Here is a 112,092-nt window from a genome sequence, read left to right as displayed (position 1 = left end):
GGCCTGCGCGACCTCGGCGCACTGCATCGGCGCGGCGGCGGACCTGATCCGCCACGGCCAGCAGGACGTGATGTTCGCCGGCGGTGGCGAAGAGCTCGACTGGACCATGAGCCTGATGTTCGACGCCATGGGCGCGCTGTCCACCGGCTTCAACGACACGCCGGCGGTGGCGTCGCGGCCCTACGACGCCGCGCGCGACGGCTTCGTCATCGCCGGCGGCGGCGGCATGCTGGTGCTGGAGGACTACGAGCACGCGGTGGCGCGCGGCGCGCGCATCCATGCCGAACTGGTCGGCTACGGCGTGACCTCCGACGGCGCCGACATGGTGGCACCGTCCGGCGAAGGCGCGGTGCGCTGCATGCACATGGCGCTGCAGGGCGTGGACGCGCCGATCGACTATCTCAACACCCACGGCACCTCGACGCCGCTGGGCGATGTCACCGAGCTGGATGCGGTGCGCGCGGTGTTCGGTGATGCGGTGCCGCCGCTGTCCTCGACCAAGGCGCTGTCCGGGCATTCGCTGGGCGCGGCGAGCGTGCACGAGGCGATCTACTGCCTGCTGATGCTGCGCGACGGCTTCATCGCCGGCTCGGCCAATATCGACACGCTGGATCCGCGCGCAGAGGGCTTCCCGATCGTGCGCGAGAGCCGCGACGCGGACTTGCGCACGGTGATGTCCAACAGCTTCGGCTTCGGCGGTACCAACGCTGCGCTGGTGTTCGCCAAGGCCTGATCCGGGCCGAATCCACACGGCGCCAGCGAAGGCGCCGTGACGGGGTTCAGCGTTCCAGTTGCTTCACGTCGTGGCGCCCGGCCGCCTCGTCCTTGTGCGCCTCCGGCTTGGTCGGTGGCGCTGAAGGCGGCGGCGGAGGTGGTGGTGGTGGTGGTGAGGCTGAAGGTGGCGGCGGCGGTGGCGAACTCGGCTTCGGCGAGTGCCGCTCGACCCACTGGATCGTCGCTGGCGACGGCGGCCATGACGGCGATGCCGATGGCGCAGACGCAGGCGGCGGCACCGGCTGCAGTCCCATCGATTCGCGCTGGCGACGGTCTTCTTCCTGCCGTTGCAGTTCCTTCGACAGTTCCTTGTTGTAGCGGGGATTGAGCGCATCCGGCGGCGGGATCTGATGCATCCGCTCGCCCGGAGGCGTCCATTGCGGCGCGCCGCTCACGGCCTCGGAGGCAGACGCCATTGGTGGCGGCGCCCGCCATTGCGGCGCCAACTGGCGCTGCAATGGGGCCGGAATCTGCGCCGGGCCGGCCGCGGCCGCTGCGCTTTCCAGCGGTCGATAGCGCGCGCGTTCACGCGCCCACGGCTGACCGCGATAGTGCGTGTCCCAATAGCGATCCAGCGCAAAGCCGACGGTGGGCACGCCGGGGGCGATGCCCTGTTCCTGTGCGCTGAAATCGATCGCGCCGGCCGGCAACCAGCCGCGTTTTTCGCGCCAACTGACATCGCACCAGGCCCAGTCGCGGGTGCAGCCATGCACCCGCAGCGCGTCGTTGGTGACCGGCGTGGCCACGCGCGGATACTCCGGCGCCGGGCCGGCACGCAGGCTGGCGCCGATGCGCACCGTGCCGCTGCCGTCCTGCGCCAGCGCCGGTGTTGCCATCGTCAACAGCAACGGCGCCCACCACCCTGCTCGCTTCATGCGGTCCTCCTTGTGCAGTGCGGCGGTTTCCTGCGCCGCGGTCGCGGCGGCGAAGATCGCTGTGCCGCTGCGTCCTGTTCTAGCACGGAGGAGCCGGGATTGGGGATTGGGGATTCGGGATGACCAGACTGCGGCTGTTGAAAGCCGGGATTGGGAATTGGGGGCGGCAGCGTGCTGGGCGGAGCCAACGCATTGGCAAGCGATTCTCTGCGGGAGCGACTCTTGTCCCCTTTTGTGGGATCGGCCGCGACGGGCGTTACCGGTAATGCTCCGTCGCGGCTGAAGCCGCTCCTACAACAAAGCCAGAAGCGCTGGAAATGCCATGCACTCGCGAAAAATCACAAATCCCCAATCCCGAATCACAAATCCCCGCCTACCCCGCCATACCACTGTGCCGCAGCAGCGCTTCCAACTCCGGCGCACGACCGCGAAAGGCGGTGAAGTTCTCCAGCGCCGGGCGGCTGCCGCCGCGCGAGAGGATTTCGCGCAGGAAGCGCGCGCCGGTGGTGGCCAACTGGTCAGGCGCTTCCTCGAATGCGGCATACGCGTCGGCGCTGAGCACCTCGGCCCACTTGTAGCTGTAATAGCCGGCCGCATAGCCGCCGGCGAAGATGTGGTTGAACTGGTGCGGGAAGCGGTTCCACGCCGGCGGCCGGTTCACCGCCACGGCGTCGCGCACGCGCTCGAGCAGTTGCAGCACGCTGTCGGACTGCGCATCGAAGCTGTGGTGCAGTTGCATGTCGAACAGCGCGAACTCGAGCTGGCGCACGGTGAACATGCCGCTCTGGTAGTTCTTCGCCGCCAGCATCTTGTCGAACAGCGCGCGTGGCAGCGGCTCGCCACTGTCCACGTGCGCCGTCATCGCCTGCAGGCGCGGCCATTCCCAGCAGAAGTTCTCCATGAACTGGCTGGGCAATTCCACCGCGTCCCATTCCACGCCGTTGATGCCGGCCACACCCAGTTCGCCGATCTGGGTCAGCAATTGGTGCAGGCCATGGCCCATCTCGTGGAACAGGGTGGTGACCTCGTTGTGGGTGAAGGTGGCCGGCTTGCCGTCGCTGCCGCGGCCGAAGTTGCACACCAGGTACACCAGCGGGGTCTGCACGCCGTCGGCGCGTTCGCGGTGGTTGCGGCAGTCGTCCATCCAGGCGCCGCCGCGCTTGCCTTCGCGTGCGTACAGATCCAGGTAGAACTGCCCGACCAGGCGCCCCTGCGCGTCGCTGAGGCGGAAGAAGCGCACGTCCGGATGCCACACCGGCGCGCTGTCGGCCTCCACCCGCAATCCGTACAGGTCGTGGATCAGGCCGAACAGGCCGTCCAGCACCTTGGGCTCGGTGAAGTAACGCTTCACCTCCTGCTCGGAGAAGCTGTAGCGCGCCTGCTTCAGTTTCTCGCTGACGTAGGCCAGATCCCAGGCTTCCAGCGTATCCAGACCCAGGTGCTCGCGCGCGAACGCTTCCAGTTCGGCGCGGTCGCGCTGCGCGTAGGGCTTGGCGCGTGCGGCCAGGTCGTGCAGGAACTCCAGCACCTGTGCCGGATCCTGCGCCATCTTCGTCGCCAGCGAATACTCGGCGTAGCTGGCGAAGCCGAGCAGGGCCGCCAGTTCGTGACGCAGGGCGAGAATGCGGCCGATCGCCGCGCTGTTGTCCAGCGCCGCATCGCCGAACTCCGAGGCGCGAATCGCGTTGGCGCGGTACAGCGTCTCGCGCAGGGCGCGGTCCTCGGCGTACATCTGCACCGGCAGGTAGCACGGCATCTGCAGGGTCAGCTTCCAGCCCGTCTGGCCGTCGCGTTCGGCCGCCGCATGCGCGGCGGCGATGCTGTCCTCGGGCAGGCCGGCCAGGCGCGCCGGGTCGTCGATCAGCAGCGACCACGCGTCGGTGGCGTCGAGCACGTTCTGCGAGAACTTGGCCGACAGCGCCGACAGTTCTTCCTGGATCGCGGCGAAGCGCTGCTTGTCGGCCTCGCCCAGTTCGGCGCCGCCCAGGCGGAAATCGCGCAGCGCGTTGTCCAGCACCTTGTGCTGCGCCGGCGTCAGCGTCGCCGCCTCCGGCGATTGCGCCAGCGTGCTGTACTGGGCGAACAGCGCCAGGTTCTGCCCCAGCGCGCTGGAGAAGCGCGTCACCTTGGGCAGGTTGGCGTTGTAGGCCTCGCGCAGCGCCGGCGTGTTGACCACCGCCTGCAGGTGGCCCACCTGGCCCCAGGCCCGCCACAGCCGCTCGGTGGCATCGTCCAGCGGCGCCACGAAGCTGTCCCAGCGCACCGGCGCCACCGTCTCGGCGGCGGCCACGGCGGCCTCGGCCTGCGCCAGCAGCGTGTCGATCGCCGGGCCGATGTGCTCGGGCTGGATCGCATCGAAGCGCGGCAGGCCGGAAAAATCGAGCAAGGGATTGGTCATCGCGGAACTCTCGGTAGCGGAGGAAGGACCGGCGCAGCCGGCCATGAACGACAGATGGCGGTCAGTCCAGCGCGGCACAAGGCAGTGGCGGCAGGCCGGCGCCGGCCACCGCCGCGGCCAGCTGCGCATCGGCCTGTTCCACGTCGATGCCCTGCTCGGCGTACCACTGCGGCCGGTAGTAGCTGTGCACGTAGCGCTCGCCGCTGTCGCACAGGATGGTGACGATGGCGCCGCTGCGGCCCTGTTCGCGCATGCGCGTGGCCGCCTGCAGCACGCCGACGAAGTTGGTGCCGGTGGAGCCGCCCACGCGCCGGCCCAGGCGCGCGCTGACGTAGCGCATCGCCGCCAGGCTCAGCGCATCGGGCACCTTGACCATCGCATCGACACAGCTGGGGATGAAACTCGGCTCCACCCGCGGCCGGCCGATGCCTTCGATGCGCGAGCCGCCGGTGCTTTCCAGGCCGGCGTAGTCGCGCCCGGCCAGCGCCTCGCGGTAGCCGTCGAAGAACAGCGACACTTCCGGATCCGCGCACAGGATGCGGGTGGGATGGCGCCGGTAGCGCACGTAGCGGCCGAGCGTGGCCGCGGTGCCGCCGGTGCCGGGGCTGCACACGATCCACGCCGGGATCGGATGCGGCTCCTCCTGCATCTGCCGGAAGATCGACTCGGCGATGTTGTTGTTGGCGCGCCAGTCGGTGGCGCGCTCGGCGTACAGGAACTGGTCCATGAAGTGGCCGCCGGTCTCGCGCGCCAGTTGCACCGAATCGGCGTGCAGGTCGCAGGCGCGCCCGACCAGGTGGCAGCGTCCGCCCTGGAACTCGATCGCGGCGATCTTCTCCGGCGAGGTGGTGGCCGGGATCACCGCGATGAACGGCAGCCCCAGCAGGCGCGCGAAATACGCCTCGGACACCGCGGTGGAGCCGCTGGAGGCCTCGATCACCGGGCGCCCCTCGCGCAGCCAGCCGTTGGCCAACGCGTACAGGAACAGCGAGCGCGCCAGGCGGTGCTTGAGGCTGCCGGTGGGATGGCTGGACTCGTCCTTGAAGTACAGGTCGATGCCGGGGAAACCGGGCAGGTCCAGCGGGATCAGGTGGGTATCGGCCGAGCGGTTGAAGTCGGCTTCGATCTTCTGGATGGCGGCGGCCACCCAAGCGCGATGGGTCATGGCGATGCGGGAGCGGAGAAACCGCGCCCACGATACACGCCCGGCCGTGCGCCCGGACCATGCGCGGCAGCGGCCGCCACGGCGGCGTTCACCCGGGAAGACGCGGCGCCGGGGCGGCGCTCAGCCGGCGACCACGCTGAAGCCGGCATCGGCGATCGCCTGCTCCAGCGTGGCGACGTCGATGCGCGCCGGGTCGTAGTCGATGCCGACGCGCCCGCCTTCCAGCACCACCGTGCTGGCGGCCACGCCCGGGCAGGCGTCGAGCACCCGCTGCAACCGTGCGCTGCAGCCGCCGCAGGTCATGCCGTGGACGAGGAGATCGAGATGGTGCATGTCAGGCTCCAGGGTCGAGAAATCGCATCCGCGCTCATTGCGGACGCCAGCGATTCAGCAGCAGCGCGTTGCCCAGCACCGAGACCGAACTCAGTGCCATCGCCGCGCCGGCGATCACCGGGTTGAGCAGGCCGAACGCGGCCAGCGGGATGCCCAGGCCGTTGAAGACGAAGGCGAAGAACAGGTTCTGGCGGATCTTGCGCACCGTCGCCGCGGACAGGTCGATGGCGGCGGCGACGCCGGCCAGGTCGCCGTGCATCAGCACCACGTCGGCCGCCTCGATGGCGATGTCCGAGCCGCTGCCGATGGCGAAGCTGACGTCGGCCGCGGCCAGCGCCGGGGCATCGTTGATGCCGTCGCCGACCATGCCCACGTGTGCGCCCGGCACGGCCTGCAGCCGGCGCACGTGCTCGGCCTTGTCCTGCGGCAGCACCTCGGCCTGCACCTGCCGGATGCCGAGCCGCACGGCCACCGCCTGCGCCGCGTGGCGGTTGTCGCCGCTGAGCATGGTCACCGCGATCCCGCGCGCCTGCAGCAATGCCACCGCCTCGGCGGCATCCTCGCGCAGCGGATCGGCGATGGCGATGTAGCCGGCCATCACGCCGTCCACCGCCACCCCGACCACGCTGTGGCCCTGCGCCTGCGCCGCTTCGGCCTGGCGGCGCAGCGCCGGGTCGGCCGGCGCGGCGACCAGACCGTCGAGCCACGCAAGTGCGCCCAGCGCCACCTCGCGCCCGTCCACGCGGCCACGCACGCCCTGCCCCGGCAGCGTCTGCACCGCCTCGGCCAATGGCGCCGGCACGGCCGCGCGCACCCCCAACTCAGCGGCACGCTGCACGATGGCGCGCGCCAGCGGGTGCGCCGAACCGGTCTCCAGCGCCGCGGCCAGGCGCAACAGCGGCGCGGTCTCGGCCGCGTCGGCGACCAGCACCGCCGTCACCTGCGGCTGGCCCAGGGTCAGGGTGCCGGTCTTGTCGACCACCAGCGCGGTCAGCGCACGCGCACGTTCCAGCACCTCGGCATCGCGGATCAGGATGCCGGCGCGCGCGCCGACACCGGTGCCGACCATGATCGCGGTCGGCGTGGCCAGGCCCAGTGCGCACGGGCAGGCGATCACCAGCACCGCCACCGCGCGCACCAGCGCCTCGGCGAAGCTGCCGCCCAGCGCCCAGGTCGCGCCCAGGGTGAGCGCGGCGATGGCCAGCACCGCCGGCACGAATACCGCTGCGATGCGGTCGACCAGGCGCTGGATCGGCGCGCGCGAGCCTTGCGCGGCATCGACCATGCGCACGATCTGCGCCAGCAGCGTGTCCGCGCCGACGCCGGTGGCGCGCGCGCGCAGCAGGCCGAGCTGATTGACCGTCGCGGCGTGCAGACGGCTGCCCGGCGCCTTGGCCACCGGCATGGCCTCGCCGGAGAGCATGGCCTCGTCCACGCTGGAATGACCCTCGAGCACCTCGCCGTCCACCGGCACGCGCTCGCCGGCGGCGACCACGAACACGTCGCCGACCGCCAGTTCCGCCGCGTCCACCTCCACGATGGCGCCGTCGCGCTCGACCCGCGCGGTGGTCGGCGCTAGGTCGAGCAGCGCGCGCACCGCCGCGGTGGTGCGGCGCTTGGCGCGGGCCTCGAGCAGGCGCCCGAGCAGCACCAGGGTGATGACGCTGGTGCTGGCCTCGAAGTACACGTGCTGGCCATGCAGGCCGGCCACGGTGACCACGGCGCTGTACAGATAGGCCATGCCGGTGCCCAGCGCGACCAGCACGTCCATGTTGGCGCTGCCGTTGCGCAGTGCGCGGTAGCCGGCGCGGTAGAAGCGCGCGCCGATCCAGCACTGCACCGGCGTCGCCAGCAACAGCTGCAGCCAGCGCGGCAGCGGTTCGACGTGCGCGCCGCGCAGCGCGTCGCCATCCAGCATGCCGAGCATCTGCCCCCAGAACGGCAGCGTCAGCAGCACCGCCGCGGCGAACAGGCCCAGCTCGCGTCGCCAGGCACGCCGTTCGCTGCGCTCGCGTTCGGCCAGCTGCGCAGGGTCCATGGCCTCGACGACGCGCGCGCCGAACCCGGCGCGGGCGATGCGCGCGACCAGGTCCGCGGGCGCGACCGCACCCGGCACGATCTCCACCCGCGCCTTGGCCGAGGCCAAGTTGGCGTGGCCGGCGAGCACGCCCGGGGTCTTCGCCAGCACCGCATCGATGGACGCGACGCAGGACGCGCAGTGCAGGCCGCTGAGCTCCAGCGTCAGGGTCTCGGTGGGCACGCTGTAGCCGGCGTGCTGGATGCGCTGCAGCAGCGTCGGCAGATCCACCTGCTGCGGGTCGTAGTCCACCTGCACGCGCGCGCCGGCGTAGCTGGCCTGCGCCGCCACGCCGGGCAGACGCGTGAGCGCTTTTTCCACGCCCGCCGCGCAGGCGGCGCAGGTCATGCCCTGCACCGGCAGCGTCAGCGACGCGGTGGTCCGGTCCGCGCTCATCGCGGCGGCTCGCCGACGGCATCGCCGCGGATGTCGCCCAGGATCGGGCAGGCGTCCGGCGCGCCGTGCCCGGGGCAATCCTCGACCAGGGCGGCCAGGGTGTCGCGCATCTCGGTCAGCTCGGCGATGCGCCGGTCCAGCGCCTGCAGGCGCGCGCTGGCGCGCTGCTTGATGCCCTCCACGCCGTGCACGCGGTCGTCCTGCAACGCCAGCAACTCGCCGATCTCCTCCAGCGAGAAGCCCAGCTCCTTGGCGCGGCGGATGAAGCGCACCCGCTGCACTGCCGCGGCGTCGTACTCGCGGTAGCCGGAGGCGCGGCGCGGGGCGGGCGGCAGCAGGCCCTGGCGTTCGTAGTAACGCACGGTGTCGATGGCGACGTCGGCCTGGCGGGCGAGCGCGCCGATGGTGAAGCGGGCGGTGGCGGGGTCGGATCGCATGCGCACACCCTACTCCCTGGACTCGGGTCCAGAGTCAAGCCTTGCCGCATGGCGGTCGCTTGCCGCGCACGCCGGCTTCGGTATCCTCTTCGCTTCCCGTTGCCACGCTGCCGCCTGTGCCGACTTCCGCCGTCCTGCTGCGCCTGCTGCTGTGCCTGAGCCTGCTGCTCAACGGCACCGCGGCCGCCATGGCGATGCCCGGCATGCCGGCGCACGGCAGCGCGACGCACGAAGCGGCTGCCATCGTCGCCATCGCGGCGCCGGCGCATGCGGCGATGCCCTGCCACGACGCACCGCCACCGCCGCCGACCGACCACGGCGAGCACTGCCACGACCATGCCGGCAAACACGGCGGCTGCGGCGGCATGGCCGGCTGCCAATGCCCGCACGCGCAACCGCTGCCGGCCTTGCTGGCGATGCCGCTGGCGCTGCCACGCTTGCCCCGCACCCTGATCGCCACCGCTCCCCAGGCCGCGCACGGCGCGCCCGGCCTGCCGCGGCTGGAACGCCCTCCCAGCGCCTGAGCGCGCGCGGCCGCCTGCTGGGCGGTCTCCCGGCGGCAGCGCACAGGCGCTGCCGCGTCCGTGCCTGCAGCGCTCCGTCGGCGCTGCGCGGCGCATCGCATCCGCTTACGGACATCGCACATGAACCCATCTTCTTCCGGCCTGCCGGCGCTGCCGTCGCGGCGCCGCTTCGTCACCGGGCTGGCACTGGGCGCCGCCGCCGGCCTCACCGGGCTGCCGCTGCGCCACGCCCAGGCCAGCGCGCTGGCGCGCAACGGCGCCTCGCCCTACGTGCTGCACGGCACCGACCTGGACCTGAGCATCGGCAGTACGCGGGTCAACTTCACCGGGCGCGAGCGCCCCGCCATCGCGGTCAACGGCAGCGTGCCGGCACCGCTGCTGCGCTGGCGCGAAGGCGACACAGTGACCATCCGCGTGGCCAACCGCCTGCCCGGCCACACCCAGACCTCGGTGCACTGGCACGGCCTGCTGCTGCCGGCCAACATGGACGGCGTGCCGGGCATGAGCTTCGACGGCATCTACCCGGGCGAGACCTACCAGTACCGCTTCGCCCTGCGCCAGTCCGGCACCTACTGGTACCACAGCCATTCGCTGCACCAGGAGCAGGCCGGGCTGTACGGCGCCATCGTCATCGACCCGCGCGAGCCGCCGCCGTACCGCCACGATCGCGAACACGTGCTGCTGCTGTCGGACTGGACCGATCTGGATCCGGCGGCGCTGTTCCGGCGGCTGAAGCAGATGCCGTCCTACGACAACCTGTACCAGCGCACCGTCGGCGATTTCCTGCGCGACGCGCGCGAGGACGGGCTGCGCGCCACCCTCGCCGACCGCGGCATGTGGGGGCGCATGCGCATGACGCCGAGCGACCTGTCCGACGTCAACGGCAACACCTACACCTACCTGCTCAACGGCATGACCCCGGCCGGCAACTGGACCGGGCTGTTCCGCCCCGGCGAGAAGGTGCTGCTGCGCTTCATCAACGCCTCCAGCATGAGTTACTTCGACGTGCGCATCCCCGGGCTGAAGATGACCGTGGTCGCCGCCGACGGCCAGTACGTGCATCCGGTGAGCGTGGATGAGTTCCGCATCGCCGCGGCCGAGACCTTTGATGTGCTGGTCGAGCCCAGCGGCCAGGACGCCTACACGGTGTTCGCCCAGGACATGGGCCGCACCGGCCACGCGCGCGGCACCTTGGCCGTGCGCGAAGGCCTGCAGGCGCCGGTGCCGGCGAACGACCCGCGCCCGTTGCTGCGCATGCAGGACATGGGCCATGCGATGGCCGGGCACGCCGGCATGGACCACGGCGCCGGCACGGCCATGCACGGTATGGAAGGCGGCTGCGGGGCGAGCATGCACATGGCCGGCATGCCGGGCATGGACCACGCCGCGCACGCGGCTTCCAGTACTCCCGCCGCGCCTGCGCATCCAGCCAGCAAACGCGGCAATCCGCTAGTGGACATGCAGTCCTCCGCCACTGCGCCGCGGCTGGACGACCCCGGCATCGGCCTGCGCGACAACGGCCGCCGCGTGCTGACCTATGCCAATCTGCACAGCCTGTTCGAGGACCCGGACGGACGCGAGCCGGGGCGCGAGATCCAGTTGCACCTGACCGGCAACATGGAGAAGTTCGCCTGGTCGTTCGACGGCATTCCCTTCGCCAGCGCCGAGCCGCTGCGGCTGAACTACGGCGAGCGCCTGCGCATCGTGCTGGTCAACGACACGATGATGCAGCACCCGATCCACCTGCACGGCATGTGGAGCGACGTCGAGGACGCCGCCGGCCGCTTCCAGGTGCGCAAGCACACCGTGGACATGCCGCCGGGCACGCGCCGCAGCTACCGCGTGCGCGCCGATGCGCTGGGCCGCTGGGCCTACCACTGCCACCTGCTGTACCACATGGACGGCGGCATGATGCGCGAAGTGCGGGTGGACGCATGAGCCGCTTCCGTCTCGCTCCGCTCGCCCAGGCGACCGGCATGGCGCTGTTGTTGGCGCACGCCGTGGCGCAGGCACAGCATGTCCACGCGGCCGACAGCGACGCCGATCGCCCTGCCGCGCCCTGCGCCTGCCCGGCATCCGCTGCCAGCATGCCCATCGCGGACGCGACAGCAGCGCAGCCCGGCACGGCGATGCAGGGCGCCATGGACCACGCAGCCATGGGGCATGCCGCACACGCGCCGGCCATGCACGCCGCGCCTGCCACGCAGACCACGGCAGAGCACGCCGACGCCATGTCGCACGAGCACATGGACCACGCCACGATGGACCACGCGGCGGCGCCGGCGTCGCAGGTCGAGCATTCGCACTCCGCACACGACGGCATGCATCACGACCGTATGGACCATGCGACGCCGTCGGCGCCCGAACCGACAGCGACAGCGACAGCGTGCCACTGTCCCGCGAGCGCCGACACGTCGCTGCCGCGCGAGCCGATCCCGCCGATCACCGCCGCCGACCGGGCGGCGGCGTTCCCGGTGCTGCGCGACCACGGCATGGCGCACGGCGCGGCGCGCACCGGCTACCTGCTGGTCGATCGCCTGGAGGGCTGGAACAATGCCCACGGCAGCGGCCAGGCCTGGGAGGCGCGCGGCTGGTACGGCGGCGACATCGACCGGCTATGGCTGCGCAGCGACGGCGAACGCGAGGGCGGCCGCACCACGGCGTCCTCGCTGGAACTGGCCTACGGCCGCGCGATCTCGCCGTGGTGGGACGTGCTGATCGGCGGCAGGCAGGCGTTCGCGCCGGGCAGCGCGCGGACCTCTGCCGCGTTCGGCGTGCAGGGCATGGCGCCGTACAAGTTCGAGGTCTCGGCCATGCTGTACGTCGGCGCAGGTGGCCATGCCAGCCTGCACCTGGAAGGCGAGTACGACGTGCTGCTGACCAATCGCCTCATCCTGCAGCCACGGCTGGAGGCGGAACTGGTCGCGCGCGACGATCCGGCGCACCGCACCGGCAACGGCCTGGCCACCGTGGAGGGCGGGCTGCGCCTGCGTTACGAGATCACGCGGCGGTTCGCGCCGTACATCGGCGTGGACCACGTCCGCCACTTCGGCGACACCGCCGACCTGCGCCGTGGCGACGGCGAGGCGGTGCGCGAGACGCGCTGGGTCGCCGGCCTGCGGTTCTGGTTCTGACGGTTCTGGTGTCGAGCTGCGGACGTGCGGCGTACAGCGGCGCAAGGACGCCCCCCCGGAGCGACACGCGGCATCGCCACCAGACGATGCGCGTCTCGCGCCAGGTGCACGCACGGCAGACACCGCAAGCGGCCGTGCGTCCGTAGGAGCGGCTTCAGCCGCGACGGGCGTTCCCGGGAATGCCCGTCGCGGCTGAAGCCGCTCCTACGAGATGCGGAACCGCGCCGCGGCACAGCGCATCAGGCACCGACGGCGACGGGCGTTCGACGTGCTTTTTCACCACTTACGCGTGCAGCGCCGCCTGCAATGCCTCCACGTCGTGCCGTGGCGGACGCAGCGCGCCCAGGGTGCGGACCAGCTCGCGATAGCTGCGCGCGAGTTGCCCGAACAGGCTGGCGTCGCTGTCGCGGGTTTCGGCGACTTCGGCGTAGGCGCCGCGGCCCAGGTCGATGAAGTAGTCCACGCTGACCCGACGCCGTGCCGCCACGCCGGGGAACAGCCCGGCGATCAGCAGGCAGCCGTCGCCGACCTCACGCAAGGCGTCGGCACGTGCACGCCCCACCTGCTCCTGCGCATGCAGCCACGCCAGCGCCTGGATGCGCGCCAGCAACTGCGCGTCGCGCTGGTAGCGCAGCAGCACGAACACCAGATAGTGCTCGCGCGATTCGTCCAGCGGCCGGCCCAGGCGCTGCCCGGCCTCGTGCACCAGCGCCTGCCACAGCTCGGCCGGCGCCCCCTGTCTGAAAGACTCGTACATGCGTCCTCCTGCGTGGTGGGAACCCTCGCAGGAAGCTTATGCATAACCCGCGCCACACTGCTGGCAATGTCCACGCACAAGTGCCAGCGTTCGCGTGGTGACCAGCGGCGTCATGCGGCGCTCGCAGCTGCGCACTAGGTACCACCTCGCGCAGCGCTCGGTGCCCGGATCGTTCAGGACCTGCGGCGCTTGCGGACGTCGCCGGGCGCCGGCGCAGCGCCCTGCGCCAGGATGCCGGCGAGGATCAGGTCGATCCCGGCGACGAAATCCAGACGGTCGTCGTGCGTGCGCAGCGCGCCGGCCATGCTGCGCACGAACGGATAGGCGACCGGATCGAGCCGCGACCACGTGCCCGCCATCGCATCCAGGGCCTCGCTGCGGACGAGCCCCTGGGTCAGCGCCAACTGCGTGTTGGCCGCGTTCTGCCCGCTCACGCCGAGCAGGTAGTTGAGCAGGGCGGACACCGCCGCCCACTGCGCGGTGTCGGCCACACCGAGCACACGCAGCGGCTGGCCGAGGCCTTCAATGATGCGCACGATCGGCAACTGTCCCGGCGCCTGCCACAGCGCCGACCCGATCCAGGGATGCGCATTGATCGCGTCGAACATGGCCAGGGCCAGCGCGCGGATGGCGGCCTGCGGCGTGGCGCCTGCCGGCGGTGCCGGCAGGCTGCGCGCAATCACCGCGTCGCAGGCGGCGGTCAGCAGATCGCGCTTGTCGGCGATATGTCCGTAGAGGGCGCCCGGTCCGGTGGCGAGCCGTTCGGACAGCGCGCGGAAGGTCAGGCCGGCTTCGCCGTCGCGATCGAGCAGGGCGATCGCCGCGTCGACGATCTGCTCGCGCGACAACGCGGCATCGCGGCGTGACGGGCTGGGGCGTGTCTTGGCCATAGCCGATCTTGACACGGATGGAACGCCATTCCAAGATAATGGAACGACATTCCATTCCGCCCGCGCCGCGGTCTTCGCTGCGCGTGCCACTCCCTCGAGGTCCCGGATGCACACTCCCATCGCGATCATCGGCGCCGGACTGGGCGGGCTCGCGCTTGCCCGCGTGCTGCACCTCCACGGCATCGCCGCAACGCTCTACGAAGCCGAGGCATCGGCCGAGGCGCGCCCGCAAGGCGGCCTGCTCGACATCCACGAATACAACGGCCAACTGGCGCTCAAGGACGCCGGGCTGTACGCGCAGTTCCGCGCGCTGGTGCTGCCCGGTGCGGATGCGAAGCGGGTCGTCGACGCGCACGGGACGCTGCTGGTGGAGCGGCCGGACATCGGCGCTGGCAGCCGGCCGGAGGTGGATCGCGGGCAACTGCGCCGCCTTCTTCTCGATGCGCTTCCCGCCGGCGCGGTGCGCTGGGGCCACAAGCTCGCCGGGGTGTCACCGCTCGGCGAGGGGCGGCATCTGCTGCGCTTCGGCAATGGCGCCACGGTCACCACCGACCTGCTGGTCGGTGCCGACGGCGCCTGGTCGAAGGTACGGCCCTTGCTGTCCGCTGCGATGCCCGCCTACAGCGGCACCACCTTCGTCGAGACCTGCCTGCTGCACGCCGACACCCGGCATCCGGCCAGCGCACACCTGGTCGGCGGTGGCACGCTGATGGCGGTCGCCCCGGGCAAGGGCGTGCTCGCGCACCGCCATGCCGACGGCATGTTGCAGGCCTATGTGGCGCTGGTCAGGCCGGAGGCATGGTTCGACGGCATCGACGTTGCGGTGCCGGCGAGCGCGATGGCGCGCATCGCCGCGGAGTTCGCCGATTGGGCGCCGGCACTGACCGCGTTGATCACCGCCAGCGACACACCGCCAGTGTTGCGTCCGATCCACGCCTTGCCGGTCGACCATCGCTGGGAACACGTCCCCGGCGTGACCCTGCTCGGCGATGCGGCGCACCTGATGTCGCCGTTCGCCGGCGAAGGCGCCAATCTCGCGCTCTACGATGGGGCCGAGCTGGGCAAGGCCATCGCCGCGCATCCCGGCGCGATCGACGCCGCGCTGGCCATGTACGAAGCCGCGCTGTTCGCGCGCAGCGCGCCGTTCGCCCGCGAATCGCAGCGCAACCTCGCCCTGTTCTTCGACGATACCGCGCCGCAGAGCCTGGTCGATTTCTTCAACGGCATCGCCGCCTAGCGCTCAGCGGCAGCCCGGGCGGCGCCGCGGCGGAATCGCCACCACGGCACTTTGCCTGCGCATTGCCGGCATGCCGAACGCGCCCGGGCGCGCTTACTCCACCGTCACCGACTTGGCCAGGTTGCGCGGCTTGTCCACGTCGGTGCCGCGCGCCAGTGCGGTGTGGTAGGCGAGCAACTGCACCGGCACGGTGTGCAGCACCGGGCTGAGCACGCCGGCGTGGCGCGGCGTGCGGATCACGTGCACGCCTTCGGATTCGTTGAAGTTGCTGTCCTGGTCGGCGAACACGAACAGCTCGCCGCCGCGCGCGCGCACTTCCTGCATATTCGACTTCACCTTCTCCAGCAGGGTGTCGTTGGGCGCGATCACCACCACCGGCATGTTGGCGTCGACCAGCGCCAGCGGGCCGTGCTTGAGTTCGCCGGCCGGGTAGCCCTCGGCGTGGATGTAGGTGATTTCCTTGAGCTTGAGCGCGCCTTCCAGGGCGATCGGGTAATGCAGGCCGCGGCCCAGGAACAGCGCGTTGTGCTTGTCGGCGAAGCGCTCGGCCCACACCGCGATCTGCGGTTCCAGGTTGAGCACGTGCTGCACGCTGCCGGGCAGGTAGCGCAGTTGCTCCAGGTACTCGGCCTCCTGCTCGGCGCTCAGCCGCCCGCGGCGCTTGGCCAGCACGCAGGTGAGCTGGAACAGGGCCGCCAACTGAGTGGTGAAGGCTTTGGTCGAGGCCACGCCGACCTCGGCGCCGGCGCGGGTGTAGAGCACCATCGCGCTGGCGCGCGGGATCGCGCTCTCGGGCACGTTGCAGATCGACAGGGTCTTGGCATGGCCCAGTGACTTGGCGTACTTGAGCGCCTCCATCGTGTCCAGGGTTTCGCCGGACTGGGAGATGGTCACGATCAACTGCCGCGGGTTGGCGCAGGCATCGCGGTAGCGGTACTCGCTGGCGATCTCCACGCTGCACGGCAGCCCGGCGATGCCTTCGATCCAGTAGCGCGCGGTCAGGCCGGCGTAGTAACTGGTGCCGCAGGCCAGGATCTGCACGGCGTCCACATCGGCCAGCAGCGCCTCGGCCTTGCTGCCGAACAGCGCGGTGTCGAAGCCGCCAGCGTCGAACAGCGCCTCCAGGGTGTCGGCCAGCGCGCGCGGCTGCTCGTGGATCTCCTTCTGCATGAAGTGGCGATACGGGCCCAGTTCCAGCGACGCCAGCGACACGTCGGAGACGTGCGGCTCGCGCTGCACCGGCTGGTCCTGCGCGTCGTACACCTGCACGCCGTCGCGGCGCAGTTCGGCGGTATCGCCTTCTTCCAGGAAGATCACCCGGCGCGTGGCCTGGATCACCGCCGAGACGTCGGAGGCGATGAAGTTCTCGCCCTCGCCCAGGCCGATCAGCAGCGGGCAGCCCATGCGCGCGCACACCAGCAGATCCGGGCGCAACTTGCTGACCGCGGCCACGGCATAGGCGCCGGTCAGTTCCTTCACCGCCGCCTGCAGCGCGCCGAGCAGGTCGCGACCCTGCTCGATGTAGTGGTGGATCAGGTGGGCGATGACCTCGGTATCGGTCTGCGATTCGAACACGTAGCCGAGCGCGGTCAGGCGCTCGCGCTGCTGTTCGTGGTTCTCGATGATGCCGTTGTGGACCAGGGCCAGGTCGCCGTGGCTGACGTGCGGGTGCGCATTGGCCTCGGTGACGCCGCCGTGCGTGGCCCAGCGGGTGTGGCCGATGCCCAGCGGCGCGTGCAGTCCCTCGGCCTGCGCGGCGCTTTCGGTCTCCGCCACGCGGCCGGTGCGGCGCACGCGGCGCACCTGTCCGTCGGCGATGGCGGCGATGCCGGCCGAGTCATAACCGCGGTATTCCAGGCGTTTCAGGCCTTCGATCAGGACCGGAACCACATCGCGATCCGCGATCGCACCGACGATACCGCACATAGCCACGCCCTTCCCGAAAAGTCCGCCATTCTAGCCAAGTCCGCTGAATGTCTCGCCGCTGTCCGCTACCGGACACAGGGCGAGTCACCCATTCCCGAGGATGCCGCGTTGGTTCTGGCAGGCTCGGGGTTAGTGACACGCCCTAGTGTCCGCGAACGTGTCCGCGGACACCCGGACACCTGTCCGCGCCGGCCACACCCATACAATTCAATGGCTTGCAGTTGGCACGCATCGTGCGATGGAGTCCCCATCCTCACCACTGCGATCGTCCGATGATCCGTGACACCTCCGCCCAGGACCAGGTTCTCGCCCGCCCCCGCTCCGCCGCCTGGCGCCGCTGGCTGTGGCCCGGGGCGATCGCCGCGCTGGTGCTGCTGGGCATCGCCTTCGCCGCGCGCGGCTGGATCGCCGGCAGCCGCTCGTTCGACGCGCAGCGCGTGCGCATCGCCACGGTGACCCGCGGCGACCTGGTCCGCGACATCTCCGCCGACGGACGCCTGATCGCCGCCAACAGCCCCACCCTGTACGCCATCTCCGGCGGCACGGTGACCCTGAAGGTGGTCGCCGGCGATGTGGTCAAGCAGGGCCAGGAGCTGGCCGAGATCGACAGCCCGGAACTGCGCAGCAAGCTGGCGCAGGAAGAGGCCACCCTGGCCGGCCTGGAAGCGGAGGCCGGCCGCGCCGACCTGGACGCGAGCCTGGCCCGCGCCAACGCCAGCAAGCTGATCGACCAGGCGCAGATCGAGCGGCAGGCCGCCAGCCGCGACCTGGAGCGCTACCAGCGCGGCTACGCAGGCGGCGCGGTGCCGCAGGTGGAACTGGCCAAGGCCCAGGACACGCTGAAGAAGGCCGACATCGCGATGAGCCATGCGCAGAAGGATTCCGGCCTGCAGGCGCAGGGCGCCTCGCTGGACGCGCGCAACAAGCGCCTGCTCGCCGAGCGCCAGCGCGCGGTGGTGGCCGAGGTGCAGCGCCAGGTCGACCTGCTGACCCTGCGCTCGCCGTTCGACGGCCAGGTCGGCCAGGTGCAGGTGTCGCAGCACACCAACGTCGCCGCCAACGCGCCGGTGCTGAGCGTGGTCGATCTGTCCAAGTTCGAACTGGAGATCAAGGTGCCGGAGAGCTTCGCCCGCGACCTGGCGATCGGCATGCCGGCGCAGTTGACCAGCGGTGCCGGCGAACCCTTCGCCGGGGCGATTTCGGCGGTGTCGCCGGAAGTGGTCAACGGCGAGGTCAACGCCCGCATCCGCTTCACCGACAAGCAGCCGCCGGGCCTGCGCCAGAGCCAGCGCATGAGCGCGCGGGTGCTGCTGGATACCCGCAAGAACGTGCTCAAGCTCGAGCGCGGCCCGTTCGTCGAACAGTCCGGCGGCCGCTACGCCTATGTCATGGACGGCGACTCGGCGGTGCGTCGCCCGGTCGAACTGGGCGTCACCAGCCTGGGCGAGGTCGAAGTGCGCTCGGGCCTGCAGCCGGGCGACCGGGTGGTCGTCTCCGGCAGCGATCTGTTCGGCGACGCGCCGCAGGTCACGGTGCATTAGAAGCCGGGATTGGGGAATCGGGATTGGGGATTCGCAAGCCTCTCTCGTTTTCCTTTCCTGGCCACTGATTCCGAATCCCAACATCCCCAATCCCCAATCCCCGCTCCACCACCACAGGAACTCATGCCATGCTCGAAATGCGCGCCGTCTCCAAGGTCTTCCGCACCGAACAGGTCGAGACGCATGCGTTGCGCTCGCTGGACCTGCATGTCCGCGAGGGCGAGTTCGTCGCCGTCACCGGGCCGTCGGGTTCGGGCAAGACCACCTTCCTCAACATCGCCGGCCTGCTGGAGACCTTCACCAGCGGCCAGTACCTGCTCGACGGCCAGGACGTCAGCAACCTCAACGACGATGCGCGCTCGCGCATGCGCAACCAGAAGATCGGCTTCATCTTCCAGGGCTTCAACCTGATCCCCGACCTCAACCTGTTCGACAACGTCGACGTGCCGCTGCGCTACCGCGGCATGGGCGCGGCCGAGCGCAAGCAGCGCATCGAGGAGGCGCTGAGCCGGGTCGGGCTGGGCTCGCGCATGAAGCACTATCCGTCCGAACTGTCCGGCGGCCAGCAGCAGCGCGCGGCGATCGCCCGCGCCCTGGCCGGCAGCCCGCGCCTGCTGCTGGCCGACGAACCGACCGGCAACCTCGACTCGCAGATGGCGCGCGGGGTGATGGAACTGCTGGAGGAGATCAACGCGCAGGGCTCGACCATCGTCATGGTCACCCACGATCCGGAACTGGCCGCGCGCGCGCAGCGCAACGTGCACATCGTCGACGGCCAGGCCACCGACCTTCAGCGCGACCCGGTGCTGGTGCAAGGCGGCAGCGACGCCGCGGCCACGCGCTGACCGGCACGGCGACGGCGCGGAGATCGACATGCTCGGCTACTACTTCCAGCAAGCGTGGCGCAGCCTGCGCCGCAGCCCGGTACTCACCGCGCTGATGGTGCTGTCCATCGCCGTGGGCATCGGCGCGGCGATGACCACGCTGACGGTGATGCGGTTGCTCTCCGGCGACCCTCTGCCGGGGCGCAGCCAGCAGATCTTCTTCGCGCAACTGGATCCGCGCCCCAGCAACGGCGCCAACCAGAAGCCGTACGACAAGCTCGACTACCCCTCGGCCATGGACCTGTGGAAGCGCGCGCGCGCCGATCGCCAGGCCATGGTCGCCGAGAGCGAGATCAAGCTGCGTGCGCCGGACAGCGCCGCACCGGCCTTCATGACCCAGTTGCTGATGACCCAGGCCGATTTCTTCCCGATGTTCCAGGTGCCGTTCGCCTACGGCAGCGGCTGGCGCGCGCGCGAGGACGAGGACCGGGCGCGGGTGGCGGTGATCTCCTCCGACCTCAACGCCAAGCTGTTCGGCGGACGCAACAGCGTCGGCCGCACGCTGCTGGTGCGCGGCACCGCGGTGCGCATCGTCGGCGTGCTGGCGCCGTGGCGGCCGTCGCCGCTGTTCTACACCTTGGCCGGCGGCAGCTTCGCCCATGGCGATACCGGCAGTTTCTACGGACGGCCGCAGGACGTGTTCATGCCGCTGTCCAGCAGCCTGGAGGTCAACGACGGCCACATCCAGCCGTGGACCTGCTTCGGCAAGCCGGACGCCAACATGGATCTGCGCAACGCACCGTGCGTGTGGCTGCAGTTGTGGGTGCAACTGGACACGCCGGCGAAGATCGCCGACTACCGCCGACTGCTGGCCGACTACGCCGCGCAGCAGCATGCCGCCGGCCGCATCGGCCGCGCCGATACCGCGCGCCTGCTGTCGCTGCCGCAATGGCTGGACCACAACCGCGTGGTGCCGGGCGACGTGCGCCTGCAGAGCTGGCTGGCGCTGGCGTTCCTGGGCCTGTGCCTGTTCAACAGCGTCGGCCTGCTGCTGGCCAAGTTCCTGCGCCGCGGCGGCGAGATCGGCGTGCGCCGTGCGCTGGGCGCCTCGCGCCGCGCGATCTTCGCGCAGTGCCTGACCGAGGCCAGCGTGATCGGCCTGGTCGGCGGCGCCGGCGGTTGGCTGCTGACCCTGATCGGCCTGTGGAGCGTGCGCCAGCAGCCCACCGCCTACGCCGACCTGGCGCACCTGGACCTGACCACGTTCGCCGGCACCTTCGCCCTGGCGATCGCCTGCAGCCTCGCGGCTGGCCTGTTCCCCGCCCTGCGCGCCAGCCGTATCGCGCCAGCCATGCAACTCAAGAGTCTGTAACCGGGGCCCGCGACCATGCATATCACGCCCATCCTCAGCGCGCTGTCGCGCCATCGCATTGCGGCCACGCTGATCGCGCTGGAAGTGGCGCTGGCCTGTGCGGTGCTGTGCAACGCCTTCTTCCTGATCGGCAACCGCCTGGAGCTGGTGCATCTGCGCAGCGGCATCGACGAGTCCGCGCTGGGCCTGGTGACGCTGTCCGGCTGCGACGGCTGCAACGCTGCCGACGTCAACGCGCGCGCGCTGGATGCGGTGCGGCGCACGCCCGGCGTGCGCGCGGCCGGCGCCATCAACACCGTGCCGTTCGCGCCGCCGGTGTTCAACAACGGGCTGTGCCTGGACCAGGACTGCACCCAGGTCGGCGGCGTGCCGCACTTCTACATGCTCAGCCCGGGCGCCGTCGCCGCGCTGGCGCTGAAGCCGGACAGCGGCCGCGCGTTCGCCGACGCGGACTACCAGCCGCTCGTCAACGGCGTCCCGACCGCGGCCGGCGTGTGGATCACGCGGGCGCTGGCCGCGCACCTGTGGCCGGGCCAGGATCCGCTGGGCAAGGAATTCTGGGCCGGCGGCCATTTCCGCGTGATCGGCACGCTGGCGCATCTGGCGCGTCCCGACCCCGGCCGCAGCGAGGATGGCGTGATCGGCAGCGACTGGTCGGTGGTGATCCCGGTGCGCGAGGCGGAGCAGTCCGGCACCTACGTGCTGCGCGCCGATCCGCGCGACCTGCCGCGGGTGTTTGCGCAGGCGCGCGCAGCGGTGGCGCGGGCGGTGCCCGAGGCGGTGCTGGACAACGCCAACAGCCAACCGCTGGACGCGCTGCGCCAGACCTATTTCCAGAGCGACCGCGCGATGACCGGGCTGCTGGTCGCGATCATCGTCGCGATGCTGCTGGTGACCGCGCTGGGCATCGTCGGCCTGGCCAGCTTCTGGGTGCAGCAGCGCACCAAGCAGATCGGCATCCGCCGCGCGCTCGGCGCCACCCGCCGCGACATCCTGCGCTACTTCCAGACCGAGAACCTGCTGCTGGTCGGCGCTGGCGTGGCGCTGGGCATGCTGCTGGCCTACGGCGGCAACGTGCTGCTGATGCAGGTGTTCGAACTGGAACGGCTGCCGGCCAGCTACCTGCCGGTCGGCGCGCTGCTGCTGTGCGCGCTCGGCCAGCTCGCCGTGCTCGGCCCGGCCCTGCGCGCCGCCGCCGTCGCCCCCGCCATCGCCACCCGCAGCGCCTGACCCGGAGCCCGCATGTTCGCCTACTACCTCCGCCTGGCGCTGCGCAGCTTCGGCCGCAACCGCATCCTCACCGCGCTGATGGTGCTGGCCGTGGCGCTGGGCATCGGCGCGTCGATGACCATGCTGACCGTGCTGCATACGCTCTCCGGCGACCCGCTGCCCGGGCGCAGCGCCACGCTGTTCCATCCACAACTGGATCCGCGTCCGCGCAACCTGCCCAGCGCCGACCCCGAGCCGCCGGACGAGCTGACCTGGCAGGACGCGACCGCGCTGTATCGGGCGCAGGCGGCGCCGGCGCAGACCATGACCAGCGCGAACTGGCTGCCGGTGCGCCAGACCGTGCCCAACAGCCCCCTGCGCATGCTCACCACGCGCGCCGCCACGGCCGACCTGTTCGGCATGTTCGGCATGCGCTTCCTGTACGGCAGCGGCTGGAGCCGGCGCGACGACAGCCAGCGCGCGCCGGTGGTGGTGCTGAGCCGCCAGCTCAACGACGCGCTGTTCGGCGGCGCGGACAGCGTCGGCAAGACCCTGACCATCGCCACCCGCCCGTTCAGGGTGATCGGGGTGATCGACGCCTGGAACGCGCAGCCGCGCTTCTACGATCTCAACTCCGGCGCGTACACGCCGCCGGAGGAACTGTACATGCCGTTCGAGACCTGGCTGGACCTGCCGCAGGACTACGGCTACGGGCCGATGCAGTGCTGGGGCAAGGATGGCGAGGCCGGCCTGCACGATCCCAAGGCCGCGCAATGCACCTGGGTGCAGTACTGGGTGCGGCTGGACACGCCCGAGCAGGTGCGGCGCTACCGCGCGGCGCTGGAAGCCTACAGCGCGCAGCAACGCCAGCTCGGCCGCTTCGAACGCACCCCCAACACCCGCCTGCGCAGCCTGGTCGACTGGCTGGACTACAAGCGGGTGGTGCCGGCCACGGTGCGCATGCAGACCTGGATCGCCTTCGGCGTGCTGCTGGTGTGCCTGCTCAATGCGGTCGGCCTGCTGGTCGCCAAGTTCATGCGCAAGGCCGGCGAGATCGGCGTGCGCCGCGCGCTCGGCGCCAGCCGCCGCGCGGTGTTCGCGCAATGCCTGGCCGAATCGGCGCTGATCGGCTGCCTGGGCGGCCTGCTCGGCATTCCGCTGACCTGGATCGGCCTGTGGCTGGTGCGCCAGCAACCGGTGGCCTACGCGCAGCAGGCGCATGCCGATCCCGCGATCCTGGGCATCGCCCTGGCGGTGGCCACGCTCTCGGCGCTGGCCGCCGGCCTGTGGCCGGCCTGGCGCGCCTCGCGCATCGCCCCCGCCCTGCAGGTGAAATCGCTATGACCCCGCTGCCTCCGGTACGCCCCATCCTGTCCGCCCTGGGCAGCCATCGCGCCGCGGTGGTGCTGATGGCGCTGCAGATCGCCCTGACCCTGGCGGTGCTGTGCAACCTGGTGTTCATCATCGCCCGCACCTACCAGCGCGTGCAGACCCCGACCGGGGTGATGGAACAGGATATCGGCCTGATCCAGAGCATCAGTGTGGTCGGCGAGCCGGGCAGCATCAGCAGCGTCGGCCGCAGCCTGGACCTGCTGCAGGCGGTGCCTGGCGTGGAAGCGGCGGCGTTCGGCACGCCGCCGCTGTGGGGCCCGACGCAGGCGCAACTGTTCCTGCAGCCGCAGGCCACGCAACCGGTCGCCCGTGCCCGCCTGTTCCTCGGCAGCCAGGGCCTGAACCGCACGCTGGGCATCCGCATCGTCGCCGGCCGCGACCTGCGCGATGCGGAGCTCACCGGCGCCTCGGACCTGTTCGGCGCGCCGCCGGAGATCGAGCGGCGCCTGCCGGCGCTGATCACGCCCTCGCTGGCCGCCAAACTGTTCCCCGGCACGTCGCCGCTGGGGCGCACGCTCTACACCAGCACCTTCAACCAGCCGGTGCGCCTGGACATCGTCGGAGTGATGGCGCCGGTGCGCGGCGAGATCACAGGTCACGACGACGATGCCGATGCGCTGCTGGCCGAGATCCGCATCGGCAGCGAAGGCTGGGGCGGCGGCTACCTGATCCGCAGCACGCCCGGGCAACTGGCGCAGGCGTTGCCGCGCGCGGCCGCGGCGATGCAGCGCGCCAACCCGACCTACGTGCAGCAGCGCGTGAGCACCATGCAGGAGCTGCGGACCGAGTACTTCAAGAGCGACAGCGCAGTGGCGCGGATGCTGCTGGCGATCATCCTGATCCTGCTCACGGTCACCGCGCTGGGCATCGGCGGGCTGGCCAGCTTCTGGGTGCAGCAGCGCACCCGGCAGATCGGCATCCGCCGCGCGCTTGGCGCCACCCGCGGCGACATCCTGCGCTACTTCCAGACCGAGAACCTGCTGATCGTCGGCGGCGGCGCGCTGCTCGGCGCGGTGCTTGCCTACGTCATGAACCAGTGGCTGATGCAGCGATTCGAACTGGAGCGGCTGTCTTCGCCGACCGTGCTCACCGGCATCGTCGCGGTGTGGCTGCTCGGCCAGCTCGCCGTCCTCGGCCCGGCCCTGCGCGCCGCCGCCGTCCCACCCGCCACCGCCACCCGCAGCGCCTGACCCCGGAGCTCCCATGTTCGGCTACTACGTCCGCCTCGCCTTGCGCAGCTTCCGCCGCAACACCGTCCTCACCGCGCTGATGGTGCTGGCCATCGCCTTGGGCATCGGCGCCAGCATGACCACGCTGACCGTGTTCTACGTGCTCTCCGGCGACCCGATTCCGCAGAAGAGCGATCGCCTGTTCTACGTGCAGGTGGATGCGCAGCCCAAGGCCGGTTTCCAGCCGGGCGAGGAACCGGATTCGCAGAACACGCGCTTCGATGCCGAGGCGCTGCTGCGCGAGAAGCGCGCCAAGCGCCAGGCGCTGATGACCGGCGGCAGCGTGGCGATCGAACCGACCAAGAGCGGTCTGAAGCCGTTCAAGTCGGAAGTGCGCTTCACGTCGGCGGACTTCTTTCCGATGTTCGACACGCCGTTCCAGTACGGCCACGGCTGGACCGGCACCGAAGACGAGCGCCACGACCGCGTGGTCGTGATCAGCAGGAAGCTCAACGAGAAGCTGTTCGACGGCGGCGACAGCGTCGGCCGCGAACTGCGCATGGACCAGAACACCTTCCGCATCGTCGGCGTGCTCGACACCTGGGAGGTCAAGCCGCGCTTCTACGACGTCACCAACACCTATGGGTCGGACGAACAGGCCTATCTGCCGTTCTCGGTGGCGATGGATCTGAAGATGGACCGCAACGGCAGCATGAACTGCTTCGGCGACAGCAACGGCGACCAGACCGCGCTCAATGCGCCGTGCGCCTGGGTGCAGTACTGGGTGGAACTGGAGAACCCGGCGCAGGCTGCCGACTACAAGGCCTACCTGGAGAACTATTCGGCCCAGCAGCGCGCCGCCGGCCGCTTCCAGCGCCCCAACAACGTGCGCCTGCGCAACGTCATGCAGTGGCTGGACCACAACGAAGTGGTGCCCGGCGACGTGCGCCTGCAGCTATGGCTAGCGATGGGCTTCCTGCTGGTGTGCCTGCTCAACACCGTCGGCCTGCTGCTGGCCAAGTTCCTGCGCCGCAGCGGCGAGATCGGCGTGCGTCGCGCGCTCGGCGCTTCGCGTGGGGCGATCTTCGCGCAATGCCTGGTGGAGGCCGGCGCCATCGGCCTGGCCGGCGGCGTGGCCGGTCTCGGCCTGGCCACGCTCGGTCTGTGGGCCGTGCGCCAGCAGCCGGCCAGCTACGCCAAGCTGGCGCACCTGGATCCGAGCATGTTGGCACTGACCTTCGCGATGGCGGTGGGCGCCAGCCTGCTCGCCGGCCTGTTGCCGTCGTGGCGCGCCATCCAGGTCGCGCCCGCCCTGCAGCTGAAGTCCTGATCCTGCGCGCCCTGCGCCTTCCACGCATTCTCACAAGGTCATCGCCATGGATATCCGCCCCATCCTGTCCACCTTGCGCCGCCACAAGACCGCCGCCGCGCTGATCGTGCTGGAGATCGCCCTGGCCTGCGCGATCGTCTGCAATGCGCTGTTCCTGATCGGCAACCGCATCGAGACCCTGCACCGGCCCAGCGGCATCGCCGAGTCGGAACTGGTGACGATCTCGCTGGGCGGCATCGGCCAGCAGGTCAACGCCGCCGCGCGCACCCGCGAGGACCTGGCCGCGTTGCGCGCGGTGCCCGGCGTGCGCAACGCCACCGTGCTCAACCAGGTGCCGTTCGTCCACTACTCCTGGAACACCAGCCTGTCGCTGAGCGCGGACCAGGAGCGGCCCACCCTCAATGCCGCGCAATACATGGCCGAGGAAGGCACGCTGAAGACCCTGGGCCTGAAGCTGGTGGCCGGGCGCGATTTCGCCCCCGACGAGTACATGGATCTGGAAGCCGCGCAGACCGACAAACGGATCCAGGAGAAGGGCACCGCCATCATCCTCAACCGCGCCACCGCGGAGAAGATGTTCCCGGGGCAGAACGCGCTGGGCAAGACCGTCTATACCGGGCCGGTGGGCGCCCGCGTGGTCGGCATCGTCGAGACCCTGGCGCGGCCGACCGCTACCAGCGGCCTGGCCGAGATCGACTACGCGATGCTGCTGCCGTTCCGGCTGAACTACACCGACGGGCTGTACGTGCTGCGGGTCACCGACCCGGCCCGGCGCCAGGAAGTGCTGAACGCGGCCACCGCGGCGCTGATGAAGGTCGACAGCAGCCGTCTGGTACTCAAGCAGCAGACCTACAGCGAGATCCGCGACGCCTACTTCCAGGGCGACCGCGCGATGGTGTGGCTGCTCGGCGCGGTCTGCGTCGCGTTGCTGATCGTCACCGCGCTGGGCATCGTCGGCCTGGCCAGCTTCTGGGTGCAGCAACGTACCAAGCAGATCGGCATCCGCCGTGCGCTCGGCGCCACCCGCGGGCAGATCCTGCGCTACTTCCAGACCGAGAACTTCCTGCTGGCCAGCACCGGCATCGTGCTCGGCATGCTGCTGGCCTACGCCATCAACCAGTGGCTGATGGGCAAGTACGAGCTGCCGCGGCTACCGCTGGCCTACCTGCCGATCGGCGCGGTGGCGCTGTGGCTGCTCGGCCAGCTGGCGGTGTTCGCGCCGGCCCGCCGCGCCGCCGACGTGCCGCCGGCCGTGGCCACCCGCAGCACCTGATCCATCCCCTTGGCCGGCTCCGGCCGGCCTTTTTTCTTCAGGACGCCCGATGTTCGGCTACTACTGCAAACTGGCGCTGCACAGCTTCGGTCGCAACCGCCTGCTGACCGCACTGATGGTACTGGCGATCGCGGTCGGCATCGGCGCGTCGATGACCACGCTGACCGTGTTCCACGTGCTGGCGGCCGATCCCATTCCCGGCAAGAGCGCGCAGCTGTTCAACGTCGAACTCAACGTCGAGCCGGACGACCGTTACGATCCGAACGACACCGACCCGCAGCAACTGACCCGCCGCGATGCCGAGGCGCTGCTGCGCGACAGGCGCGGCGACCGCCAGGCGATGATGTCGGCCGGCAGCGTGACGGTGGTGCCGGCGCAGCCGCAGCTGACCCCGTTCGGCGCCGAAGCGCGCTACACCAGCGCCGACTTCTTTCCGATGTTCGCGGTGCCGATGCGCTACGGCCACGCCTGGACCGCGGACGACGATGCCCGGCGCGCGCGTGTCGCGGTGATTTCGCGGCGGCTCAATACCCAACTGTTCGGCGACGCCAACAGTGTCGGCCGCCAGCTCCAGATTGGCGATACCGTGCTGCGCGTAGTCGGGGTGATCGACGCCTGGGACATGAACCCGCGCTTCTACGACCTGACCAACACCGAGTATGGCGACAGCGAGGACGTGTTCGTGCCGTTCTCCACCGCGCGCGACCTGGACCTGGACGTCAGCGGTTCGATGTCCTGCTGGGGCGACCATGCCGGCAACAGGACCAGTGCGAACGCCCCCTGCGCCTGGATCCAGTATTGGGTGGAACTGGACAGCCCGGCCAAGCGCGCCGCCTACCTGGACGCGCTGCAGGCCTATGCGCGGCAGCAGCGCGACGCCGGCCGCTTCCACCATCCGCCGGACATCCGCCTCAGCGACGTGATGACCTGGCTGGACCGCAACCACGCCGTGCCCTCCGACGTGCGCCTGCAGGTGGGGCTGGCGCTGGCGTTCCTGGGCATCTGCCTGCTCAACACCGCCGGGCTGATGCTGGCCAAGTTCCTGCGCCACAGCGGCGAGATCGGCGTGCGCCGCGCGCTCGGCGCCTCGCGGCGGACGATCTTCGCCCAGCACCTGATCGAAGCGGCGGCGATCGGCCTGGCCGGCGGCGCCGGCGGCCTGCTGCTGGCCTGGATCGGCACCTGGCTGGTGCGGCAGCAGCCGGCCGACTACGCCGCGCTGGCGCACCTGGACGGCCGCATGCTGCTGCTCGCCCTGGCGATGAGTCTTGGCAGCGCGCTGCTCGCCGGCCTGCTGCCGGCCTGGCAAGCGATGCGCGTGTCCACCGCCCTGCAACTCAAGTCGCAATGACGCGCCGCGCGCGCCCTCTCCGCCAGGAACTCCCACCGTGTCCCTCCATCCCATCCTCTCCAGTCTGCGCAAGCACCGCGTCGCCGCCAGCCTGATCGTGCTGGAGATCGCTTTCAGTTGCGCCGTCGTCTGCAACGCGCTGTTCCTGATCAATCAGCGGCTCGAACGCATGCAGCGGCCCAGCGGCGCCGCCGAGCAGGAACTGGTGCAACTGCGCAGCCGCAGCGTGGTCAGCGACGGCAACAGCGCCGCGCAGACCCGCGCCGACCTGGACGCACTGCGACGCATTCCGGGTGTGCGCGAGGCCAGCATCATCAACCAGCCGCTTTTCGGCGATTCGCTCGGCTACAGCGGCGTGTCGCTGCGCCCGGACCAGGAACGCAGCACCCTGCATGCGGTGCAGTACTTCGGCGACGCGCGGCTGCTCGATACCCTAGGGCTGCATCTGGTCGCAGGGCGCCGCTTCGCGGACGACGAGTTCATCGACGACGCGCAACTGCGCGATCCGGTGGCCAAGCGCATCCCGCCCTCGGTCATCCTCAGCCAGTCGCTGGCGCAACGCCTGTTCCCCGGCCAGAACGCCGTGGGCCGCACCATCTACGTCTACGGCGAACACCGGGTCGTCGGCGTGGTGCAACGCCTGGTGCAACCCCGCGAAGGCGGGAACGTCGGCCACTACGAGGACACGATGCTGTTCCCGGTGAACGTTCCCTACGATCGCGGCACCTACCTGCTGCGCGTGCGCGACCCGGCACAGCGCGAGGCGGTGTTGCGGCAAGCCAAGGCGACGCTGTCGCAACACGGTCCACGGCGGATGGTGAAGGGCGGCAAGACCCTGCAACAAGCGCGCGCGGACTACTACCGCGACGACCAGGCGATGGCCTGGCTCCTGGTCGGCGTGTGCGTCCTGCTGCTGCTGGTCACCGCGCTGGGCATCGTCGGCCTGACCAGCTTCTGGGTGCAGCAGCGCACCAAGCAGATCGGCATCCGCCGCGCGCTCGGCGCCACCTGCACGCAGATCCTGCGGCATTTCCAGCTGGAGAACTTCCTGCTCGCCAGCGCCGGCATCGTCCTCGGCATGCTGCTGGCCTACGCCGCCAACCTGTATCTGATGAGCGCCTACGAACTGCCGCGGCTGCCATTGTGGTACCTGCCGGTCGGCGCGTTGGCGCTGTGGCTGCTCGGCCAGCTCGCGGTGCTGCTGCCCGCACGCCGCGCCGCCGCGGTGCCGCCGGCGGTGGCCACGCGCAGTGTCTGAGCGAACGCGGCCACCGTTCAAACGAGGAGAAGCAGGATGCTGAACCATTATCTGCTGCTGGCCTGGCGCAGCCTGCGGCGCACGCCGATCGCCACCGCGCTGATGGTGCTGGCGATCGGCCTGGGCATCGGCGCGAGCATGACCATGCTGACGGTGCTGCACGTGATGTCGCGCGACCCGCTGCCGGACAGGAGCGGTGCGCTCTACACCCCGCATCTGGATCCGTTGCCGAGCAGCTACCCGGACAACCAGGAGTGGGGCGATCCGGCCGACAACCTCACCTGGCCCGACGCCATGGCGCTGCTGCGTGCCGCACCCGCCACACCGCAGGCGGCGATGGCCGGCGGGCAGGTCTTGCTGTGGCCGCCGCGCGCGGCGCAAGCGCCGCTCGACCTGAGCGGCCGCTACACCAGCGCCGGGTTCTTCGCCCTGTTCGGCATCCCCTTGCAGCGTGGCCACGGCTGGAGCGCGGCGGAGGACCAGCGCCACGCCCGCGTCATCGTGCTGAGCCGCACCCTGGCCGACACCCTGTTCGGCGCGCGCGATCCGGTCGGCCAGCGGGTGGCGCTTGGGGAAAAGCGCATCGGCTTCGAGGTGATCGGCGTGACCGGCGATTGGGATCCGCAACCGCTGTTCTACGCCGACCCGGGCAGCAAGGGCAGTTTCGGCCAGCGCGACGATTTCTTTCTGCCGCTGTCGACCGCGATGGAACTGGCACTGGACGTCAACAGCAACATCAGCAGCTGGAACAGCTTCAACGGCGACGACGCGGCGCGACGCAAGGATCCGTCGACCAGCTGGCTGCAGTTCTGGGTGCGCCTGGACACGCCGCAGCAGGTCGCCGCTTACCAGCGCCTGCTCTACGACTACGCCGCGACACAGCACGCCAGCGGCCGCTTCCAGCGGCCGCCGGAGCGGGCGCGGCTGTATGCGTTGATGGACTGGCTGCGCCACCTGCGGATGGTGCCCGACGATCTGCGCCTGCAGACACTGATGGCGCTGGGTTTCCTGTGGATCTGTCTGGTCAACGTGATCGCCTTGCTGCTGGCGAAATTCCTGCGCCGCGGCGGCGAGATCGGCGTGCGACGCGCGCTCGGTGCCCGCCGCGGCCACGTGTTCCTGCAGTTCGGCAGCGAGGCCGCGCTGATCGGGCTGCTCGGTGGCGCAGTGGGCATCGCGATCGCCGAAATGGGTCTGTGGAGCGTGCGCCAGCGCCCGGACGACTACGCCAGGCTGGCGCGGATGGACCTGCAGATGTTGCTCGCCACCGTGGCATTGGCGGTGATCGCCGCACTGCTGGCGGGCCTGCTGCCCGCCTGGCGGGCCAGCCGGATCGACCCCGCCCTGCAGATCAAGGACCTGACATGAATCTGCCGATCCGTCCCATCCTCTCCAGCCTGCAGCATCACCGCCTCACCGCCGCGCTGCTGGCGCTGCAGGTCGCCCTGACCTGCGCCTTCGTCGCCAACGCCGTGTTCCTGATCGGTGGGCGCATCGAACGTCTGCGGGTCTCCAGCGGCTTGCCCGAGGAAGAACTTTCGCTGATCTCGGTGCGCGGCGTCCAGAGCGATGGCAATGCGCTGGCCCAGCAACAATCCGATCTGCGGGCGTTGCGCAGCATTCCCGGTGTCACCGCAGCCGCCGCGATCGGCTTCAGCCTGCCGCTGTCCGGCGGCGCCAACGACTACGGCAACTGCCCCGACCGGCAGACGCTGGACCGCGCGATGGCGCAGCAGTCGATGGACGATACAGGGTGCATCCAGGCCACGTATTACTCCGGCTCGCAAGGTTTCTTGCAGGCCATGGGCGCGCACCTGATCGCCGGCCGCGACTTCCAAGCCGACGAATATTCCACTGCCACACCGAGCGCGGTGATCGTCACCCGCACGCTGGCGCGGCAACTCTGGCCAGGTCAACCTGCTGTCGGCAAAACGCTGTATGGCGGAGCCCAGGGCGCCGTCGTCGTCGGTGTCGTCGACGATCTGCTGCGCACGACGCTGCGCGGCGCAGCGGTCGACCATCTGGCTGCGCTGTCGCCGCAGCTGCCCGCGGGCAACCAGGTGCAATACCTGTTGCGCAGCGCGCCGCAGGACCGCGAACGGATCCTGGCCGCGGCGGCCGACGCGCTCGCACAGGCAGGACCGCTGCGACTGATTCCTGCCGAAGGGCGCCGCAGCTACGCCCAACTGCGGCAGCGCTACTTCCAGCGCGATGCCACCATGATCGGCTTGCTGCTCGCGGCGACCACGGGCCTGTTGTTCGTGACCGCCCTGGGCATCGGCGGGCTGGCCAGTTTCTGGGTGCAGCAACGCACGCGCCAGATCGGCATCCGCCGCGCCATCGGCGCGACCCGTCGCGACATCCTGCGCCATTTCCAGACCGAAAACCTGCTGATCGTGAGCGCCGGCAGCGCCGCGGGCATGGTGCTGGCGTTGCTGCTCAATCAAGCGCTGTTGCAGCGCTACGACCTGCCACGCCTGCCGCTGGGCTACCTGCCGACGGTCGCTGCGGCGCTCCTGCTGCTCGGCCAGCTGGCGATCCTGCCGCCCGCGCGCCGCGCCGCCGCGGTGCCGCCGGCGGTGGCCACGCGCAGTGTCTGAGGCGCCGATGCACGCAGGCACGACAATCTCCACGCAGACTGCGATGATGCCGCCTGGTCCGTTTTTCTTCGCCGGTGCGCCGTTCCGCGCCCAAGGTTCACGATGCCCTGCCTGCTGATCATCGACGACAACCCCGCGGTCGCCACCGCGCTGGAAGTGCTGTTCTCCCTGCACGACATCGACACCGTCTACGCCGACAGTCCGCAGGCCGGCCTGCAGCGCCTGGGCGAAGGCGACATCGACCTGGTCCTGCAGGACATGAACTTCACCGCCGACACCACCTCCGGCGAGGAAGGCGTGGCCCTGTTCGAGGCGATCCGCACGCGCCATCCGGACCTGCCGGTGATCCTGCTGACCGCCTGGACCCAGCTCAGCAGCGCGGTGGAACTGGTCAAGGCCGGCGCCGCCGACTACCTGGCCAAGCCCTGGGACGACCGCAAGCTGCTGACCACGGTCAACAACCTGCTGGAGCTGTCGGAGACACGACGCGAGCTGGAACGCCGCCGCGACGGCGAGCGCCGCCATCGCCAGCAATTGGCGCAGCGCTACGACCTGTGCGGTGCGGTGTTCGCCGACCCCGCCAGCGAGCGCGCCATTGCCCTGGCCTGCCAGGTCGCGCGTTCGGAACTGCCGGTGCTGATCACCGGTCCCAACGGCAGCGGCAAGGAGAAGATCGCGCAGATCATCCAGGCCAACTCTTCGGTGCGGCGCGGCCCGTTCGTGGCGCTGAACTGCGGCGCGATCCCGGCCGAACTGATCGAGGCCGAACTGTTCGGCGCCGAGGCCGGTGCCTACACCGGCGCCAACAAGGTGCGCGAGGGCAAGTTCGAGGCCGCCGACGGTGGCACCCTGTTCCTGGACGAGATCGGCAACCTGTCGCTGGCCGGGCAGATGAAGCTGCTGCGCGTACTGGAGACCGGCCGGTTCGAGCGCCTGGGCTCCAACCGCGAGCGGCAGGTCAAGGTGCGGGTGATCAGCGCCACCAACGCCGACCTCATCGGCATGATCCGCGACGGCAGTTTCCGCGAGGACCTGTACTACCGGCTCAACGCGGTGGAACTGTCGCTGCCGGCGCTGGCCGAGCGCCCCGGCGACATCGTGCCGCTGGCCGAGCACTTCCTGTCCGGCGACAAGCCGCTGTCGGCCGGTGCCTGCCAGGCGCTGCAGCGCCACGCCTGGCCCGGCAACGTGCGCGAACTGCGCAACGTGGTGCAGCGCGCCGAACTGCTGGCCGGCGGCACGCAGATCGAGGCCGCCGACCTCAACCTGCCCAAGCCCGCCGCGCCGCGCACGGCCACCGCCGCCGAACCCGACCGCGAGCGCATCGTGGCCGAGCTGAGCCGTGCGCACGGCGTCATCGCCCAGGCCGCCGCCGAGCTGGGCATGAGCCGGCAGGCGCTGTACCGGCGCATGGACCGCTACGGCATCCCGCGCGAATGAAACTGCGCCGCTCCTTCACCGTCATGCTGTTCCTGCGCCTGCTGCCGGTGCTGGCGCTGGCCGCCGCCCTGCCGTGGCTGCTGGCCTACTGGATGGACCGCGGCTGGGAAGTGGTGACGGCCTCGGCGCTGGCCCTGCTGCTGCTGATGTGGTGGACCCTGCGCCGCGCCACCGCGCCGATGCGCTCGCTGTTCCGCGCCCTGGCCGGCACCGTCAGCAGCTACCGCGACGGCGAATACAACTTCGGCGTGCACTGGCGCGGCGACGACGAACTGGGCGAGATGGTCGCCGCGCACGCGCAACTGGGCGAGATCCTGCGCGAGCAGCGCCAGGGCCTGGCGCAGCGCGAACTGATGCTCGACACCATGGTGCAGAACACTCCGGTGGCGATGCTGCTCATCGCCAAGGGCGGCGACGGCCTGCGCCGCGTGGTGTTCTCCAACCTGGCCGCGCGCAAGCTGCTGCACAGCGGCTGGAAGCTGGAAGGCCAGCGCCTGGACGACCTGCTGCTAGGCGTGCCGGGGCCGTTGCGCGAGGCGATCTCGCGCGGCGGCGATAGCCTGTTCGCCATCGAAGGCGGCGACGAGGATCCGGACGAGGAGCAGATCTATCACCTGTCGCAGCGCCGCTTCCATCTCAACGGCCGCCCGCACGAACTGCTGCTGATCCGCCTGCTCACCGCCGAACTGCGCCGCCAGGAAGTGCACACCTGGAAGAAGGTGATCCGGGTCATCAGCCACGAACTCAACAACTCGCTGGCGCCGATCGCCTCGCTGGCGCACTCCGGCGCCGAGCTGGTGCGGCGGCAGAAGGTGGAGCGGCTGGAAGAGGTGTTCGGCACCATCGAGGAGCGCGCGCGACACCTGGAAGGCTTCATCCGCGGCTATGCGCGCTTCGCCAAGCTGCCGCAGCCGCAACTGCAGACCGTGCACTGGGCGCAGTTCCTGGCCGGGCTGCAGCAGCACATTCCGTTCGCGCTGGAACTGGAGTCGCCGGACCTGCACAGCCGGGTCGATCCGGCGCAACTGCAGCAGGCCCTGCTCAACCTGGTCAAGAACGCCCACGAATCCTTGCCCGAGGGACAGACACCGGTCGACGGCGTGCGCGTGCGCGTGTCCACCCGCCCGGACTGGCTGCGCCTGGAAGTGCTGGATCGCGGCAGCGGCATGAACGAGGCAGTGCTGCACAACGCGCTGATGCCGTTCTATTCGACCAAGCGCAACGGCACCGGCCTGGGCCTGGCGTTGACCCGCGAGATCGTCGAAGCCCACGGCGGCCGCCTGTCGCTGCACAACCGCGACGAAGGCGGACTGTGCGTGACGGTGCAGTTGCCGCAGGGCGAGCGCGGCTGATTCTGTTCGGGATTGGGGATTGGGGATTGGGGATTGGAGACCCGGCTCTCTAGGAATGTAGCGGTCGCGGCGAGCTGAGAAGCGGCGAGCCGGCCGCGAGGCTCAGTGCGACGGCAGCGGACAGCGCATTGCCACCCGCAGGTGCATCGGGAAGCCGAGCGCAGATTCCTGTTGCCAGGTCGCGCGCAGTTGCGGCCCCCACTGCGCAGGCGGCAGTTCGGCGAAGCCTTCGCTGGCGTAGAACGGCGCATTCCACGGCACATCGCGCAAGGTGGTCAGCAGCATGCACCGCAGGCCCGCCTCCATCGCGGCCGCGCGCGCATGCCGCAGCAGCGCACGGCCATGGCCTAGGCGCCCGAAACGCGGATCGACATCCATCTGTTGCACGTGAAAGCCCTCGTCCAGGCGCCCGCCGAGCAGATAGCCCACGCACTGGCCGTCCTCGCCCAGCGCCACCCACAGCTGCTCGCGCGCCAGTCCAGCACGCAACGACTCCGCATCCAGCGCGTGCGCTGCGAACACGGCCTGCGCCGCGTGGCCCTGCAGCAGGGCGCCGGCACGCCGCTCGATCTCCTGCAGCCGCGCCAGCTCCTGCGCGCGCGCCAGACGCATGCGGCCGGCCATGCCTCAGTCGCGCTTGCCCGGGCGTTTCCAGCCTTCGATGGTTTCCTGTCGCACCCGCGCCACGCTCAGTTTGCCGGCCGGCGCGCTGCGGGTGATCACCGAGCCGGCACCGATGGTGGCGCCGTCGCCGATCTCCAGCGGCGCCACCAGCGCGCTGTTGGAGCCGACGAACACGCCATCGCCGATCGACGTCTGCGACTTGTTGACGCCGTCGTAGTTGCAGGTGATGACGCCGGCACCGATGTTGACCCCGCTGCCGATCGTGGCATCGCCCAGGTAGGTCAGGTGGTTGGCCTTGCTGCCGACACCGAGCACCGCCTTCTTGGTCTCGACGAAGTTGCCGATGTGCACGCCGTCGGCCAGCACCGTGCCCGGGCGCAGCCGCGCGAACGGGCCGATCTGCACCGCGCCCTCGGTGACCACGCCTTCCAGATCGCAATGCGCACGCACCTCGGTACCCGGCCCCAGCACCACGTCCTTCAGCCGCACGAACGGGCCGATGCTGACGCCGTCGCCCAGTTCCACCTCGCCTTCCAGGATCACGTTGGCGTCGATGCGCACGTCGTGGCCGGCGCGCACGCGGCCGCGCTGGTCCACGCGGTTCGGGTCGATCAGTTGCACACCCTGTTCGCACAGCGCACGCGCCGCACGCAGTTGCCAGGCGCGTTCCAGTTGCGCCAGCTGCCACGGATCGTTGGCGCCCTCGGCCTCGATCGGCTCGGCCACCAGCACCATCTCGGCCGGGGTGAACTCGGCGGCGGCGGCGGCGAACACGTCGGTCAGGTAGTACTCGCCCTGTGCGTTGTCGTTGCGCAGCTGCGCCAGCCAGCGCTTCAGCGCGGTGGATTCGGCGGTGACGATGCCGGTGTTGATGGTGCGGATGCGCCGCTGCTCGTCGTCGGCGTCCTTCTGCTCGACGATCGCTGCGACCTTGCCGGCGGCATCGCGCACGATGCGGCCGTAGCCGGTGGGATCCTCCGGTTCGGCGACCAGCACCGCGACGCGCCCTGGCGCATGCAGCAGGCGGGTCAGGGTCTCGGCACGGATCAGCGGCACGTCCCCGTACAGCACCAACACCGTGGCCGCGTCGGGCACGGCCGCCATCGCCTGCTGCACCGCATGGCCGGTGCCGAGCTGCTGCGCCTGCTCGGCCCACAGCAGGTCCGGCTGGTCGGCGAAGGCCGCCAGCACCGCCTCGCCGCCGTGGCCATGGACGATGTGGATCGCATCCGGCTGCAGGTGGCGTGCGGTCTCGATCACATGCGCCAGCATCGGCCGGCCGGCGATCGGCTGCAGCACCTTGGGCTTGACCGACTTCATCCGCTTGCCCGCACCGGCGGCGAGGATCACGACGTGCAGGGGCAGACTCATGGGGCGGTTCCGGTGCGGGTGGACGACGAATTCTAGAGGCTGCCGGCCACATCTGCCGTCACGATCGCGCCACACGCGGCGGGCTGCACATCGGCGCGGCAGGCGCTAGCATGCGCGATCGTCTTCTCCTGCGGATGTTCATGGGTCTCCTGCGCCAGGGCAGCCAGTTCCTGCTGATCGGCCTGCTGCAATTGCTGGTCGACTGGAGCGTGTTCGTCGCCGCCACCGCGGCCGGCATGCCCACCGTGCCGGGCAACGTGTTGGGCCGCGTCTGCGGCGCCCTGCTCGGGTTCTGGCTCAACGGCCGCATCACCTTCGCCAACGGCGACGCCGCGCGGCTGGGCTGGCGGCGCTTCGGCCGCTTCATGGCCATGTGGCTGGTGCTCACCGCGCTCAGCACCTGGCTGGTGGCGCTGTGCGCGCACGGGTTGGGCCTGCGCCTGGCCTGGCTGGCCAAGCCACTAGTCGAAGGCATGCTGGCGGTGGTGTCGTTCTTCCTGGGCCGGCAGTTGGTGTATCGCTAGCGCTGGCGAGCACGGCCTGGAGGGCCGGCGATGCGCGCCACCGGCCTGCGCTCCGCGGCGACGGCTGTCGGGTGGAAACCATCTCCCATGGAAGACGCCCCAGATGCACCGAGCTGCTCATGGGAACGATCTCCGATCGCCTCTCATCGAGCCTCCGCGACGAACGCGTTGCACCGTAGGAGCGGCTTCAGCCGCGACCGGGCGTTACCGGGAGAGCTTGTCGCGGCTGAAGCCGCTTGTGTCAAATGAGGGTCTATCGTTGCAGGTGAGAGCGGAGTGCGGCAGGCCGTTTAGCCGTGGTGCCAGCAAGCACGAGTAGGAGTCAGCGCCGCCGCACCCCGTGTCTCCTGCCTCATCAGCCCGAACAGTTGCCCGAGTCGCGAGCTCGAACTCCACAAGCATGGGCGTCGGCAGGAGTGCTCTCGTGCCTGAGTCTACTGCGGAGAACGTCTATGCGACGCTATATCGGGATCGATGTATCCAAGGCCGAACTGGTCATTCATGTACTGCCGGACGAGCAGACCTGGACCCAACCCAATACGCCACAGGGGCAGCGTGCGCTGGCCCAACGCCTGGCCGAGTTGGGCTGCGAGCGGATCGTGCTGGAAGCCAGTGGCGGCTACGAACATGCCGTGCTGCAGGTGCTCCGAGAGGCGAACCTGCCGGCAGTGCGGATGGCCGCCGATCGTCCGCGCAAACTAGCCCAGGCCTTGGGCCTGCATGCCAAGACCGATGTCCTGGACGCGCGCCTGCTGGCCATCGCCGCCCAGCACATCCCGACCACCCTCACGCCCGTGGTGCCTGAGCACCAGCAATCTCTTCGCGAACTGCTGGACCTGCGTGCCACCCTGGTGGGCCAGCGCGATGTCCATCGGCGGCGCCTGGAGCACATCACCAGCGCCAAAGTGCAACACCGCTGCCGAGAGGTGATCGCCCTACTGAACCAGCAGATCCAGACGTTGACGCAGGAGATCGAGCAGCAGGGCAAGACCTGCTCGAGCCTACCCAAGGTGCCTGGGCTCGGCACGATCCTGCGCGCGGTTCTGGCCGCGCGGCTGCCAGAACTAGGCACGCTGCCGCCACGCAAGCTCGCTGCCCTGGTCGGGCTGGCCCCGTTCAATCACGACAGCGGCTGCTGGAAAGGCCAACGCCGCATCAAAGGCGGACGTGCCGACGTGCGGCGCGTGCTGTACATGGCCACCTGGGCCAGCATCCGTGCCAAATCCCCCTTGGCCAACACCTACGCGCGCCTGCGCGCAGCGGGCAAGCCGGCCAAGGTCGCCATCGTCGCCTGTATGCACAAGTTCCTGCGCTGGCTCAACGCCATCGTGCGCGATCACGCACCATATGCTCCTCCTGTCATCGCAGGTGCATGACAGTTGACTCCTACGAGTGCGCCTGCTACTGCATGCCGCGAACAGCGAAGTCCGGACAGCGACCGGCTTCGACAGCCGTCGGGGCTGAAGCCCCTCCCACAAGACCCGCGGGATGCAGCGAGCCCTGTAGGAGCGACTTCAGTCGCGACGAGCGCAGCGTAGACGGCCAGTATGGTTCGGGCCTGCAGAGCGCCAGAGCGGCTCCAGTGCCGCCTTGGCCGCAGCCAGCGCGCCGCTGGCCCCGGCGGCTGACGACTCAGTGGCAGAAATCGCCCAGGCTGCGCACCAGTGCGGTGCGGTGCAACTGGTCCAGCTGCCAGCGCAGCGCATAGGCCTCGGCCGCACGCGCGGTCGTGGCCGGGCAATCCGGCGCCTGGCGCACCGCGGCGCTGGCCTGCAACGCATCCAGCATCTCGCCCTGCAGCTGGTCCAGGCGCGCACGCAGCGCGGTCAGGTCGGGGCGCGGGCTGTCGGGCGCGCGGCCACGCAGATGCCAGCGCGACAGCAGTTCGTACTGCACCAGCTTGTTGGATTCGATCTGCATGCCGAAGAAGCGCGCGGCATCGTCCGGATCCACGCCGTGCGCCGGCGCCTGCTCGCGCACGCTGGCCAGCACCGCGGCCTCGCGCGTGGCATCCAGCACCGGCTTGCCGCTGTCCCACTTGCTCAGCGCGACCTGGTCGCCGATCGCATTGCGCTCGACGATGCGATCCAGCAGCGGCTCCAGCGGGGTTGCGCTGCGCGCGGGCAAGGCGCAGCCCATCAACATGGCGCCGGCCAGCACGGCGGTCAGGGCGTGCGCACAGGGACGAGGAACGGAAGCGGACAGGCTCATCTCGATTCTCCGGTAACCGTCTGCGGGTGGGGGATGGAGCGCAGATCGGGCGGCCATCTTGCCGCAGTCCACCGACCGCACGATGACCGCACCCGCGTCTTGTCGCATGGCGACACCGCCGAGTCAGCGACCAGCAAGCCAGCGCCGTGCGCGACGTCGCATTCCGCGCTGGCAACGTCGCAGCGCGCCCGCAACCACCGCGCGCCGGTGCCGTCCACCCGCCGCCTTTCCCAGACACGACAACGCCGGCAGAAGCCGGCGTCGTCATCGCGCGTGCGGCCGCTGGGCCGCGTGGCACGGAACTCAGTGCTTGAGGTTCTTGCGCAGGCGCTCCAGCGCCTGCAACTGCGCGGTGACCTCGGCCAGCTTGGCCTGCGCCTCGGCAACGTCCATGCCTTCGCCGCGGTTGGCGAGCAGGCGCTCGGCTTCTTCCTTGGCCTTGCGCACCGACACCTCGTCGATGTCCTGCGCGCGGATCGCGGTGTCGGCCAGGATCGTCACCACCTGCGGCTGCACCTCGAGGATGCCGCCGGAAATGGCGAAATCCAGCTGCTCGCCGCTCGCGGTGGTCACCACCACCTTGCCGGGCTTGAGCCGGGTGATCAACGGCGCGTGCTTGGGCGCAATGCCCAGCTCGCCCAGTTCGCCGGTCGCGACCACCAGGGTGGCGTCGCCGTGGTAGATCTCATGCTCGGCGCTGACGATGTCGCAACGGATGGTGCTCATGGTTACCTCGCTGGCGCGAAGCGGGATTGGGGATTGGGGATTGGGGATGGGGCAAAGCAGTCGCGCCGCCTTGTCCTCACTCCCACTCCCTTGTCCTCGATGCCGCCTTGCGAATCCCTAATCCCGAATGCCGAATCCCGGCTCTTACGCCTTCTCGGCCATCTTCTTGGCCTTCTCGACCGCTTCCTCGATGCCGCCGACCATGTAGAAGGCCTGCTCCGGCAGGTGGTCGTATTCGCCGTCGACGATGGCCTTGAAGCCGCGGATGGTGTCCTTCAGCGACACGTACTTGCCCGGCGAGCCGGTGAACACTTCGGCCACGTGGAACGGCTGGCTGAAGAAGCGCTCGATCTTGCGCGCGCGCGACACGGCCTGCTTGTCCTCTTCGGACAGTTCGTCCATGCCCAGGATCGCGATGATGTCCTTCAGTTCCTTGTACTTCTGCAAGGTGGACTGCACGCGGCGGGCGGTGTCGTAGTGCTCATGGCCGATCACGTTCGGGTCCAGCTGACGGCTGGTCGAGTCGAGCGGATCCACCGCCGGGTAGATACCCAGCGAGGCGATGTTACGCGACAGCACGACGGTGGCGTCGAGGTGGGCGAAGGTGGTCGCCGGCGACGGGTCGGTCAGGTCGTCCGCGGGCACGTACACGGCCTGGATCGAGGTGATCGAGCCGGTCTTGGTCGAGGTGATGCGCTCCTGCAGCACGCCCATTTCCTCGGCCAGGGTCGGCTGGTAGCCCACCGCCGACGGCATGCGGCCCAGCAGCGCCGACACTTCGGTACCGGCCAGGGTGTAGCGGTAGATGTTGTCGACGAAGAACAGCACGTCGCGGCCCTTGCCGTTGGCGTCCTTTTCGTCGCGGAAGTACTCGGCCATGGTCAGGCCGGTCAGCGCCACGCGCAGACGGTTGCCCGGCGGCTCGTTCATCTGGCCGTACACCATCGCCACCTTGGACTTGCTCAGGTCGTCCTGGACGATGACGTTGGCGTCGCTCATCTCGTGATAGAAGTCGTTGCCCTCGCGGGTCCGCTCGCCGACGCCGGCGAACACCGACAGGCCCGAGTGCTCGGTCGCGATGTTGTTGATCAATTCCAGCATGTTGACGGTCTTGCCGACGCCGGCGCCGCCGAACAGGCCGACCTTGCCGCCCTTGGCGAACGGGCACATCAGGTCGATGACCTTGATGCCGGTTTCCAGCAGTTCGGTGCTGGAGGACTGGTCGGCGTAGTCGGGCGCCTCGCGGTGGATTTCCCACTGCACGTCGGACTGGACCGGGCCGCGCTCGTCGATCGGCTCGCCGAGCACGTTCATGATGCGGCCCAGGGTGGCGGTGCCGACCGGCACGGCGATCGCCTTGCCGGTGTTGGTGGCGACCAGGTGGCGCTTGAGGCCGTCGGTGGAGCCGAGCGCGATGGTGCGCACGACGCCGTCGCCCAGCTGCTGCTGCACTTCCAGCGTGATGGCGGTGCCTTCGACCTTCAGTGCGTCGTAAATCTTCGGCACATCGGCACGCGCGAATTCGACGTCGACGACCGCGCCGATGATCTGAACGATCTTGCCCTGACTCATTTTGCTGCTCCGGTTAGCTTTAGTTCTGTCCGGATGGCCTGCGCCATCCCGTGGATTTCGTGATTGGGGATTCGCGATTCGGGATTCGCAAAAGCGCGCTTCGCTGCTCTTGCCGATCCCGATTCTCCAATCCCGAATCCCGGCACTTACACCGCCGCCGCACCGCCGACGATTTCGGAAATTTCCTGGGTGATCGCGGCCTGACGCGCCTTGTTGTAGACCAACTGCAAGGTGCTGATCAGCTTGCTGGCGTTGTCGCTGGCCGCCTTCATCGCGACCATGCGCGCGGCATGCTCGGACGCCACGTTCTCCAGCACCGCCTGGTACACCAGCGACTCGATGTAGCGCGTCATCACGTGCTCGAGCACGCTCGCGGCATCGGGTTCGTACAGGTAGTCCCAGTCGTGGTGCGCGACCTGGCTCTCGGCCGCCGGCAGCGGCAGCAGCTGGTCGAAGCTGGCCTTCTGCGTCATCGTGTTGACGAAGCGGTTGTAGACCAGATACACGCGATCCAGCTTGCCTTCGGTGAACGCGTCCAGCATCACCTTGATCACGCCGATCAACTGCTCCAGCTGCGGCAGGTCGCCGAGGTGGCTGACGCTGCCGACCATGTCCACCTTGATCCGGCGGAAGAACACCGAGGCCTTCTGGCCGATGGTGACCACGTCCACGCGCGCGCCCTGGTCCTGCCACTGGCGCACTTCGCCCAGCATCTTGCGGAACAGGTTGTTGTTCAGGCCGCCGGCCAGGCCGCGATCGGAGGAGATCACGATGTAGCCGACGCGCTTGACGTTCTCGCGCTGCACCAGGAACGGATGCGTGTAGTCGGTGCTGGCCTGCGCCAGATGCCCGATCACCTGCTTCATCGCCTGCGCGTACGGACGCGAGGTCTTCATCCGATCCTGCGCCTTGCGGATCTTGGAGGCCGAGACCATCTCGAGCGCGCGCGTCACCTTGCGGGTGTTCTGCACGCTCTTGATCTTGGATTTGATTTCGCGTCCGCCTGCCATGCTCTCGCTCGCTTTGCTCGCTTCGTGGGAATGGGGAATGGAGACTCGGGAATGGGCAAGCCCGAATCCCGCTCCTACGATTCCCTATTCTCTATTCCCGATTCCCGGCAACTGATTTACCAGCTACCCGTGGTCTTGAACTCGCCGATGCCCTTCTTGAACGCGGCCTCGATGTCGCCGTTCCAGTCGCCGGTGTCGTTGACCTTGGCCACCAGGTCGCCCTGGGTGTTGGCGAAGTGGGCGTGCAGGCCCTCTTCGAACGCCAGCAGCTTGTTGACCGGCACGTCGTCGAGGTAGCCCTCGTTGACCGCGTAGATCGACAGCGCCTGGTTGGCGATGGACATCGGCAGGTACTGCTTCTGCTTCATCAGCTCGGTGACGCGCTGGCCGCGCTCGAGCTGCTTGCGGGTGGATTCGTCCAGGTCCGAGGCGAACTGCGCGAACGCCGCCAGCTCACGGTACTGCGCCAGCGAGATGCGGATGCCGCCGGAGAGCTTCTTGATGATCTTGGTCTGCGCAGCGCCGCCGACGCGCGAGACCGAGATGCCGGCGTTCACCGCCGGGCGGATGCCGGCGTTGAACAGGTCGGTTTCCAGGAAGATCTGGCCGTCGGTGATCGAGATGACGTTGGTCGGCACGAACGCGGAGACGTCGCCGGCCTGGGTCTCGATGATCGGCAGCGCGGTCAGCGAACCGGTCTTGCCCTTGACCTCGCCATTGGTGAACTGCTCAACGTATTCCTCGGACACCCGCGCGGCGCGCTCCAGCAGGCGGCTGTGCAGGTAGAACACGTCGCCCGGGTAGGCTTCGCGGCCCGGCGGACGCTTCAGCAGCAGCGAGATCTGGCGGTAGGCCACGGCCTGCTTGGACAGATCGTCGTACACGATCAGCGCGTCTTCGCCGCGGTCCATGAAGTACTCGCCCATCGTGCAGCCGGCGTAGGCGCTGATGTACTGCATCGCCGCCGATTCGGAGGCGGTCGCGGCGACCACGATGGTGTGCGCCAGCGCGCCGTTCTCTTCCAGCTTGCGCACGATGTTGGCGACGGTCGAGGCCTTCTGCCCGATCGCCACGTACACGCACTTGATGCCGGTGCTCTTCTGGTTGATGACCGCGTCGATGGCCATGGCGGTCTTGCCGGTCTGGCGGTCGCCGATGATCAGTTCGCGCTGGCCGCGACCGATCGGGATCATCGCGTCGACCGACTTGTAGCCGGTCTGCACCGGCTGGTCGACCGACTTGCGCCACAGCACGCCCGGCGCCACGCGCTCCACCGGCGCGGTCTGGCTGGTGCCCAGCGGACCCTTGCCGTCGATCGGCTCGCCCAGCGCGTTGACCACGCGGCCCAGCAGTTCCTTGCCCACCGGCACTTCGAGGATGCGGCCGGTGGTCTTGGCCACGTCGCCTTCGCGCAGGTTCTCGTAGTCGCCGAGCACCACGGCGCCGACCGAGTCGCGCTCCAGGTTCAACGCCAGGGCGTAGGTGTCGTTCGGCAGTTCGATCATTTCGCCCTGCATCACGTCGGCCAAGCCGAAGATGCGCACGATGCCGTCGGACACGCTGGTGACCGTGCCTTCGTTGCGCGACTCCGCGGCCAGCTTGACCTGCTCGATGCGGTTCTTGATCAGTTCGCTGATTTCGGAGGGGTTGAGCGTGGTTGCCATCTTGGTTTCCTTCGGATCGTCCATCGCGCAGCAGCGGATGGCGACGTGTGGTTAGCTTCTTTGAGAATCGGGAATGGGGAATCGGGAATCGCGGGTGGCGTCGCCGCCGGGCCGGGTTCTCTCCTCTCTATTCGCCATTCCCGTTTCTTAGTGGGCCAGTGCGGATTGCAGACGCGACAGCTTGCCTTTCAACGAACCGTCGATGACCACGTCGCCGGCGTCGATCACCGCGCCGCCGATCAGCGAAGCGTCCACCGCCGTGGTGATCTCGACCTCGCGGCCGAAGCGCTGCTTCAGCGCCACCTTCAGCGAGGCCACCTCGGCATCGCTCAGCGCCGTCGCGGAGGTCACGTTGGCCTGCACCACGCGCTCGGCCTCCGCGCGCAGCTGGTCGTACAGCCCGGCGATCTCCGGCAGCAGCGGCAGCCGCTGGCCTTCGGCCAGCAGGCTCAGGAAGCGCTGGTACTGCTCGTCGGCCGCGTCCGGCGCCAGCAGCGACACCGCCTGCTCCCGCTGCAGCAGCGGGTTGTGCAGCAACGCGGCCACGCGCGGGTCGGCCGCGACCTGGGCGGAGAACGCCAGCGCCTGCGACCAGGGCGCGAGCTTGCCGGCGTCGCTGGCCGCGGCGAACGCGGCGCGAGCGTAGGGACGCGCCAGTGTGAGGGCCTGGCTCATCTCAGATCTCCGCCGCCAGCTCGTCGAGCAGCGCCTTGTGGGCGTTGGCGTCGATTTCGCGCTTGAGCAGCTTCTCGGCGCCGCTCACCGCCAGCAGCGACACCTGGCGACGCAGGTCCTCGCGCGCGCGGTTGGCCGCGGCGTCGATCTCGGCCTGGGCCAGTTCCTTCTGCCGGGTGGCTTCGACGATCGCCTCGTGCTTGGCCGCCTCGACGATCTGGTTGGCGCGCGCATGCGCCTGATCGATGATCTCGTTGGCCTTGATGCGGGCGTCCTTCAACGCTTCGTTGACCTTTTCCTGCGCCTGCGCCAGATCCTTCTGACTGCGATCGGCGGCGGCCAGGCCTTCGGCGATCTTCTGTTGGCGCTCTTCGATGGCCTGCATCAGCGGCGGCCAGATCTTGGTCGCGACGATCCAGATCAGACCGGCGAACGCCAGCGCCTGGGCAAAGAGGGTGAGACCGATATTCATGGGGTACGCTCAGCCAATGGTGACGGGGTGGACGCGCCGCCAGCACGGCGACGCGTCCGAACCTTCATCCGTAGCGGCGGCCGCCGGTGGCGACCGCACGCCGGTACGACGGGATCAACCGCCCTGCGGCAGACGCGCGACGAACTCGCCGATCATCGGGTTGGCGAACGCGAACAGCAGGCCGACCGCGACGCTGATGATGAACGCGGCGTCGATCAGGCCGGCGGTGATGAACATGCGGACCTGCAGCACCGGGATCAGTTCCGGCTGGCGCGCGGCCGATTCCAGGAACTTGCCGGCCATGATGGCCAGACCGAGGCCGGCGCCCAGCGCGGCCAGGCCGATCATGATGCCGACGGCGAGGACGGTGGAGCTCTGGACTTGGGCGAGGTTGGTCAGGACGGCGAAGTACATGGTTTTCTCCAGGAACAAAGTTGCTTGAGGATGGTGAATCGAACGAAGGGTTGCTTAGAACGCGTGAAACAGAAACGTCAGTGGCTGTCTTCCGCCAGGCTCAGGTACACGATGGACAGCATCATGAAAATGAACGCCTGCAGCGGAATCACCAGCAGGTGGAACAGCATCCAGCCGAAGCCGAACGCGCCGCCGGCCAGCGCACCGAGGATGCCGGCACCGCCCAGCACCCAGATCAGCAGGAACACGATCTCGCCGCCGAACATGTTGCCGAACAGTCGCATCGCCAGCGACACCGGCTTGCTCAGCCATTCGACGATATTGAGGATCAGGTTGAACGGCAGCATCCACTTGCCGAACGGCGCGGTGAGGAATTCCTTGGTCATGCCGCCCACGCCCTTGGAGCGCAGCGAGAAGAACAGCATCAGGAAGAACACGCTGATCGACATGCCCAGGGTGGCATTGACGTCGGCGGTCGGCACCGGCTTCCAGTAGTGCACGCCGGCCCAGCCCAGCGGGATCGCGAGGAAGTCCGCCGGGATCATCTTGATGAGGTTCATCAACAGGATCCAGAAGAACAGGGTGATCGCGATCGGGGTCACCAGCTTGCTGGTGCCGTGGTAGGTGTCCTTGGCCTGACGATCGACGAACTCCAGCATGATTTCCACGAACGCCTGCCACTTGCCGGGCACGCCGGCGGTGGCCTTGCGCGTGGCCAGCCAGAAGCCGAACACCATCAGCAGGCCCATCAGCAGCGACATCACCAGGGTGTCGACGTGCAATTGCCAGAACCCGCCTTCCTGCACCTGGAAGGTGAGGTTGTGCAGATGGTGCTGGATGTAGGAGGTAGGGGTTTCTGCCTCGCCCGCCATGAGTCCTGAGCCTTTTCTTGATTCGATCAACGCCTGGCCAGAGCCAGAACCTGGAACATCAGCCCGACGGCGATACCCGCCAACAGGGCCAGAGGAGGCAACCGCCACCAGGCAAAGCCCAGCGCCAGCACCGCGAACACCAACACCCACTTCAGCACCATGGCCACGATCAACCGCGCCAGCGCCGAGCCTGCCGCCTGCACGCCGCCATTGAGCGCGGTGCGTGCGGCCAGCCATCCCCCTGCCACGGTCGCCAGCCCGGTTGCGGCGGCGCCCATCGCGTATTTCGGTCCCAGCAGCAGGAACAGCAGGGACAACACGGCCACCGCCACCAGCGGGTAAATCGCTGCGCGCAGCATCAGCCGCCGACCCGCATCAACGGAGTTCAGCACAGAAAATCCTGCAATTGGTGGTGGATTGAGGACGTCTTCGCGTCCGTCGAGCCGCGGAATTATAGCAATGGGACAATTTGCGAGACAACCGCCAGGAGTCCTGACAGCGTCCGGGTCCCCGTCCGCCCGTAGACGATAGCACGGCAGCCGTCCTCCACCGGCACCGAATGCGGCGTTGCAGCACGTGTTTGCGGGGGAACTTTCTGTCCGCCGCGCTGTCCGATCGGACAGGGACTGCGCCCATCCTCGTCGGCCCACAGCGCAGCCCCGCCGAGCCCCGGTCCTTCCGGGGCTTTTTTCGTGGCGCGTTTTGGGACAGCCGTGGCGGCTCGAGCCACCATACTTTCACGAATGGTGGACGCAAATTTAAGGATAGTGACGGCACGCGTTGGCATTGCCATCGACGCCTCATCCAAAAAAAATCCCAAGACGACGGAGCTTGTCCCCCATGAAACACCTGCTTGCCCTGGCGCTGCCCTGCGCGCTCGCCGCCGCTTACGCCCTGCCCGCCCACGCCGAAGACGGCGACGACCGCTTCACCCTGCGTGTGGGCGCGATGAACGTCGACAACGACAACACCCTGCGCGGCAATGCCGTGATCAACGGCAATGCCATTTCCGGCTCGCAGGACTTCAACTTCGGCGGCAAGGAATGGGAGCCGCGCGTGGACGGCGTGTTCCGCCTCAGCACTCGCCAGCGCCTGATCTTCGACTACTTCAAGTTCGACAAGGATCGCCGCGAGGAACTGGGCGAGGACGTCAGCCTGGGCGGCGTGACCGTGCCGTCGGGCAGCTTCGTCAAGGGCGAACTGAAGTACCAGGTCGCCAGCCTGGTGTACGACTACTCGGTGATCGACAACCCGCAGTTCAGCATGGGCCTGCAGATCGGTGCCGAGTGGGCCAAGGTGGAGTCCAATGCCTACGCCGACCTGGGCCCTGTCTACACCGGCACCTTCCTGGACGAAAGCGAGGACGGCGCCGCGCCGGTGGTCGGCCTGCGCTTCACCGCGCACCCGAGCGAGCACTGGCTGTTCAACATCCAGGGCCAGTACCTCAACACCAAGTGGGGCGATTTCGGCGACTACGACGGCGACCTGAGCCGCGCCAACGCCATCGTCGAGTACCGCTTCACCCGCAACTTCGGCATCTTCGCCGGCTACGACTGGTTCAAGCTGGACGTGGACCGCAAGCGCGACAACGCCAGCGTCGGCCTGAAGCAGGAGTTCAAGGGCCCGGTCGCGGGCGTGACCTTCGCGTTCTGATCGACGCCCCACGCGCGCCGCAAGCGCGCGTTGTAAACGAAAGGCCCGCCATGTGCGGGCCTTTCGCGTTCCTGCAGGCATGCAATGTCGCCGATTCGGCGAGTTCAGGGCGGCTTGGTCGCCCCGGCCACCAGCAGGTGCCGGTGCGTCGTGCAGTAGCACTCGTCGTGCCAGCCGTAGTGCGGGTCGGTGCAGATCGCGTGTTGCACCGATGCCGGCAGCGACGCCACGTCGCTGCGCAAGTCGCGCTTCAGCGAGACGAACACCGAGCCTGGATGCGGCCAGTCGGTCCGGCGCGGCGGCTCGGCGATGCGGTTGCCGCCGGCCAGTTCGCGCTGCAGCAGCGCCTGCAGTTCGGGACACAGGGTGCCCTGCCCCACGTCAACCTCCATGCGTCGGTTCACCCCGGTGGCGACCGCACCGCACCTGGCGGCACGGTCGCATGCAGGGGCGTCACTTCTTCTTGGGGATGTACAGGTCGGTGATGGTGCCGTCGTAGACCTCGGCGCTCATGCCGACCGACTCGCTCAGGGTCGGATGCGCGTGGATGGTGTGGCCGATGTCCTCGGCCTCGGCGCCCATCTCGATCGCCAGGCCGATCTCGGCCAGCAGGTCGCCGGCGTGCACGCCGACGATCGCGCCGCCGATGATGCGGTGCGTCTCCTCGTCGAAGATCAGCTTGGTGAAGCCCTCGGTGCGGCCGATGCCGATGGCGCGGCCGCTGGCCGCCCACGGGAACTTGGCCACGCCGACCTTCAGCCCCTTGGCCTTGGCCTCGGTCTCGGTGACGCCGACCCAGGCGATTTCCGGGTTGGTGTAAGCCACCGACGGGATCACCCGCGCCACCCACTCCTTCTTCTCGCCGGCAGCCACTTCCGCGGCCAGCTTGCCCTCGTGGGTGGCCTTGTGCGCCAGCATCGGGTTACCGACGATGTCGCCGATGGCGAAGATGTGCGGCACGTTGGTGCGCATCTGCCGGTCGACCGGAATGAAGCCGCGCTCGGTGACGTTGATGCCGGCCTTGTCGGCGCCGATCTTCTTGCCGTTGGGCGCGCGGCCCACCGCGACCAGCACGCGGTCGTAGGTGGTGGCGGCCAGCGCCGGCGTCTCGCCCGCGGTGGCGGCCTCGAAGGAGACGGTGATGCCCTTCTTGTCGGCCTTGACCTCGGCCGCCTTGGTCTTGAGATGGACCTCCACGCCCTGCTTCTTCAAGCGGTCCGCCAGCGGCTTGACCAGGTCCTTGTCGGCGCCCGGCATCAACTGGTCCATGAACTCGACCACGGTGACCTTGCTGCCCAGCGCGCTGTATACGGTGGCCATTTCCAGGCCGATGATGCCGCCGCCGACCACCAGCAGGGTCTTGGGGATCTCCTGCAGTTCCAGCGCGTCGGTGGAGTCCATCATCCGCTTGTCGTCCCACGGGAAGTTCGGCAGCTTCACCGCCTGCGAGCCAGCGGCGACGATGCAGTGCTCGAAGCGCAGCAATTGGGTCTTGCCGTCGGCGCCCACGATCTCCAGCTCGTTCGGCGACACGAACGACGCCACGCCGGTGACTGTGCGCACCTTGCGCTGCTTGGCCATGCTGGCCAGGCCGCCGGTGAGCTTGCCGACCACCTTCTCCTTGTACTCGCGCAGCTTGTCCAGGGTGATCTTGGGCTTGCCGAAGTCCACGCCGAAGTCGCCGGCATGGGCGACCTCGTCGATCACCGCGGCCGCATGCAGCAGCGCCTTGGAGGGGATGCAGCCGACGTTGAGGCAGACGCCGCCGAGGCTGGCGTAGCGCTCGATCAGCACCGTGTCCAGGCCCAGGTCGGCGGCACGGAACGCGGCGGTGTAGCCGCCGGGGCCGGCGCCGAGCACCACCATCTTGCATTCGATGTCGGCGGGCTTACCGCTGGCCAGCGCCGGCTTCGGTGCCGGCGGCTCGGCCGGGGCGCGGTGCGACGGCGCCACCGGCGGCTTGCTGGCCGGCACGTCGGCCGGGGCCGCGGCGGGCGCGCCGGCAGCGGCGCCATCGGCGGTCTCCAGCAGCGCGATCACCGCGCCCTCGGACAGGGTGTCGCCGAGCTTGACCTTCAGCTCCTTGATCACGCCGGCGGCCGCGGACGGCACTTCCAGCGTGGCCTTGTCCGACTCCAGCGTCACCAGGCCCTGGTCCTTCTTCACCGTGTCGCCGACGGCGACCAGCACCTCGATGACCGGAACGTCGCTGTAGTCGCCGATATCCGGGACCTTGACCTCAATGACCGCCATGCAGCTTCTCCTGTGGCCCTTCGCCGCGGCGAGGGGCGTTTGCAGTTCGTCGGCGCGACCGCGCAAACAGGCGGCGCGCGCAGGTGGGGGAAAACCGGCGCCGCGACGGACGCGGCGCCGTGACGACAGGGCTTACAGCAGCACGCGGCGCATGTCCGCCAGCACCTGGCTCAGGTAGGTGGTGAAGCGCGCGGCGGCGGCGCCGTCGATGACCCGGTGGTCGTAGCTCAACGACAGCGGCAGCATCAGCTTCGGCGCGAATTCCTTGCCGTTCCAGACCGGCTGGATCGACGACTTGGACACGCCCAGGATCGCCACCTCCGGCGCATTGACGATCGGGGTGAAGGCGGTGCCGCCGATGCCGCCGAGCGAACTGATCGAGAAGCAGCCGCCGCTCATGTCGGCCGGGCCGAGCTTGCCGTCGCGCGCCTTCTTGGCCAGCTCGCCGCTCTCGCGCGCCAGCTCGACCACGCCCTTCTTGTCCACATCGCGGATCACCGGCACCACCAGCCCGTTCGGGGTGTCGGCGGCAAACCCGATGTGGAAGTATTTCTTCAGGGTCAGGTTCTCGCCGCTGGCATCGAGCGAGGCGTTGAACTCGGGGAACTGCTTCAGCGCCGCGGCGCTGGCCTTGAGCAGGAAGGCGAGCATGGTCAGCTTGATGCCGGCCTTCTCGTTTTCCTTGTTCAGCGCCACGCGCAGCGCTTCCAGGTCGGTGATGTCGGCCTGCTCGAACTGGGTGACGTGCGGGATCATCGCCCAGTTGCGCGCCAGGTTGGCGCCGGAGATCTTCTTGATCCGCGACAGCGGCTTGACCTCGACCTCGCCGAACTTGGCGAAGTCCACCTTCGGCCACGGCAGCAGGTTCAGGCCATTGCCGCCTGCGGCGGGCGCGGCACCGGCGGCGGCCGGCGCGGCGCCGGACAGCGCGGCCTTGACGTAGCGCTGCACGTCGTCCTTGGTGATGCGGCCGCCCTGCTCCGAGCCGCTGACCTGGAACAGGTCCACGCCGAGTTCGCGGGCGAACACGCGCACCGCCGGGCTGGCGTAGGGCACCTTCTGCGGCAGCACGCTGTCGGCGTCGAACGCCACCGGCGGGCTGCTCTGGGTGGCGGACGGCGCGGCGGCCTTGGCCGGCGCCGTCGCCTGGACCTGGGCGATCTCGCGCTGGGCCAGCTTGTCCGGCGCGGACGAGGTCGGCACCGGCTCCACGCCGCCGCCGGTCTCGGCGCTGGGCTGGACCGCGGACGCGGCCAGCGCGTCGGCATCGCTGCCGGCTACCTCGATCAGCGCCACCACCTTGCCCTCGGACAGACTGTCGCCGACCTTGACCTTGAGCTCCTTGACCACACCGGCCACCGACGAGGGCACTTCCATCGTCGCCTTGTCCGACTCCAGGGTGACCAGGCCCTGGTCCTTCTTGACCGTGTCGCCGACCGCGACCAGCACCTCGATCACCGGCACGTCGCTGTAGTCGCCGATGTCCGGCACCCGCGCCTCGACCACACCGGCGGGCGCGGCAGCGGCCGGGGCCGGCTTGACCGCGTTCTGCGCGGGCGCGGCGGCCGGGGCGGCGGCCTGCTGGGCCGGCGCGGGCGTGGCCTTGGCGGCCGCAGGCGCGGCGGCTGCGGCACTGGCGCCGCCCTCGGCCACTTCGATCAGCGCCACCACCTTGCCCTCGGACAGGCTGTCGCCGACCTTGACCTTGATCTCCTTGACCACGCCGGCGAACGGCGACGGCACTTCCATCGTCGCCTTGTCCGACTCCAGCGTGACCAGGCTCTGGTCCTTCTTCACCGTGTCGCCGACGGCCACCAGCACTTCGATTACCGGGACGTCGCTGTAGTCACCGATATCGGGGACAAGTGCTTCCTTGATTTCGGCCATGCGGGGAACTCCGGCAACTGATGAGGGGGAAACCCCTATTGTGGCGGCCCGCAGCCGCAGCGCCAACCTTTGCCGGGCAAAAAAGCCCGATCGCCAGCGGGCGCGGGCGCTGCCGGCGGACAGTACGCCGGCGCATGTTGCGCACCCGCGGCGCCCGCCGCCGGTGCGCCGCCTTCACGGCGCCGCGGCTAGGCTCGCCGCAGATTTCCGGAGGGCGGGCATGCGGATCCTGGTGCTGTTGATGGCGTTGGCGATGCCGCTGGTCGCCTGGTTCGGGCAACGCGGCGCCTTCGGCCCGACCAATGGCGCCATTTCCGACCGCTACCCCACCCTGATCGTCGCCGCAGGCTATGCCTTCGCGATCTGGGGCGTGATCTTCCTGCTCGACCTGGCCTTCGGCCTGTGGCAATGCAGCGGGCGGCGCCGTCGCGGCAGCGCGCTGGCGCAGGTGCGGGGACCGGCGGCGCTGGGCTTCGCGCTGACCGCGGCGTGGATGCCGGTGTTCTCGCAACAGCACTTCCTGCTGGCGCTGGCGGTGATCTGGACCGCGCTGGCGGCGACGCTGCTGGCCGCGCTGCGGCTGTCGCGCGATCCGTCAGCCGAGCCCGGCCAGACCCTGTGGGCGTGGCTGCCGCTGTCGCTGCATGCCGGCTGGCTGTCGCTGGCGGCGTTCCTGAACACCGCGCAGGTCATCGTGGCCTATCGCTGGCTCTCGACCGAGCGGATGCTGCCGTGGAGCCTGGTGCTGTTCGCGCTGGCGGCGGCGCTGCTGCTGGGCGTGAACCGGGCGATGCGCGGCAACCTCGCCTATGCGGCGGCGGCGCTGTGGGCGCTGGCGGCGGTCTACGTCAAGCAGGCCGAGAGCACGCTGGCGGGTGCGCAGACCGCGGCATGGGTGGCCTTGCTGCTCGCCGCCGTGCTGGCGCTGCAGACCCTGTGGCTGCGCCTGCGCGCGCGGCGCTGATCGATCGGCGCGACGCCAGAGCACCGCCAATCACCTGTTTTTCCCGTACAGCGCGCCGTCTCGCGTAGGAGCGGCTTCAGCCGCGACAGCGTTGCGGGGAGAGCCTCGCCGCGGCTGAAGCCGCTCCTACGCAGGTGCCGCCTGCGGGAGGCACCCTTCAATTAGCGGACCTTCGACGCGCACAGCCAGTGCTGCAGCGGAGCCCACGCCTGCAGCAAGCGTGACCAGGCGAAGGCGGCATTGGCCGGACTGCTCGAAGGCAACGACAACAGCACCAGCGGCGGATCGCGCGGCGGCAACTGCGGCTGCACGAAGCGCGCGAACGCCTGCGCCGCCGCCGCGCCATTGCAGGCGATGACGCGCAGTTGCGGCAACTGTGCGATACGCTCGGGCAAGGCATTGGGCACTTCGCTGCCGCGCACGATCGCCGCATCCAGGCTGCCGCGGCGCCGGCACTGGCCGATGACATCCCACAGGCCGACGCCGGCTTCGTGCAATGCCTGCATGCGCGCTTCTGTGTCGAGTGCCGGATCGAAACCGCACAGCGCCGCCATCAGCGGCCAGAACCGATTGCGCGGATGCGCGTAGTAGCGCGCCTGCTGCAACGATGCCGCACCGGGCATGGAGCCGAGCAGCAGCACCCGGCAATCGTCGCGTATTTGCGCGGGCAGACCCTGCAGCAACGGCTGCGTCGTCACGTCGTGCGCATCTGGATGAACAGCCAAAAGTCTTAAAACCTCGTTATTTCAAGCGCAGAGCGCATGTGGCTGAACGTCGTCTGCATTGGTCCGGCGAGGGTCGGCAACGATTCATCTTCTCATCGATACGGTGTGCGCGCCCACTCCCGTGGCCCCACAAGAAAAAGATGAGGAGATATCCCATGCGGTCCATTCAGATCCTGAGCCTGGCTGTCGTGTCCGCCCTTGCGTTTGCGCCCGCCGCATTCGCACAGGATGCCGATACCGCGTCCGGCAAGCACTTCTCCGTCGTCGGCAGCGCGACCCTGCTCGACCCGCACTCCAAGCCGGCGGCCGGCCTCGACGTCGATGGCGGCCCGGCGCCGACCATCAGCGCCAGCTGGCTGATCGACGACAACTGGGCGGTCGAACTGTGGGGCGCTGCCGACAAGTTCAACCACCGCGTCAAGGCCGACGGCATCGGCAAGGTCGGCACCGTCGAGCAGCAGCCGATCGCGCTGAGCGGCCAGTACCACTTCGGCCAGGCGGACAACGTGTTCCGTCCGTTCGTCGGCGTCGGTTACTACGAGTCCAACTTCAGCAACGAGAAGCTCGCCGGCCTCAACGCCGACCAGCACGTCAGCCTGGACACCGCCAAGGGCGCCATCGGCACCGTCGGCGTGGACATGAACATCAACTCCACCTGGTTCGCCCGTGCCGACGCGCGCTACATGCGCTCGCGTCCGGAGCTGAAGGTCGCCGGCGAAGGCACCGGCGAAGACCTGAAGCTGGATCCGTGGCTGTTCAGCTTCGGCGTCGGCGCGCGCTTCTAAGCGTTCCGTCTCCAGTGCTTACGCAAACGGGCCCGAAAGGGCCCGTTTGTTTTTGTGCGTGCGCTGGATTGGAGCGCGATCAGCAAAACGGCATCGCGCGAGCCCGCAGGCGCGCTCGCCGTCAGCGCGGCGAGCGATCGAAACCGCGGTAGCGGTCGAAACGACGCAGGCGCCGCCGCAACAACCAGGCGTAGGCGCAGGCATAGCCGAGCAGCAACGCGGCGGCGGCCAGCAGGCTGGCGTGGCTCATCCAGCCCTGCGTCGGCCAGGCCGCGCCATCGACGAGGCTGCGCCAGCCCTGCCACAGCCCGGCGCCGATGCGCACCGCCACCAGCGCGGTCAGGCCCAACACCAACCATAGGTTCGGCGTGTAGTGCAGGCCGTGCGGCAGCGGTTCGAAGCGGGTGACGCCGATGCCGAGCGCACCCAACAGCACGCCGCAGCCCCAGCCCGCCAGTGCGTACATAGCGGCGTCCGGCCACCAGTGCCCGGCGATCACGGCAAAGACGAGCAGCACGCCGCTGGACAGCAGCGCCGACCATAGCTGCACCGCGACCAGCCAGCCACGCGCCTGACGCCGCGCAGTACCGACACGAAAGCGCTGCAGCAGCGACAGCGGCAACAGCACCGCGGTCACCGCCAGCGCGATCACGATCGCCAGCGGAATGGCCAGCAGCAGCGGCATGCGCGCAGGCCGATCAGAACGCCGGCAGTACGGCGCCCTGGTACTTGCGCTGGATGAAGGCCTTCACTTCCGGGCTGGTCAGCGCCTTGGCCAGCTTCTGCACGCGCGGATCGTCCTTGTTGTCGGGACGTGCGACCAGGAAGTTCACGTACGGCGAATCCTTGCTCTCGATCGCCAGCGCGTCGCGGGTCGGATTGAGGCCGGCGTCGAGCGCGTAGTTGGTGTTGATCAGCGCCAGGTCGACCTGGTCCAGCACCCGCGGCAGCATCGCCGAATCCAGCTCGCGGAACTTCAGCTGCTTGGGATTGGCGACGATGTCGCGCTGGGTGGACAGCGCATTGCTCGGATCCTTGAGCTTGATGACCCCGGCCTTGTCCAGCAGGATCAGCGCGCGGCTGTTGTTGCTGGGGTCGTTGGGGATCACCACGTCGGCGCCCTGCGGCAGCGCGTCCAGCGACTTGTAGCGGCGCGAATAGGCGCCGAACGGCTCGATGTGCACGCCGACCACGGTGACCAGGTCGCTCTTGCGGTCGCGGTTGTAGGCCTGCAGGTAGGGCTCGGTCTGGAAGTAGTTCACGTCGATCTGCTTCTGCACCACCTGGTCGTTGGGCTGCACGTAGTCGTTGAACACGCGCACGTCCAGGGTCAGCCCCTGCTGCTCCAGCATCGGCTTGACCACCTCCAGGATCTCGGCGTGCGGCACCGCGGTGGCGGCGACGCTGAGGTGGTCGCCGGCGGCGCCGGCATCGGGCTTGCCGCAGCCGCCGAGCACGAGCACGGCGCTGGCGAGCAGGAGGCGGAACGGGAATCGGGTCATGGCAGGTATCCGGAGAAACGGGGGGAGTGGAGGAGCGCGACCCGCGGCCGCGATGCGTGCACGCTAGCAGACGGCCGTGCAGGCGGGGCGATCCATGCGCGCAGGAGCGGTTTCAGCCGCGACCGCTCACCGGTCGGGGTCGCGGCTGAAGCCGCTGCTACCGCGGTACGCAGGACATCAGCGCCGGCTGTAGTGCGCGACCAGGCGGTCGCCGAGCATCTGCAGCGCCTGCACCAGCAGCAACAGGATCACCACCGTCACCAGGGCCACGTCGGCGTGCGAGCGCTGGTAGCCGTCGCGGTAGGCCAGGTCGCCGAGGCCGCCGGAGCCGATCGCGCCGCCCATCGCGGTGAAGCCGATCAGGGCGATGGTGGTCACCGTGGCGCCGGCGATCAGCCCAGGCCGCGCTTCCGGCAGCAGCACCCGCGTCACCAGTTGCCAGGTGGTCGCACCCATCGCCAGGCTGGCCTCGACCACGCCGCGGTCCACTTCGCGCAGCGCGGTCTCCACCAGCCGCGCGTAGAACGGCGCCGCGCCCACCACCAGCGGCAGGATCGCGCCGCGCACGCCCAGCGAGGTGCCCATCGCCCACAGCGTCAGCGGGATCATCGCGATCATCAGGATGATGAAGGGCACCGAGCGCAGCACGTTGATGACCAGCGCCAGGCCGCCGTACAGCAGCGGCTTCTGGTGGGTCTGGCGCGGGCCGGTGAGGAACAGCAGCACGCCCAGCGGCAGGCCGATCAGCAGGGTCAGCGGCAGCGAGCCGCCGAGCATCAGCAGCGTATCGACGGTGGCGCGGCCGATCTCGCTCCACTTGCCGGCATCGAGATTGCGAAAGAAGCCGGTGGCGGCGGTGGCGAACGGACTCATCGGCGCAGCTCCTGCACATGCACGCCGGCCGCGACGAATTCGGCCTGCGCCGCATCCATGTCGCCGCCGACCAGGGCCACGGTCAGCTGGCCGTAGGGGGTGTCCTTGATCCGGTCGATGCGCCCGGACAGGATGTTGTAGTCCACCGCGGTGGCGCGGGCGATGCGCCCGAGCAGCGGCGCGTAGGTGTCGGCGCCGAGGAAGGTCAGCCGCAGGATGCGGCCGTCCACCGCAGCGAGGTCGCGGTACAACTCGCCCTCGTCGACGTGCTCGGCTTCGGAGACGAAGCGCTTGGTGGTCGGATGCTGCGGATGCAGGAACACTTCGGTGACCGGCCCGCTCTCGACCAGGTGCCCGGCATCGAGCACCGCCACGCGATCGCAGACGCGGCGGATCACTTCCATCTCGTGGGTGATCAGCACGATGGTCAGGCCCAGCTCGCGGTTGATCTGTGCCAGCAGCGCCAGCACCGAGGCGGTGGTCTGCGGGTCCAGCGCACTGGTAGCCTCGTCGCACAGCAGGATCCGCGGGCGCGTGGCCAGGGCGCGGGCGATGCCGACGCGCTGCTTCTGCCCGCCCGACAGCTGCGCCGGGTACTTGTCCGCATGCGCGGCCAGCCCGACCCGCTCCAACAGTTCGGCCACGCGCGCGTCGATCTCCGCGCGCGGCGTGCCGGCCAGTTCCAGCGGGAACGCGACGTTGCCGGCGACCGTGCGCGAGGACAGCAGGTTGAAGTGCTGGAAGATCATGCCCACGCGCTGGCGCAGCGTGCGCAGCCCGGCACGGTCCAGCGCGGTGACGTCCTCGCCGTCGATGATCAGGCGACCGCCGCTGGGTTCCTCGAGCCGGTTGATCAGCCGGATCAGGGTCGACTTGCCGGCGCCGGAATGGCCGATGATGCCGAACACCTCGCCGGCCTCGATGCGCAGGTCGAGCGGATGCAGCGCCACGACCGGCTGGCCGGCGACGGAATAGGACTTGTGCAGGCGCTCGAACTGGATCAACGCGCGGGACCGGCAGCGACAGGGGGCGCAAAGCCTAGCAGGCCGAGATGGCGTGCGTTATTCCATTCGATTCTAACGTGCGCGCACATCGCGGGGCCTAGGGCCGCGCCTGCGGCGGCGGATGCGCCACCGCGCGGACCCGCTCGCGATGCAGCAGGTACAGGCCGCTGGCGACGATGATCGCCCCGCCCACCCAGGTCCAGGCATCGGGCAGCTTGCGCCACAGCAGCCAGTCCCACGGAATCACCCACAGCAGGCCGCTGTACTCCAGCGGCGCGACCAGCGAGGCGTCGCCGCGGCGGAACGCCTGGGTCAGCGCCACCTGGCCCAGCGCCCCGGCCAGGCCCATGCCGGCGATCCAGCCGGCGTCGGCCGGGCGCAGCGGGGTCCACTCCGGCAACGCCAGCGCACCGGCGCCCAGCGCCATGATCAGCAGGAACCACACCACCAGCGACTGCGAGGTGTCGGTGCGCGCCAGCAGGCTGACCAGCACCGAGGCCACCGCGTACGCGATGGCCGCCAGCAGTACCATCAACCCCGGCAACGAGACGAACCCGTCCATACCGGGGCGCAGCACCACCAGCACGCCGACCAGGCCGACGCCGATCGCCGCCCAGCGCCGCGGGCCCACGTATTCGCCCAGTAGCGGCACCGACAGGGCGGCCACCAGCAGCGGTGCGACGAAATAGATGGTGTAGGCGGTGGACAGCGGCAGGCTGCGCAAGGCCCAGGCGAAGCAGCCGATCATGGCGATGCCGAGCACGCCGCGCAGCAGGTGCAAACCCCAGCGCACCGGCCAGATCGCGCGCGGCCCGGCGCTGGCCAGCACCCACACCAGCACGAACGGCAGCGAGGCACCGCCACGCAGCGCCGCGACCTGCAGCGCCGGATAGTGCGTGCTCAGCTGCTTCATCGACGCATCCATCAGCGAAAAGAACGCGACCGCGGCGATCATCCACGCAGCGGCGGCGGCATTGGAACGGGAACTGGGCATCGGCGCATTATCGCCGCGATCGGCGACGTGCGTGGTGCGGGGGACATCGCGTCGGGACTGAAGTCCCTCCCACATGAAGCGGTATCGGCCGATAGGCTGGCTGGAGCCATGTGGGAGGGACTTCAGTCCCGACGCGCGGTCCCAACCGACGCACGGCATTGCGCACATGCACGTCCCCACGCAGCGCCCGCACGTTCTACGATAGGCATCTTTGCCGAGGACTTGCCCATGCCTTCCTTCGATATCGTGTCCGAAGTCGACAAGCACGAACTGACCAATGCCGTCGATCAGGCCAACCGCGAGCTGTCGACGCGCTTCGACTTCAAGGGCGTGGACGCCAAGTTCGCGCTCGACGACCAGGTCATCACGCAATCGGCGCCCAGCGATTTCCAGGTCAAGCAGATGACCGACATCCTGCGCGCACGCCTGCTGGCGCGCGGCATCGACGTGCGCTGCCTGGAATTCGGCGACCTGGAGACCAACCTGGGCGGCGCGCGGCAGAAGATCACCGTCAAGCAGGGCATCGAACAGAAGCTGGGCAAGAAGATCGTCGCCACGCTTAAGGAAGCCAAGCTCAAGGTGGAAGCGCAGATCAACGGCGACAAGCTACGGGTCAGCGGCAAGAAGCGCGACGACCTGCAGGACGCGATCGCGCTGCTGAAGAAGAGCGATTTCGAGCTGCCGCTGCAGTTCGACAATTTCCGCGACTGAGGCCGCCGCGCAAACGCCTCGCGCGCCCTCGCCATGCCGGTGCGAGGGTGCAGGACGACCACCGCGTGGCGATGGATCGCCTTGCACTCGATCACACGATGCCGTCGCCGTGGTGCGTGGGTGTACGTAGGCGCTCGAAGCCTAGCACCGCAGTTGCGGGCTAGGCGCCCTCGGTGACGCCCGCGGCCAGCATCCGCCGCCCTTGCGCCACGTCGGCCTCCAGGTCGTGCTCCCAGATCCAGTCGAAGCGCTGCGCCAGCGTCTGCGCCAGCCGCGTATCGTCGGCACCGGCCTGCCGATCGCGCAGCTCGTACAGCTCGCCGGCCTCGCGCGAGGTGCGCTGCACGCGGCAGGCGCGCGGCAGGCGCAAGCGCTCGTAGACCTGCAGCAGGGCCGGCAGATCGCCGCGCGTCAGGCCAGGCGTGGCCAACAACTGCGCCAGCAGATAGGCGTCCTCCAGCCCCTGCCCGGCGCCGGCGCCCTGGTGCGGCAGCATCGCGTGCGCGGCATCGCCGATCAGCGCCAGCCGCCGGTGCACGTAGCCAGGCAGCTCGGCCAGATCGTGCAGCGCCCAGTGCGTGGGCGTGTCGATGCACTCCAGCAGCGTACGCGCGGCCTCGCCCCAGTGCGCGAACGCCTCCAGCATCTCGCGACGGCTGGCTTCGCGCACCCAGGCCTGGCCAGCGCGCCATTGCGGCGCCGGCTCGCTGCGGTCGGAGACGAAGGCGACCACGTTGATCAGCCGGCCCTGCTTCACCGGGAAGGTGAGGATGTGCGCGTCCAGGCCCAGCAACATCTGCGGCACGTCGACCAGGTGCGCGTCCACGGCGCGGGCGGCGAAGGCGGCGCGCAGCCGCGCGGCGTCGATCAGGCCGCGATAGGCGCAGGTGCCGGTGAAACGCGGTTCCGCCGGCGCGTGGCCGAGCGCGCGCAGCACCTCGCCGCGCAAGGCGGACTTGATGCCGTCGGCGGCGATCAGCACATCGCCCTCGTACTGGCTGCCGTCGGCGAAGCGCACGCGCGCCACGTCGGCGTCCTGCTCCACGGCGACCGCGCGTTTGCCGAACCTGGCCAGCCCGAACGGCAGGCGGGTGGCCAACGCGTCGAGGAAGTCGGCGCGGTGCACCGACGACTGGCCGACGCCGTACGCCAGGGTCTGCCCCAGCAGCCGCGCGTCCTCGCCGCGGCGCCATTCGAACCAGACGTCCTGCCATGGAGCGGGGGTGCGGTCGGCGAGTTCGGCATAGGGCTCGCCCATGCCCAGGCCGGCCAGCGCGCGTACCGCGTTGGGGCCGAACGAGACGCCGGCGCCGATTTCGCCGAAGGCCGGCGCCGATTCGAACAGTTGCACGTCGAGATGGCGGTGCCGGCACAGGCCCAGGGCCAGACCGACGCCGGCGATGCCGCCGCCGACGATGCCGATGCGCAGGGGGGATGCAGGATTCATCTGGAGTCTCCGGTGGGGAAGGTCAGTCGCGGCCGGCCAGCAGGATTTTCTCGGCCAGCAGCGCAGGCGCGCTAAAGCACACTTCGTGGCTGCCCGGCAGGCTGACCAGACGATAGGCGCCCAGGCGCGCGCTCAGCCGCGGATGCCAGCCGTACTCGCCCGGCGGCAGTGCCACATCGTCGGTGGCATAGAGCCAGCTGCGCGGGATCTGCAGCTCGTGGAAGCGCTTGAGCGGTACCGCGTCGAAATGGCTGCGCGCCGGGGTCGGGCTCAACTGCGCGTACGCCTGCTGCGCCTGCGCCAGGTCGGCGTCGCCGATGAAGCCGTCGCGCCAGATCGGAAACGGCAGCATGATGCCGCCGTCGGCATCGACCGCGTTCTTCCACAGCGCCTGGTAGTGCGGCGGCAACAGGTCGAACAGCGCCTCGCCGTCGCGCAGCACGAAGGCGTTGTGGAAGATCAGCCGCTTGCAGCGCTCCGGCTCCTCCTCGGCCAGGCGTTGCACGATGCTGCCGCCCCAGCTGTGGCCGAGCACGACCAGGTCGCGCAGGTCGTGGCGGCGCACGTAGTCCACCACCGAGGCCACGCAATCGGCGTGCGAGACGCGCTTGTCGGCGCCCACGCCATGCCCGGCGATGGTCGGAGCGTGCACCTGCACGCCGTGCGCGCGCAGATGGGCGGCGACGCCGTCCCAGGCGTGGCCGTCGTGCCAGGAACCGTGCAGCAACAGATAGGTTTGCATGGGGTCGTCTCCGTGTGGCTCAGCGGAAGGTCCAGCCGAGGCCGAAAGTGAGATAGGTGAGGTCGCGGGTCCCGGCCTGCACGCCGCCGCTGGCGACCGAACCGCCCGGTGCGTGGGTGACGCTGCCGGTCAGCGACAGCTGCGGCGACAGCCGCCAGGTCGCGCCAAGCGCGTAGTGGCGGTACTGCGCCAACGGCGCCAGCACCGCGAGTTGCGCCTGGCTGTCGGGGATCAGCTGGCTGGCGCGCGAGTAACCAAGCCGCAGCGACCAGGCATCGTTGAGGCGGTAATCGGCGCCGAACCGGAACACGCGCTGGCTGTGCCAGCCGAAGCCGGGGCCGTCCGCGTCGCCGAGTGCGCCGCCCTGGTCGATGCGGTTGCCGTAGGCACGCTCGCCGGACCAGTCGATCCATAGCCAGTCGGCGGCCAGGGTCAGCCCCGCCTTGGGCTGCCAGGCCAGGCCGGCACCGGCCTGCTGCGGCAGATCCAGGCGGCCTTCCGGCAACAACCCGCGGTAGCGCTGCAGGCGGCCGAAGCGGATGCGGCTGGACCAGGTAATGCCGGCGTTCAACCCCGGCGCCAACTGGCCGTACCAGCCCAGCGCCACCCCATAGCCGTACGCGGCGTCGGCCCCGGCCGACTGGAAGCCGATGCCCTCCAGCCCGGCGATGTGCAGGCGCTGATAGGCCAGCCGTGGAGAGACGCCCAGGTACTGCTGCTCGCCCACGCGCCACGCCAGGGTCGGCGCCAGCACCACCTGCTGCAGCTTGGACAGCGTGTCGTGGCTGCCGTACACCGGTGCACCGTAGTCGAGCGCCACGCCATGGCCGAACACCGACACGCCCAGGCTCAGGTCGTCGTTGAGTTGGCGGTTGTAGCCGGCGGTCGGCACCGGGATCAGCGCATCGTCCTTGTAGCGCGCCGTGCCGACCTGGCTGCGCACCGGCGCCGAGATCAGGGTCAGGTCGGCATCGACGCGGTCGCCGACCGCGCCCATGCCGGCCGGGTTGTTGGCCGACGCCGCCGCGTCCAGCGGCAGGGCGATCGACGTGCCGGCCAGCCCCTGGGTCTGCGCGCCGTAGCCGGGCAAGGCGACGCCATTGTTGGCGGCGGCACCGCCGGAAACCGCCGCCACGGTCCACAGCAGCGTGGTCCAGCGTGGCGCGCCCTGTCGTTGCGCCCTGCGGCGCGTTGGATGTGCGAACTGCTGCATGATCGGGCCCTCCCTCCGAGCCGATGCGTGGATGCGGCCGCCGGCCGGCGGCGCGCAGGGATCCGTACCGCCACCGGAAGCGGCGGCAGCGGGATGCCAGGAACTGAAGACGGCGTTGTCGCTGCGCCGCGGCCGCCACGTCGCCGCAACGTCGCCGTGGCGCGAACTCGGCTAGGCGGCGGCGCGGCGCCGCGCCGGATTGGCCTGGTTGTCGACGCCGTCGACCAGCGGGGTCAGGTGGAAATCGAAGGCGATCTCGGCGAACGGGCCGTCCACACCGTTGGCAGCGATGCTGGCCGGGTCGCTGTGCTCGACGATCGCCGGCACCAGGCCATCACGGGTGGCGTAGGCGAAGTCGTCGTCGACCAACGGGTCGCCGGCGATGTTGATCTGCGTGGTCAGCTTGCGATGGCCGTCGGCACCGATGAAGAAGTGGATGTGCGCCGGGCGCTGGCCATGCCGGCCGAGCGCGAACAGCAGGCGTTCGGTCGGACTGCCTGGCGGCACACCGTAGCCCTTGGGCACGATGCTCTGGAAGCGATAGCGGCCTTGGGCATCGGCGATGATGGTGCGGCGCATGTTGAACGGCGCCTGCTTGCCGGTCGGATCGAAGTGCGAATAGAAGCCACGCGTGTCGCAGTGCCAGACCTCGACGCTGGCGCCGGGCAGCGGGCGGCCGTCGGCGCCGTACACGGTGCCGTGCATGACCAGGGTCTGGCCGTTTTCGTCGCTGCCGTCGTCGAGCCGGGCGACGCCGTGCGCCACCGGCGCGCCGGCCACGTACAGCGGCCCTTCGATGGTCCGCGGGGTCGGATTGTCGATGCCCAACTGCGTGTCGATGGCATCCAGGCGCAGGTCCAGGAAGTGGTCCAGGCCCAGCCCGGGCGAAATCAGTCCGGCCTGCCCGACCGCGCCGAGGTCGTTGAGCCAGGCGATCGCCGCCCAGTACTCGTCCGGCGTGATCTCCAACTCGTCGATGCTGCGAAACAGATCCGAGAGCACGCGGTGCACGATCTGCTTCACCCGCGGCGCGCCGCCCGGCATGTCCAGCCCGCTGACCTGGCGCAGGAACGCCTGCACATCGGGGGTGGCGAAGATCTTGACGCTCATGGTGATGCCCTTCCTTTCTCGTGGTGGCGATGGCGGCCGAGACACGTCCCCTCCCGAGGGAGCGTCCGCAGCGGAACTAGCGATCGTCCTCGTGCAGCGACGAGGGGTGGCGGCACAGCGGGGTGACCGCGATGCGCATGTAGGGGAACAGCGGCAGCGACAGCAGCAGCGCGTGCAGTTCGGCGTTGTCGGCCACGTCGAAGATGCTGACGTTGGCGTACTGCCCGACCACCCGCCAGATGTGCCGCCACCGGCCATCGTGCTGCAGCGCCTGGAAACGCGCCTTTTCGTCGCGCTTGAGCTGCTCGGCGCGCTCGGGCGGCATGTCGGCGGGCAGGTTCACATCCATGGTCACGTGGAACAGCATGGTCAGTCCTCCGCGGTGGCGCTGACCGCCACCACGCTGCGGCCGCGATCGCGGCGGAAGGCCTGCACCTGCGCCTCGTCCAGCGCGATACCCAGGCCGGGGCCGGTGGGCAGCTGCAGATGGAAATCGGCGTAGCGCAGCGGCTCGGTCAGCAGGTGCTCGGTGAGCAGCAGCGGCCCGAACAGTTCGGTGCCCCACTGCAGTTGCGGGAAGGTGGCGAACACCTGCGCCGAGGCAATGGTGCCGATCGGCCCTTCCAGCATGGTGCCGCCGTACAGGCCGATGCCGGCCGCCTCGGCGATGGCAGCGACCTTCTGCGCGGCGATCGGCCCGCCGGACGGCTCGATCTTCACTGCGAACACGTCGGCCGCCGGCGCCCGCGCGGCCAGGAACGCGCTCTCCGGCCCGGCCAGGATCTCGTCGGCCATCAACGCCAGCGGGAAGCGCTGCATCAGCCGCTGCATCGCCTCGCGCGAGGCCACAGGCTGCTCGACCAGCTCGCAGCCGGCATCGGCCAGTGCCGGCAGCGCGCGCACCGCCTCGGCCTCGCTCCAGGCCATGTTGACGTCGACCCGCACCGCGGCACGCGCACCCAGCGCACGCTTGATTGCGGCCACGTGGGCGATGTCCTCGGCCGGTGGCCGCGCGCCGATCTTCAGCTTGAACACCTGGTGCCGGCGCAGGTCCAGCAGTTGCTCGGCCTCGGCGATGTCGCGCGCGGTGTCGCCGGAGGCCAGCGTCCAGGCCACCGGCAGGCGCTCGCGCAGGCGCCCGCCCAACAACTCGGACAGCGGCAGCCCGACGCGCTTGCCCTGCGCGTCCAGCAGCGCGGTCTCCACGGCGCACTTGGCGAAGTGATTGCCCTTGACCTGCTTGCCGATGTGCTGCATCAGCGCCTGCACGCCGGTGGCGTCGGCGCCGGCCAGCAGCGGCGCCAGGTAGCGGTCGATTGCCAGCTTCATGCCTTCCGGACTTTCCGCGCCGTAGGCCAGGCCGCCGATGGTGGTGCCTTCGCCCAGGCCGACCACGCCATCGGAGCAGTGCAGGCGCACCAGCATCAGGGTCTGCCCCTGCATGGTCGCCACCGACAGGCGGTGCGGGCGGATGGTCGGCAGGTCGAGCAGCAGGGTCTCGACGCGTTCGACGGTGGGGGCGGTACGGCGGGTGGGAGTCGGCAACGGGTCCATGCGGCCCACACTGCGCCGGCCGCGTGGCCACGTCCAAGACTCTCTCAGTCTCGCTCCATACCTTTTTGGTATGTTCTTGGCACAATCCGCATGGTTGCTGACTTTACCGCAGCGCAACATACCTCCAACGAACACAAATTCCGATGGACCTGCGCCAACTCCGCTACTTCGTCGCCGTCGCCCGCGAGCGCAACTTCACCCGCGCCGCCGAGCTGCTGCACATCGCGCAGCCGCCATTGAGCCGACAGATCCAGCAGTTGGAGGAGCAACTGGGCACACGCCTGATCGTGCGCAGCAGCCGCCCGCTGCGGCTGACCGACGCCGGCAAGCTGTTCTACGAAGAAGCGCTGCAGGTACTGGGCCGGGTCGAGCAGATGCAGGATGCCGCGCGCCGGCTCGGCCGCAGCGAGCAGCGGGTGTTCGCCATCGGCTTCGTCGCGTCCGCGCTGTACGGCGGCCTGCCCATGCTGGTGCGGCGGCTGCGCCAGCAGCGCCCGGAGCTGGACATCCGCCTGCTGGAACTGATGTCCGGCGAGCAGATCGAGGCGTTGAAGACCGGCCGCATCGACCTGGGCGTGGGCCGCATCCGTCACGACGACGAGATGGTGGAGCGGTTCGTGCTACGCGAGGAACGTCTGGTGGTCGCGCTGCCGATGGAGCATCCGCTGGCCGCGTCCAACGCCCCACTGGCGCCGGACGCGCTGAATGCGCAGCGCCTGATCGTCTACCCCAACCAGCCGCGGCCGAGCTTTGCCGACCAGGTGCTGTCACTGCTGCGCGACCGCGGCATCCGCCCGCTGGCGGTGCAGGAGGTGCGCGAACTGCAGACCGCGCTGGGCCTGGTCGCTGCCGAGATGGGCCTGTGCGTCATCCCGGCCTCGGTGCGGGTGCTGCGTCGCGACCTGCACTACCGCCTGCTCGACGACGCCCACGCCACCTCGCCGATCATCCTCAGCCATCGCCGCAACGACAGTTCCGACCTGCTGCCGCTGATCAAGCAGCTGATTCGCCAGATGTACGCGGAAACGCCGGCGTGGCTGGACACCGCCTACAATCGCCTGCACCTTCCCTAGGCGATTTCCGCGACCGATGCACGACGAGACTCCTGGCGACGCGCCCGACTACCTGGGCGACACCCGCCGCTGGCTGGAACGCGCCGTGATCGGCCTGAACCTGTGCCCCTTCGCCAAGGCGGTGCACGTCAAGCAGCAGATCCGCTACGTGCTCAGCGATGCGAGCACGCCGGAGGCGCTGCTCGAACAGTTGGCCGAGGAACTGGTGCTGTTGCGCGACACCCCGGCCGAGCAGATCGACACCACGCTGATCGTGCATCCGGACGTGCTGCAGGATTTCCTCGACTACAACGACTTCCTCGACAACGCCGACGCCGCGGTCGAGGCGCTGGACCTGCAGGGCGTGCTGCAGGTGGCCAGCTTCCATCCGCAGTACCAGTTCGCCGGCACCGCGCCGGACGACATCGGCAACTACACCAACCGCGCGCCCTACCCCACCCTGCACCTGCTGCGCGAGGACAGCGTGGAACGCGCAGTAGCAGCGTTCCCGGACGCGGACGTGATCGTCGAGCGCAATCTGCAGACCCTGGAGAAGCTAGGGCTGGAGGGCTGGAAGCGGGCGCTTGACAGCCGGGATTAGGCATTCGGGATTCGGGATTCGTAAAAGCGGGATTCGCCGCGGTGCGAGGAGCATCGCGCCTTTGCCACTCCCGAATCCCCAATCCCTAATCCCCGCCCTCGAACAACACCGCCACGTCCGCCGCCTCCAGCACCCGCCACTGTCCTGAGGGCAGATCGCCCAGCGCGAAACCGCCGATGCGGCAGCGGTGCAGCGCCGCCACGTGGTTGCCGACGGCGGCGAACATGCGCCGCACCTGGTGGTAGCGGCCTTCGTGCAGGGCGACACGCACCTGCCGCGGCCCCAGCGTCTCCAGTTCCACCGGCAGCAGCGGCGTGGTCTCGCCGTCGAGCAGCAGCGTGCCGCTGGCAAATTGCGCCGCTTCGTCGCCGCGCAGGTCCTCGGCCAGGGTGGCCTCGTAGACCTTGGCCAGCCGCGCCTTCGGCGAGACGATGCGATGCAGCAGCGCGCCGTCGTCGGTCATCAGCAGCAGGCCGCTGGTGTCGCGGTCCAGCCGCCCGACGGTGGACAGCAACGGCGAACGCAGGCGGAAGCGCGGCGGCAGCAGGTCGTAGACGATGCGCCCCGGATCCTTGGTCGAGCAGGTGTAGCCGACCGGCTTGTGCAGCGCCAGGATCAGCCCGGGCGGCGGATCCAGCGCTTCGCCGTCGACCCGGATCGCCGCGTGCGGCACCTGGTCGTCGGCATACAGCACCTCGCCCTCGGCGTCGGTGATGCGGCCCTCGCGGAACATCAGCGCCACCTGCTTGCGGCTACCGTAGCCCAGGTTGGCCAGGTGCTTGACCAGTTTCATCGGCGCGCTCCGGCGCGGCTGCGCACTGCGTGGATCAGCTTGAAGCCGTCGCGGGTGGCGAGCACCTCGGTTTCGCCGAAACTGGCGTCGAGCACCGCCTCGTAGGGCAGATGCCGGTTGGCGACCAGGAACAGCCGCCCGCCGGGCGCCAGCGCCTGCGCCGCCACCGCGATGAAGCGCCGGCCGATGTCCGGCCGTTCCATCCGTCCTGGTGCATGGAACGGGGGATTGCTGACGATGACGTCGTACTGCCCGGGCAATCCGGTGGTCACGTCGTGCCAGTGGAAGCCCAGGGTGACCGCAGCCGGCGCCGGCGCCAGGTTGGCGCGCGCCAGCGCCAGCGCGCGCGCGTCGGCCTCGAACAGATCCAGCGCGGTCAGTTGCGGGCAGCGCGCCAGCAGTTCGGCCGACAGGTAGCCGTAGCCGGCGCCGAGATCGGCGGCGCGGCCGCGCAGGTCGGCGGGCAGGTGCTCGGCCAGCAGCGCCGAGGCCGGGTCGATGCGGTCCCAGGCGAACACGCCCGGGCGGCTACGGAAGCGCCCATCCAGGATCGGCCGCACCGCGTCCAGCTTGACCCAGCGCTGCTGCAGCGCGGTGTCGTGGCCGCCCTGCAGCGGCGCGGTCCAGTACACCCGGCAGTGATGCTTGGTCAGCTTGCCGCCGAGGCCGGCCAGTTGCTGCAGATCGTCCTCGCCGGAGCGCGCGCCCTCGTTGTTGGCCTGGCAGGCCACCACCACGCCGCCCGGCGCAGCCAGCGCCACTGCGCGCGCCAGCAACGCCCGCGCTTCCTCGCGCTGGCGCGGCGGCAACACCAGCACCAGCGCGTAGCCGCCGGCATCGGTATCCCCGTCCTGCTCGGCGCGCACCGTCCAGCCGCCTTGCTGCAGCGCGCTGGCGAAGGGTCGGTAATCCTGTTCGCAGACCAGGTGCGCCGGCTGCGCGTGCTGGCGCAGCGCCCAGCCGTCGCGGGCGCGCAGGAACAGCACCTTGCCAGCAGGCCAGCGCAGCACGCCCTGGGCAAAGGGCAGGAACAGGGTCTCGAGGGGGGCGTCTTGCGCAGCCGGCATCGGGCGTGGTCGTCGGAACAGGGACGCGCATTCTACCGGCAGCCGGCGGCGGGCCCGGTTTTGCGCGAATCCAACGCATCATTGATGTTTCGGCAACATCGCCGCGCCTAGGCTGCAAGGCACCCAATGACTGGAGAGGCAGCATGCGCGCAGTGTTCATCGGCGGCGTCGTCGACAACAGCGAAGTGGATCTGGATGGCAGCCAGCCGCCGTTGCACTACCCGGAGAACACCGGCACCGGGCGCCCGCGCTACCGCCTGCACCAGCGTGGCGCACGCGACGACGGCAGCGTGGTCTACGCCGTCTACGCCGCGCCGGAACTGGGCGACAGCGAAGTGCAGCGTGTGTTCGACGAACGCGGCTACGCCCGCCGTTTCGGCGTGGAGCCGGCGCCGGTGGGGCACTGACGCCAGGCGGTTGGCGTCGTCCTTCCGAATTTGATGTGTAGGAGCGGCTTCAGCCGCGATGGGCGTTCCCGAGAAAGCCTGTCGCGGCTGAAGCCGCTCCTACGAGTGCTATGAGTGCATCCGTATCCTGTTCGAAGCACAGAGGGATGCGGAATACCTGGGTTATGTGCCGCACCGCGGGACAGGACTTTCGTAGGAGCGGCTTCAGCCGCGACGGGATTCAAAAATCCCCCGACTGAAGCCGCTCTTACGACCGACAACGCCTGCCGTCACTTGCCCGGCTTCGGCGTCACCCGCCACACCACGTTGCCAACGTCGTCGGCGACCAGCAGCGCGCCGGGCTTGTCCACCGCCACGCCGACCGGGCGGCCCTGCGCGCGGCCTTCGGCGTCGAGGAAGCCGGTCAGCACGTCCAGCGGCTTGCCGCTGGGCTTGCCGTCGACGAAGGGGACGTAGATCACCTTGTAGCCGGAGGGCGGGTTGCGGTTCCAGGAACCGTGCTGGCCGATGAAGGCGCCGCCGCGGTAGGTCGGCGGCAGCAGTGCGCCCTCGTAGAAGGCTAGGCCGAGCGAGGCGGTGTGCGGGCCCAGCGCATAGTCGGGCTTGATGGCGCTGGCCACCATCTCCGCGTTCTGCGGCTGCACCCGCTCGTCCACATGCTGCCCGTAGTAGCTGTATGGCCAGCCGTAGAAGCCGCCCTCGCGCACCGAGGTCAGGTAATCGGGCACCAGGTCGCTGCCGAGTTCGTCGCGTTCGTTGACCACGGTCCACAGCGTGTCGGTGCCGGGCTGCCAGGCCAGGCCCACCGGATTACGCAGGCCGCTGGCAAACACGCGGGTGGCGCCGCTGGCCGCGTCCACTTCCAGGATCGCGGCGCGGTTGAGTTCCTGGTCCATGCCGTTCTCGGCGACATTGCTGTTGGAGCCGACGCCCACGTACAGCTTCTTGCCGTCGCGGCTGGCCAGCAGGCTCTTGGTCCAGTGGTGGTTGATGCCGCCGGGCAGGTTGGCGACGAAGCTGGGTGCGGCGGTGATCTGGGTGTCGCCGTCCTTGTACGGGAAGCTGACCAGGGCATCGGCATTGGCCACGTACAGGCGGTCGCCGACCAGGGCCATGCCGAACGGCGAATACAGGCCCTTGAGGAACTGCGTGCGCACCTCGGCGACGCCGTCGCCGTCGGCATCGCGCAGCAGGGTGATGCGGTTGGCGCTGGGCACGCTGGCGCCGGCCTTGGACATCATCGCGCCCTGGATCTTGTCGCGCAGGCCGCTGCTCTCCTTTTCCGGGGCGGGCGGCTCGGCGGTTTCGGCGACCAGCACATCGCCATTGGGCAGCACGTACAGCCAGCGCGGATGATCGAGGTCGCGGGCGAAGGCCTGCACTGCCAGATCCGCGGCCGGCACCGGCGCGGCGCCATCAGCCCAACGCTTGACCTCGGCGACCTTGACCGTGGGGATCATGCGCTTGACCGGATCGGGCAGCACCGGATCCGGCCCCATGCCGTCCTCGATGGCGTGCTTGGCGGTATCGCCGCAGGCGGCGAGCAGGGCGGCACTCAGTGCACACAACACCCAACGGGCACGAATCTGCGAAGACATGGCCATGCGTCTTGGATATCCGGGAACACGGGGGAACGCCGATGATGCCCAGCCATGGCTTGGAAAAAGTGAAAGATGCGTCAAGAGGCGGCGTCGCGCGGATCGACATCCCAGGGCCGTGGGGGAAGCTGACGTACGCTGCGGATCTGGTCCAGCCACAGATAGCGATGCTTGGCCGGGTCGTCGAGGTCGTCGATGCGCACCTGCGCATTGCTGCCCTCTTTGCCCTCGGCGTCGCGGAACTGCTGGATGCTGGGGCGTACCGACACGGTGCCGAAGCACACGCTGCCATCGTGCAATTCGATGCGCACATGCGCCTGCCCGGGCAGTTGCAGGATCAACGCTTCCAGCGCCTGGATCTGCGCCTGGTCGGTGTGGACACGCTCGGTAAACTGGGTCATCGGCGGACTCCGTGTGGGGACCGCTGCAGCCTAGCGCCGCCGGCGTGAGCCAGCGGGCAAGAGCGCCGGGACATCCGCTCGGTTGCCGCACATGCCGCGCTGGCTCGCGCGGGCGCGGCGTGCCCGTCGATCGAGGACGCTCCCTAGCGCTGTCGCGCGAAGCGCACCGCGGAGACCAACTGCGCCACGCTGTAGGGCTTGGCCAGGTGTTCCTGGAAGCCGGCCTGCAGCGCGCGCTGGCGATCGTCGGCGCGCGCCAGCGCGGTCACCGCCACCGCCGGCAGGTCGTCCGCACCCAGGCCCATGTTCTCGCGCACGGTGCGGATCAGGCCGTAGCCGTCCATGCCCGGCATGCCGATGTCGGTGACCATCACGTCGATCGCCGCATGGCCGCCGCTGTCGAGCACCTCCAGCGCCTCGCTGGCCGAGCCCACCGCGACCACCTCGGCGCCCTGCTCCTCGAGCAGGCGCCGCAGGTAGTCGAGCATGTCCGGCTGGTCCTCCACCGCCAGCAGGCGCACGCCCTTGAGCGAATATGCCTCGACCACCTGCTCGGCCATCGCGAAGGCGCGCACCTCGCGCAGCGGGCGCGAGCCCGGCGCATCGCGGTGCAGCGGCAGGCGCACGGTGAACACCGAGCCGCAGCCGCGGCCTTCGCTGGCCGCGCTGATCTGCCCGCCGTGCATCTCCACCAGTTGCTGCACGATCGCCAGGCCCAGGCCCAGGCCGCCGTGCAGGCGCGTGGTGGTGCTGTCGGCCTGGCGGAAGCGGCCGAACAGATGCGGCAGGAATTCCGGGGGAATGCCGTCGCCGGAATCGCGCACCGCCACGCTGACGTGCTCGCCATCGTCCTCGAGGTCGATCGCCAGGGCGATGCGCCCGTGTGCGGGGGTGAACTTGATCGCGTTGGAGAGCAGGTTCCAGAACACCTGCTGCAGGCGCGTGGCGTCGCCCAGCACCATGCACGGCTGCGACGGTGCCTGCAGGGTCAGCGCCTGGTCCTTGCCTTCGGCCACCGGCTCCTGCGCACGCATCGCCTCGCGCACCTGCTCGGCCAGGTCCAGCGCTTCCACTTCCAGTTGCACTTTGCCCAGCAGCATGCTGCTGAGATCGAGCATGTCGGAAATCAGCCGTTGCTGCGCGCGTGCGCTGCTGGCGATCACCGACAGGCCCTTGCTGCTCGGATCGCCCGGCGGCAGCCGCTGCAGCAGCAGATCGCTCCAGCCGAGGATGGTGGTCAGCGGCGTGCGCAGTTCGTGCGACAGCGTCGCCAGGAATTCGTCCTTCAGCCGCGCCATGCTCTCGGCGGCATTGCGCGCGCTGCGCTCGGATTCCAGCAACTGCTCGCGCGCCAGTTCGATGTCGCGGCGTTCGGTGACGTCCGGGCTGCTGCCGGCCAGGCCGATGAACTGGCCCTCGGCGGCATACCGCGGCACCGCGGTCATTTCCAGCCAGCGCCACTCGCCATCGTGGCGGCGCGCGCGCACCAGGGCGCGCAGGTTGCGCTGGTCGTGCAGCGCGTTGCGCAGCTCGTAGGCGAACACGCCGGCGTCTTCCGGATGCAGCACGTCGCCCCAGCCCGGGCGCGCCGCCTCGGCGCCCGGATCGATGCCGAAGAAATCGGCATAGGCGGTGTTGGTGAAGCGCAGTTCGCCCTGGGCGTCCAGCACCCACACCGGCATCGGCAGGCCCTCGGCCAGCGCGCTGAAGCGCGCCTCGCTCTCGGCCAGGTCGCGCTCCATCCGCTTGCGCTCGGTGATGTCGAGGAACTGCACGGCGACCTGGCGCAGTTCCGGCGCGCCGACGCGGAACGAATCCACCGCCCACCAGCGGTCCAGCGCGGTGGCGAAGTTCTCGAACTTGTCCGGACGGCCTGTCAACGCGACCGCGCCGTAGCGCTGGAACCAGTGCTCTTCGTGGGTCGGCGAGATGTCGCGCATGCGCCGCCCGACCACATCGCGCAGGCCGGTCTCGCGCTCGAAGGCCGGATTGACCTGCAGGAACACGTAATCGACCGCGCGCTCGCCCTCGAACAGCATCTGGATGACGCAGAAGCCGGAATCGATCTTGTCGAAGATCTCGCGATACTGCAGGTCCGTCGCCTGCACGAAAGAAGACGCGGTGGAGTCTGGACTGGCATGCATGACGGAGTAGCTCTGGAAGCGGCCTACGGCAACGGATGAAGACAGTGCCCGGCATCCGCGGCGCAACAACGACGCGCTAGGAACGGCGAGGCGGAACGCCCATCTTGTTAAGCCACTCCGCCGACGTCAAGCCGCCGCACCGACCGGCCGTCGCCCAATGGTCACCAATAGAAGGCGATCACCAGCACGATGCCCAGCAGCGACAGACCGATGCCCGCCAGCACCATCCACTGGGTCAGGCGCGCATTGCGCAAGGCCTGCTCTTCCAGCCAGCGCTCGGCTTCTTCGCGCCACGGCGGCGGCGACGCCTCCAGCAATTGCTGCACGCGCGCCGGCCCCAACTGCCGGCATTGTCGGCGGAAGTCTTCTGGGACGGCGATTCGCTCGGGGGCGCTGACGACGGACATGCCAAGGTTCCTGAATTGCTCAGCCGAGCGTGAAACGCGGAGCGTCGCTGGCCAGTTCGTGCTCCACCGCCATCCGCGCCAGGCGCGTGTAGTTGGCACGCGGGCCAGCACCGCGGCCGACAATCAGGCCCAGGTACTCCAGGCCCGTCCAGACTCGCGCCTTCCACTCCACACCGTCCTCGGCCAGCACCAGGGTCAGCGTGTAGCGGAAGCTCTGCCCCTGCGGGCTGCGGTAGTGGTAGCTGGGCGGGAACTGCACGGCCACGTCCTGCGCCTCGCCGAGCGAGACCAGGTAGCGCCGCAGCAGATGCCGCACGTCGTCGCCCGGATTCAGGCGCAACTGGCGTGCCGCCTCGTCCAGGTTGGCCTGATGCTCGACGAACGCGGCCGCACCGCTGGCCGGGCTGTGCCCGTGTCGCTTGGCCCAGTCGATGAATTGCAGGCGCACATCGCTGCCGGTGTGGGCCTGGTGGAACAGCGGCGTCTTCATGCGATCCCCGTCGTGCTCGAGTGGCTGCCATGCTCGCGCGCGCACCGTGAAGCAGGCGGCGAGGCGATGTGAGCCGTCCGTCATGCCCGGGCGGATGAATCCGCGGTCAACGGTCGCGGCCGCGCGGCTCGCCGCGATTGCGGGCGCGCCGGCACAGGCACACACTGCGCGTACGCCTCCTGGAGATCCGCCATGAAGATCCGCTATGCCTGGACGGCGCTGGCTGTTGCCTGCCTGTGGGCGGGCGGCGCCTCCGCCGAGATCCGCAACGTCACCGACCCGCAGGCCCCGCGCAGCCTGGCCAGCGATGGCCCGGTGCAGGTGAGCTGGGCCGACCCGGCCACCTTCAGCGAACTGCGGCAGAGCCGCAACCGCTGGGAAGCCGAACGCGGCGACTGGGTACAGGACCTGGCCGCCTACCTGCAGAAGCAGGCAGCGAAGCAACTGCAGCCCGGGCAGCGCCTGGACATCAAGTTGACCGACATCAAGCGCGCCGGCGACTTCGAGCCATGGCACGGCCCCAACTGGAACGACGTGCGGGTGATGCGCGACCTGTACCCGCCGCGGATCAGCTTCGACTTCACCCTGTACGGCGCCGACGGCCAGGTGCTGGCGCAGGGCCAGCCGAAACTGATGGACCCGAGCTACCTGTACAACAGCTCGGTCGGCCTGAGCACCGATCCGCTGCGCTACGAAAAACGCATGCTCGACGAGTGGCTGCGCCGGCAGTTGCGCAAGGACAGCACGGTCGCCGAGCGCTGAGGCCCGGCGCGCGGCGCCGGCATCGCGCCGGCGCCGTCAGCCATTGGCTTACGCATCGAGATAGACGCGCGGCGCGCGCTTGAGGCCGCACAGCAAGCGGTAGGCGCTGGAGCTGCAGCGCCCGGCCAGCGCGTCGATGCGCGGCTGCTCGCCCCACAACCGCACCTCGCTGCCGAGGCCGGCCTGCGGGTGGTCGGTCAGGTCCACGGTCAGCATGTCCATCGACACGCGTCCGATCAGCTCGCCGGGCGCGCCGTCGATCAGCACCGGCGTACCGTTGGGCGCGAATTGCGGATAGCCGTCGGCATAGCCGATCGCCACCACCCCGACCCGGGTCGGCCGCGTCGCGACGAAGCGCGCGCCGTAGCCGACCGGCTCGCCCGGTGCGATGTCGCGCACGGAAATGATCCTGGACTGCAGGGTCATGACCGGGCGCAGTTCGCCGGGCAGCGTGGCCGCGGCGGCGAACGGGTCGGCGCCGTACAGCATCAGCCCTGGCCGTCCCCAGTCGTTGCGCAGCTCCGGCCAGCCGAGCAGCGCCGGCGAGTTGCACAGGCTGGTCTCGCCGGCCAGGCCGGCGGTGGCCTGGCGGAACACCTCCACCTGCTCGCGCGTGCGCGCGCTGTCCAGTTCGTCGGCGCGGGCGAAGTGGCTCATCAGCACCAGCCGCTCGACCTGCGGCAAGGCACTCAGCCGCGCATGCGCGGCGCGGAATTCGTCCGGCGCCAGCCCAAGCCGGTGCATGCCGCTGTCCAGCTTCAGCCACAGGCACAGCGGCTGCGGCGCGGCGAAGGCGGCGATCGCCTCCACCTGCCAGGGCGAGGCCACCGCGCACCACAGCCGGTGTTCGGCGACCAGCGGCAGTTCGTCGGCGTCGAAGATGCCTTCCAGCAACAGAATCGGCGCGGCGATGCCGGCCTGGCGCAGTTCCAGCGCCTCCTCGATGCAGGCCACCGCGAAGCCGTCGGCCTCGCCGTCCAGCGCGCGCGCGCAGGCCACCGCGCCGTGCCCATAGGCATCGGCCTTGACCACCGCCAGCGCCTTGCCACCGCTCAGTTGGCGGGCCAGGCGGTAGTTGTGGCGCAGCGCGCCGAGATCGATCACTGCACGGGCTGGGCGCACGCGACGGCCTCGGCAACGGACGCGGCGGAACCGCGGGAATAACGGAAGATGTCCAGCCCCTCGCCGCTGATCTGCGGCTGCCGCGAGACCATCAGGTCGGCCAGGTAGCGACCGGAGCCGCAGGCCATGGTCCAGCCCAGCGTGCCGTGCCCGGTGTTGAGGAACAGGTTGCGGTAGCCGGTGGCGCCGACCACCGGCGTGCCGTCGGGAGTGGCCGGGCGCAGCCCGGTCCAGAACTCGGCCGCGGCCAGGTCGCCGCCGCGCGGGTACAGGTCGTTGACCACCTTCTCCAGGGTGGCGCGGCGGCGCGCCGGCCGCGACAGGTCGAAGCCGGCCAGTTCGGCCATGCCGCCGACGCGGATGCGCTCGTCGAAGCGGGTGATCGCCACCTTGTAGCTCTCGTCGAGGATGGTGGAGGTGGGCGCCAGCGCCGCGTCGCGGATCGGCAGGGTCAGCGAATAGCCCTTCAGCGGGTACACCGGCAGGCGGATGCCCAGCGGCGCCAGCAGGCCGGGCGAGTAGCTGCCCAGCGCGACCACGTAGCGGTCGGCGCGCTCGACCCGGCCGCCGATGCGCACGCCGTCGATGCGGTCGCCATCGGCCTGCAGCGCCTCGATGGTCTCGCCCTGGCGGAACTGCACGCCGGCCGCGGCGGCCATCGCCGCCAGGCGCTGGGTGAACAGGCGGCAGTCGCCGGTCTGGTCGTTGGGCAGGCGCAGCGCGCCCACCAGGCTGGCCGGCGCGCTGGCCAAGGCCGGCTCGACCCGGGCGATGCCGGCGCGGTCGAGCAGTTCATAGGGCACGCCGTACTCGCGCAGCACCTCGATGTCCTTGGCCGCGCCGTCCAGTTGCTGCTGGGTACGGAACAGCTGGGTGGTCCCGAGCTGGCGGCCTTCGTAGGCGATGCCGGTCTCGGCGCGCAACTGGTCCAGGCAGTCGCGGCTGTACTCGGACAGGCGCACCATGCGCGCCTTGTTGATCGCATAGCGCTCGGCCGTACAGTTGCGCAGCATCTGCGCCAGCCACAGGTACTGCTGCAGGTCGGCGGTGGGCGTGATCGCCAGTGGCGCATGGCGCTGGAACAGCCACTTCAGCGCCTTCAGCGGCACCCCGGGCGCGGCCCATGGCGATGCATAGCCGGGCGAGACCTGCCCGGCATTGGCGTAGCTGGTCTCCAGCCCCGCCGCCGGCTGGCGGTCGACCACCGTCACCTCGCAGCCGCTGCGGGCCAGATACCACGCCGTGGTGGTGCCGATCACACCGCTGCCGAGAATCAGAACCCGCATGCGCCTACTCCGCTTGGATCAATTCCCTGGCTGGATGGCACCAGGGCAGAAGTTCGGTGCAGTATAGGCAGCACAACCCAGGATTTTCCCCTGACTTCTGCCGACCCGGCAGGCCAAACCCCTGAGACCTGCCCGCATGGCCGCACGCCCCCGCGAACTGGACAAGATCGATCGCAAGATCCTGCGCATCCTGCAGCAGGAAGGGCGCATCTCCTTCACCGAACTGGGCGAGCGGGTCGGCCTGTCGACCACGCCCTGCACCGAGCGGGTGCGCCGGCTGGAACGCGACGGCGCCATCACCGGCTACTACGCGCGGCTGGACCCGCACTACCTCAAGGCCAGCCTGCTGGTGTTCGTGGAGATCAGCCTGGCCTACAAGTCCGGCGACATCTTCGAGGAATTCCGCCGCGCCGCGCTGAAGCTGCCCAACGTGCTCGAGTGCCACCTGGTCTCGGGCGACTTCGACTACCTGCTCAAGGCCCGCATCAGCGAGATGGCGTCTTACCGCAAGCTGCTGGGCAGCACCCTGCTGACCCTGCCGCACGTGCGCGAATCCAAGAGCTACATCGTGATGGAAGAAGTGAAGGAAACGCTCAGCCTGCCGATCGCCGACTGAGCGTTCCGCGCGGATGCATGCGGGTCAGGAGACCAGCAGCTTCTCCAGATCGTCGCGCGAGGAATTGGCGTGGTTCTTGGCCAGTTCGGCCACCACCCGCTTCTGGACCTCCTTGTGCAGTAGCGGCCGCAACTGCCCCAGTGTGTGCGGATCGGCGACCAGCATCAGGTGCTCGACCTGCCCGCGCAGCGCGTCCTGGTACAGCCGCTCGGCGATCTGACGGACGAACCCGGCCTCATCCATGGTCATCGGCCGGTCGCCGTCCTCCACGCCCTCGATGGGCGTCGGGTTCAGCACTTCGGTCTGCTCCAGCAGCGCGGTCTCGCCGGCCAGGTTGACCCGGAACAGGCGCGCAGTGGTGCGGTCGGCGACGACGATCAGGGTGTTGTCGGGAAGCTTGCTCATCGGTTCTCCTGCGAAAACATGGCGCCGCGGCAGTCGCGGCCGGTCCGCCAGTCTAGGAACCGATTTGTGAGGATGGCGGCCACGTGGCGTTCGCCGCGCGTTCGCCGCCCGCGCGCAGGCGCCTCAGTCCTGGATGCGCACCCCGTCGCCGCTGGGCACGGTGGTGTAGTAACGGCCGGTGCGGGTATCCAGCGCGCGATTGGGCCCGACCTGCATCGCCCCGGGCACCAGCTGGCCGCGGCGGTCGTAGAGGCGGACCGGGCGGCGTGCGGACGGGTCGGCGAGCGCGGCGGCCGGTACCGCTGGACTGGCCGGACGCGTGTGCCGGGCCTTTCCTTGCGGCCGGTCGTCCAGGTTGGAGGGGACTGGCGTCGCCTTGGGAGCGGAGGCCGATGCCGGCGCACGCTCGTCGAGGCGGCTGGCCACCGAGGGCGCCGGCGCCGGTGCGGACCGCAGGGTGTTGGCGTCGCGATCGCTGGCCGGTGCGCCGGGGACTGGCTGAAGCTGCTGCGCGGCGGCAAGCGCCGGCACGAGCAGGGCGATGGCAACGCAGGGCAGCAAGCGGTTCACGGTGGCTCCATCGATGGGCCGGCAAGAGAATTCCACGCTAGCGCATCGATCCGGCCGCGTCGACGCCAGGCGGTGCGCTTGATCCGCCCCGTACAGCCCTCATGTTGTTTTTCTCCTCTTCCGCCACGGGCCACGCCATGAGCCGTTTCGACCTCACGCCTCCCACCGCTGCCGAGCGCGAGCACCTCATCGGCGGACTGAACGCGGAGGAACGCCGGGTGCTGCTGCAGCACGGCACCGAGGCGCCGTTCTGCGGCGTGTTCCTGGACAACAAGCTGGAGGGCGTCTACACCTGCCGGCTGTGCGGGCTGCCGCTGTTCCGCTCCAGCGCCAAGTTCGATTCCGGCACCGGCTGGCCGAGCTTCTTCGCGCCCTACCACCCCGACCACGTGCGCGAACTGCGCGACACCAGCCACGGCATGATCCGCACCGAGATCGTCTGCGCCCGCTGCGACAGCCATCTCGGCCACGTGTTCCCGGACGGCCCGCCGCCGAGCGGCGAGCGCCACTGCCTGAATTCGGTCTCGCTGCAATTCACCGAACAGGGCCAGGCGCTGCCCAACCCGCTGCACCGCGGCGGCGGCGAGACCGAACCGGCCTGATTCCCGGCGCAGCCGCGCCGCCACAGGGAGACCACCGGTATGCGTCGCTCGTTGCTTCCCCTCTTGCTGCTGCCGCTCACTCTGGGCGCCTGCCAGCGCAGCCCCACCCCGCCGCCGGCGCAGGCCGCGCCCGTCGCCGCCGCGCCGTCGCCCGCCAGCGCCCCCGGCCTGCAGGCCGATGCGCTGCCCATGCAGTGGCGCTGCGGCGAGGAACTGGTGCAGGCGGCCGCCGATCCGGCGCGCGAGCGCCTGGCCCTGCAGGTGCGCGGAACGCGCCTGGACATGCAGCGCACCGATGCCGGCGCCGCCACCGGCGCGCGCTACGCCGACGCGCTGGGCAATACCTTCTGGCAGTCGCAGCCGGACCAGGCGACGCTGACCCTGGCAGGCCTGGGCGAGACGCTCAAATGCGTCCGGCATGACAGCGGCATGACCGGCTGAGCGGGCGGGCCGCCGCGGGGCCGCCAAAAACCCGGCACGGTTCACACCTTCAGAACGGCGGCGCCGGGCCGACATCTAGAGCGTCCCCGTTCCGGCCCGCAGGCTGCTCCGCCATGCTCATCATCGTTGGCTTCATCGTCGTCATCATCAGCGTGGTCGGCGGCTACGTGCTGTCGCACGGCAAACTTGGCGCACTGTGGCAGCCGTACGAGCTGATGATCATCGGTGGCGCAGCGCTGGGCGCGTTCCTGGTCAGCACCCCGGGCAAGATCGTCAAGGCCACCATCGGCGGCGTGCTGGGCGTGTTCAAGGGCCCGCAGTACAAGGCCGACGACTACCGCAGCACCCTGACCCTGATCTACGAACTGCTCAACAAGGCGCGCCGCGACGGCTTCATGGCCCTGGAAGACCACGTCGAGCGGCCGGCCGACAGCGCGATCTTCGGCAATTACCCGAAGGTGCTGGCCGACCACCACCTGCTCGACTTCATCACCGATTGCCTGCGCCTGATGATCGGCAGCAACATCGAACCGCACGAGCTGGAACCGCTGCTGGAGCTGGAGCTGGAGAAGCACCACCATGAGGCGATGGCGCCGGCGCATGCGCTGAGCAAGGTCTCCGACGGCCTGCCCGGCTTCGGCATCGTCGCCGCGGTGCTGGGCATCGTCATCACCATGGGCTCGATCGGCGGCCCGATCGAGGAGATCGGCCACCACGTCGGCGCGGCGCTGGTCGGCACCTTCCTCGGCATCCTGCTGGCCTACGGCTTCGTCGCGCCGCTGTCGGCGGCGATGGAAGCGCGCGCCGAGCAGGACAGCCGCATCTTCGAATCGGTGAAGACCGCGCTGCTGGCCTGCCTGCGCGGCTACAACCCGAAGATCGCCCTCGAATTCGCGCGCAAGACCCTGCCGACCGACGTACGGCCGAGCTTCGCCGACTTCGAATCGCATCTGAAGACGATCAAGTAACGCGGTCATGGCCGAGACCAAATCCACCGTCGTCATCCGCCGGGTCAAGAAGGTCCAGGGCGGCGGCCACCACGGCGGCGCGTGGAAGGTGGCCTATGCCGACTTCGTGACCGCGATGATGGCGTTCTTCCTGGTGCTGTGGCTGGTGGCGGCCACCACCAAGGAACAGCGCGCGGCGATCGCCGAATACTTCCGCAATCCCAGTCCGCTGGCCGGCAAGAGCCCGGCGCCGAGTCCCGGCATGGCCGGCCCCGGCGGCGCCAGCACCTCGATGATCAAGCTCGGCGGCGCCGGCGAGATGCAGCGCGGCAACAACAAGGATCCGTTCGGCAGCAAGAGCCTGAAGGGCGACGACAGCAAGACCACGCAGCGCGAGAAGGAAAAGGAGCGCCTGGAAACGCTGATGCAGGAGCTGAAGGAAGCCATCGACAAGAGCCAGGCGCTGGAACCGTTCAAGGACCAGTTGCTGCTGGACCTGACCCCGGACGGCCTGCGCATCCAGATCGTGGACAAGGAGAACCGGCCGATGTTCGACCTCGGCAGCGCGGTGCTCAAGCCCTATACCCGCGGCATCCTCCACGAGCTGTCCGGCTTCATCAACCAGGTGCCCAACCACATCAGCATCACCGGCCACACCGACGTCACCCAGTACAGCGGCAAGAACGGCTACAGCAACTGGGAGCTGAGCGCGGACCGCGCCAATGCCGCGCGCCGCGAGCTGGTCGCCGGCGGCATGGGCGAGGACAAGGTCTCGCGCGTGGTCGGGCTGTCCTCCTCGGTGCTGTTCGACAAGCAGGTGCCGAACAATCCGATCAACCGCCGCATCAGCATCGTGGTGATGACCAAGGATGCCGAGGACGCCGCCACCGCCGATGGCGACCACAGCGTCGCCCTGGGCACGGTGCAGCCCGACGCCGACACCAAGGTGCCGGACCTGAGCGCGGCAGCGACCGAAGCGGCCGCAGCGCCGGCCGCTGGCAAGGGCGCGCCCGCGGCAGCGCCTGCCGCCACGAACGGCACTGCCCCGACAGCCCCGGCCGCGACGTCCGGCAAGGCCTCGGTACAGATCGTCGAACCGCGCACGACCTCGCCGGAGGCGGCCGCCGCCGCTGCGCGCGATGCCTTGCGCAGCATCAACGGCGGGGCACCGGTGACGGCTGCCGCCGGCGCAGGCGCAGGCGGAACCGAGGCGACCAGCGCACGCTGATCGCGGCAGTGCTCGCTGTGCCGCCGGCGGCCAGGCAAAGAGGCGCCGGCGGGACCGCACACGGCGCGGCGCTTACAATGGCCGCCACTTCGCCAACGAGACCGCCGTGTCCAAGCAATCCAAAGCCAAGCGCGACAAGCGCAAGAAGCAGCAGTCGCCGCGTCCCTTCGCCCGCCTGGGCCGCGAGCAGCCCATCGCCAACCACGCCGTGCTGCAGAACGAGAGCGGCCGCGTGCTGGCCGCGATCGGCCTGCAGGGTCGCCAGTGGTTGCTGTCGGTCGGCGGCCAGACCATGGGCAATGCCGACAATCCGGTGCCGATGCTGGCGATGCTCAAGCACCTGGCCAACCTGCAGGAGCAGGAAGGCAACACCATCACCCTGGACTACTCGGTGCAGCTGCAGCAGATGATCGACGCACTGGCGGCCGAAGCCGGCCAGACCCCGACCGAGTACCTGGACGCGCTGGTTGCCGAGTTCGCCGCGGGCGATGGCGCGGCGGAGGATGCGGACGAGGACGTGGCCGACGCGGACGCCGCGGCGGAGACGGACGATGCCGCTCCGGCCGAGGCCGACGGCAGCGCCACCGCGGAACCCGCGGCCGATGCCGACAGCACGCACAAGCCGGCCTGACCTGGCGCGTGGCGGTCTACATCGACGATGCGGTGCATCCCTGGCGCGGCCAGCGCTGGGGCCACCTGCTCGCCGACACGCTGGACGAACTGCACGCCATGGCGGCGCGGCTGGGCATCCCCCGCCGCGCCTTCCAGAACAAACTCAGCGGCGCGCACTACGACGTGCCCGCCGCCTTGCGCGACGAAGCGATCCGCCTGGGTGCGGTGCCGGTCTCGCGGCACAGCGATCGCGAACTGCTGAAAGCGCTGATCCGCAATGCGCGTGCGCAGGCGCGGGGCGAGGCGCAGTGACCGGTGGCGGCCCGTTCGCCGCCACGCGTTTCGTAGGAGCGGCTTCAGCCGCGACAGGCGTTCCCGGGAACGCCCATCGCGGCTGAAGCCGCTCCTTGTATCTGGACATGTCGCCCCTAAACAGGCGTCATGTCTTCCGACTGATCATCGGAGGAGGTGTGGGAGGTCCAGTCGCTCCTAAAGCTTCGAGCTTGCATCGTAGATCGGCTCCGCCCTCCACATGCTGGCCCTTGTGTGTCCGAACGGTATCCAGAGTCCGCCCCCCGGGCGTGAACTCGCATCGACAAGGCAGGACCGGGCCCAGCGCCGATCATGACCCTGACACGATGGAGGAATCGCGTATGTCTCCCGTCATCGGCATCGACGTCGCCAAACGCAGTTTCGATGTGGCCATCGATCTGACCAATGGCAAGCACCGTACCAAGGCCAAGTTGTCCAACGATGCCAAGGGCTTCCAGGCCCTGCAGGCATGGCTGCAGACGCATGCGCAGCCCGATAGCTGGATCGCCATGGAGGCCACCGGCACCTACCACCAGGCGCTGGCCGAGTTCCTCCACGCACGCGGCTATCGGGTGTGCGTGCTCAACCCGGCGCAGACGGCCGCGTACGCACGCAGCCAGCTCAGCCGGGTCAAGACTGATCGCAGCGATGCCAAGCTGATCGCCAGCTATGCCTTGCGTCACCGCGAACAGTTACGCCGTTGGCACCCTGATCCGCCGGCGCTCAAGCAGCTCAAAGCGCTGGTGCGCCGGCGCCAGGACCTGCAACAGATGCTGCAGATGGAGCGCAACCGGCTGGAGGTCGCTCCGGCCCAGGTAAAGGACTCGATCCAGGTCCATCTGGCCGATCTGCAACACCACATCGCCCAGATCGAGCAGGCCATCGATGACCATATCGACCAGGATCCGACCTTGCGTGGGCAGCGCGAGTTGCTGGTGAGCATCCAGGGGATTGCCGACACCAGCGCGGCCTTGATGCTGGCCGAACTTGGCGATGTGAGGCGCTTCGCCGATGCCTCGGCGGTGACCGCCTTCGCGGGCCTGAATCCGTGCCTGCAGCAGTCGGGCGAGCGCAAAGGCCACGCCTGCATCTCGCGCACCGGCTCGCCCCGCCTGCGCGCGGGCCTGTTCATGCCGGCCCTGGTGGCCATGACCCACAACCCGATCATCCGGACGCTGAAACAGCGACTGAGCGAACGCGGCAAAGCCGGCAAGCAGATCGTGTGCGCCGCCATGCGCAAGCTCCTGCACCTGGCCTACGGGGTTCTCAAGTCGGGCACGGCGTTCGATCCGAAAAGGGGCCTTGCCTGCTAGGGGGTAAGACGGTATCTACGGCACACCCTCCGTGTCGGCGGACGTCTGCCTAGAACGGATCGCTGCCCGGGCGCAGGTCGATGCCCAGGATCGCGGCCAGGCGCTGCATGTCCTGGTCGTCGCGGCTGAGCGCCATCCAGCCGGCGCGGATCTCGCTGCCGGCGTCCCAGCACCAGATGCTGTAGCCGTGCTCGCGCAGGCGGTCGTAGGCCACCGCCAGCAGCGAGGCGCTGTCGTGGTCCTCGAGGAAATCGGCATCGTCGATGTCCCCGCCCCAGTCGATGCGCAGGTTCCAGCGCGCGGCCAGTTCGTCGATCGCACCGATCAGCGCCTCGCGGTCGTGGCTGTCGACGTAGAAGCCCGCCCGCCAGTCGATCGCGTCCTTCAGCGTCCACAGCCAGTCCGCGTCCTCGCGCTCGGCTTCGCCGGCGGCCTCGCGGTAGGCATCGAACTGGCGCAGCGCGCTTTCCTCGTCGCCGGGATTGATCAGCAGCAGCAGGTTCCAGATCAGGCCCTGCTGGGTGTCCGGATCGTCGTCGTCGTCGAACAGGTCGTCGGGATCGTCGTAGTCGGCGCTGTTGTCGGGCATGGCGGCGCATCGGGCAGCACGGGGGAGCGCCAGTGTGCCGCGCCCGGCGCGGCGACGGAAGCGCGGAACTCGGCAACGGCGCCGCGGGCGTTTATCCTTCGCAGCCCGGAAGACGGCGCTGTCCGCCGTCACGCGAAGCCACCACGATGTCCGACACGCCCCCCGACCGCCTGGCGGTCAGCCCGCAGAGCCCGTTCCACGATGCCGAGACGCTGTCGCGCGGCGTCGGCATCCGTTTCAACGGCGTGGAGCGCGACAACGTCGAGGAGTACTCGATCAGCGAAGGCTGGATCCGCGTGCAGGTCGGCAAGGCGCGCGACCGCCGCGGCAACCCGATGACCATGAAGGTCAAGGGCACGGTCGAGGCGTTCTGGCTCGACGCCAAGTAAGCGCGAGCGCCGGCAGGCACAGCGCCCGCCGGCACGTTGCGATGCGCGGCCGCACGCGGCGCGACCCTTGGGCCGCGCTCAGGGCTTGAGCCGGTAGCCGCTGCGGAAGATCGCCCAGACCACGCCCAGGCACAGCGCCAGGAACGCCAGGGTCATGCCCAGGCTGGTCGCGATGTGCACGTCGGCCTTGCCGTAGAACGCCCAGCGGAAGCCGCTGATCAGGTACACCACCGGGTTGAACAAGCTGATTTTCTGCCACAGCGGCGGCAGCATGTTGATCGAGTAGAAGCTGCCGCCGAGGAAGGTCAGCGGCGTGATCACCATCAGCGGAATCACCTGCAGCTTCTCGAAGCCGTCGGCCCACACGCCGATGATGAAACCGAACAGGCTGAAGGTCAGCGCGGTCAACACCAGGAAACCGAACATCCACAGCGGATGCGCGATCTCGTACGGCACGAAGGCGCGCGCGGTGAGCAGGATCAGCAGGCCCAGCAGCACCGACTTGCTCGCCGCCGCGCCGACGTAGCCGATCACCACCTCCCACCACGCCACCGGCGCCGACAGCACCTCGTAGATGGTGCCGGCCCAGCGCGGCATGTAGATGCCGAAGGAGGCGTTGGAGATGCTTTCGCTGAGCAGCGACAGCATCACCAGCCCGGGGATGATGTAGGCGCCGTAGCGGATGCCGTCGATGTCGCCCATGCGCGAGCCGATCGCCGCGCCGAACACCACGAAGTACAACGACGTCGACAGCACCGGCGAAGCGATGGACTGGGTCAGCGTGCGGAAGGTGCGCGCCATCTCGAAGCGGTAGATCGCGGCGATCGCGTGCAGGTTCATGCGCGCACCTCCGCCGCGGCCGACGCCGGCCGCACCAGGTTGACGAAGATCTCCTCCAGCGAGCTCTCGCTGGACTGCAGGTCCTTGATCTCCACGCCTTGCGCCTCCAGTTGCCGTAGCAGCGCGCCGATGCCGGTCTGCTCGGCCTGCGCGTCGTAGGTGTAGGTCAGCGTCGCGCCGTCGGCGGACAATTCCAGCGGCTGCGTCGCCAGCGCCGCCGGCACCCTCGTCAACGGCGCCTGCAGGGTCAGCGCCAGTTGCTTCTTGCCGAGCTTGCGCATCAGCGTGCGCTTGTCCTCCACCAGCACCAGCTCGCCGCGATTGACCACGCCGACGCGGTCGGCCATGTCCTCGGCCTCCTCGATGTAGTGTGTGGTCAGGATGATGGTGGTGCCCTGCTCGCGCAGGCGCCGCACCATCTGCCACATGTCGTGGCGCAACTCCACGTCGACGCCGGCGGTGGGTTCGTCCAGGAACAGGATGGATGGCTCGTGGGCCAGCGCCTTGGCGATCAGCACGCGCCGCTTCATGCCGCCGGACAGGGTGGAGATGCGGCTGTCGCGCTTGTCCCACAGCGACAGTTCGCGCAGCACCCGCTCCAGGTGCGCATCGTCGCGCGGCTTGCCGAACAGGCCGCGGCTGAAGCGCACCGTCGCCCACACCGTCTCGAACGCATCGGTGGCCAGCTCCTGCGGCACCAGGCCGATCTTGGCGCGCGCGGCGCGGTAGTCGCGCACGATGTCGTGGCCATCGGCCAGCACCCGGCCGCTGCTGGGCGTGACCAGGCCACAGATGATGCTGATCAGCGTGGTCTTGCCGGCGCCGTTGGGGCCGAGCAGGGCGAAGATCTCGCCGCGGCGGATCTCCAGGTCGATGCCCTTGAGCGCCTGGAAGCCCCCGGCGTAGGTCTTGGTGAGCTGTTGCACGGAAATGATCGGCGACACGGGAACTCCCTGGGCGCGCGGCGGCTGCGGAAACGGCCCCCAGGGTAGAAGCCCGATCGTGATGGATAAATCCCGATCCGGCGGAAGCACTCTCCCGGATGCGGGACAGTGCGCCAGCCAGGGGCCCGCAAACGCCGGGCGACGCCGTCGTGGCGCCGTGGCCTAGCGCTCGCCGGTCTTGAGCCCGCCGGCGGCCTCCCGCGCCGCGCGCGGCCACGGCCACACACGCCAGCCGAAATTGACCCCGGCCGCCGCCAGCAGGATCAGCATCGCCCCGAGCACCTGCGTCCACGCCAGCGATTGCCCGAAGGCGATGCGATCGACCGCGATCGCCACCACCGGGTAGATGAACGACAGCGCGCCGATCATCGCGGTGGGCAGTTTCTGGATGGCGCCGTACAGCAGCACGTACATCACCCCGGTGTTGACCACGCCGAGCACGACCAGATCCAGCCATTGGCCGGGACGGCTGGGCAAGGCGTCGAAGTGCACGAACGGCGCCAGCAACACGATGCCGATGCCCAGTTGCAGCAGCGCGAGCAGGTGCGGCGGCGTGCCTTTCAGGTGCTTGGTGACGAGCGACGACACCGCGTACAGAAACGCCGCGCCCAGCGCCAGGGCGACGCCCTGCAGGTACTCGCCCGGCACGGCGAGCACTGCCGGCGCGATACGCACCACGCCCACCAGCCCGACGAAGGCCACCGCCAGCCACGCCACGGTGGAGGCGCTGATGCGCTCGCGGAACACGAGCGCGCCGAGTCCGACCAGCATGAACGGCTGCGTGTTGTAGACGGCGGTGGCCATCGAGATCGAGGCGCGACCGTAAGAGGCGAACAGCAGCAGCCAGTTCCCCACGATCGCCACCCCGCCGAGCAGCACCAGCCCCAGCATCCGCGGCGAAAACGCCTTGCGCCGCAACAGGCCCAGTGCCGCGCAGACGATGAGCAACGTGGCGGCGCCGAACAGGCAGCGGAAGAACACCACGTTGAACGGCGACTGCCCCGACGACACCACCAGCCAACCGATCGTGCCGGACATGAGCATGGCCACGACCATCTCGGCCGCCCCCCGGCGAATTTCGTTGGAAGCCATCCCGGTTCCTTGCAATGCTGCGAATGGTCGTCATTGTAGGAACCACAACCGCTCGAAGACATGCATAAACTTAGGAAGGATGCAGCACTTCCCTTTTTAAAAAAGGTCATCATGCAAAATCGCCTTTCCGCCCCAATTGCTACCACGCTCGATGCGATCGACCGCGCCATCCTGGCCGCCCTGGCGCAGGACGCGCGCATGGCGACCAGCGAACTGGCCCGGCAGATCGGCCTGTCGGCGCCCGCCACCGCCGACCGCGTGCGCCGGCTGCAGCAGCAGGGCGTGATCGCCGGGTTCACGGTCGAACTCGACCCACGCCCGCTCGGCTACACCTTGCAGGCGATCGTGCGGGTCAAACCGTTGCCGGGGCAGTTGCACCTGGTGGAGGAACTGCTGCAGCGCATCCCGGAGTTCGTCGAGTGCGACAAGGTGACCGGCGAAGACTGCTTCATCTGCCGGCTGTACCTGCGCACCATCGCGCACCTGGACAGCATCCTGGCGAAAGTCACCGATCGCGCCGAAACCAATACCGCGATCGTGAAATCGACCCCGGTGCCGCGACGGCTGCCGCCGCTGGCCGAAGAGACCTAGTCCGGCGCGCTGGCCGGGCGCGAGCAACGACACGGCGAAAAATCTGGAACGGCGCGACGAACCCGCTTTTACGACTCCCCATTCCCGACTCCCCATTCCCGGCCGTCGATCAACTCTTGCGCCGCGCCTCCAGCAGATCCAGGTTGCGGATCAGCCGCCGCGCGATCTCGTCGGAGATCTTGCGCTGGCGGGTCAGCTTGAACAGTTCCTGGCGTTCGGCCTGCAGGCCGGCATGGCGCAGCTGGCGCAGCACCGCATCCAGCCGCCGCGCCTCCTCCGGATCGCTCTCCATCGCCTCGCCGTGGTCGAGATGGCGCTGGTACAGCGCGCTGACCCGGTTGGCCGCCTCGTTGTACAGGTCGGCGTGCTCGCTGTCCTGCACCAGGCGCTGGCGCAGCTTCTCCACCGCCGCCAGCGCCGCGCGCGAGGACTCGCGCCGGGCCAGGTCTTCTTCCAGGCGGTCGCTAGGCTCTTCCGGCAGCTCCAGCCCGCGTAGCAGCCGCGGCAGGCCGATACTGGCGACCAGCAGCGAGGTGACGATCACCGCGCTGGCCAGGAAGATCGCCAGGTCGCGTGCCGGGAACGCGGCGCCGCTGGGCAGGACCAGCGGCAGGGTCAGCACGCCGGCCAGAGTGATCGCACCGCGTACGCCGGCCAGCGAGGTCGCCACCACGATCCGCCACGGCGGGCTCTGCCGGTCCTCGCCACGGCGGCGCGCCTTGAGCAGGGTCCAGCGCAGCGACAGCCACACCCACAGGAAGCGCAGCAGCAGCAGGCCGACGTAGATCGCCAGCGCGTAGGCGGGCAGCCACCACGGGTCCAGGTGCCCGGCTTCGTCCATGTTGTGCATGGCGCCCTGCACGATGCCCGGCAACTGCTCGCCGAGCAGCACGAACATGATGCCGTTGAGGGTGAACTGCACCATGTCCCACACCGCCGAGCGCTGCACGCGCATGCTGCCCGGGGCGCGACCGCTCAGCTCCACGTAGCTCATGGCGATGCCGGCGGCGACCGCAGCGAGGATGCCCGAGGCGTTGATCGCCTCGGCCAGCAGGTAGGCGGCGAACGGCAGCAACAGGTTGACCAGGATCGCCGCGCCCGGCTCCTCGCCGACCTGGCGCCACACCCAGCGCTGCGCCAGGCTGGTGCCGACCACCACCGCGATGCCGGCGGCCACGCCGACCAGCGCCACCCACAGGAAGGTCAGCGAGGCGTCGGCCAGCGAGAACGTGCCGGTGATCGCCGCGGCCACCGCGAACTGGAAGCAGACCAGGCCGGAGGCGTCGTTGAGCAGCGACTCGCCTTCCAGGATGTGCATCAGCCGCTTGGGGATCGGTGCGCGCGCGGCGATCGAGGACACCGCGATCGGATCGGTCGGCGACACCACCGCGGCCAGCGCGAACGCCACCGCCAGCGGCATGGTCGGGATCATCCAGTGGATCAGGAAGCCGGCGCCGATGACGGTGAATACCACCAGGCCCAGCGCCAGTTCCAGGATCACGCCCTTGTCGCGGAACAGGCCCTGCTTGGGGATGCGCCAGCCGTCCAGGAACAGCAGCGGCGGCAGGAACAGCAGGAAGAACAGCTCCGGCTCCAGCGCATAGCCCTTCTTGAACACGCCGGCGATGATCGCGCCCAGGCCGATCTGCACCAGCGGCAATGGCAGCGAGAACGGCAGGACACGCACGAGGTAGCCACTGGCCACCACCGCCAGCAACATCGCCAAGACCACTTCGATCGAATGCATGCTCGTCCGGACGGCGGCGCCACGCCGGCGGCGCCGCCCATGAATGGGGGAGCCTGCAAGCAAAGCGCACCGCGGCGGCGATGTCCAGTGGGGCGGGCGGCGCGGTGTCCGGCCGTGCTGCCGGGTCGGCAGGCGGCGCCGCGGACACAATCGCACCGACGCGGGGCTTCACCCTGATCGAGCCACTGCCGCCCGTCTCAAGATGCCGGTCCGTCCAGGCTCCGACGGCGGCCATGCCGGTGCGGTCGCGCCGGTCCCGGCATGCGTGCCGCCGTCCCACCACGCCGCCCTCAGCGAGAGGCGGACACGTACTCCACGAAGATATGTCCGTTCACCCGCGCCACCGGGTCGTAGCCGGTGCACCAGTAGGAATAGCCCACGTGCGGCCGGTCCGGACCATTGCCCTGCGCACCTGCGGGCACGTCGTCCATGTCGACCATCAGCGTCCAGTGCCGCGCCCGCGCGCCCTGCCCCGTGGTGACCTCGTAGCGCCACTCCACCGGCGTGGAGGGACCTGTGTCGCCGACGGCGGTCCTGGTCACCGAAAACTGGCTGAGCGACAACGTCAGGCCGGTCGCCGCCGACAACCGTGCGATGGCGCGCCCCTTCGCCGTACCCTCCTTGTTGCGCATCCGTGCCGCACTCTGGGTCAGCGGCGGGGCGTCCTGCAGATCTTCATCGTGGGCCGATAGCTGATAATTGTTGCGACTGCCGCGCAGTGCGACCATCGTCCTTTCTCCTGGTTGGGCTGCACCGCGCCCATCGCGGTACAACCGCAGCATCGGCGGACGCTCACGCCACGGCCATCGGACCAGGACTGATTCCATGGGCGATGCATGCCTCTGCGTCGCCACGCGCGGACGACCGGGCGCCGCGGGACGCATCGTGACCCGACACGCCCCCGCGCGGGCGTCCAGGCGTGTCCCGAGGAGGCTACTATCCGGCGGCAGAGCCGGTGGCGGACACCGGCGCCTTTTCGCCGGAGACCGCATGCTCACCATCCAGGAACTCAACCGCTTCATCGACGAACACGCGGCCGAAGGCAGCATTCCGCGGATCTGGGAGCTGATCGGCGAGCACTTCGTGCAGGCCCAGGCCGGCCTGCCGGCCGAACACGCGATGGAGCGGCGCGAGCTGTCCTTCCACGACCACGTGCGGCTGCTGGGCTACCTGTGCCTGCTGCTGGAGGGCGTGCCGGGCGACCTGGTGGAGATCGGGGTGTGGAAGGGCAAGTCGCTGGTGCTGATGAACGAGGTGTCTGGCCGCCAGCGCCGGGTGATCGGCATGGATCCGTTCGCGCTGCCGAACCAGTTCGAGGAGTTCAACCACTATCGGCAGCAGTTGCTGCCCAATGCGCGGTTCATCCGCGGTTATTCCGAATTCTGCGCCGAGCATTTCTACGCCATGGAGCCGAAGGTGGCGTTGTTGCACATCGACGGTGGCCACACCGGGCGCAACGTGCTGCTGGATTTCCTGCTGTACGCGCCCAGCGTCGTCTCGGGGGGATTCGTGGTGTTCGACGACTACGGCGACTGGGAGTACTCGCCGGAGGTCGGCCCGGCAGTGGACCTGCTGCGCGCCGCCGGCTACTTCGGCGACTTCCATGTGCTCGGCTGCGCCCACGGCTTCGAGAACAGCTACGTGCTGCAGCGCCGCTGAGCCGATACGCCGCCTTGCGCTGACCGGCGCTGCCAGGCGACGGCGTCTACGGACGCGTCGATGACGCACCACAGGCGGTTGGGCACAGCGTGCACAGGCGCCGCTGCATCGCACGGCCTGTCGCCGCGTGTGTTTCAGCACACAGGGAGACCGGCTTGACCGCGCAAGACCCGAGCGGCGACAAGGCCGGCGCAGCGCGTTCATCATTATCTGGGCGGCGTGATGCAACCGCGCCGGCGCAGGGCGCGTAAAGGCAGGTGCACGGTCGACTGGCCGTGCATCCCTTTCCAGGAGCCAAGCCCATGAAACTCCACTTGCTGTCCCTGGCCCTCGCCGGCCTCGTCTCCCTGCCCGCCATGGCCGCCCCCAGCCAGGCCGCCATGCACGACCACGCCGCGATGAGCGAGGCCAAGCCGAATCCGATGGTCGGCGGCGCGCCGATGTACGCCACCAAGGACATCATCGACAACGCGGTCAACTCCAAGGATCACACCACACTGGTCGCCGCGGTCAAGGCCGCCGGCCTGGTGGACACGTTGAAGGGCGCCGGCCCGTTCACCGTGTTCGCACCGACCAATGCCGCCTTCGCCGCGCTGCCGGCCGGCACGGTGGACACGTTGCTCAAGCCGGAGAACAAGGAAAAGCTGACCCAGGTGCTGACCTACCACGTGGTCCCGGGCAAGCTCGACGCGGCGGCGTTGCTGGCGCAGATCAAGGCCGGCGGCGGCAGCGCCAAGCTCACCACCGTGCAGGGCGAAACGCTGATCGCCAAGGCCCGCGGCGGCAAGATCACCCTCACCGACAGCAAGGGCAATACCGCGCACGTCACCACCGCCGACGTGATGCAGAGCAATGGCGTGATCCATGTGGTGGACAAGGTTTTGATGCCGTAAGCACATCGGGGGTGCATTGGCATCGCGGGGACGGCTGCGGCCGTCCCCGTTTTGCACGTCCACGCATGCCACCGCGCGGTCCCGCCCCGATGGCGACAACCGCAGCACGCGCACGCGTGGTCAGTTGCCGGAATTTCCCGTGTGCAGCATCGGCACCTGCGCCGCCAACACGCGCAGGTCGCGCACGAAGCCTTGATAGGCTTCATCGCCCGCTTCGCCGCCACGCTGGCGCAGCACCCACGACGGATGCACGGTGGCCAGCGCGCGGGTGCCGTCGTCCAGCGCCTGCCACTGCCCGCGCTGGGCCATCAGCCTGAAGCCGCTTCCCAGCACCGCGCGCGCCGCGGTCGCGCCCAGGCACAGCACGATGCGCGGGCGCACCCGTGCCAGTTCGCCGGCCAGCCACATCCGGCAGGCCTCGACATGCGCGCGCTCGGGATTGCGGTGCAGCCGCGCCTTGCCGCGCTGCTCGAAACGGAAATGCTTGACCGCGTTGGTCACGTACATGCCTGCACGTTCGACCCCCAGTTCCTGCAGCGCGCGATCGAACAGGCGCCCGGCCGGGCCGACGAAGGGACGCCCGCTCAGGTCCTCCTCGTCGCCGGGCTGCTCGCCGACCACCATCACCGCGGCGTCCTGCGGGCCTTCGCCGAATACGGTCTGGGTGGCCGGCTGCCACAGCGGACAGCGGCGGCAGTCGCGCGCCGCCGCGCGCAACGCGTCCAGGCTGTCGTCGGCTGCCACCGCCGGCGTCGGTGCCGGCGCGGGAATGCGCCGGCGCACCGGTTCGGGCGCGCGCTCGGCCATCTCGCGCACGCGTAGCCCGGCGTCGCGGATCAGCGTGGGCAGCAGCTGCGCTTCCGGCAGATGCTTCCAGTATTTCTGCGGCATCTCCTGGCGCATCATCGTCGGATTGAGCCGCGCCGGGTTGAAGATGTTGGCGTAGTAGGTGCGCCACAGCGTGTCCTGCGCGTCGTCGGCCGGCGCATCGGCACGCTGCGCACCGGCGCCGAACTGCAGCGTCTCGCCGTCCCAGCGCACGCTGCGGTACGGGGTGAGGATCGCCCAGCGCATGCCGGCGAAGCGCCGCGCGAAGAACGGCGCCACCCGATCGACGATGTGGTGTTCCGGCTCGAACCAGGCGATGTAGGCCTCCTGCTCGCCCGGCACCTCGCGGAAGCGCACGAACGCCTTCATCTTGTGGCTGTCGCGGCGCACCGCCTGCGCCCACTGCTGGGCGCGGTGCACATCGGCATCGGTGACCCGCTGCAGCAGCGCGCGCTCGCCGTCGGCGATGCGCCACAGCAGGCGGTACAGCAGCGCGTGCCGCTGCGGAGCGCGATGGCACAGCACCGCACCGGCCAGCGCAAGGAACTCGGCCGACACCCGCGGCGGCGGCAGCTGCGCCGGCAACGTGGCGACATCGGTCCCGGCGAGCAGACCACCCTGCGCATCGCCGTCCCAGGCCAGCGTCTCCGGCGCCACCTGCGCACACCACGCCGCCCGCGCCACCGCCCGCCACGCCTCCAGGCTCCACGGCGGCAGCACCTCAGCCTGGAACACGGTCCGCTCCCTGCCTCGCACCAGCGCGTCGAACGCGACGGGCCGCACTCACCGCGTCAATCAAACAAGCCCCCCTGCCGCGGCGCCGGCGCCAGTTGCGCGCGCAGCCGCTGCGGATCGTCCAGTCGTTGCCGCGGATGATGGTCGAGCACACTGACGAACGGCAGCAGCTTCTTCAGCGGCACCCGCAACCGCGCCAGGTCCTCGACCCGCAGCCGCGCATGCCGCCGCGCCAGCAGCAGACGCTCGACGTTGCGCGTGCCCAGCCCCGGCACCCGCAGCAGCATCTCGCGCGCGGCGGTGTTGAGATCCACCGGGAACCGTTCGGGGTTGCGCAGCGCCCAGGCCAGCTTGGGGTCCACATCCAGATCGAGCATGCCGCTGGTGGTGGGCGGGGCGATCTCCTCCACCGAGAAATCGTAGAACCGCAGCAGCCAGTCGGCCTGGTACAGGCGGTGTTCGCGCTGCAGCGGCGGCGCCAGCAGCGGCAGCTTGGCCGAGGCGTCGGGAATCGGGCTGAACGCGGAGTAGTAGACCCGGCGCAGGCGGTAATTGCCGTAGAGATTGTGGCTGGTGTGCAGGATCGCGCGATCGTCCGCGCCGTCCGCTCCGACGATCATCTGCGTGCTCTGTCCGGCCGGGGCGAAACGCGGCGGCTTGGCACGCACGCGGGTTTCCGCCTTGCGCGCCTCCTTGCTTTCCTCGATGCGCCAGCGCAACTCGCCCATCGCCGCGCGGATGCCGCCGACGTTCTTCTCCGGCGCCAGTTGCGCCAGGCCGCGCTCGGTCGGCAACTCCACGTTGATGCTGAGCCGGTCGGCGTAGCGGCCGGCGGCGGCCAGCAGTTCCGGCGCCGCATCGGGAATGGTCTTGAGATGGATGTAGCCGGCGAAGCGGTGCTCCTCGCGCAGCAGCCGCGCCACTTCCACCAGTTGCTCCATGGTGTAGTCGCTGTTGCGGATGATGCCGCTGGAAAGAAACAGCCCTTCGATGTAGTTGCGCTTGTAGAAATCCAGGGTCAGCTTGACCACTTCGGCCGGGGTGAAGCGCGCGCGGCGCACGTTGCTGGACACGCGGTTGACGCAGTACGCGCAGTCGAACACGCAGAAGTTGGTCAGCAGGATCTTCAGCAGCGACACGCAACGCCCATCGGGCGTGTACGAATGGCAGATACCCATGCCCTCGGTGCTGCCGATCCCGCCGCTGCGCAGCGAATGGCGCTTGTCGGCGCCGCTGGAGGCGCAGGACGCGTCGTACTTGGCCGCGTCGGCGAGCACGGCGAGTTTCTCGAGGGTATTCACCGGCCGACGATGCCGGGTCCGCGTCTCAAACGGTGAGACGCGGATGCGCTGCGGCCTTCACCGCGATGAACCGCTCAGGCCGCCGCACGCGCGGCGGCGCCGTCGAAGCGGTAGATGTCCATCGCCAGCAGGCCGGCATCGATGCCGGCGTCGATGCGCTGCGCGCCCAGCCCATCCGCCCCGGCCGCGCCCATCGCCACATAGATCGGCAGCCAGTGCTCGTCGGTGGGATGCGCGCGCGCGGCGAACGGCGCCTGGCGGCGGTAGTCGAGCATCGCCGGCACGTCGTCGCGGCGCAACGCCTGCTCGGTCCACTCGATGAACGGACGCACGTAGGGCACCTCCTTGCCCTCGGCGTAGCGGCCCAAGTCGTGCAGGTTGTGGGTGATGCTGCCCGAGCCGATCACCAGCACGCCGTCCTCGCGCAGCGGCGCCAGCGCGCGGCCCAGCGCCAGGTGGTGCTCCGGCCCCAGTTCGGGCTGGATCGACAGCGGCACCACCGGGATATCGGCCTGCGGGTACAGCAGCGACAGCGGCACCCAGACGCCATGGTCCAGGCCGCGGCGCTCGTCCAGCACTGGTGCCAGCCCGGCCTGCGCCAGCAGCTCGGCCACCTGGTGGGCCAGCGCCGGCGCGCCCGGGGCCGGGTACTGCATCGCGTACAGCGCCTGCGGGAAGCCACCGAAATCGTGGATGGTCTGCGGCTGCGCGGCGGCGCCGACCAGCGGCCGCCGGCCCAGCCAGTGCGCCGAGGCCAGCACGATGGCGCGCGGCCGCGGTAGCGTCGCCGCCAGTTCGGCCAGCCGCGTGCCGACCAGGCCGGGCTGCAGCGCGGTCATCGGCGAACCGTGCGAGATGTACAGGGAAGGCAAACGCGCCATGGCAGGTCTCCACACAGTGGGGGATGGCACGGTGGCGGGCGCGGCCAGCGCCGGGCGTTCGTGCAGGTGACCAGGGTATTCCCGCCATCTGCGGGAATAAATTACCCTGCCGCCGACGATCCATTTCAGGAACCGAAACAATGGACACGCTGGAGGCGATGCGGGTCTTTGTCGCCGTGGTCGACCGCAACGGGTTCAACGCCGCCGCCGACGCGCTGGGCATCTCCACGGCCAGCGTCACCCGCCAGGTGGCGTGGCTGGAACAGCGCCTGGGCTCGCGCCTGCTCAATCGCACCACACGCCGGGTCAGCCCGAGCAGCGTCGGCGCCGCCTATTACCAGCGCTGCCAGTTGCTGCTGGCCGAGTTCGACGACATGGAGGCCGCGGTCGGCGAGCAGGCGCTGACGCCCTCCGGCACGCTGCGGATCAACGCGCCCTTCAGTTTCAGCGTCGCCCGGCTCGGGCCGCGCCTGGCCGGCTACAGCGCGCGCTACCCGCAGGTCGCCCTGGATCTGTCGCTGTCCGACCGCCTGGTGGATATCGTCGAGGAAGGTTACGACCTGGCGATCCGCATCACCCGGCAGGTGGCGCCGACCCTGATCGCACGCAAGCTCGGCGAAGTGCAGGCGTTCCTGTGCGCGGCGCCGGCCTACCTGGCCCGCGCCGGCACCCCGCAGTTGGCGGCCGACCTGGCCGGCCACCCGTTCCTCAGCTACAGCTACGTGCAGGACGACCTGACCCTGCACGGCCCCGACGGCGCGACCCAGGTACGGGTGGCCGGCACCCTGCGCGCCAATTGCGGCGACGTGCTGCGCGAGGCGGCCATCGCCGGCATGGGCATCACCGTGCAGCCGGACTTCATGGCCGAGGCGGCGCTGGAGGACGGCCGCCTGGTGCGGGTGCTGCCCGACCACGAGATCGGGCCGATCGGCGTGTACGCGGTGTACGCCAGCCGCAGCCACCTGGCGCCGAAGGTGCGCAGCTTCATCGACTACCTGGTCGAAGTGGGCATCGACCGCACGATGCGCTCCTCCCCGGCCGAGAGCTGAACCGCGGCGGGCGGTCGGACACAACATCCCGCCGATGGCGCTGATCGGGGCGGCCGGGCATGCGCACAATGCCCGCGCTTTTCCCCCTCACCTTCAGGAGTCCGCGCATGAGCAAGATCGCGATCGTCTACTTCAGCGGCTACGGCCACACCGTCAAGCAGGCCGAAGCCGTGCACGCCGGCGCCGCCAGCGTCGGCGAAGCCACGCTGTACCGCATCGACCAGGACGGCAACCTGCCCGACGGCGCCTGGGAGGCCATCGGCCAGGCCGACGCCATCGTCTACGGCAGCCCGACCTACATGGGCGGCCCGGCCTGGCAGTTCAAGAAGTTCGCCGACGCCAGCTCCAAGCCGTGGTTTGCGCAGGCCTGGAAGGACAAGATCGCCGCCGGCTTCACCAATTCGGCCTCGGTCAACGGCGACAAGTTCGCCACCATCGAATACTTCTGGACCCTGGCCCAGCAGCACGGCCAGATCTGGGTCGGCACCGGCCTGCTGCCGTCCAACACCAAGGCGCACGGCCCGAACGACGTGAACTGGACCGCCGGCTCCGGCGGCGCGCTGGCGATCTCGCCGTCCGACGCGTCCCCGGACGAGGCGCCGCGCAGCGGCGACCTGGAGACCGCGCGCCTGCTCGGCAAGCGCGTGGCCGAGTTCGCGGCCAAGCTCAAGGGCTGAGCCCTTCGGTGCCGCCCGCGCAGGGCGGCATCCTGCATCGCGACTGCCGCGATGCCTGCGGCGACGCGATGCCCCTTTGGCGCCCGGCCTTGCCGGTCGGGCGCTTTTCGACACCGCGACCGCGGCTGCGGCACCGCCGCCTGTTCCCTCTATTCCCACTTCACCCGCCTGCCCTCGGCCAGCGCCATCGCTACGCCATGCCACCGACTGCATGCGCCGCGCGCAGATGATCGATGAACACGCGCAGCTTCGGCGGCAGGTGATCGCGTGCCGGGTAGTAGATGTGCCAGCCGGCGAACGGCGCGTGCCAGTCGTCCAGTACCCGCTGCAGGCGCCCAGCGGCGACGTCGGCGGCCACCTGCCATTCGAACGCCTGGCCCAGGCCCAGCCCACGGCGCGCGGCGTCCAGGCCGACCGCGGTGTCGTTGACCACCAGCCGCCCTGTCACTTCGACCAGGAAATCGTGGCCGTCGCGGGTGAACTCCCAGGACTGCAGGCGGCCGTCGGTGCGCCGCCAGCGGATGCAGTCGTGTTCGGCCAGTTCTGCCGGCGTGTGCGGCGTCCCGTGCGCGGCGAAGTAGGCCGGCGCGGCCACCACCGTCTGCCGCTGCGCCGGGCCCACCGGCACCGCGATCATGTCGCGCGCCAGGCTCTCGCCCAGGCGGATGCCGGCGTCGAAGCCGCCGGCGACGATGTCGGCCAGGGTCCGGTCCGAATACAGCTCCACGCTGACTTCCGGATAGCGCGCCAGGAACGCCGGCAGGTGCGGGCACACCAGTTGCTCGGCGGCCACCAGCGGCAGGTTGATGCGCAGCGTGCCGGCTGGGCGGTCGCGCAGGAAATCCAGGTCGGCGAAGGCCGCGTCGATCTGCGCCAGGCCCGGCGCCACCCGCTGCAGGAAGCGCTCGCCGTGCTCGCTCAGGCCGACCCGGCGGGTGGTGCGGTTGAGCAGGCGCGCGCCCAGTTGCGCCTCCAGCGCGCGCAGCGTCTGCGACAGCGCCGAGGGCGAGACGCCCAGCTCCGCCGCGGCGCGGGTGAAGCTGCCATGGTGGGCAACGCGGACGAAGGCGACGACGGCGGACAGCGGCGAGGGACGGTGCATGGCGGGCGGGCAGCAAGGGAAGGACGGACGCGGCAGGCGCCGGTCATTGTGTAGCACAACTTCAAAGCCCATGCGGATTACCAGGATTTATCCAGGGCACCGCGGCGCCTACAGTGCCCCGCACCCTCACCTGGAGATCGCCGCGATGGCCCTCGACCATTACCGCCTGCTCGGCCGTTCCGGCCTTCGCGTCAGCCCGCTGTGCCTGGGCACCATGACCTTCGGCGCCGACTGGGGCTGGGGCGCGGACGAAGCCGAGGCGCGCCGCCTGTTCGACCTGTACGTCGATGCCGGCGGCAACTTCCTCGACACCGCCAACATCTACACCAACGGCAGCGCCGAGACGCTGCTCGGCCGCTTCGTCGCCGGCCGCCGCGACCGCCTGGTGATCGCCAGCAAGTTCGCGCTCAACCCCTTCCCCGGCGACCCCAACGGTGGCGGCAACCACCGCAAGGCGCTGCTGCGCTCGGTCGACGCCAGCCTGGCGCGGCTGGGCACCGATTATCTGGACCTGCTGTACCTGCATGCCTGGGACGGCACAACCGGCATCGACGAGGTCATGCGCGGCTTCGACGATCTGGTGCGTGCCGGCAAGATCCTCTACGCCGGCATCTCCGACACGCCCGCCTGGCAGGTGGCGCGCATGCAGACCCTGGCCGACCTGCGCGGCTGGACGCCGTTCGTCGCCCTGCAGATCGAGTACTCGCTGGCGCAGCGCACGGTCGAGCGCGAACTGGTGCCGATGGCCGAGGCGCTGGGCATGTCGGTGCTGGCCTGGTCGCCGCTGGCGATGGGCGTGCTGACCGGCAAGTACGGCGCCGCCGATCTGGCGCGGGTGCGTGCGGCCGCCTCGGGCGGCGCGCAGGTCGATGGCGTGGGCCGCGCCGAGGTCGCGCATTCGCAACGCACGTTCAACGAGCACGCGCTGGCGGTGGCCGAGGCGGTGGTGGCACTGGCCGCCGAGCTGCAGCGCTCGCCGGCGCAGGTGGCGCTGGCCTGGCTGCTGGCGCGCGGGGCGATGCCGATCGTCGGCGCACGCAGCGTGACGCAACTGCAGGACAACCTGGGCGCACTCACCCTGCACCTGGACGCCGAGGCGCTGCAGCGGCTGGACGCCGCCAGCGCGATCGAACTGGGCTTCCCGCACGACTTCCTGGCCTCGCCCAACCCGCAGGCGTTGCTGAGCGGCGGCACCCGCATCCAGCGGCGCTGATCTTGGCCACCGTCCCCTTCGCACACGAGCACCATTCCATGGCATCCACCGCGAACGCGTTGCCGAGTAACATGACCCTGGCCGAGGCCGAAGCGGCCGGCATCGCGCAGATCGCCGCGCTGATGGGTCCGCAGCAGGGCGCGGCGATCCGCGCCCTGGCCGACGACGCGGACACCGCGCTGAGCGGCCGCGGCGCCGCCATCGCCTTCGCCGAGATCTACCGCGCCGACAGCGCGCTGGACCTGCGGACCCGCGAACTGGTCACGGTGGCGGTGCTGGCCAGCCTCGGCCACGCGGAACCGCAATTGCGCCTGCACCTGCGCGCCGCGCAGGCGGCAGGCGCCAGCCGTGCGGAGATCTTCGCCGTGCTCGACCAGTTGTACGCCTACGTCGGCTTCCCCACCGCGCTCAACGCCCTGTCCGTCGCCCGCGGCACGCTGGGCCCGTCCTCACCCTGAGCGAACCGCCCGGCGGCCACGCTTTCCCTCCCCTCCCCCTCAGGAGCATCCTCCATGCAAACCCGCACCCTCGGCCGCAACGGCCCCCGCGTCTCCGCCCTCGGCCTCGGCTGCATGGGCATGAGCGCGTTCTACGGCGGCCGCAGCGACGACGCCGCCTCGATCGCGGTCATCCATGCGGCGATCGAGCACGGCGTCAGCCTCATCGACACCGCCGACATGTACGGCCCGCACACCAACGAAGTGCTGGTCGGCAAGGCGCTGGCCGGGCGCCGCGACCAGGTCGTGCTGGCGACCAAGTTCGGCATCAAGCTCGATCCCAACGACCCGGCCGCGCGCGGTATCGACGGCCGCCCGGAGTACGTGCAGTCCGCCTGCGAGGCCAGCCTGCGCCGGCTCGGCGTGGACCATATCGACCTGTACTACCAGCACCGGGTGGATCCGAACGTGCCGATCGAGGACACGGTCGGGGCGATGGCGCGGCTGGTGGAACAGGGCAAGGTGCGCTTCCTGGGCCTGTCCGAAGCCGCTGCCGCCACCATCCGCCGCGCGCACGCGGTGCATCCGATCACCGCGCTGCAAAGCGAGTACTCGCTGTGGTCGCGCGACCCGGAACACGACGGCGTGCTGGAGACGGTGCGCGAGCTGGGCATCGGCTTCGTGCCGTACTCGCCGCTGGGCCGCGGCTTCCTGACCGGGGCGATCCGTTCGCCGGAGGACTTCGAGGCCGACGACTACCGCCGCCATTCGCCGCGCTTCCAGGGCGAGAACTTCGCCCGCAACCTGCAACTGGTGGAGCGCGTGCGCGAACTGGCGCAAGCCAAGGGCGTGACCCCGGGGCAACTGGCGCTGGCCTGGGTGCTGGCGCAGGGCGAGGACCTGGTGCCGATCCCGGGTACCAAGCGCCTGGCCTACCTGGAAGAGAACCTGGGCGCGCTGCAGGTGAAGCTGAGCGCCGAGGAGCTGGCGCAGATCGAGGCGATCTTCCCCGCCGATGCCGCCGCCGGCCATCGCTACCCCGCCGCCTCGCGCGGCGCGCTGCAGGGCTGAACCGCGCCCCCGGCCGCGGCGCGGGTCGATTGCCCGCGCCGCGCCGGCCCCGCATGATGCGGGGGTGATCTCCTTCATCGTCCCCGCGCACGACGAAGCCGCCCTGATTGGCGACACGCTGGCGTCGCTGCATGTCGCCGCGCAGGCGCTGCGGCTGGATTGCGAGACCCTGGTGGTGGCCGATGCCTGCAGCGACGCCACCGCCGAGATCGCGCGCCGCCACGGCGCGCAGGTGTTGGAGGTGGAGTTGCGGCACATCGCCGCCGTGCGCAATGCCGGCGCCGCCGCCAGCCGTGGCCGCCACCTGCTGTTCGTCGATGCCGACACCCGGGTCAACACGCCGCTGCTGGCCGCCGCGCTGCGCGCGCTGGGCACCGGCGCGGTCGGCGGCGGCGCGCAGGTGCGCCTGCTCGGCGACATCGCCTGGTACGAGCGCCTGGCGCAGACGCTGTTCGGCTGGCTGTTCCGCTGCACCGGCATCGCGCCCGGCTGCTTCCTGTTTTGCACGCGCAGCGCCTTCGTCGCCGCCGGCGGCTTCGACGAGCGCTACTACGCCGGCGAGGACGTGGCGCTGAGCCGCGCGCTGGCGCGGCAGGGACGCTTCGTGATCCTGCGCGAGCCGGTGCACACCTCCGACCGCAAGCTGCGCAGCTTCAGCAAGCGCGAGCACCTGGGGCTGCTGCTGCAGTTGCTGCGTCGCGGCCGCGGCATGCTGCGCTCGCGCGACGCGCTCGGCTTCTGGTACGGGCAGCGCCGCGGACGCTAGGGCGCTCCGCCCTTTTCCGCACAGCAGGTTGCGTCGGGTCGGCAAAGCGGTTGCGCCCGACGCGGGCGGCTCCCTAATCTCTGCAAATGCGCGAGAACAGCACCCTGGACATCAGGAACGCGGGGATGGCGGACCGGCAGGCGATCGTGACGCTGATGGCGGCGCTGGACTATGCCGGAACCGAAGATTTCATCGAGGCCCGCCTGGCGCACCTCCTGGCGCATCCGGACGCGGCCTTGCTGGTGGCCGCCGCAGGGGACGACGTCCTGGGTGTGTTGTCGCTGCACTTTCTGCCGCAGTTGGCATTGGCCGGCGACATCTGCCGCATCAGCTATTTCTGCGTCGACGATCGCGCGCGCGGCGCCGGGGTGGGACAGCGTTTGCTGGCAGAGGGCGAGGCGCTGGCGCGGCGGCGCGGCTGCGACCGCCTGGAGGTGCACTGCCACAGCCGACGGGAACGCGCGCACGCCTTCTATCGGCGGGAAGGCTTTGTCGAAGCGCCCAAGTATTTCGCCAAGTCGCTGCGCGATTGAGGATTGTCTGGGGTCGCCAGCCGCAGACCGCGGCGCGGTCTTCGCAAGGGCGGTTGCCGGCGCCGAGGCGCTGGCAGTACGCTGCGCGCCCCTTGTGCGAGCTTTACGGATGAGCGTCCACACCAGCAGGCCCATCGCGCTGCGCATCCTCGGCACGGGCGAGTATCTGCCCACGCAGCAGGTGCAGGCGGAGGCCTTCGACCGGCGCTGGGGCAAGCCCGCCGGCTGGACCCTGCGGCATACCGGGGTCGCCACGCGCCACTATGCGGGCGCCGACGAGCCGGCCACCTTCATGGGCGAACGCGCCGCGCGCGCGGCGCTGGACGCGGCGCAACTGCAGCCGCACGAGATCGACTGCGTGATCAGCGCCTGCAGTCTGATGGAACAGGCGATCCCGTGCAGCGCAGCGCTGCTGCACGCGCGGCTGGGCCTGCAGGGCAGCGGCATCCCGGCCTTCGACATCAACGCCACCTGCCTGAGCTTCATCGCCGCACTCGACCTGGCCGCTTGCGCGATCGCCGCCGGCCGCCATCGCCGCGTGCTGATCGTCGCCAGCGAGATCGCCAGCGTCGGCCTCAACCCGGACGATGCGGACACCGCGCCGCTGTTCGGCGACGGTGCCGCCGCGGTGGTGCTCGGCGCCGACGACGGCAGCAACGATTCGCAGTTGCTGACCGCACGCCTGGAAACCTATTCCGAAGGCATCGACCACTGCCGCGTGCGCGCTGGCGGTACCCGGCTGCGCCTGGATCACGGCGTCGACGCGCTGCGCGCCGGCTCGCAGTTCGAAATGAACGGACGCGCCACCTACCGGCTGGCCGCGGCGAAGCTGCCCGGCTTCCTGCAGCGGCTGCTGGCGCAGGCCGGGGTCGAGCTGGCGCAGTTGCGGCGGATCGTGCCGCACCAGGCCAGCGCCAAGGCGCTGCGCCATCTGCGCGTGGCGCTGGGGCTTGCGCCGGATGCGCTGATCGAGGTGATCGGCCACCGCGGCAACCAGATGGCCGCGTCGATTCCCGGCGCCTTGCACCAGGCGATCGCCAGCGGCCGCATCGTGCGCGGCGACCTGATCGGCCTGGTCGGCTCCGGCGCCGGGCTGGCGTTCGGCGGCGCTGTGTTGCGCTACTGACATGGCCCGCGTCCTGGTCACCGGCGCGTCCGGGTTCATCGGCGCCTATATCGTGCGCGCCCTGGCCGAGGCCGGCGTGCCGGTGCGTGCCAGCGGACGCGACGCCGCCAAGCTGGGGGCCTTTGCCGGCGATTCGCGCATCGAGGTCTCGCCCGCCGAACTGTGCCACGACGACCTGGCGCCGTTGCTGCGCGACTGCGATGCGGTGATTCACTGCGCCGCGCTGTCGGCGCCGTGGGCCAGCGCCGAGACCTTCCGCCTGGCCAACGTGGTCGCCACCGAGCGTTTGCTCGCCGCCGCGCTGGCCGCACGCGTGCGCCGCTTCGTGCATTTCAGTTCGCCGAGCATCTACTTTCGTTTCGCCGACCAATACCAGGTGCGTGAGGAGTTCACCCCGCCGGCACGCTGGATCGGCGGCTACCCGCAGACCAAGTGGGAAGCCGAGGAGAAGGTGCGCGCCGCCGCAGCGGCCGGACTGCCGGCGGTGGTGCTGCGTCCGCGCGCGGTGTTCGGCCAGGGCGACAACGCGATCGTGCCGCGCTTGCTGGCGGTGGCGCAGCGCGGCTGGTTCCCGCTGGTCCACGGCGGCCGCGCGATGATCGACGTGTGCTGCGTGGAGAATGCGGTGGCTGCGGCGCTGGCCGCACTGCGCGCCGAACACATCGGCGACGGCCGCGCCTACAACATCAGCAACGGCGTGCCGATCGCCGTGCGCGACCTGCTGACCGAACTTTTCGCGGTGCTGCGCCTGCGCGTGCGGCTGCTGCCGGTGCCGCGCGGGCCGGCGCTGGCGCTGGCCACGCTCGGCGAGCAGATCGCGCTGCGCCGACGCGGTCAGCCGGAGCCGCGGCTCAGCCGCTACGGCATCGGCGTGCTCGGCTATTCGCAGACGCTGGACATCGGCCGCGCGCGCCGCGAGCTCGGCTACGCGCCGGTGCTGTCGACCGAGGCCGGGCTGGCCGCGCTGGGGCGGCCATGAGCGCGCCCAGGCTGCAGTGGCGGCTGTACGAAGCCGGCCACTGCACGCATCCGGAGCGCGCCACGCGCCGCGGCGCGCCGCTGGCGCCGTGTCCGTTTCCGGCGCTGGCGGCATTGCTGCAGCATCCGCAGCATGGCGACCTGCTGTTCGACACTGGCTATTCGCCGCACTTCTTCGACGCCACCGCGCGCTTTCCCGAGCGCCTGTATCGCTGGCTGACCCCGGTGCAGTTGGCACCCGGGCAATCGCTGCGCGAACAACTCGTCCGCGACGGCGTGGATGCGGACCGCATCGGCTGGATCGTGCTGTCGCATTTCCATGGCGACCACGTCGGCGGCGTCGCCGATTTCCCGCACGCGCGCCTGTCCTGCGCACAGCAGGCCTGGGACGATCTGCAGCGCCGCGGCCGGCTGGCCGCGCTGCGCGAAGGCTTCCTGCCGGCACTGCTGCACGGCGCACGTCCGCGCATGCACTGGATCGAGGCACTGCCCGCGGCATCGGTGCCCACGGAACTGCGCGACTTCGGCACCCCACGCGACCTGTTCGGCGACGCCAGCGTGCTGCTGGTGCCGCTGCCCGGACATGCGCCCGGCCATTACGGGCTGTGGTTCGAGGACGCGCACGGCCCGGTGTTCCTGATCGCCGATGCGGCCTGGTCCAGCGCCGCGCTCGCCGACGGCACGCCACCGCCGGCGCTGGTCACCCATCTGCTCGGCGAGCATCGCGTGTACCGCGACACGCTGGCGCGGCTGCATGCGCTGCGCCAGGCCGCGCCGCAGGTGCGCCTGGTGCCCTCGCACTGCCGGCAATGGCGGCCGAGATCGGCGGAGCACACGCATGGCTGACGCACCCGGCGTGCTGATCACTGGCGCGCGCGCGCCGGTCGCCCTGGATCTGGCGCGCCGTTTCGCCGCGCAGGGATGGCGGGTGCACCTGGCCGACAGCGTCGCCAGCCGCATCTCCGGCTGGTCGCGCGCGGTGGCCGGGCATCACCGCATCGCACCGGCACGCGATGCGCCACGCGCGTGGCTGGCCGATCTCAACGCCCTGCTCGCGCGCCAGCGCATCGACGTGCTGGTGCCGACCTGCGAGGAAGTGTTCTACCTGGCCCGCTATCGCAGTGCGCTGCCGGCGCAGTTGCAGCTGCCGTTGCACGACTTCGACACGTTGCGCACGCTGCACAGCAAGTACCACTTCATGGAACTGGCGCGCGGGCTCGGCAGCGATGTGGAGGTGCCCGCCAGCGTGCGCGTGCGTAGCCTGGCGCAGGCACGCGAATGGGCCGGTTCCCAACCGCTGGTACTCAAACCGGAGTTCTCGCGCTTCGGCGTGCACGTGCGGCTGTACCCGCAAGGCGTGCCCGCCGATGCCGCACCGCTGCCGGCGCAGGGCGACTGGGTCGCGCAGCGCTACTGTGCGGGCGAGGAACGTTGCTCGTATGCGCTGGCGCGCGACGGCATGTTGCTGGCGCATGCGGTGTACCGCCCGCGCTATCGGCTGCGGCGCAGTTCCAGCTATTACTTCGACACGGCCCCGGATCCGCAGATCGAGCGCTTCACCGCGCAATTGGTGCGGGCGTTGCACTTCACCGGGCAGATCTCCTTCGACTGGATGGTGTCCTCGGAAGGGCGCTGCAGCGTGATCGAATGCAATCCGCGTGCGACCAGCGGCCTGCATCTGTTCGCCGCGGCCGATCCGCTGGTGGCCTTGCTGTGCGGCGACGCGGGCGCGGCGCCGGCGCCGTTGCGCCCGGCCGACGACCGCGCAGCGATGCTGGGCATGCTGATGCTCGGCGCGGCCTTGCCGGCGGCGCTGGGCCAGGGCCGGCTGCGACAGTGGCGCCACGACTACGCACGCGCCGAGGACGTGCTGGCGCCGCGCGGCGACCGCTGGCCGCTGGTCGGCACGCTGTGCGACCTGGGCAGCCACGCGCGCCTGGCGCTGGCACAACGCTGCAGCGTGCGCGAAGCCGCCACCCGCGATACCGAGTGGGACGGCGAGGCACTGCCGCCGCCATGAGCCATGGCGACGTCGCCGCCGCAGCCGCCGACTACGCCGCGCAGCTGCAACGCTTCGCCGCGCTGCACGCCGGCGGTGACGCGCAGCAGTTGGCCGACAACGCACATGCCCGCATCGAGGTATTGCAGGCGGGCGACCTGGCGCTGCCGGTGACGGTCGGCGAACGCCACCGCGGCAACGCCTGGGTGTGCTCGCCGCGTACCACCTACGCCGACTACGCCGCCGAGGAAGCCGCACGGCTGCTGCCGGGCGCACTGGCCGCGCCGGTGCGCGGGCTGTGCGGCGGCATCGGCGCCTGGCTGGACTGGGCACGGATCGACCGCGCAGTCACCCTCAACAATTGGCTGCTGTCCACCAACCTGTACCCGCCGTTGCCGCCGACCGGGCTGCGCACCCTGCTGGACGCCGCACGCACGCGCTGGCCCGACCACGCGCTGTGGTTCCGCTCGCTCAACGCGGTGGACACGCCGCAGTGGCTGCACGCGCTGCAGGCCGAGGGCTTCACCCTGATCGGCAGCCGCCAGGTCTATCTGTACGAGGACTGGCCGCAGTTGCTGCGCCATCGCGACCTGGCCCGCGACCTCAAGCTGGTCGACCGGCGCGACCTGCAGCGCTGCGGCAACGACGCCATCGGCGAGGCCGACTACCCGCGCATCGCCGCGCTGTATGCGCAGCTGTATCTGGAAAAATATTCGCGCTGCAATCCGGCCTACCACGCCGGCTTCCTGCGCGCCTGGCACCGCGCCGGGCTGCTGCGCTTCGACGGCTTCCGCGATGGCGACGGACAGCTGGTGTGCATCACCGGGCTGTTCGGCATCGGCGGCACCGTCACCGCACCGATCGTCGGCTACGACCTGCAGCTGCCGCAGCGGCTGGCGCTGTACCGCACCCTCACCGCCTGCGGCATCGACCATGCGCGCCGGTACGGCCAGCGCCTCAACCAGAGCGCCGGCGCAGCCAGCTTCAAGCGCCAGCGCGGCGGCGTGCCGGTCATCGAGTACAGCGCGGTCGATGCGCGGCATCTACCGTTGCGACGGCGCCAGCCGATCGCCGCGCTCGGCACGCTGACCCGGCGCATCGGCGTGCCGCTGATGCGCCGCTATCGGCTGTGACTGGGGTCCGCACCCCGCGTTTTGCACTCCGTAACCGTTTTCAGCACGAACTCGGCGTGCCTTGCCGAATTCCAGGCACACACGCTGCCTTATACTTTGCCGCACCTGCAACACCCCATCGCCGCTGCGGCCCGGAACATCTGTGGAATGGATTGCGCATCTGGCCCATGCCGGCACCCTGCTGATCGTCAACGCGTTGCTCGCGGCAGTGTCCTCGGCGATGTTCCTGGCCCTGTACGTCACCGGCCGCAAGGAACGGCACGCGCGCAGCCTGTTGCTGCTGGCGCTGAGCTACGGCGTGTTCGCCCTGGGTTTCGGCATCCTGCTGGCGCCGGCCTGGAACGTCACCAACTTCTGGGTCAACCACATCGGCAACGTCATCCTGGACGTGGCCACCATGCTGACGCTGGTGGCGGTGAACGCCTATCTGCGGCGTCCGCTGCTGCAATGGACGCTGCTGTTGCCGGTCGCGCTGCTGTGCGCACTGGAACTGTACAGCCTGTACTACGCCAACCACGATCACCGGATCATGGTGATCTTCGGCGGCATGGTGCGCGGCCTGCTGACCGCCGCCACGGCCGTTGCGCTGTGGCGCTATGCCGACAGCGTGGTGCGCTCGGCGGCGCGCTTCACCGCCGTCTGCCATTTCCTGTGGGCGGGCATGGTGGGACTGCGGATCGCCTGGTGGGCGCTGCATCCCGATGCCGATACCAGCTACGACCCGACCACCAACTTCGGCCTGCTCTCGCGCATCGTGCTGACCGCCAGCATCACCCCCGGCTTCCTGTGGATGCTGACCCGCGAAATGAACGCGGAACTGCGGCGGCACGCCTCGCAGGATCCGCTGACCGGGGTGACCAACCGCCGGGTGATGTGGGAGCGTGGCGAGGCGGCGACCCACGATGCCGCGCGCAGGCAGGCGTCGATCGCGGTGCTGATGATCGACGTGGACCATTTCAAGGCGATCAACGACCGCTTCGGCCATGCGATCGGCGACCAGGTGCTGGTCGCCATCGCGCAGACGCTGGCGCAGCACATCCATACCCCAAACCTGCTCGCGCGCATCGGCGGCGAGGAGTTCATGGTGCTGATGCCGCATGGCGACGAGGCGCAGGTGCGCGACCTCGCCGAGCGCCTGCGGCGGCGCATCGAACAGCAGCAGATCGACGCCGCAGCGGAGGCATCGCCGGTGTGCACGGTGAGCATCGGCTATTGCCTCTCGCCGCGCGCGCAAGCGCCGTGGCAGACCCTGGTGCTGGCCGCCGACCAGGCGCTGTACGCGGCCAAGCGCGCCGGCCGCAACCGCATCGCCGGCACCATCGTCGCATGAGCGCCCCAGGCGCGCGGCACGCCATGCGCGCCACGCCACCGGCATGAGCGCCTGGCATCCGTCGCTGTACCGGCACTGGTTCGCCGTCGCACCCGCCGCGGCGTTGCGGCGGCAGCCGCTGGCGGTGACGGTGATGGACCGGCATGCAGCGATCGCGCGTTGCGCCGACGGCGGCCTGCTCGCGCTGGAGGACCGCTGTCCGCACCGGCACGCGCCGTTGTCGGCCGGCTGCGCTACCGGCGACGGGCTGTCCTGCCCGTATCACGGCTGGGGCTTCGACCGCGGCGGCGCGCTGCGCGAGATTCCCGGCCTGCCGCCCGGGCAGACGCCGCCGGCCGTGCGCGTCCGCGCCTTCGCCGCACGCGAGCACGACGGCCTGATCTGGCTGCGTCCCGATCCGGAAGGCGCCAACGCGCCATCGCAGCTG

Annotated in this window: 112 protein-coding genes (2 of these 112 running past the window's edge); 55 read left to right on the top strand and 57 right to left on the bottom strand. The window is 69.9% G+C overall.

The window, feature by feature from the left end; genetic code table 11:
• A protein-coding gene (gene fabB, locus RAB71_RS03470; protein ID WP_010343819.1) for a beta-ketoacyl-ACP synthase I crosses the window boundary here: on the top strand, positions 1-733 show its 3' portion. The gene continues 476 nt to the left of window position 1, outside the view; the window shows 733 of its 1,209 coding nt (coding positions 477-1,209); its start codon lies beyond the left edge, outside the window; the stop codon is at positions 731-733.
• Positions 734-779: 46 nt separating this feature from the next.
• On the opposite strand, the gene RAB71_RS03465 is transcribed toward fabB, so the two are convergent.
• The 6 genes from RAB71_RS03465 to RAB71_RS03440 all read right to left on the bottom strand — a co-directional run bounded on the left by RAB71_RS03465 (position 780) and on the right by RAB71_RS03440 (position 8,455).
• Entirely contained in the window at positions 780-1,649 is an 870-nt protein-coding gene (locus RAB71_RS03465; protein WP_167397488.1) for a hypothetical protein, read from the bottom strand.
• 373 nt (positions 1,650-2,022) lie between these two features.
• A complete protein-coding gene (locus RAB71_RS03460) occupies positions 2,023-4,047 on the bottom strand; it encodes a M3 family metallopeptidase (RefSeq protein WP_010343817.1) in 2,025 nt (674 codons plus the stop codon).
• A 61-nt stretch (positions 4,048-4,108) separates the two neighbouring features.
• The gene (locus RAB71_RS03455) at positions 4,109-5,212 is read right to left on the bottom strand and encodes a PLP-dependent cysteine synthase family protein (RefSeq protein WP_010343816.1); all 1,104 of its coding nucleotides are present in this window, start codon (positions 5,210-5,212) and stop codon (positions 4,109-4,111) included.
• Between the two features lie 120 nt (positions 5,213-5,332).
• Positions 5,333-5,545: a heavy-metal-associated domain-containing protein gene (locus RAB71_RS03450; RefSeq protein ID WP_010343815.1), complete on the bottom strand. Its 213-nt coding sequence runs from the start codon at positions 5,543-5,545 to the stop codon at positions 5,333-5,335.
• A 34-nt stretch (positions 5,546-5,579) separates the two neighbouring features.
• Complete coding sequence (locus RAB71_RS03445; protein ID WP_010343814.1) at positions 5,580-8,018, bottom strand: heavy metal translocating P-type ATPase; 2,439 nt, start codon at positions 8,016-8,018, stop codon at positions 5,580-5,582.
• Complete coding sequence (locus RAB71_RS03440) at positions 8,015-8,455, bottom strand: heavy metal-responsive transcriptional regulator (RefSeq protein ID WP_010343813.1); 441 nt, start codon at positions 8,453-8,455, stop codon at positions 8,015-8,017. Before RAB71_RS03440 ends, RAB71_RS03445 begins: the two co-directional genes overlap by 4 nt.
• A 116-nt stretch (positions 8,456-8,571) precedes the next feature.
• Here RAB71_RS03440 and RAB71_RS03435 point away from each other — a divergent pair, with 116 nt between their 5' ends.
• The 3 genes from RAB71_RS03435 (at position 8,572) to RAB71_RS03425 (ending at position 12,113) form a co-directional block, all read left to right on the top strand.
• On the top strand, positions 8,572-8,979 hold the full coding sequence (locus tag RAB71_RS03435; RefSeq protein ID WP_010343812.1) for a CopL family metal-binding regulatory protein: 408 nt from the start codon (positions 8,572-8,574) through the stop codon (positions 8,977-8,979).
• Positions 8,980-9,099: 120 nt separating this feature from the next.
• Positions 9,100-10,917 (top strand): copper resistance system multicopper oxidase, encoded by a 1,818-nt coding sequence (locus RAB71_RS03430; RefSeq protein WP_010343811.1) that lies wholly within the window; start codon positions 9,100-9,102, stop codon positions 10,915-10,917.
• Positions 10,914-12,113 (top strand): copper resistance protein B, encoded by a 1,200-nt coding sequence (locus tag RAB71_RS03425; protein ID WP_029562213.1) that lies wholly within the window; start codon positions 10,914-10,916, stop codon positions 12,111-12,113. Before RAB71_RS03430 ends, RAB71_RS03425 begins: the two co-directional genes overlap by 4 nt.
• A 283-nt stretch (positions 12,114-12,396) precedes the next feature.
• On the opposite strand, the gene RAB71_RS03420 is transcribed toward RAB71_RS03425, so the two are convergent.
• Positions 12,397-12,870: a hypothetical protein gene (locus tag RAB71_RS03420; RefSeq protein WP_010343809.1), complete on the bottom strand. Its 474-nt coding sequence runs from the start codon at positions 12,868-12,870 to the stop codon at positions 12,397-12,399.
• 173 nt (positions 12,871-13,043) lie between these two features.
• On the bottom strand, positions 13,044-13,760 hold the full coding sequence (locus RAB71_RS03415; protein ID WP_010343808.1) for a TetR/AcrR family transcriptional regulator: 717 nt from the start codon (positions 13,758-13,760) through the stop codon (positions 13,044-13,046).
• Between the two features lie 106 nt (positions 13,761-13,866).
• Here RAB71_RS03415 and RAB71_RS03410 point away from each other — a divergent pair, with 106 nt between their 5' ends.
• Positions 13,867-14,997: an NAD(P)/FAD-dependent oxidoreductase gene (locus RAB71_RS03410; RefSeq protein ID WP_010343807.1), complete on the top strand. Its 1,131-nt coding sequence runs from the start codon at positions 13,867-13,869 to the stop codon at positions 14,995-14,997.
• Positions 14,998-15,090: 93 nt separating this feature from the next.
• On the opposite strand, the gene glmS is transcribed toward RAB71_RS03410, so the two are convergent.
• Positions 15,091-16,923 carry a glutamine--fructose-6-phosphate transaminase (isomerizing) gene (gene glmS, locus RAB71_RS03405; protein WP_010343806.1) on the bottom strand — a complete coding sequence of 611 codons (1,833 nt, stop codon included), beginning with the start codon at positions 16,921-16,923 and terminating at the stop codon, positions 15,091-15,093.
• Positions 16,924-17,195: 272 nt separating this feature from the next.
• On the opposite strand from glmS, the gene RAB71_RS03400 reads away from it, so the two are divergent.
• The 14 genes from RAB71_RS03400 (at position 17,196) to RAB71_RS03335 (ending at position 35,034) form a co-directional block, all read left to right on the top strand.
• Complete coding sequence (locus RAB71_RS03400; RefSeq protein ID WP_010343805.1) at positions 17,196-18,464, top strand: efflux RND transporter periplasmic adaptor subunit; 1,269 nt, start codon at positions 17,196-17,198, stop codon at positions 18,462-18,464.
• Between the two features lie 128 nt (positions 18,465-18,592).
• Positions 18,593-19,309, top strand: a complete 717-nt coding sequence (locus RAB71_RS03395) for an ABC transporter ATP-binding protein (RefSeq protein WP_010343804.1) — start codon at positions 18,593-18,595, stop codon at positions 19,307-19,309.
• A gap of 28 nt (positions 19,310-19,337) precedes the next feature.
• On the top strand, positions 19,338-20,660 hold the full coding sequence (locus tag RAB71_RS03390; protein ID WP_010343803.1) for an ABC transporter permease: 1,323 nt from the start codon (positions 19,338-19,340) through the stop codon (positions 20,658-20,660).
• Positions 20,661-20,675: 15 nt separating this feature from the next.
• Entirely contained in the window at positions 20,676-21,890 is a 1,215-nt protein-coding gene (locus tag RAB71_RS03385) for an ABC transporter permease (RefSeq protein WP_010343802.1), read from the top strand.
• Between the two features lie 12 nt (positions 21,891-21,902).
• The gene (locus RAB71_RS03380; RefSeq protein ID WP_010343801.1) at positions 21,903-23,213 is read left to right on the top strand and encodes an ABC transporter permease; all 1,311 of its coding nucleotides are present in this window, start codon (positions 21,903-21,905) and stop codon (positions 23,211-23,213) included.
• Positions 23,210-24,451: an ABC transporter permease gene (locus RAB71_RS03375; protein ID WP_010343800.1), complete on the top strand. Its 1,242-nt coding sequence runs from the start codon at positions 23,210-23,212 to the stop codon at positions 24,449-24,451. Before RAB71_RS03380 ends, RAB71_RS03375 begins: the two co-directional genes overlap by 4 nt.
• Positions 24,452-24,464: 13 nt before the next feature.
• Entirely contained in the window at positions 24,465-25,760 is a 1,296-nt protein-coding gene (locus tag RAB71_RS03370; RefSeq protein ID WP_010343799.1) for an ABC transporter permease, read from the top strand.
• Positions 25,761-25,806: 46 nt separating this feature from the next.
• Positions 25,807-27,033 carry an ABC transporter permease gene (locus RAB71_RS03365; RefSeq protein ID WP_010343798.1) on the top strand — a complete coding sequence of 409 codons (1,227 nt, stop codon included), beginning with the start codon at positions 25,807-25,809 and terminating at the stop codon, positions 27,031-27,033.
• Between the two features lie 49 nt (positions 27,034-27,082).
• A complete protein-coding gene (locus RAB71_RS03360) occupies positions 27,083-28,384 on the top strand; it encodes an ABC transporter permease (RefSeq protein WP_010343797.1) in 1,302 nt (433 codons plus the stop codon).
• 37 nt (positions 28,385-28,421) lie between these two features.
• Positions 28,422-29,642 (top strand): ABC transporter permease, encoded by a 1,221-nt coding sequence (locus RAB71_RS03355; RefSeq protein ID WP_010343796.1) that lies wholly within the window; start codon positions 28,422-28,424, stop codon positions 29,640-29,642.
• Between the two features lie 36 nt (positions 29,643-29,678).
• Complete coding sequence (locus RAB71_RS03350) at positions 29,679-31,010, top strand: ABC transporter permease (RefSeq protein WP_010343795.1); 1,332 nt, start codon at positions 29,679-29,681, stop codon at positions 31,008-31,010.
• A complete protein-coding gene (locus tag RAB71_RS03345) occupies positions 31,007-32,242 on the top strand; it encodes an ABC transporter permease (RefSeq protein WP_010343794.1) in 1,236 nt (411 codons plus the stop codon). Before RAB71_RS03350 ends, RAB71_RS03345 begins: the two co-directional genes overlap by 4 nt.
• Positions 32,243-32,344: 102 nt before the next feature.
• On the top strand, positions 32,345-33,682 hold the full coding sequence (locus RAB71_RS03340) for a sigma-54 dependent transcriptional regulator (RefSeq protein ID WP_010343793.1): 1,338 nt from the start codon (positions 32,345-32,347) through the stop codon (positions 33,680-33,682).
• Positions 33,679-35,034: a PAS domain-containing sensor histidine kinase gene (locus tag RAB71_RS03335; protein ID WP_010343792.1), complete on the top strand. Its 1,356-nt coding sequence runs from the start codon at positions 33,679-33,681 to the stop codon at positions 35,032-35,034. The genes RAB71_RS03340 and RAB71_RS03335 overlap by 4 nt, the downstream gene beginning before the upstream one ends.
• Positions 35,035-35,136: 102 nt before the next feature.
• Here RAB71_RS03335 and RAB71_RS03330 read toward each other — a convergent pair whose 3' ends face one another.
• Both RAB71_RS03330 and glmU read right to left on the bottom strand, forming a co-directional pair.
• Complete coding sequence (locus tag RAB71_RS03330) at positions 35,137-35,658, bottom strand: GNAT family N-acetyltransferase (protein WP_010343791.1); 522 nt, start codon at positions 35,656-35,658, stop codon at positions 35,137-35,139.
• Positions 35,659-35,661: 3 nt separating this feature from the next.
• Positions 35,662-37,029, bottom strand: coding sequence for a bifunctional UDP-N-acetylglucosamine diphosphorylase/glucosamine-1-phosphate N-acetyltransferase GlmU (glmU, locus tag RAB71_RS03325; protein ID WP_010343790.1), 1,368 nt, complete (start codon positions 37,027-37,029; stop codon positions 35,662-35,664).
• Between the two features lie 140 nt (positions 37,030-37,169).
• Here glmU and RAB71_RS03320 point away from each other — a divergent pair, with 140 nt between their 5' ends.
• Both RAB71_RS03320 and RAB71_RS03315 read left to right on the top strand, forming a co-directional pair.
• Positions 37,170-37,553: a GtrA family protein gene (locus tag RAB71_RS03320; protein ID WP_010343789.1), complete on the top strand. Its 384-nt coding sequence runs from the start codon at positions 37,170-37,172 to the stop codon at positions 37,551-37,553.
• Between the two features lie 452 nt (positions 37,554-38,005).
• Positions 38,006-38,929, top strand: coding sequence for a transposase (locus RAB71_RS03315; protein WP_104609622.1), 924 nt, complete (start codon positions 38,006-38,008; stop codon positions 38,927-38,929).
• A gap of 256 nt (positions 38,930-39,185) precedes the next feature.
• Here RAB71_RS03315 and RAB71_RS03310 read toward each other — a convergent pair whose 3' ends face one another.
• The 10 genes from RAB71_RS03310 to RAB71_RS03265 all read right to left on the bottom strand — a co-directional run bounded on the left by RAB71_RS03310 (position 39,186) and on the right by RAB71_RS03265 (position 47,561).
• Entirely contained in the window at positions 39,186-39,764 is a 579-nt protein-coding gene (locus tag RAB71_RS03310) for a chorismate mutase (protein ID WP_010340674.1), read from the bottom strand.
• Between the two features lie 303 nt (positions 39,765-40,067).
• A complete protein-coding gene (locus tag RAB71_RS03305; RefSeq protein WP_010340675.1) occupies positions 40,068-40,490 on the bottom strand; it encodes a F0F1 ATP synthase subunit epsilon in 423 nt (140 codons plus the stop codon).
• A 144-nt stretch (positions 40,491-40,634) separates the two neighbouring features.
• Positions 40,635-42,062: a F0F1 ATP synthase subunit beta gene (gene atpD / locus RAB71_RS03300; protein ID WP_010340676.1), complete on the bottom strand. Its 1,428-nt coding sequence runs from the start codon at positions 42,060-42,062 to the stop codon at positions 40,635-40,637.
• Positions 42,063-42,208: 146 nt separating this feature from the next.
• Entirely contained in the window at positions 42,209-43,072 is an 864-nt protein-coding gene (gene atpG / locus RAB71_RS03295; protein ID WP_010340677.1) for a F0F1 ATP synthase subunit gamma, read from the bottom strand.
• 116 nt (positions 43,073-43,188) lie between these two features.
• Positions 43,189-44,736, bottom strand: coding sequence for a F0F1 ATP synthase subunit alpha (gene atpA, locus RAB71_RS03290; protein ID WP_010340678.1), 1,548 nt, complete (start codon positions 44,734-44,736; stop codon positions 43,189-43,191).
• Between the two features lie 147 nt (positions 44,737-44,883).
• Positions 44,884-45,411, bottom strand: coding sequence for a F0F1 ATP synthase subunit delta (locus tag RAB71_RS03285; RefSeq protein WP_010340679.1), 528 nt, complete (start codon positions 45,409-45,411; stop codon positions 44,884-44,886).
• A 1-nt stretch (position 45,412) separates the two neighbouring features.
• Positions 45,413-45,883, bottom strand: coding sequence for a F0F1 ATP synthase subunit B (locus RAB71_RS03280; protein WP_010340680.1), 471 nt, complete (start codon positions 45,881-45,883; stop codon positions 45,413-45,415).
• Positions 45,884-45,997: 114 nt separating this feature from the next.
• Complete coding sequence (atpE, locus tag RAB71_RS03275; protein ID WP_010340497.1) at positions 45,998-46,297, bottom strand: F0F1 ATP synthase subunit C; 300 nt, start codon at positions 46,295-46,297, stop codon at positions 45,998-46,000.
• A 77-nt stretch (positions 46,298-46,374) separates the two neighbouring features.
• The gene (gene atpB, locus RAB71_RS03270) at positions 46,375-47,169 is read right to left on the bottom strand and encodes a F0F1 ATP synthase subunit A (RefSeq protein WP_010340498.1); all 795 of its coding nucleotides are present in this window, start codon (positions 47,167-47,169) and stop codon (positions 46,375-46,377) included.
• A gap of 26 nt (positions 47,170-47,195) precedes the next feature.
• Complete coding sequence (locus RAB71_RS03265; RefSeq protein WP_029561756.1) at positions 47,196-47,561, bottom strand: ATP synthase subunit I; 366 nt, start codon at positions 47,559-47,561, stop codon at positions 47,196-47,198.
• Positions 47,562-48,009: 448 nt separating this feature from the next.
• Here RAB71_RS03265 and RAB71_RS03260 point away from each other — a divergent pair, with 448 nt between their 5' ends.
• The gene (locus RAB71_RS03260; protein ID WP_010340500.1) at positions 48,010-48,822 is read left to right on the top strand and encodes a hypothetical protein; all 813 of its coding nucleotides are present in this window, start codon (positions 48,010-48,012) and stop codon (positions 48,820-48,822) included.
• 104 nt (positions 48,823-48,926) lie between these two features.
• On the opposite strand, the gene RAB71_RS03255 is transcribed toward RAB71_RS03260, so the two are convergent.
• From RAB71_RS03255 to aceF, 3 genes are all read right to left on the bottom strand, one after another.
• Positions 48,927-49,214 carry a hypothetical protein gene (locus RAB71_RS03255; protein ID WP_010340501.1) on the bottom strand — a complete coding sequence of 96 codons (288 nt, stop codon included), beginning with the start codon at positions 49,212-49,214 and terminating at the stop codon, positions 48,927-48,929.
• Between the two features lie 61 nt (positions 49,215-49,275).
• Positions 49,276-51,075 carry a dihydrolipoyl dehydrogenase gene (gene lpdA / locus RAB71_RS03250; RefSeq protein WP_104609612.1) on the bottom strand — a complete coding sequence of 600 codons (1,800 nt, stop codon included), beginning with the start codon at positions 51,073-51,075 and terminating at the stop codon, positions 49,276-49,278.
• Positions 51,076-51,207: 132 nt separating this feature from the next.
• A complete protein-coding gene (gene aceF / locus RAB71_RS03245) occupies positions 51,208-52,962 on the bottom strand; it encodes a dihydrolipoyllysine-residue acetyltransferase (RefSeq protein ID WP_104609613.1) in 1,755 nt (584 codons plus the stop codon).
• A gap of 220 nt (positions 52,963-53,182) precedes the next feature.
• Between aceF and RAB71_RS03240 the strand changes: the two genes are divergently transcribed.
• Positions 53,183-53,926, top strand: a complete 744-nt coding sequence (locus RAB71_RS03240) for a hypothetical protein (RefSeq protein WP_010343284.1) — start codon at positions 53,183-53,185, stop codon at positions 53,924-53,926.
• Positions 53,927-54,087: 161 nt separating this feature from the next.
• On the opposite strand, the gene RAB71_RS03235 is transcribed toward RAB71_RS03240, so the two are convergent.
• Complete coding sequence (locus RAB71_RS03235; RefSeq protein WP_029562128.1) at positions 54,088-54,624, bottom strand: DNA-deoxyinosine glycosylase; 537 nt, start codon at positions 54,622-54,624, stop codon at positions 54,088-54,090.
• 182 nt (positions 54,625-54,806) lie between these two features.
• Between RAB71_RS03235 and RAB71_RS03230 the strand changes: the two genes are divergently transcribed.
• The gene (locus tag RAB71_RS03230; RefSeq protein WP_010343282.1) at positions 54,807-55,436 is read left to right on the top strand and encodes an OmpW family protein; all 630 of its coding nucleotides are present in this window, start codon (positions 54,807-54,809) and stop codon (positions 55,434-55,436) included.
• Positions 55,437-55,557: 121 nt separating this feature from the next.
• Here RAB71_RS03230 and RAB71_RS03225 read toward each other — a convergent pair whose 3' ends face one another.
• From RAB71_RS03225 to RAB71_RS03205, 5 genes are all read right to left on the bottom strand, one after another.
• Positions 55,558-56,121, bottom strand: a complete 564-nt coding sequence (locus RAB71_RS03225; RefSeq protein ID WP_010343281.1) for a hypothetical protein — start codon at positions 56,119-56,121, stop codon at positions 55,558-55,560.
• 13 nt (positions 56,122-56,134) lie between these two features.
• Positions 56,135-56,938, bottom strand: coding sequence for a MetQ/NlpA family ABC transporter substrate-binding protein (locus tag RAB71_RS03220; RefSeq protein ID WP_010343280.1), 804 nt, complete (start codon positions 56,936-56,938; stop codon positions 56,135-56,137).
• 177 nt (positions 56,939-57,115) lie between these two features.
• Entirely contained in the window at positions 57,116-57,811 is a 696-nt protein-coding gene (locus RAB71_RS03215) for a methionine ABC transporter permease (RefSeq protein ID WP_010343279.1), read from the bottom strand.
• On the bottom strand, positions 57,808-58,815 hold the full coding sequence (locus RAB71_RS03210) for a methionine ABC transporter ATP-binding protein (RefSeq protein WP_010343278.1): 1,008 nt from the start codon (positions 58,813-58,815) through the stop codon (positions 57,808-57,810). Before RAB71_RS03210 ends, RAB71_RS03215 begins: the two co-directional genes overlap by 4 nt.
• A 97-nt stretch (positions 58,816-58,912) precedes the next feature.
• Positions 58,913-59,809 (bottom strand): DMT family transporter, encoded by an 897-nt coding sequence (locus RAB71_RS03205; RefSeq protein WP_010343277.1) that lies wholly within the window; start codon positions 59,807-59,809, stop codon positions 58,913-58,915.
• Positions 59,810-60,037: 228 nt separating this feature from the next.
• Between RAB71_RS03205 and RAB71_RS03200 the strand changes: the two genes are divergently transcribed.
• Positions 60,038-60,520, top strand: a complete 483-nt coding sequence (locus tag RAB71_RS03200) for a YajQ family cyclic di-GMP-binding protein (protein ID WP_010343276.1) — start codon at positions 60,038-60,040, stop codon at positions 60,518-60,520.
• Positions 60,521-60,680: 160 nt separating this feature from the next.
• Here the strand turns inward: RAB71_RS03200 and salA are convergent, their stop codons facing one another.
• The 6 genes from salA to RAB71_RS03170 form a co-directional block, all read right to left on the bottom strand.
• Complete coding sequence (gene salA / locus RAB71_RS03195) at positions 60,681-61,967, bottom strand: salicylate 1-monooxygenase (protein ID WP_010343275.1); 1,287 nt, start codon at positions 61,965-61,967, stop codon at positions 60,681-60,683.
• Positions 61,968-61,989: 22 nt separating this feature from the next.
• Entirely contained in the window at positions 61,990-62,709 is a 720-nt protein-coding gene (locus RAB71_RS03190) for an alpha/beta fold hydrolase (protein ID WP_010343274.1), read from the bottom strand.
• A gap of 19 nt (positions 62,710-62,728) precedes the next feature.
• The gene (locus tag RAB71_RS03185) at positions 62,729-63,922 is read right to left on the bottom strand and encodes an OmpP1/FadL family transporter (RefSeq protein ID WP_010343273.1); all 1,194 of its coding nucleotides are present in this window, start codon (positions 63,920-63,922) and stop codon (positions 62,729-62,731) included.
• Between the two features lie 171 nt (positions 63,923-64,093).
• Positions 64,094-65,032: a catechol 1,2-dioxygenase gene (catA, locus tag RAB71_RS03180; RefSeq protein WP_010343272.1), complete on the bottom strand. Its 939-nt coding sequence runs from the start codon at positions 65,030-65,032 to the stop codon at positions 64,094-64,096.
• A 76-nt stretch (positions 65,033-65,108) separates the two neighbouring features.
• On the bottom strand, positions 65,109-65,399 hold the full coding sequence (gene catC / locus RAB71_RS03175) for a muconolactone Delta-isomerase (RefSeq protein WP_010343271.1): 291 nt from the start codon (positions 65,397-65,399) through the stop codon (positions 65,109-65,111).
• A 2-nt stretch (positions 65,400-65,401) separates the two neighbouring features.
• Entirely contained in the window at positions 65,402-66,577 is a 1,176-nt protein-coding gene (locus tag RAB71_RS03170; RefSeq protein WP_029562127.1) for a muconate/chloromuconate family cycloisomerase, read from the bottom strand.
• 152 nt (positions 66,578-66,729) lie between these two features.
• Between RAB71_RS03170 and RAB71_RS03165 the strand changes: the two genes are divergently transcribed.
• Positions 66,730-67,659 (top strand): LysR family transcriptional regulator, encoded by a 930-nt coding sequence (locus RAB71_RS03165; RefSeq protein ID WP_010343269.1) that lies wholly within the window; start codon positions 66,730-66,732, stop codon positions 67,657-67,659.
• A gap of 16 nt (positions 67,660-67,675) precedes the next feature.
• On the top strand, positions 67,676-68,239 hold the full coding sequence (locus tag RAB71_RS03160; protein ID WP_010343268.1) for a DUF1415 domain-containing protein: 564 nt from the start codon (positions 67,676-67,678) through the stop codon (positions 68,237-68,239).
• 85 nt (positions 68,240-68,324) lie between these two features.
• On the opposite strand, the gene RAB71_RS03155 is transcribed toward RAB71_RS03160, so the two are convergent.
• A complete protein-coding gene (locus RAB71_RS03155; RefSeq protein WP_010343267.1) occupies positions 68,325-69,032 on the bottom strand; it encodes a pseudouridine synthase in 708 nt (235 codons plus the stop codon).
• Entirely contained in the window at positions 69,029-70,099 is a 1,071-nt protein-coding gene (locus tag RAB71_RS03150; RefSeq protein ID WP_010343266.1) for a class I SAM-dependent methyltransferase, read from the bottom strand. Before RAB71_RS03150 ends, RAB71_RS03155 begins: the two co-directional genes overlap by 4 nt.
• Before the next feature lie 143 nt (positions 70,100-70,242).
• Between RAB71_RS03150 and RAB71_RS03145 the strand changes: the two genes are divergently transcribed.
• Positions 70,243-70,506, top strand: coding sequence for a hypothetical protein (locus RAB71_RS03145; RefSeq protein ID WP_010343265.1), 264 nt, complete (start codon positions 70,243-70,245; stop codon positions 70,504-70,506).
• Between the two features lie 269 nt (positions 70,507-70,775).
• On the opposite strand, the gene RAB71_RS03140 is transcribed toward RAB71_RS03145, so the two are convergent.
• The 5 genes from RAB71_RS03140 to RAB71_RS03120 all read right to left on the bottom strand — a co-directional run bounded on the left by RAB71_RS03140 (position 70,776) and on the right by RAB71_RS03120 (position 75,546).
• Complete coding sequence (locus RAB71_RS03140) at positions 70,776-72,110, bottom strand: sorbosone dehydrogenase family protein (RefSeq protein WP_010343264.1); 1,335 nt, start codon at positions 72,108-72,110, stop codon at positions 70,776-70,778.
• 74 nt (positions 72,111-72,184) lie between these two features.
• A complete protein-coding gene (locus RAB71_RS03135; RefSeq protein WP_010343263.1) occupies positions 72,185-72,505 on the bottom strand; it encodes a DUF3247 family protein in 321 nt (106 codons plus the stop codon).
• A 143-nt stretch (positions 72,506-72,648) separates the two neighbouring features.
• Complete coding sequence (locus tag RAB71_RS03130) at positions 72,649-74,649, bottom strand: ATP-binding protein (protein ID WP_010343262.1); 2,001 nt, start codon at positions 74,647-74,649, stop codon at positions 72,649-72,651.
• A 161-nt stretch (positions 74,650-74,810) separates the two neighbouring features.
• A complete protein-coding gene (locus RAB71_RS03125; RefSeq protein ID WP_138985758.1) occupies positions 74,811-75,056 on the bottom strand; it encodes a hypothetical protein in 246 nt (81 codons plus the stop codon).
• Positions 75,057-75,075: 19 nt separating this feature from the next.
• Positions 75,076-75,546, bottom strand: coding sequence for a hypothetical protein (locus RAB71_RS03120; protein WP_010343261.1), 471 nt, complete (start codon positions 75,544-75,546; stop codon positions 75,076-75,078).
• A gap of 192 nt (positions 75,547-75,738) precedes the next feature.
• On the opposite strand from RAB71_RS03120, the gene RAB71_RS03115 reads away from it, so the two are divergent.
• Positions 75,739-76,308 (top strand): DUF3016 domain-containing protein, encoded by a 570-nt coding sequence (locus tag RAB71_RS03115; protein WP_010343260.1) that lies wholly within the window; start codon positions 75,739-75,741, stop codon positions 76,306-76,308.
• 48 nt (positions 76,309-76,356) lie between these two features.
• Here the strand turns inward: RAB71_RS03115 and alr are convergent, their stop codons facing one another.
• Both alr and RAB71_RS03105 read right to left on the bottom strand, forming a co-directional pair.
• The gene (gene alr / locus RAB71_RS03110) at positions 76,357-77,430 is read right to left on the bottom strand and encodes an alanine racemase (protein WP_010343259.1); all 1,074 of its coding nucleotides are present in this window, start codon (positions 77,428-77,430) and stop codon (positions 76,357-76,359) included.
• On the bottom strand, positions 77,409-78,716 hold the full coding sequence (locus RAB71_RS03105; RefSeq protein ID WP_010343258.1) for a D-amino acid dehydrogenase: 1,308 nt from the start codon (positions 78,714-78,716) through the stop codon (positions 77,409-77,411). Before RAB71_RS03105 ends, alr begins: the two co-directional genes overlap by 22 nt.
• A gap of 136 nt (positions 78,717-78,852) precedes the next feature.
• On the opposite strand from RAB71_RS03105, the gene RAB71_RS03100 reads away from it, so the two are divergent.
• Positions 78,853-79,332: an Lrp/AsnC ligand binding domain-containing protein gene (locus tag RAB71_RS03100; protein ID WP_010343257.1), complete on the top strand. Its 480-nt coding sequence runs from the start codon at positions 78,853-78,855 to the stop codon at positions 79,330-79,332.
• 24 nt (positions 79,333-79,356) lie between these two features.
• Here the strand turns inward: RAB71_RS03100 and RAB71_RS03095 are convergent, their stop codons facing one another.
• Both RAB71_RS03095 and RAB71_RS03090 read right to left on the bottom strand, forming a co-directional pair.
• Entirely contained in the window at positions 79,357-79,737 is a 381-nt protein-coding gene (locus tag RAB71_RS03095) for a host attachment protein (RefSeq protein ID WP_010343256.1), read from the bottom strand.
• 123 nt (positions 79,738-79,860) lie between these two features.
• Positions 79,861-80,307 carry a hypothetical protein gene (locus tag RAB71_RS03090; protein WP_041500563.1) on the bottom strand — a complete coding sequence of 149 codons (447 nt, stop codon included), beginning with the start codon at positions 80,305-80,307 and terminating at the stop codon, positions 79,861-79,863.
• 137 nt (positions 80,308-80,444) lie between these two features.
• Here RAB71_RS03090 and msrB point away from each other — a divergent pair, with 137 nt between their 5' ends.
• From msrB to RAB71_RS03055, 7 genes are all read left to right on the top strand, one after another.
• Positions 80,445-80,909, top strand: a complete 465-nt coding sequence (gene msrB, locus RAB71_RS03085) for a peptide-methionine (R)-S-oxide reductase MsrB (protein WP_010343254.1) — start codon at positions 80,445-80,447, stop codon at positions 80,907-80,909.
• Positions 80,910-80,948: 39 nt separating this feature from the next.
• Positions 80,949-81,350: an MliC family protein gene (locus RAB71_RS03080; protein WP_146095619.1), complete on the top strand. Its 402-nt coding sequence runs from the start codon at positions 80,949-80,951 to the stop codon at positions 81,348-81,350.
• A 113-nt stretch (positions 81,351-81,463) separates the two neighbouring features.
• Positions 81,464-82,318 (top strand): flagellar motor stator protein MotA, encoded by an 855-nt coding sequence (gene motA, locus RAB71_RS03075; protein ID WP_010340275.1) that lies wholly within the window; start codon positions 81,464-81,466, stop codon positions 82,316-82,318.
• A 7-nt stretch (positions 82,319-82,325) separates the two neighbouring features.
• Positions 82,326-83,525: a flagellar motor protein MotB gene (gene motB / locus RAB71_RS03070; RefSeq protein WP_010340276.1), complete on the top strand. Its 1,200-nt coding sequence runs from the start codon at positions 82,326-82,328 to the stop codon at positions 83,523-83,525.
• A gap of 106 nt (positions 83,526-83,631) precedes the next feature.
• Positions 83,632-84,156 carry a hypothetical protein gene (locus RAB71_RS03065; protein ID WP_010340277.1) on the top strand — a complete coding sequence of 175 codons (525 nt, stop codon included), beginning with the start codon at positions 83,632-83,634 and terminating at the stop codon, positions 84,154-84,156.
• Between the two features lie 8 nt (positions 84,157-84,164).
• Complete coding sequence (locus RAB71_RS03060) at positions 84,165-84,449, top strand: DUF4031 domain-containing protein (RefSeq protein WP_010340278.1); 285 nt, start codon at positions 84,165-84,167, stop codon at positions 84,447-84,449.
• Positions 84,450-84,790: 341 nt separating this feature from the next.
• Positions 84,791-85,762: an IS110 family transposase gene (locus RAB71_RS03055; RefSeq protein ID WP_353940054.1), complete on the top strand. Its 972-nt coding sequence runs from the start codon at positions 84,791-84,793 to the stop codon at positions 85,760-85,762.
• Positions 85,763-85,811: 49 nt separating this feature from the next.
• Here the strand turns inward: RAB71_RS03055 and RAB71_RS03050 are convergent, their stop codons facing one another.
• Entirely contained in the window at positions 85,812-86,351 is a 540-nt protein-coding gene (locus RAB71_RS03050) for a hypothetical protein (RefSeq protein WP_010343634.1), read from the bottom strand.
• Between the two features lie 146 nt (positions 86,352-86,497).
• On the opposite strand from RAB71_RS03050, the gene RAB71_RS03045 reads away from it, so the two are divergent.
• Entirely contained in the window at positions 86,498-86,740 is a 243-nt protein-coding gene (locus RAB71_RS03045) for a DUF3297 family protein (protein WP_010343635.1), read from the top strand.
• A 78-nt stretch (positions 86,741-86,818) separates the two neighbouring features.
• On the opposite strand, the gene RAB71_RS03040 is transcribed toward RAB71_RS03045, so the two are convergent.
• The 3 genes from RAB71_RS03040 to RAB71_RS03030 form a co-directional block, all read right to left on the bottom strand.
• The gene (locus RAB71_RS03040; protein ID WP_010343636.1) at positions 86,819-87,580 is read right to left on the bottom strand and encodes an ABC transporter permease; all 762 of its coding nucleotides are present in this window, start codon (positions 87,578-87,580) and stop codon (positions 86,819-86,821) included.
• The gene (locus tag RAB71_RS03035; protein ID WP_010343637.1) at positions 87,577-88,524 is read right to left on the bottom strand and encodes an ABC transporter ATP-binding protein; all 948 of its coding nucleotides are present in this window, start codon (positions 88,522-88,524) and stop codon (positions 87,577-87,579) included. The genes RAB71_RS03040 and RAB71_RS03035 overlap by 4 nt, the downstream gene beginning before the upstream one ends.
• 162 nt (positions 88,525-88,686) lie before the next feature.
• Positions 88,687-89,616 carry a DMT family transporter gene (locus RAB71_RS03030; protein WP_029562185.1) on the bottom strand — a complete coding sequence of 310 codons (930 nt, stop codon included), beginning with the start codon at positions 89,614-89,616 and terminating at the stop codon, positions 88,687-88,689.
• A gap of 111 nt (positions 89,617-89,727) precedes the next feature.
• On the opposite strand from RAB71_RS03030, the gene RAB71_RS03025 reads away from it, so the two are divergent.
• Complete coding sequence (locus RAB71_RS03025; protein ID WP_010343639.1) at positions 89,728-90,207, top strand: Lrp/AsnC family transcriptional regulator; 480 nt, start codon at positions 89,728-89,730, stop codon at positions 90,205-90,207.
• Between the two features lie 109 nt (positions 90,208-90,316).
• Here RAB71_RS03025 and RAB71_RS03020 read toward each other — a convergent pair whose 3' ends face one another.
• Both RAB71_RS03020 and RAB71_RS03015 read right to left on the bottom strand, forming a co-directional pair.
• Positions 90,317-91,954 (bottom strand): Na+/H+ antiporter, encoded by a 1,638-nt coding sequence (locus tag RAB71_RS03020; RefSeq protein ID WP_010343640.1) that lies wholly within the window; start codon positions 91,952-91,954, stop codon positions 90,317-90,319.
• Between the two features lie 290 nt (positions 91,955-92,244).
• Positions 92,245-92,682 carry a hypothetical protein gene (locus RAB71_RS03015; RefSeq protein ID WP_010343641.1) on the bottom strand — a complete coding sequence of 146 codons (438 nt, stop codon included), beginning with the start codon at positions 92,680-92,682 and terminating at the stop codon, positions 92,245-92,247.
• 262 nt (positions 92,683-92,944) lie between these two features.
• Here RAB71_RS03015 and RAB71_RS03010 point away from each other — a divergent pair, with 262 nt between their 5' ends.
• Together RAB71_RS03010 and RAB71_RS03005 are read left to right on the top strand one after the other, a co-directional pair.
• Positions 92,945-93,613 (top strand): class I SAM-dependent methyltransferase, encoded by a 669-nt coding sequence (locus tag RAB71_RS03010; RefSeq protein WP_010343643.1) that lies wholly within the window; start codon positions 92,945-92,947, stop codon positions 93,611-93,613.
• Positions 93,614-93,915: 302 nt separating this feature from the next.
• Positions 93,916-94,506 carry a fasciclin domain-containing protein gene (locus RAB71_RS03005; protein ID WP_010343644.1) on the top strand — a complete coding sequence of 197 codons (591 nt, stop codon included), beginning with the start codon at positions 93,916-93,918 and terminating at the stop codon, positions 94,504-94,506.
• 120 nt (positions 94,507-94,626) lie between these two features.
• Here RAB71_RS03005 and RAB71_RS03000 read toward each other — a convergent pair whose 3' ends face one another.
• From RAB71_RS03000 to RAB71_RS02990, 3 genes are all read right to left on the bottom strand, one after another.
• Positions 94,627-96,069 (bottom strand): UdgX family uracil-DNA binding protein, encoded by a 1,443-nt coding sequence (locus RAB71_RS03000; RefSeq protein ID WP_010343645.1) that lies wholly within the window; start codon positions 96,067-96,069, stop codon positions 94,627-94,629.
• 56 nt (positions 96,070-96,125) lie between these two features.
• Positions 96,126-97,370, bottom strand: a complete 1,245-nt coding sequence (locus RAB71_RS02995) for a putative DNA modification/repair radical SAM protein (RefSeq protein WP_010343646.1) — start codon at positions 97,368-97,370, stop codon at positions 96,126-96,128.
• Between the two features lie 74 nt (positions 97,371-97,444).
• Positions 97,445-98,251: a class III extradiol ring-cleavage dioxygenase gene (locus tag RAB71_RS02990; protein WP_010343647.1), complete on the bottom strand. Its 807-nt coding sequence runs from the start codon at positions 98,249-98,251 to the stop codon at positions 97,445-97,447.
• 140 nt (positions 98,252-98,391) lie between these two features.
• Between RAB71_RS02990 and RAB71_RS02985 the strand changes: the two genes are divergently transcribed.
• Together RAB71_RS02985 and RAB71_RS02980 are read left to right on the top strand one after the other, a co-directional pair.
• Positions 98,392-99,300 (top strand): LysR family transcriptional regulator, encoded by a 909-nt coding sequence (locus RAB71_RS02985; protein WP_010343648.1) that lies wholly within the window; start codon positions 98,392-98,394, stop codon positions 99,298-99,300.
• A 107-nt stretch (positions 99,301-99,407) separates the two neighbouring features.
• Entirely contained in the window at positions 99,408-99,977 is a 570-nt protein-coding gene (locus RAB71_RS02980; RefSeq protein WP_010343649.1) for a flavodoxin family protein, read from the top strand.
• A 190-nt stretch (positions 99,978-100,167) separates the two neighbouring features.
• Here the strand turns inward: RAB71_RS02980 and RAB71_RS02975 are convergent, their stop codons facing one another.
• Positions 100,168-101,079 (bottom strand): LysR family transcriptional regulator, encoded by a 912-nt coding sequence (locus RAB71_RS02975; protein ID WP_010343650.1) that lies wholly within the window; start codon positions 101,077-101,079, stop codon positions 100,168-100,170.
• A gap of 145 nt (positions 101,080-101,224) precedes the next feature.
• Here RAB71_RS02975 and RAB71_RS02970 point away from each other — a divergent pair, with 145 nt between their 5' ends.
• The 12 genes from RAB71_RS02970 to RAB71_RS02915 all read left to right on the top strand — a co-directional run.
• Positions 101,225-102,292: an aldo/keto reductase gene (locus RAB71_RS02970; RefSeq protein ID WP_010343651.1), complete on the top strand. Its 1,068-nt coding sequence runs from the start codon at positions 101,225-101,227 to the stop codon at positions 102,290-102,292.
• Positions 102,293-102,330: 38 nt separating this feature from the next.
• Positions 102,331-102,750 carry a carboxymuconolactone decarboxylase family protein gene (locus tag RAB71_RS02965; protein WP_050946592.1) on the top strand — a complete coding sequence of 140 codons (420 nt, stop codon included), beginning with the start codon at positions 102,331-102,333 and terminating at the stop codon, positions 102,748-102,750.
• Positions 102,751-102,804: 54 nt separating this feature from the next.
• Positions 102,805-103,800: an aldo/keto reductase gene (locus tag RAB71_RS02960; RefSeq protein WP_041500567.1), complete on the top strand. Its 996-nt coding sequence runs from the start codon at positions 102,805-102,807 to the stop codon at positions 103,798-103,800.
• Between the two features lie 64 nt (positions 103,801-103,864).
• The gene (locus RAB71_RS02955) at positions 103,865-104,566 is read left to right on the top strand and encodes a glycosyltransferase (RefSeq protein ID WP_029562187.1); all 702 of its coding nucleotides are present in this window, start codon (positions 103,865-103,867) and stop codon (positions 104,564-104,566) included.
• 86 nt (positions 104,567-104,652) lie between these two features.
• A complete protein-coding gene (locus RAB71_RS02950) occupies positions 104,653-105,099 on the top strand; it encodes a GNAT family N-acetyltransferase (RefSeq protein WP_199774648.1) in 447 nt (148 codons plus the stop codon).
• 109 nt (positions 105,100-105,208) lie between these two features.
• Positions 105,209-106,225, top strand: coding sequence for a 3-oxoacyl-[acyl-carrier-protein] synthase III C-terminal domain-containing protein (locus RAB71_RS02945; protein ID WP_010343656.1), 1,017 nt, complete (start codon positions 105,209-105,211; stop codon positions 106,223-106,225).
• A gap of 1 nt (position 106,226) precedes the next feature.
• Positions 106,227-107,204, top strand: a complete 978-nt coding sequence (locus RAB71_RS02940) for an NAD(P)-dependent oxidoreductase (RefSeq protein WP_010343657.1) — start codon at positions 106,227-106,229, stop codon at positions 107,202-107,204.
• Positions 107,201-108,049, top strand: coding sequence for an MBL fold metallo-hydrolase (locus RAB71_RS02935; protein ID WP_010343658.1), 849 nt, complete (start codon positions 107,201-107,203; stop codon positions 108,047-108,049). The genes RAB71_RS02940 and RAB71_RS02935 overlap by 4 nt, the downstream gene beginning before the upstream one ends.
• Positions 108,042-109,223: a hypothetical protein gene (locus RAB71_RS02930; RefSeq protein ID WP_010343659.1), complete on the top strand. Its 1,182-nt coding sequence runs from the start codon at positions 108,042-108,044 to the stop codon at positions 109,221-109,223. Before RAB71_RS02935 ends, RAB71_RS02930 begins: the two co-directional genes overlap by 8 nt.
• Complete coding sequence (locus RAB71_RS02925; protein WP_010343660.1) at positions 109,220-110,335, top strand: hypothetical protein; 1,116 nt, start codon at positions 109,220-109,222, stop codon at positions 110,333-110,335. The genes RAB71_RS02930 and RAB71_RS02925 overlap by 4 nt, the downstream gene beginning before the upstream one ends.
• Positions 110,336-110,477: 142 nt before the next feature.
• Positions 110,478-111,665 (top strand): diguanylate cyclase, encoded by a 1,188-nt coding sequence (locus tag RAB71_RS02920; protein ID WP_010343661.1) that lies wholly within the window; start codon positions 110,478-110,480, stop codon positions 111,663-111,665.
• Between the two features lie 43 nt (positions 111,666-111,708).
• Positions 111,709-112,092, top strand: the start of a protein-coding gene (locus RAB71_RS02915; RefSeq protein ID WP_082042425.1) for a Rieske 2Fe-2S domain-containing protein. 630 nt of this gene lie beyond the right edge of the window; 384 of the gene's 1,014 nt are visible here — the first part of the coding sequence; its start codon is at positions 111,709-111,711; its stop codon lies off the right edge, out of view.

It is taken from the genome of Xanthomonas sacchari (assembly GCF_040529065.1).
In the GTDB taxonomy this organism is placed as follows: domain Bacteria; phylum Pseudomonadota; class Gammaproteobacteria; order Xanthomonadales; family Xanthomonadaceae; genus Xanthomonas_A; species Xanthomonas_A sacchari.
Note: the sequence above shows the minus strand (reverse complement) of the source record. Positions and strands in the feature narration are given on the sequence as shown.

Coding starts and splice junctions, on each gene's coding strand:
- RAB71_RS03100 (WP_010343257.1), top strand. CDS start 78,853: ATGGCCGCACGCCCCCGCGAACTGGACAAGATCGATCGCAAGATCCTG.
- RAB71_RS03285 (WP_010340679.1), bottom strand. CDS start 45,411: ATGAGCCAGGCCCTCACACTGGCGCGTCCCTACGCTCGCGCCGCGTTC.
- atpA (WP_010340678.1), bottom strand. CDS start 44,736: ATGGCAACCACGCTCAACCCCTCCGAAATCAGCGAACTGATCAAGAAC.
- RAB71_RS03020 (WP_010343640.1), bottom strand. CDS start 91,954: ATGCATTCGATCGAAGTGGTCTTGGCGATGTTGCTGGCGGTGGTGGCC.
- RAB71_RS03190 (WP_010343274.1), bottom strand. CDS start 62,709: ATGCAAACCTATCTGTTGCTGCACGGTTCCTGGCACGACGGCCACGCC.
- atpB (WP_010340498.1), bottom strand. CDS start 47,169: ATGGCGGGCGAGGCAGAAACCCCTACCTCCTACATCCAGCACCATCTG.
- RAB71_RS02935 (WP_010343658.1), top strand. CDS start 107,201: ATGAGCGCGCCCAGGCTGCAGTGGCGGCTGTACGAAGCCGGCCACTGC.
- RAB71_RS03390 (WP_010343803.1), top strand. CDS start 19,338: ATGCTCGGCTACTACTTCCAGCAAGCGTGGCGCAGCCTGCGCCGCAGC.
- RAB71_RS03465 (WP_167397488.1), bottom strand. CDS start 1,649: ATGAAGCGAGCAGGGTGGTGGGCGCCGTTGCTGTTGACGATGGCAACA.
- RAB71_RS02970 (WP_010343651.1), top strand. CDS start 101,225: ATGGCCCTCGACCATTACCGCCTGCTCGGCCGTTCCGGCCTTCGCGTC.
- RAB71_RS03260 (WP_010340500.1), top strand. CDS start 48,010: ATGAAACACCTGCTTGCCCTGGCGCTGCCCTGCGCGCTCGCCGCCGCT.
- RAB71_RS03380 (WP_010343801.1), top strand. CDS start 21,903: ATGTTCGCCTACTACCTCCGCCTGGCGCTGCGCAGCTTCGGCCGCAAC.
- RAB71_RS03365 (WP_010343798.1), top strand. CDS start 25,807: ATGGATATCCGCCCCATCCTGTCCACCTTGCGCCGCCACAAGACCGCC.
- motB (WP_010340276.1), top strand. CDS start 82,326: ATGGCCGAGACCAAATCCACCGTCGTCATCCGCCGGGTCAAGAAGGTC.
- RAB71_RS03140 (WP_010343264.1), bottom strand. CDS start 72,110: ATGGCCATGTCTTCGCAGATTCGTGCCCGTTGGGTGTTGTGTGCACTG.
- RAB71_RS03185 (WP_010343273.1), bottom strand. CDS start 63,922: ATGCAGCAGTTCGCACATCCAACGCGCCGCAGGGCGCAACGACAGGGC.
- RAB71_RS03430 (WP_010343811.1), top strand. CDS start 9,100: ATGAACCCATCTTCTTCCGGCCTGCCGGCGCTGCCGTCGCGGCGCCGC.
- RAB71_RS03410 (WP_010343807.1), top strand. CDS start 13,867: ATGCACACTCCCATCGCGATCATCGGCGCCGGACTGGGCGGGCTCGCG.
- RAB71_RS03375 (WP_010343800.1), top strand. CDS start 23,210: ATGACCCCGCTGCCTCCGGTACGCCCCATCCTGTCCGCCCTGGGCAGC.
- RAB71_RS02940 (WP_010343657.1), top strand. CDS start 106,227: ATGGCCCGCGTCCTGGTCACCGGCGCGTCCGGGTTCATCGGCGCCTAT.
- lpdA (WP_104609612.1), bottom strand. CDS start 51,075: ATGGCGGTCATTGAGGTCAAGGTCCCGGATATCGGCGACTACAGCGAC.
- RAB71_RS03220 (WP_010343280.1), bottom strand. CDS start 56,938: ATGACCCGATTCCCGTTCCGCCTCCTGCTCGCCAGCGCCGTGCTCGTG.
- RAB71_RS03120 (WP_010343261.1), bottom strand. CDS start 75,546: ATGAAGACGCCGCTGTTCCACCAGGCCCACACCGGCAGCGATGTGCGC.
- salA (WP_010343275.1), bottom strand. CDS start 61,967: ATGAATCCTGCATCCCCCCTGCGCATCGGCATCGTCGGCGGCGGCATC.
- RAB71_RS03415 (WP_010343808.1), bottom strand. CDS start 13,760: ATGGCCAAGACACGCCCCAGCCCGTCACGCCGCGATGCCGCGTTGTCG.
- RAB71_RS02980 (WP_010343649.1), top strand. CDS start 99,408: ATGAGCAAGATCGCGATCGTCTACTTCAGCGGCTACGGCCACACCGTC.
- RAB71_RS03255 (WP_010340501.1), bottom strand. CDS start 49,214: ATGGAGGTTGACGTGGGGCAGGGCACCCTGTGTCCCGAACTGCAGGCG.
- RAB71_RS03330 (WP_010343791.1), bottom strand. CDS start 35,658: ATGGCCGGCCGCATGCGTCTGGCGCGCGCGCAGGAGCTGGCGCGGCTG.
- aceF (WP_104609613.1), bottom strand. CDS start 52,962: ATGGCCGAAATCAAGGAAGCACTTGTCCCCGATATCGGTGACTACAGC.
- RAB71_RS03150 (WP_010343266.1), bottom strand. CDS start 70,099: ATGCCGGCTGCGCAAGACGCCCCCCTCGAGACCCTGTTCCTGCCCTTT.
- RAB71_RS03280 (WP_010340680.1), bottom strand. CDS start 45,883: ATGAATATCGGTCTCACCCTCTTTGCCCAGGCGCTGGCGTTCGCCGGT.
- atpE (WP_010340497.1), bottom strand. CDS start 46,297: ATGTACTTCGCCGTCCTGACCAACCTCGCCCAAGTCCAGAGCTCCACC.
- RAB71_RS03340 (WP_010343793.1), top strand. CDS start 32,345: ATGCCCTGCCTGCTGATCATCGACGACAACCCCGCGGTCGCCACCGCG.
- RAB71_RS03040 (WP_010343636.1), bottom strand. CDS start 87,580: ATGAACCTGCACGCGATCGCCGCGATCTACCGCTTCGAGATGGCGCGC.
- RAB71_RS03130 (WP_010343262.1), bottom strand. CDS start 74,649: ATGCATGCCAGTCCAGACTCCACCGCGTCTTCTTTCGTGCAGGCGACG.
- RAB71_RS03230 (WP_010343282.1), top strand. CDS start 54,807: ATGCGGTCCATTCAGATCCTGAGCCTGGCTGTCGTGTCCGCCCTTGCG.
- RAB71_RS02930 (WP_010343659.1), top strand. CDS start 108,042: ATGGCTGACGCACCCGGCGTGCTGATCACTGGCGCGCGCGCGCCGGTC.
- RAB71_RS03015 (WP_010343641.1), bottom strand. CDS start 92,682: ATGGTCGCACTGCGCGGCAGTCGCAACAATTATCAGCTATCGGCCCAC.
- RAB71_RS03045 (WP_010343635.1), top strand. CDS start 86,498: ATGTCCGACACGCCCCCCGACCGCCTGGCGGTCAGCCCGCAGAGCCCG.
- RAB71_RS02950 (WP_199774648.1), top strand. CDS start 104,653: ATGCGCGAGAACAGCACCCTGGACATCAGGAACGCGGGGATGGCGGAC.
- RAB71_RS03160 (WP_010343268.1), top strand. CDS start 67,676: ATGCACGACGAGACTCCTGGCGACGCGCCCGACTACCTGGGCGACACC.
- RAB71_RS03385 (WP_010343802.1), top strand. CDS start 20,676: ATGCATATCACGCCCATCCTCAGCGCGCTGTCGCGCCATCGCATTGCG.
- RAB71_RS02975 (WP_010343650.1), bottom strand. CDS start 101,079: ATGCACCGTCCCTCGCCGCTGTCCGCCGTCGTCGCCTTCGTCCGCGTT.
- RAB71_RS02925 (WP_010343660.1), top strand. CDS start 109,220: ATGAGCCATGGCGACGTCGCCGCCGCAGCCGCCGACTACGCCGCGCAG.
- RAB71_RS03360 (WP_010343797.1), top strand. CDS start 27,083: ATGTTCGGCTACTACTGCAAACTGGCGCTGCACAGCTTCGGTCGCAAC.
- RAB71_RS03145 (WP_010343265.1), top strand. CDS start 70,243: ATGCGCGCAGTGTTCATCGGCGGCGTCGTCGACAACAGCGAAGTGGAT.
- RAB71_RS03025 (WP_010343639.1), top strand. CDS start 89,728: ATGCAAAATCGCCTTTCCGCCCCAATTGCTACCACGCTCGATGCGATC.
- glmS (WP_010343806.1), bottom strand. CDS start 16,923: ATGTGCGGTATCGTCGGTGCGATCGCGGATCGCGATGTGGTTCCGGTC.
- RAB71_RS03240 (WP_010343284.1), top strand. CDS start 53,183: ATGCGGATCCTGGTGCTGTTGATGGCGTTGGCGATGCCGCTGGTCGCC.
- RAB71_RS03315 (WP_104609622.1), top strand. CDS start 38,006: ATGCGACGCTATATCGGGATCGATGTATCCAAGGCCGAACTGGTCATT.
- RAB71_RS03030 (WP_029562185.1), bottom strand. CDS start 89,616: ATGGCTTCCAACGAAATTCGCCGGGGGGCGGCCGAGATGGTCGTGGCC.
- RAB71_RS03225 (WP_010343281.1), bottom strand. CDS start 56,121: ATGCCGCTGCTGCTGGCCATTCCGCTGGCGATCGTGATCGCGCTGGCG.
- RAB71_RS03010 (WP_010343643.1), top strand. CDS start 92,945: ATGCTCACCATCCAGGAACTCAACCGCTTCATCGACGAACACGCGGCC.
- RAB71_RS02965 (WP_050946592.1), top strand. CDS start 102,331: ATGGCATCCACCGCGAACGCGTTGCCGAGTAACATGACCCTGGCCGAG.
- RAB71_RS03335 (WP_010343792.1), top strand. CDS start 33,679: ATGAAACTGCGCCGCTCCTTCACCGTCATGCTGTTCCTGCGCCTGCTG.
- RAB71_RS03395 (WP_010343804.1), top strand. CDS start 18,593: ATGCTCGAAATGCGCGCCGTCTCCAAGGTCTTCCGCACCGAACAGGTC.
- RAB71_RS03420 (WP_010343809.1), bottom strand. CDS start 12,870: ATGTACGAGTCTTTCAGACAGGGGGCGCCGGCCGAGCTGTGGCAGGCG.
- RAB71_RS03105 (WP_010343258.1), bottom strand. CDS start 78,716: ATGCGGGTTCTGATTCTCGGCAGCGGTGTGATCGGCACCACCACGGCG.
- RAB71_RS03155 (WP_010343267.1), bottom strand. CDS start 69,032: ATGAAACTGGTCAAGCACCTGGCCAACCTGGGCTACGGTAGCCGCAAG.
- RAB71_RS03305 (WP_010340675.1), bottom strand. CDS start 40,490: ATGAGCACCATCCGTTGCGACATCGTCAGCGCCGAGCATGAGATCTAC.
- RAB71_RS03115 (WP_010343260.1), top strand. CDS start 75,739: ATGAAGATCCGCTATGCCTGGACGGCGCTGGCTGTTGCCTGCCTGTGG.
- RAB71_RS03400 (WP_010343805.1), top strand. CDS start 17,196: ATGATCCGTGACACCTCCGCCCAGGACCAGGTTCTCGCCCGCCCCCGC.
- RAB71_RS03460 (WP_010343817.1), bottom strand. CDS start 4,047: ATGACCAATCCCTTGCTCGATTTTTCCGGCCTGCCGCGCTTCGATGCG.
- atpG (WP_010340677.1), bottom strand. CDS start 43,072: ATGGCAGGCGGACGCGAAATCAAATCCAAGATCAAGAGCGTGCAGAAC.
- RAB71_RS03005 (WP_010343644.1), top strand. CDS start 93,916: ATGAAACTCCACTTGCTGTCCCTGGCCCTCGCCGGCCTCGTCTCCCTG.
- RAB71_RS02985 (WP_010343648.1), top strand. CDS start 98,392: ATGGACACGCTGGAGGCGATGCGGGTCTTTGTCGCCGTGGTCGACCGC.
- catC (WP_010343271.1), bottom strand. CDS start 65,399: ATGCTGTTCCACGTGACCATGGATGTGAACCTGCCCGCCGACATGCCG.
- RAB71_RS02960 (WP_041500567.1), top strand. CDS start 102,805: ATGCAAACCCGCACCCTCGGCCGCAACGGCCCCCGCGTCTCCGCCCTC.
- RAB71_RS03095 (WP_010343256.1), bottom strand. CDS start 79,737: ATGAGCAAGCTTCCCGACAACACCCTGATCGTCGTCGCCGACCGCACC.
- RAB71_RS03050 (WP_010343634.1), bottom strand. CDS start 86,351: ATGCCCGACAACAGCGCCGACTACGACGATCCCGACGACCTGTTCGAC.
- RAB71_RS03215 (WP_010343279.1), bottom strand. CDS start 57,811: ATGAGTCCGTTCGCCACCGCCGCCACCGGCTTCTTTCGCAATCTCGAT.
- RAB71_RS03200 (WP_010343276.1), top strand. CDS start 60,038: ATGCCTTCCTTCGATATCGTGTCCGAAGTCGACAAGCACGAACTGACC.
- RAB71_RS03080 (WP_146095619.1), top strand. CDS start 80,949: ATGCGTCGCTCGTTGCTTCCCCTCTTGCTGCTGCCGCTCACTCTGGGC.
- RAB71_RS03310 (WP_010340674.1), bottom strand. CDS start 39,764: ATGAGCCTGTCCGCTTCCGTTCCTCGTCCCTGTGCGCACGCCCTGACC.
- RAB71_RS03165 (WP_010343269.1), top strand. CDS start 66,730: ATGGACCTGCGCCAACTCCGCTACTTCGTCGCCGTCGCCCGCGAGCGC.
- glmU (WP_010343790.1), bottom strand. CDS start 37,029: ATGAGTCTGCCCCTGCACGTCGTGATCCTCGCCGCCGGTGCGGGCAAG.
- RAB71_RS03125 (WP_138985758.1), bottom strand. CDS start 75,056: ATGTCCGTCGTCAGCGCCCCCGAGCGAATCGCCGTCCCAGAAGACTTC.
- RAB71_RS03455 (WP_010343816.1), bottom strand. CDS start 5,212: ATGACCCATCGCGCTTGGGTGGCCGCCGCCATCCAGAAGATCGAAGCC.
- RAB71_RS03450 (WP_010343815.1), bottom strand. CDS start 5,545: ATGCACCATCTCGATCTCCTCGTCCACGGCATGACCTGCGGCGGCTGC.
- RAB71_RS03345 (WP_010343794.1), top strand. CDS start 31,007: ATGAATCTGCCGATCCGTCCCATCCTCTCCAGCCTGCAGCATCACCGC.
- RAB71_RS03425 (WP_029562213.1), top strand. CDS start 10,914: ATGAGCCGCTTCCGTCTCGCTCCGCTCGCCCAGGCGACCGGCATGGCG.
- RAB71_RS03440 (WP_010343813.1), bottom strand. CDS start 8,455: ATGCGATCCGACCCCGCCACCGCCCGCTTCACCATCGGCGCGCTCGCC.
- RAB71_RS03370 (WP_010343799.1), top strand. CDS start 24,465: ATGTTCGGCTACTACGTCCGCCTCGCCTTGCGCAGCTTCCGCCGCAAC.
- RAB71_RS03055 (WP_353940054.1), top strand. CDS start 84,791: ATGTCTCCCGTCATCGGCATCGACGTCGCCAAACGCAGTTTCGATGTG.
- RAB71_RS03320 (WP_010343789.1), top strand. CDS start 37,170: ATGGGTCTCCTGCGCCAGGGCAGCCAGTTCCTGCTGATCGGCCTGCTG.
- motA (WP_010340275.1), top strand. CDS start 81,464: ATGCTCATCATCGTTGGCTTCATCGTCGTCATCATCAGCGTGGTCGGC.
- RAB71_RS03135 (WP_010343263.1), bottom strand. CDS start 72,505: ATGACCCAGTTTACCGAGCGTGTCCACACCGACCAGGCGCAGATCCAG.
- RAB71_RS02945 (WP_010343656.1), top strand. CDS start 105,209: ATGAGCGTCCACACCAGCAGGCCCATCGCGCTGCGCATCCTCGGCACG.
- atpD (WP_010340676.1), bottom strand. CDS start 42,062: ATGAGTCAGGGCAAGATCGTTCAGATCATCGGCGCGGTCGTCGACGTC.
- msrB (WP_010343254.1), top strand. CDS start 80,445: ATGAGCCGTTTCGACCTCACGCCTCCCACCGCTGCCGAGCGCGAGCAC.
- RAB71_RS02990 (WP_010343647.1), bottom strand. CDS start 98,251: ATGGCGCGTTTGCCTTCCCTGTACATCTCGCACGGTTCGCCGATGACC.
- RAB71_RS03445 (WP_010343814.1), bottom strand. CDS start 8,018: ATGAGCGCGGACCGGACCACCGCGTCGCTGACGCTGCCGGTGCAGGGC.
- catA (WP_010343272.1), bottom strand. CDS start 65,032: ATGAGCGTCAAGATCTTCGCCACCCCCGATGTGCAGGCGTTCCTGCGC.
- RAB71_RS03350 (WP_010343795.1), top strand. CDS start 29,679: ATGCTGAACCATTATCTGCTGCTGGCCTGGCGCAGCCTGCGGCGCACG.
- RAB71_RS03205 (WP_010343277.1), bottom strand. CDS start 59,809: ATGCCCAGTTCCCGTTCCAATGCCGCCGCCGCTGCGTGGATGATCGCC.